Consider the following 115,343-nt stretch of genomic DNA (forward strand, 5'->3'; position numbering starts at 1 on the left):
TTGAGCACTCAACCACTGCTTCTTGCTCGATAATCCAAAAACAAATGAGAGGCTAGGACTTTTGTCCCAGCCTCTTTCTGCTGCTTACCCTACAAAAGCATTGATTTCTGCTTCGATATTCGCAATTTTTTCTTTAGCATCTGCTTCAGATGTTCCAACTGTAGCAATGTAGAATTTGATTTTTGGTTCAGTTCCTGAAGGGCGGACAGCGATCCATGAATCGTCAACCAAGATGAATTTCAATACGTTGCTTGGAGGAGTTGTTAATTGTTCAACGCCGTTTGCTGTAGTAGCTGTTTGTGCCAAGAAGTCTTCTGTCTTAGCAATGTCTGTGTTATTGAATTGTTTAGGAGCATTGCCACGGAATTTATCCATGATCTTCTTGATTTCTGCAGCTCCATCCACACCTGAAAGGGTGACAGAAATGGTCTTTTCTGCGAAATATCCGTATTCTTTGTAGATTTCAGCGATACCGTCTGCCAAGGTCATTCCACGTGAGCGGTAGTAAGCAGCGATTTCTGCAACGATAAGAACGGCTTGGATTGCGTCTTTATCCCGTACGAATGGTTTGATCAGGTAACCGAAGCTTTCTTCAAAACCGAGCATGTAAGTGTGGTTGTGTTGGGTTTCAAATTCGTGGATCTTTTCACCGATAAATTTGAAACCAGTCAAGACGTTAAACATGGTTGCGCCGTAGCTTTCCGCAATTTTCGTCACCAACTCAGTTGATACGATGGATTTACAAAGGGCCGCATTGGCAGGAAGGGTACCAGCTGTTTTGTGAGCTTCGAGGATATATTTGGCGATGATAGCACCAATTTGGTTACCTGAAAGGTTGAGGTAAGAACCATCTGGTTGGCGAATTTCAACACCAAGACGGTCTGCATCAGGGTCTGTTGCGACCAATACATCCGCATCAACTTTACGTCCAAGTTCTTCAGAAAGGGCGAAAGCTTCTTGGTTTTCAGGGTTTGGAGATTTAACGGTAGAGAAATCCGGGTCTGGAACAGCCTGCGCTTCAACCACTTGAACTGCTTCAAATCCTGCTTGTGCAAGGGCACGACGAGCTAACATTTCACCTGTACCATGAAGAGGGGTGTAAACAATCTTCATGTCACGGCCGTATTCATTGATCAAGTCTTGGTTGATGTTCACACCTTTGACTTCTTTGAGGTATTCAACGTCAACGTTTTCGCCAATGACTTCAATCAAGCCACTAGCCTTGCTTTCTTCAAGGTCAGCGAGTTCCACAGTGAAAGGATTTTCGATCGCACGGATGTAATCTGTCAATGCATCCGCATCTGCTGGTGGCATTTGTCCACCATCTTCTCCATAAACCTTGTAACCATTAAATGGTGCAGGGTTGTGGCTAGCCGTCACCATGATCCCAGCAAATGTATGGAGGTGACGGACGGCGAAGGACAATTCAGGTGTTGGACGAAGGCTTTCAAATACGTAAGATTTGATACCGTGTGCAGCCAATACTTGAGCAGATTCAAAAGCAAACTCAGGAGAGAAGTGGCGGCTATCGTAAGCAATAGCAACACCGCGTTTCTTGGCTTCCTCGCCTTTAGAGTCGATCAATTGAGCCAAGCCTTCAGTTGCTTGACGGACCACATAGATATTAATCCGGTTGGTACCAGCCCCAATATAGCCACGCATACCAGCTGTACCGAACTCTAGGTTGGTATAGAAGGCATCTTCTTTGGTTTTTTCATCCATTGCGACCAACTCATCATGAAGATAAGCTGGTAATGAAGCAAAATCGAGCCATTTTTGGTAGTTTTCTTGATAAGACATAGTATTCTCCTTAATCTTTTTAAACGCTTTCATTATAGCAAATTTTTTCACAAATTTCTAGCTTCAAATGTAAAAGCCTTCAAATTTACAGTCTTGAAATTTTGCCAATATAAAATGGCTAAGGCAAAGCGGCCTTAACCATTTAGATTTATTTTAATTTTTCCAAAGATGGAACAATTGCTGAGGTTAAAAGAACTGTCGCTATGACTTCAATCAAAGAGTTGGTCGATACAATCAAAGCAAGAAAGTGTTGGATTCCTCCGCTAAAGCTAGCTCCGAAGAAGAAGTAAATGCCGCTTAAGACAAAGACGGTATTGGTCATGGATCCAACGACGGCAGCTGTGACAAGTCCTGCGCGATTGCGTAAGAATTTGTAGACAAAGTAAGGTGTCACACCGATCAGGATCCGCGGAATAAGAGCAATAACAAGAGAGTAGAGGTTTCCGTGTGGGACAAAGGGACTAAAGAGGTAGCTTGCAGGAGTCAAGACCACGGTGTTCATGGTCACGCTAAAGAGGCCCATGAGAAGTCCCAAAATAGCTCCTGTACGAGGTCCATAGATGATGGAGGCGATGACAACTGGAATATGAACCAAGGTCGGCTGGATACCGGACGGTACGAACTGCAAAACTAAAGAAGTCACAAAGTGAATAGTGATCATGACTGCAAAAAAGATGGCAATTCTTGAAATAGAAGATGATTTTTTCATAAACAATTCTCCTTAACAGTTTGAATAATCGTATCGACCGTCGCAAGAGCTCCAGTACCTTGATCTCCACAAGCGAGAGTAGCTTCACGCGGCTGGATAATCTGGTAACCGTAGCTTTTCAAAATGTCTAGATTTCGTTGGGTAGCTGGGTGTTCTAGCATTTTGGTATTCATTGCTGGCGCCAGTATTTTTTTAGTGGTTGTGGGTAAAGCAAGGGCTGTACTAGTGACCATATTATCAGCTAACCCCATCGCAAGTTTGGCAATAGTATTGGCGCTGGCAGGGGCAACCAAAAAAAGATCGGTTTCTTTTCCAATGTCAATGTGTTCGATCCGTTTAGGATCGTCCTCCAGCAAAACATCTAGTCCAACTGGATGTTTTGAAAGAACTTGTAAGGTCAAAGGTGTGATAAATTTTTGGGCTGCAGGTGTCATCAAGATCTTGACCTCAAGGCCTAACTTGGTCAATTGACTAGTAATATCTGCTGCTTTATAGGCAGAGATACTGCCGGTAACAGCTAAGGTGATCTGTGTCATAAATTTCCTTTACTCGATTGAATCTAAGACCATTTCTGCAATTTCAGATTTGGTAGAAGCCTGTAGAACTTGATCATTCGTCACTAAATAAGCTTGATGCTGACCATTTTGGATCTGTCTAAGATCATTGGCAACGATCATGCTGGCACGGTTCTTCAACAGACTCTCACGCGCCACTTGAATCAACTCTTCAGTAGGAACTGCAACCAAGAGTTTAAAACCAATCAGTTGAATAGCGGGATTCCATTCTTTTACGAGGGAGATGATCTTTGGTGTTTTCTTTAAAAAGAGAACCTGGTAGTCATCTTTCGAAGAAATTTTGGTCTCCTGATTTTCTTGGTGGAGAAAGGTCGTTAGATCTCGCGATTTTGCGGCTTCATCAAGTCCTGTCATGTAAACCGGTGTGTAATCTGAAACGGCCATGGCGTGGATCAAGACCTGATGTTGCGGAACTTCCTGTTTCATTTGAGCAAGAAGCTCTTCGACATTCCTGATCAACGAGATTCGAAGATTTGGATGAGGTGCAGGCTTCAGAGCAGTAGGCGTAGTGATCAGGGTAACATGGTGGCCTTTTGCCAAAGCGGTCTCCGCAAGAACTTTTCCCAAAGATCCTGTCGAATGATTGGTGATCGAACGAACGCTATCAATGGCTTCACTGGTCCCGCCAGATGTGATTAAAATATGCATACGCCTATTTTACACAAAAAGGATACGTAAGTAAAGATTTGAACGGCCTTTTGGATATTAAGATGGAAAAACTCCCCTTTGTCGCTATCAAAATAGTTAGGTGCTCCTTGTATTAAGTGGTACATTTGGAGGGACTAATCAATAAAAAGCGAACAAAAAATTCAAAATTTATAAAAAGGGTGTCATTTTCGCGAATTTTAGGTATAATGGAGGTATCAAATAAAGAGGAGTATCCCCTAATGAAAACAGATATCGAGATTGCTCAAAGTATTGAATTAAAACCAATTGTGGACGTCGTTGAAAAAATCGGTTTGAATAGTGACGATTTGGAATTGTACGGGAAATACAAGGCGAAATTAAGTTTTGATAAGATTCGTGAAGTTGAGAAAAATCCTGTAGGGAAGCTCATTTTAGTCACTGCGATCAACCCAACTCCTGCTGGAGAAGGGAAATCAACCATTACAATTGGACTGGCAGATGCTTTGAATAAAATCGGCAAGAATACCATGATTGCCATTCGCGAACCTTCCTTAGGTCCGGTTATGGGGATCAAGGGAGGAGCTGCTGGAGGTGGCTATGCCCAAGTTCTTCCAATGGAAGATATTAACCTTCATTTCACAGGGGATATGCATGCCATTACAACGGCTAACAATGCCCTTGCAGCTGTGATTGACAATCATTTGCATCAAGGAAATGAACTAGGAATTGACCAACGTCGCATTATCTGGAAACGGGTCGTGGATTTGAATGACCGTGCCCTTCGCCATGTGACAGTCGGTCTTGGAAGCCCCCTAAATGGGATCCCGCGGGAAGATGGATTTGATATCACCGTTGCTTCTGAAATTATGGCCATTCTTTGCTTGGCAACAGATATCGAAGACTTGAAACGTCGCTTGGCTAATATCGTTATCGGTTACCGCTATGATCGCACGCCAGTCTATGTCCGTGACTTGGAAGTAGAGGGCGCCCTTGCCTTACTTTTGAAAGATGCGATCAAGCCAAACTTGGTTCAGACCATCTATGGAACTCCTGCCTTTGTTCACGGTGGTCCATTTGCCAATATTGCCCATGGATGTAACTCTGTATTAGCAACGACAACAGCTCTTCATTTAGCTGACTATACGATTACAGAAGCAGGATTTGGTGCTGACCTTGGTGCTGAAAAATTCTTAGACATCAAAACTCCAAACTTGCCTACATCACCAGATGCAGTAGTGATCGTAGCGACACTTCGTGCCCTTAAGATGAACGGTGGTGTAGCCAAAGATGCTTTGACAGAAGAAAATGTAGAAGCTGTACGAGCTGGATTTGCTAACTTGAAACGTCACGTGGAAAATATTCGCAAGTTCGGTATTCCTGCTGTAGTGGCCATCAACGAATTTGTCACTGATACAGAAGCAGAAATTGCTGCCCTGAAAGAATTGTGTGCTGAAATCGACGTTCCAGTTGAGTTGGCTAGTGTATGGGCCAATGGTGCCGATGGCGGGGTAGAGCTAGCTGAAACACTGGTCAAGACCATTGAAACAAGTCCAGCAAACTATACACGTCTCTATGACAACAACCTTTCTGTGGAAGAAAAAATCGAAACCATCGTTACTGAAATCTATCGCGGAGTCAAGGTGAACTTTGAGAAGAAAGCCAAGACACAAATTGCTCAAATCGTCAAAAATGGTTGGGATAAACTTCCAATTTGTATGGCTAAAACTCAGTACAGTTTCTCAGACAACCCAAATGCTTTGGGAGCTCCTGAGAACTTTGAAATTACCATTCGTGAAGTGGTACCAAAACTCGGTGCAGGCTTTATCGTTGCTCTTACAGGTGATGTGATGACCATGCCAGGACTTCCAAAACGTCCAGCTGCTTTAAATATGGATGTGGCGGCTGACGGAACTGCGGTTGGTTTATTCTAATTGCTTTCTATCAAAAAACAACTTCTGTTCAACTGAGCGGAAGTTGTTTTGTTCTTGTTTAAAAAATTGTTATTAGGCAAGGAGTTGGTGCTTGATCTTGCGATAGGTTACGAATAGCTGCAAAGTCATAGGGATCCAAATAAGGGGTTCGCAGAGGATAACCCCCATGTAGCCGGTGTACGGAATAATGAAAACAACGAAGAAAATTTTACCAAACAATTCAATGAAACTAGATGTGAGAGGCGTCAACTTTTTGCCCATACCTTGTAGGGCATTTCTCAGGATAATGAGACTCGCTAAAATAGGGTAAAAACAAGAGCTGATCTGAAGGTATAGACTAGCATTTGCAATGAGATCTGGATTTGACGAGCCAGAAATAAAGCTGGTTAAAGACGGACTTGTAAAGAATAGAAGAGCAGCAACTAAGACAGACCAACCCCAAGAAAGAAGGTTGGTAATGGTAATGCCTTTTTTGATCCGCTGAAATTGCTCTGCGCCAAAATTCTGCGAGATAAAGGTTGTGATACTTGAGGCAATCGCTGTAATCGGTAAAACGGCAAAGGACATGATGCGACGGGCTGCGACCTGGGCACTGATAATGGTTGTTCCAAGCTGATTAATAGCGGATTGGAGGATCACCGTACCAATCGAAACGATGGAAGTCATGAGGCCCATGGCAAGGCCCTGACTTAGTAAATCCTGATAAAGCTCCTTGTCCCAAACAAAATCTTTGCGATGTGGAAGAAGAAAAGGGACCTTCTTACGAATATAGAGGAGACAAAGAAGGGCCGAAATACCTTGAGCGATGATGGTCGCAATCCCTGCTGACTGGACGCCCCAATGAAGTTGGGTGATAAAGTAGAGGTCAAGAAAAATATTTAAAACCGCCGCGATCATCAAAAAATATAGAGCTGCTAAGCTATCGCCCACAGCGCGCAGAAGTCCTGCACAAAGGTTGTAGGCAAAGGTGACTGCCACGCAGTTGACGATGGTTGAAATATAGAGGTAGGCTTGGCCAATAATACTAGAGGGGGTTCCTAAAAACTCAAGCAAGGGATAGAGTCCAAAATAACCAAGAAGCATGACCACTAAGCTCAAACCTCCTCCAATCACAGCTGTAGCTGCGACTGACTTTCGTAATTGATCCAAGCGATTAGCCCCGTAATTACGAGCGATGATAATTCCCATTCCGTTTCCCACACCAAGGGCAAAACCGATGATCAAATCAAAAATTGCAGCAGTAGACCCTACAGCTGCCAAAGATTTGGAGCCTAAAAAATGGCCGACAATCATGACGTCTGAAGCATTGTAGAGTTGCTGGAAAATATTAGATAGAAGAATTGGAAAGGCAAAACTCAAAATGGCAGGCAAAATTGGACCGTGAATTAGGTCAACACGTTGAATTCTTTTCATAGTGTCATTATATCAACTTTGTCTAGCAGCGACAAGCCTTGATTCTTGAATGCCCTTACATTTTTTGGTATAATCAAGATAGAAATGGAGGCTTTATGAGCTTAACAAGTCAGTTGATCACTCCGGATTTTCCGGATTTAGACAAGGTCGAATGCTTAAATATCGAAGCTTTCCCCGAAGAAGAACGAATTCCCTTGGATGAATACCTGCGCTACACTCACAATGAAGATGCGCACTTCTTTGCTTTTTACAATGAGGAGGAATTCGTTGGATTTGCATTTGCAATTTCAAACGCCAAGGCTTTTTATGTCAGTTTTTTCGCTATCATGCCACATTTACGTAGTCATGGTTATGGTAAGGAGATCATTGACAAACTGGTCGAATTTTATGAACGAACCATGCTGTTAGAGGTCGAGCGTTTGGATGAAGAATGTGACAATCTAGAGCAACGAAAGGCTCGAATGGACTTCTATCATCGAAATGGCTTCAAAACGGCCAATGCATTCTTAGAATACGATGGTCTCAGTTTTGAAATTCTTTATCGGGGCGATCATTTTGATGAAGAGGCTTATCGCGATATTTTCCATAAACTTCAGGAAGAAAATTACTTTGACTTCCGTATTAAATACCGACGCTTTAGTGATCACTAGAAAAAGATGGAGAACCTCTACGTAAAATTAGAATCTCCATTTTTATTTAATTTTGATGTGAGTACCTCAAGAAGTATGCACATTAGTTGCATCGGTTCCATAATTTTGATAAAGTAAAACTTATTACTTTTAAGGAGAATACATGTTACGTAAAGGTTCCCTGACAGGTTTATTACTGTTTGGTATTTTTTTTGGTGCTGGAAACTTAATTTTTCCACCAGCTCTAGGAGCATTGTCTGGACATCAATTTTGGCCAGCTATTGCTGGATTTGTCTTATCAGGAGTAGGAATTGCGATTATCACCTTGATTATTGGGACGCTCAATCCTAAAGGGTATATCCATGAGATTTCACGAAAAATTGCTCCTTGGTTTGCCATCGTTTATCTGGTAGCCTTGTATCTGTCTATTGGTCCATTCTTTGCTATTCCAAGAACAGCAACTGTTTCCTACGAAGTTGGGATCGCCCCCTTGTTAGGAAATGCTAATGGAGGACTTGGACTCTTCATTTTTACCTTGATTTATTTCTGTTTGGCCTATTTGATTGCCTTGTATCCTTCTAAAATCCTAGATAGTATTGGTCGGATTTTAACACCTGTCTTTGCTATCTTGATCGTTGTACTCGTTGTCCTTGGTGCTCTCAAGTACAGCGGACACTCGCCTCAAGTGGCAGCAGATGCCTACCAAGCATCTGCCTTTGGGCAAGGTTTCCTTGAAGGGTATAACACCTTGGATGCCCTGGCTTCAGTAGCCTTTAGCGTCATCGCGGTGACTACTCTTAATCAACTTGGTTTCACCAGTAAAAAAGAATACATTAAAACGATCTGGATTGTTGGCATTGTTGTAGCCATTGGCTTTAGTGTTTTGTACATCGGCTTGGGTTACCTTGGAAATCACTTCCCTATTCCAGCAGAAGTGATGGCTTCCGATGCCAATAAGGGTGTTTATGTCCTCTCAGAAGCAACCAAGGCTATCTTTGGCCCAGTTGCCCAAATCTTCCTTGCAGGGATGGTGACGGTGACTTGTTTCACAACAACAGCCGGTTTGATCGTTTCAACAGGGGAATTCTTCCATCATACCTTCCCTAAGATTTCTTATAGGGTTTATGCGACAGTTTTCACTCTGATTGGGTTTGCGATTGCCAATCTTGGCTTGAGCGCCATTATTGCCTATTCAGTACCTGTCTTGATGATTCTCTATCCTATTACCATTACCATTGTGTTAATTGTGATTGTGAATAAATTTGTGGCCCTTTCAAAACCAGGGATGCAATTGACGATTTTTTTGGCCAGCTTGGTATCTGTTGCCAGTGTTCTGGCAAGTACCTTTAAAATTTCTCTATTAGAAAAGGGAATTGCTTTACTGCCTTTTGCAGCTCAATCTCTTCCATGGTTGGTGCCAGTAGTCATAGGGATTCTTTTATCGTTTATATTACCCAATAAACAAATTGCAGAAGAATAAGTCATGATAGAAGCTCTAAAGTTTTGTGCCTTAGAGTTTTTTTGAAACTAGTATCCAATTCCAAATTTTAGTAAAAAAACGTAGCGGAAATTTTTATTTTAGGTCAGTCAATGCTATACTAAATGTAGCATATCAATATACGGAGTTGCCTATGAATCAACTATTTTTTTCACTGACAGTTTTTCTAGCGGGTATTCTGTCTTTCTTTTCTCCCTGTGTCTTTCCTTTGCTACCGGTATATATTGGGATCTTGCTAGGAAGTGATCAGGGAAAGGCTATCCGATTGTTCGGAAAAAGATTTCGCTGGCATGGCTTGCTGAAAACCCTTTGTTTTATTGCTGGTATTTCTGTTATTTTCCTCCTCATTGGTTTTGGAGCGGGCTTGCTTGGAAAGATTATGTACACCAATTGGTTCCGTTACCTGATGGGAGCCCTTATCATTGGACTTGGTCTTCATCAGATGGAAGTTTTTCACTTTCATTTTCTTGAAAAGCAAAAATCAGTAGATTTTGGAGCCAACAAACAGAAGAATGAGTTGTTTTCAGCATTTCTCCTTGGCCTTGGATTTAGTTTTGGTTGGACTCCTTGTATCGGTCCGGTATTGGGATCAGTTCTTGCTTTAGCAGCATCAGATGGGCAGGATGCTCTTATGGGAGCTGTTTATCTCTTTGTTTATACATTGGGAATGGCCCTTCCCTTCTTGCTTTTGGCCTTAGCATCTAGTCTGCTCCTACCTTACTTTAATCGTCTCAAACCCCATTTGTTGTTGCTGAAGAAAATCGGCGGAGCCATCATTATTCTGATGGGAATTCTCTTACTCTTGGGACAATTGAACAGTTTGTCATCTATCTTTTCATAAAATGATCGGAGGTTTAACACATGATGAAAGGTATTAAATACGCTTGTTTCTCAGTACTTTCTCTGGCTTTGCTGGCAGCTTGTTCCATGAATCAATCTAGTGAGAGTAGTATGAGCAATCAGCCAACAATGAATACAACAACGAATAAGAATCCTTTAGTGGGAAAAGACGCCAGTGACTTTGAGCTAAAGGATATGAAGGGGAATACGGTCAAACTTTCAGACTACAAAGGGAAGAAGGTTTATTTGAAATTTTGGGCAACCTGGTGTGGTCCTTGCCGGCAAAGTATGCCCGAATTAGAGAAATTGGTCAAGGATACGGATAGAGACTTTGAAATTCTGACCATTATGGCACCAGGACTCCAAGGTGAAAAAACTGAAGAAGAATTCGTCAAATGGTTTGATCAACAAGATTACAAGTCAGTGCCTGTCTTATACAATCCAGATGGTTCTGCATTTGCAGATTATCAGGTTCGCTCCATTCCTACAGAAGTCTTTATAGACAGTCATGGGAAAATTGGACATGTACAATTAGGGGCTATTTCAAACGAAGATGCTAAGAAGATTATCAAAGAGTTAAACTAAAAAATGAAGCACGGAGCTTCATTTTTTTTAGTTTCTTAGTTGCTTGCACCCGAAGTTGCATCTGCATCACCGTGGCCTCCGTCACCATGTCCTCCAGCATCAGAAGCACCAGAAGTTGCATCTGCATCACCGTGACCACCAGCAGGAGCAAATGGTCCGCTACCACCTACAAGGCGTTGCCCGGTTGTTTGAAGGTACCAGTCTAACCATGGTTTGAAGTTGAAGACAATCTCATTGATACCAGCGTAAGAACCATCTTCATAATACATAGCTTGGTAGTTGTGAGTATTGATCACCCCTTCAGGTGAGCCTGGGACAATGGTACGCACATATTCTTGGTTTCCGTTACGGAGGGTACCGATCACCCACTCAACGTTCTTCATACGAGCTGGTGGAAGGGATCCGTGAACAGTTGACATCCGGCTACCAGATTGAGGTGGAACCCGTTTGGCAAACATGGTATCAGGGTCCTGATGGGCATTGTTGTAGTAAAGGAATTGGTTATTATCATCGGCATAGGTCAACTCAAATGGCATGGCCTTCAAGAACATGTCGATTTGATTGACAGTCAGGATTCCATGGTCTAGTTTGACATACGTATCGCCAGATACAGCACCGGTAATTTCAGCTACTTTTTCAACCCAATCTGGATCGTCCGGATCGACTTCTGTAACAGTCGTCGCGATTGGTTTTCCGCAATCCAAATCTTCTGGTTCAATTGGTTTTGGTTTTTTCAATTTCGATACAACCTCTACGTATTTGATAAAGTTATCCAAGCAAGTTTCGAGGAATTTAACCGTTCCTTCGTTGATGATATTGCCTTGATCATCAAAAGCTTCCTTGGCTTTGCCAAGAAGGAATTCGTTACCCGGAAGGGTGTAGGCATTAACGCCGGGAGCATCCAAGATCTTACGTAGGTGAACCTGAGCGCGTGATGTTCCTTGATCGTAATAAGAAGCACCGACGATCATAACAGGTTTGTTTTCAAATGGATGCACCTCGAAAGATAGCCATTCAAGAACAGATTTAAGAGCTGCAGAGATCGTATGGTTGTGCTCTGGCGTAGCGATAATCACCCCGTCTGCACGGGTAATTTTATTGTTCAAGAGGCGCAACTGGAAACTTTCGTCCCATTTTTCATCTTGGTTAAACATTGGTACTTCGTCAATTTCTAGCAATTCCAATTCAAATTTGATTTTAAATTGGCGACGAATGAATTCCAAGAGTTTTCGGTTATATGATTGATCGTAGTTTGATCCTACAAGTCCAACAAATTTCATCCTTTTTTGTCTCCTATCTTACAAGTTTTCCCAGTCAAATTCTTCGGCATCCTTGCGAAGTAACTCTTGAGCATTGCGCAATTTTTCAGTAATCTTCACAAATACGCGGAAATCATCGAAGATGGCATCCAATTTTTGAATCACATCCAAATCGACCAAGTCACCATTTTTGTCGAAGGCTTGCAAGGAGTGAGAGAGCAAGAATTCGTCTGGTAAAACGTTTGCCTTAATTTCAGGTGCGTTTAAGATTTGGCGCAATTGAAGTTGGGCGCGAGAAGAACCTAAGGTCCCGTAGGAAGCGCCGGTGATCATAACAGGTTTGTTTAACAATGGGTAAACCCCGTAAGAGAGCCAAGCCAGTGCACTCATTAAGACAGCTGGAATGGAGTGGTCGTATTCGGGAGTTCCTATGATGACACCATCTGCAGCCTCAATTTTAGCAACAATGTCCAAAACAGCTTCAGGCACTTGTTTGTCGGCTGGTTTGTTAAAGACTGGGATGTCTTTGATTTCGACCAATTCGATCTCAGCCTTGTCTGCAAAATGTTTTTGCATGTATTCGAGTAGTTGACGGTTTGTAGAACGCTTGGAGTTAGTCCCCACAATCGCAATGAGTTTTATCATGGAAATTCCTTTCTGATAGCAAGTTATAGATATGATGGAAGCCCACTCGTGTAGGCGATTTTACCTGATTGCGATACCAAAATAGCATCGATTCCAGGAAGTGATTCAACAATGTTGAGAATGGAAGCAGGCGCTTCTCCGAACAGCCGAGTCGTCCAAATTTCTCCGTCGACCGATCGATCAGAGAGGATGGTAATGCTGGCTAAGTCTGTTTCAACTGGATAGCCCGTCGTGCTATCAAAGATATGATGAAACGACTGACCATCGACTTCTAAATGACGCTCATAAATGCCAGAAGTGACCACTGACTTATCTTTGACCGAAAGGACCAAGAGGTGTTGGCCACGTTTTTCGACTGGATTTTGAATGCCAATCCGCCAGGGCTGGTGCTTGAGGGGGTGTTGACCGACTGTAAGGATATTGCCTCCTAGATCGATCAAGGCATCCTCAACTCCTTGGCTTTTAAGGAATGTAGCAATTAAATCTGCGCTATAGCCCTTAGCAAGAGCACCAAGGTCAATTTTCATTCCCGGACGCTTAAGAAAAACCGACTGGTTTTCTGTATCCAGTTGGATTTGCTTGGGATCGATCTTGCTTAAGGCTTGGTCGATCTCCTCTTGGGAAGGCCGTTTGGCATCTGAAAAACCAATCCGCCAAGTTTGCACCAAAGGCCCAATCGCAATGTTTAAGTGGCTGTTTGTAGCCTGACTATGCTGGGTCCCTAGGGCAATGAGTTCGAACAAGTCTGGGTGGACCGAAACAGGGGCTATCCCTGCTTGGTGGTTGACCTCCATGAGTTCAGAAGTCGCATCATTTGCACTAAAACGGTGTTCGTATAAGCGAAGCTGTTCAAAGCATTGGGCTAGGATTTGCTCCGCCTGTGGGTGAAAGATCGAAACGGTGATGGTGGTCCCCATCAAACGTTCGGATCGACTGCTTAGTTCCACTAAAAATCTATCCTTTCCAATTTTCACTTACTTACAGTATATCAGAAAGATACCGTTTTCACAATCCTTTCAAGCAAATTATTTGACAATTATTGAAGGATGTGAATGCTCTTTTTCAGAAAGCTTGAAAAAAAGATCACAAATTTTGAGCAAAAAGATTGTAAACGATACCATTATTATGATATACTCAAGAGGTAAATTAAATTAAAGGTAGGATTTATTCTATGAGTAAAATCGTTGTTGTAGGGGCGAACCATGCCGGAACAGCTTGTATCAACACTATGTTAGATAATTTTGGAAATGAAAATGAAATTGTAGTTTTTGACCAAAACTCTAACATTTCATTCCTTGGTTGTGGGATGGCACTTTGGATCGGTGAACAAATCGATGGTCCTGAAGGTCTTTTCTACTCTGACAAGGAAAAATTGGAAGCAAAAGGTGCAAAAGTTTACATGAATTCACCTGTTCTTTCAATTGATTATGACAACAAAGTGGTGACAGCAGAAGTTGACGGTAAAGAACACAAAGAAAGCTATGAAAAATTGATCTTTGCGACTGGCTCTACACCGATCATTCCTCCGATCAAAGGAGTAGAAATCGTTCCTGGTAACCGCGAGTTCAAAGCAACTCTTGAAAATCTTCAATTTGTTAAATTGTACCAAAACGCTGAAGAAGTCATCGAAAAATTGAAAGATAACAGCAAACACTTGAACCGCATCGCCGTAGTTGGTGGTGGTTACATCGGTGTTGAGCTTGCTGAAGCTTTCGAACGTCTTGGTAAAGACGTTGTCTTGGTGGATATCGTGGATACTGTCTTGAACGGTTACTACGATAAAGACTTCACAGACATCATGGCTAAGAACTTGGAAGACCACAACATCCGTTTGGCACTTGGACAAACTGTTCAAGCAGTTGAAGGAGATGGTAAGGTAGAACGTCTTGTAACCGATAAAGAAACTTTCGATGTAGACATGGTCATCTTGGCTGTTGGTTTCCGTCCAAATACAGCTCTTGCGGATGGTAAGATTGAACTCTTCCGCAACGGTGCCTTCCTTGTTGATAAGAAACAAGAAACGTCACTTCCAGGTGTCTATGCAGTTGGTGACTGTGCAACCATCTACGACAATGCGCGCGGGGAAATGAGCTACATCGCACTTGCATCTAATGCGGTTCGTTCAGGTATTGTTGGTGCCTACAATGCGACTGGTCATGAATTGGAAGGAATCGGTGTTCAAGGTTCTAACGGGATCTCTATCTACGGCCTTCACATGGTTTCAACTGGTTTGACACTTGAAAAAGCAAAAGCTGCCGGCTTTAATGCCACTGAAACAGGCTTCAACGACCTTCAAAAACCAGAATTTATCAAACACGATAACTATGAAGTGGGCATCAAGATTGTTTATGACAAAGACACTCGTCAAATCCTTGGAGCTCAAATGGTATCACGTGATAGCGCCATCTCAATGGCCATCCACATGTTCTCACTTGCAATTCAAGAACACGTGACGATTGATAAATTGGCTTTGACGGACTTGTTCTTCTTGCCACACTTCAACAAACCATATAACTACATCACTATGGCAGCTTTATCTGCTGAATAATGACGAAAGAACAAAACTAGCAAGGCTGGTTTTGTTTTTTTATCCCCTCGCATGTATTCAGAGCTTGTAAAATAGGGTATAATAATAGGAGAATCCATTGAAGGAGTTTAGGAATGTCCGTAAAAGAAGAAGCTATCAAAAATGAATTTCAATTTGCCTCTAGCTCAATTGTAGCGCATGTTGTTCGAGGAGTTCTTGTTGGAATCATTGTGGGCTGTGTTGTCTCGAGTTTTCGCTTTTTAATTGAACATATTTTTCATCTGGTGCAAGGTCTGTACAAAGCCATGCCTTCTCAACCTTTTTATCTTCTGATGATGGTGCTGGGGTATGGCTTGATTGTCCTTCTAGCTGGTCGCCTAATTCGTACCAATAAAGATATCAAAGGGTCTGGAATTCCACAAGTAGAAGCAGAACTCAAGGGTTTGCTTGCTGTCAGCTGGTGGAATACTTTGTGGAAGAAGTACATTCTGGGCGTCTTAGCTATCGGTAGTGGACTACTTTTAGGACGTGAGGGGCCTAGTATTCAATTAGGAGCTATGGGAGGAAAAGGTGTCGCTCGTCATTTACAGGTTAGTCCTGTTGAAGAGCGCTCCTTGATTGCAAGTGGTGCGGCTGCAGGACTTGCCGCAGCCTTTAATGCCCCTATTGCCGGACTCTTATTTGTCGTGGAAGAAGTCTACCATCATTTTTCCCGCTTCTTTTGGATTACGACTCTGGCAGCTAGTCTGACTGCAAATTTCATTTCTCTAAATGTGTTTGGCCAAACTCCTGTCCTTCACATGCCACAAAATATTCCGCCCCTCCATCTGTCTCAATATTGGATTTATCTCTTTCTCGGAGTCTTTTTAGGGGCAGCAGGGTATGTCTATGAAGTAGTGGTCCTCAATATTGGACGCTTTTACCGCCTGCTCGAACAGCTCTTTCATGTCCCTTCTCATTACTCTTCTTTATTTGCCTTCCTCTTCATTCTTCCGATCGGCTACTTTCTACCACAAATTCTTGGTGGAGGAAATCAATTGGTGATTGATTTGGCTCGCTTACCTTATCCTGTATTGACCATCGTGTTTTATTTTATTCTTCGATTTATCTGGAGTATGCTGAGTTATGGTAGTGGCCTTCCTGGTGGAATTTTCTTGCCTATTCTTGCTTTGGGTTCTCTTTTAGGAGCCATTGTTGGAACCTTTCTTCAAGACATTGGGTTTATCAGCTCTAATCAATTGCCCCTCTTTATTATCCTGGGGATGAGTGGGTATTTTGGGGCTATTTCAAAAGCCCCACTGACAGCCATGATTCTTGTAACAGAGATGGTGGGGGATATTCGTAGCCTGATGCCACTGGGTATGGTCACTTTGCTCGCCTACATGATCATGGATCTTCTCCATGGTGCGCCCGTTTATGAAGCCATGCTGGAGCAATTGTTGCCAGATAAAGCGTCAGAAGAAGGAGACTTGACTATCATTGAAATTCCGGTCTCTGAAAAAATTGCTGGCAAGCAAGTTCATGAACTTGAGTTGCCACATGATATCTTGATCACCGCGCAAATGCGTAGCGGAAAGAGTTATACTGTGAATGGCGCAACCCGATTGTACCTAGGAGATAGTATCTTTGTGGTCGTAAAAGAATCTGAAATCGGACGGGTCAAGGATCTCCTCTTGTAAATAAAGTCATTTCTCCGCGTTTATTTTCTATTATTAAATTTTCAGACAATTATTGAAAAATGAGAAAAGTTCTGGTAAAATAAGATCAAGATTGAACAAGGAGAAACTTTTCATGAAAAAATATAGTTTACTCTTATTGAGTGTTGCTCTTTTAGCGGGGTGTGCGAACTCTACTGGCAAGCAGTCCAGTCAAAAGACGCAAACCAGCTCAACAGTGAAGTTGTCAAAAGCTGACCAGAAGACCTTGGACAATGCGACAGCTGAATACAAAGACTTTGTCCAAATGCAAATTGACCAATTGCTCAAGGATTCTGAAAGTTTCCGTGATACATTAAAATCTGGAAATTTGGAAGAAGCGAAAAAGCAATACCCATTGATCCGCATGGCTTACGAACGCTCAGAACCGATTGCTGAAACCTTTGGGGAGTCTGATGTGAAGATCGACTACCGTTTGGTGGACTATGTGGATGAAAAGAAATCAGAAGACGGCTGGTCTGGCTTCCACCGGATTGAGCGTATCCTTTGGGAAAACAATACTACAGATGGCACAGACAAATATGCAGACCAACTGGTGAACGATATCAAGGAGTTGAAAGCTAAGATCGCAACCGTTGATGTGACTCCTGATGTGATGCTAACCGGGGCGGTAGACCTGCTTAATGAAGTGGCAACGCAAAAGATTACAGGTGAAGAGGAAGTATTCTCTCATACAGATCTTTACGACTTCCGCGCCAATATTGAAGGGGCTGAAAAGATCTTCTCTCTCTTTAAACCTTTGATTGAGAAAAAAGATGCCAAGTTGGTTAAAACCTTGGAAGCAGAATTCAAACATGTCAATGCTTTGTTGGATAAGTACATGACCGATGATTCAAATTATAAGCCTTACACAGATTTGACCAAGGACGATACCAAAGAATTGGCAGAAGCGGTGACCAAACTTGGGGAACCTTTGTCTCAAATGGGTGTGATTTTAGATGGGAAATAAGAAAAATGGCTGACGAAAAATTTTTAGATAAAAAAATGGACCGTCGTGAATTTCTTAAAAAAGCAGGTATTGGAGGGGCTGGTCTAGCGCTGGGTCTCTCTGGTGCATCTGCTTTTTTCGCTAATCAAGACAGTTCCAGTAAAAAAGCTTATGACGGGGATGAAGACATCTCCTTTTATGGCAAGCACCAAGCAGGGATTACGACGGCCATGCAGAAGGCTTGCTACTTGGTGGTATTAGATCTTCACACGACGGACAAAAAAGAAGTCATCCAGCTCTTTAAAGACTGGACCGATTATAGTAGTAAATTAGTCGAAGGGCAGTTGGTTCAAAAAAATGGTGCCAATGGGTTCTTACCACCAAAAGATACAGGAGAAACTGTCGGACTGAACCCCTATCGCTTGAGCCTGACGTTTGGTGTCTCTGCTAACTTTCTCAAGAAATTAGGTTTAGAATCTAAACGTCCCAAGCTATTTCGTGATTTGCCTCCATTTCCAAAGGAGCAGTTGCAGGACAAATACACTGGTGGCGATATCGTCATTCAGGCCTGTGCCGACGATGAGCAAGTCGCCTTTCACGCGGTCCGAAATCTCATCCGCAAAGGTCGTAATAGCATCACTATGAAGTGGAGCAAGTCCGGTTTTGCGGCGATTGGTGACAGGAAAGAAACACCGCGTAACCTCTTTGGTTTCAAGGATGGAACAGCAAATGTCACGACGGAGAAGGACTTTGATAAGGTCGTCTGGACTGACAGCAAGGACTGGATGAAGGGTGGTTCCTACATGGCTCTTCGCCTTGTCCAAATGCACTTGGAAACTTGGGACCGGACCAATTTGCAGGAGCAGGAAAATACCTTTGGTCGTTACAAAGAGTCAGGCGCTCCCTTTGGGAAAACCAACGAATTTGATGAAGTAGATTTATCTAAACTACCAGTTGATTCACATGTCCGCTTGGCAAAAGAGCTAAATCTCCCTATTTTACGGCGGTCTTATTCCTATTCGGATGGCATCGATGAGAGAACAGGGCAATTTGATGCAGGCTTGATTTTTATCGCTTTTCAAAAAGATCCAAACAGTTTTGTTAAAATCCAAACCAATTTGGGTGCAGTCGATAAAATGAACGAGTACATCACCCATATTGGAAGTGGACTCTTTGCTTGCTTTGCAGGCGTAGAGAAAGGAGGCTACCTTGGTCAAGCACTCTTTGAATAAACTCTTGATCTTGTTAGGCCTTCTTGCCTTGTTCTGGACTCATCCAGTGGCTGCGGAATCTTATAGCGATCTCTTTATCAAGATCACAGACGCAACAACCGCTGTAGAAAATAAGAACCAGGAGAAGGCCAAGGAATTGATCGCTGAGATTCAAGCTGATTTTGAAACCAAGGACCACCATGAGTCCAAGGCAGGAAAAAAAGTTAGCCAAGCTCTAGCTATAAAAGGGGAGGTAACCAAAGAGGATCTCACCAAGATCTCATCAGCCTTGCTCGCTTTTGAAAAAGAGCAAAATCCGGTCGATTTAGAGGCGGAAAAAGACAAACTCGTGAGTCGCCTCGCTCCTTATTTTAAGAACTTACAAGATGCCATTATAGCTAAGGATCTGGATAAAACCCGTCAAACCTATGCTGATCTCAATAATACCTGGACACGAAACGAAGCAGTGGTAAGAGATCACAGCACAGCCTACTATGGCAAAATCGAGACGGCCATTTCGCTCTTACGTAGTAGCATTGAAACAGAGCCTACTGACTTCACCAGCATCCAGTCCTCCTATGATGACCTCAAAAATGGGATTGATGCCTTTGTAAAAGGAGAAGTGATTAGCAGTGCTAATACGGATTTGACACTGAAAGATGGGATCAAGCTTTTGGAGAAGGCGCAAAACCAATTCCAATCCGGCGACGATCAATCTGCTGCAGCAACTATGAAGCAGTTCATCACCATCTGGCCAACCATTGAGGGGGATGTCAGTACGACCAATCCAAGCCTCTACACGCGCGTAGAGAGTGAATCACCGGTCATTATGGTTAAGGGGAAAGAAAAGACCTATCAAGAGAAATTACAAGCCTTGATCAGGGACCTTTCTGCGATCGATACGACAGCTTCTTACAACGCTTTTGATGCTATGTTGATTCTTCTGCGTGAAGGAGTAGAAGCGCTTCTGATCGTCATGGCCCTTGTGACGACCCTTAAGGCCGCTAAGATGAGGAAAGGCCTCAAATGGGTCTACGGTGGAGCTCTTGCGGGGGTTCTTGCCAGTGCAGCGATCGCTCTTGTTCTGCAAGTAGCTTTTCCAGCTGTGACTTCGGGGTCTAACCGGGAAATCATTGAAGGGGGCGTTGGGATTTTCGCAGTGGTCATGATGATCCTCATTGGAATTTGGCTACACAGCAAGTCCTCTGTCAAACAGTGGAATGCCTTTATGGACCGTCAGGTGAAGACGGTAACGGCTACAGGAAGTTTTGTCTCTATGTTTGCCCTCAGTTTCTTAGCAGTCTTTCGTGAAGGGGCTGAGACCATTCTCTTCTATGTCGGAATCATCCCACGGATTACAACTGCTCATTTCATACTGGGAATCGGGCTTGCCATAGCCGTTCTCATTATCATTGCAGTGGCGATGACCAAGGCCAGTCAAGCCATCCAACCTCATCGAATCTTTTTCATTCTGACGTGGTTGATTTACGCCTTGGCCTTCAAGATGCTTGGTGTTAGCATCCACGCCTTGCAGTTGACTAATATCCTACCTAGTCATTTGGTCAATGGACTTCCAACCATCGATTGGGCAGGGATCTATCCAAGCTGGGAAGTTCTTCTTCCTCAACTACTCTTTGTGGCCCTGATCGCCCTTATCACGGTGAGACAATATGGCAAAGACTAGAGCAGATAAAATGACCATTGTCGAGCACTTGGTCGAATTTCGAAAACGATTGATCGCAGTGGTCTTGTGTTACATTATCGTTTTTATTGTAGCCTTTGTATTTGGAGGAGAACTCTACCAAGTATTGACGGCTAGCCTGCATCAAAAACTGCTGGTACTAGGGCCAAATGATATCCTCTGGATCTATGTATCTCTGGCCAATCTCACAGCCTTTAGTCTGACCCTGCCCTTTATTGTCTACCAGATTTGGCAATTTGTGAGACCGGCTTTGAGGGAGAAGGAGGCGCGAGCAGTCTTTGCCTACATACCAGCTAGCTTTATTTGCTTTGTGCTGGGGCTTGCATTTGGTTATTTCTTTGTCAGCCCAGCTATTTTAGAGGTCTTGATGCGCTTGGGAGAAGGATTGTTTGATACCCAATTGACGGCGCAAAATTATTTAACCTTCTTATGGCACACCACCTTGCCTTTAGGAGTCTTGTTTGAGTTACCAGTTTTGGTCGCTTTTCTAACCTCAATTGGGCTTTTGACACCACAGTTTTTAATCACCTATCGTCGTTACGCTTACTTTGTCCTGCTGATCTTAGCCGTCGTGCTAACCCCTGCAGACTTTATCAGTGACTTGGCCATGACGGTCCCTTTGATCCTCTTATTTGAAGTGAGTGTCGCCATCAGTAAAGTCATCTATTTGAGAAAAAGGAGAAACTAATGGGAATTTTACGTGATATTGGAGCACCAGGTTTGATCATCATCATCCTGGGTGCCCTCTTGATTTTTGGACCAAAACGCCTACCTGAGTTGGGCCAGTCTATCGGCAAAATGTTTGCTGAATTTAAGACAGCTATCAATAAAGGCAGTGAAGAAGCCGATCAAGATGCAAAAGAAGATAAGAAAGAAAAAGAATAATCAGACAATTTTCAAAATTCTATTGAGTTCGATTGCATAAAAAGGTATAATAAGACAAGGACTTGCAATCGATGAAGGAGGAAACCATGATTATTACGATTTTGTCACTCATTTTCTATTTTAGCTATATCGGATTCTTATGCTGGTTGGTCGTAAAAATTGTCGAAAAATTGTTCAATTTCTTGTTGAACCGTTAATGAAGAAACAATCCATTTCACAACAAGTGAGTGGATTTTTTTGTATCCTGTTTATTCAGATAGGATCAAATATAAGGAGACTTCAAGGGTCTCAGATTGAAGAGCTAGTCGTATTAGAAACTTTCCTTAGGTGAGTACGGACGTCAGCGAACTTCTTCGAAGTTCCATGACTAATTATTGAGCCTAATGTCTCAATAATTCCGAGTGCCTGAAACATTATTGTTTCAGGCACTTTTCTCACAGCGGAAAGTTTCGATATTTTATCAACTTATTATACTTTAAGATAGTTTGTTTACATTCTAAGGACCCTGTGGTCTCATTTTTGTATCAAATTCCCCTAGCTAGTGACGAACTTGATCTTCAAACTGTATTTCGGTATGATAGTAGGGAAAGGATGACTAAATATGTATAGCTTTCATAAGCTTTTAATCTTATAGAAAAGAGACAAAATATATGCAATATTATTTTATCGGCGGTCTAGGTGGCAATTGCTACCATCTGGTGCCACTTATCGATGATCTCGGCTTTCCGGTAACCTTTTTAGATCCCTATAGGGAAATGATTCAGACAGAAAAAGATCTTCATGCTTGGTTTCAAGGTCAGATCGAGCAAGCTGAAGAGATCTGTTTATTGGGGCATTCTTTGGGTGGAGATTTGGCTCGTTATCTGGCTGCTGCGTTCCCTCAGATCCAAGCTCTGATTCTCTTGGATGGTGGCTATCTGGATATGGAAAAGATCTTGCCTCTTGAGGAAGAGCTAGAAGGTACATCGTCCTTCATGCAGCAGCAAGTCTTTTCGACATTGGAAGAAGCCGTGTTAGCAGAATTCGGTGATGGAGCAGATCCTACGCCTATAGCGCGAAAAGCAGTAGAGGCTAGCTATCGCTGGAATCTAGCGAGTGAACAATATGAATTAAATCTAGATCTAGAAAAGGTCTTGGCTTTATTGCGTCTACGACGTCAGATCAAGGCTAACCAGATTTCAATTACAGACAAGCCCGTCCTCTTTATTGGTCCTCGATACCAAGAAGAACCTGAATGGAGGAAAGCAGCTCTGAATCAACTTGATCCCAAGATCAAGCAAGTCTTGCTAGAAGGTTTGGGACACGAACTGTATTCAGAGGCACCAGAAATTGTAGCTAGAGAAATCAACAATTGGCTCCAAAATGTTCATAAATAAAACCTGTTTCTCTTTTTGAAACAGGTTTTATTTTGTAATTTCCGAACGTTGTTTCCTATAAAATCATTCCCGTTGCATTAGGTCCGTATCTTTGGTATAATCAATCAAGGAAACGTCGAGTGACGTAGTGATGCGGAAACGCATAGGTAGGTTAGTTTATAGAAAAGAGATTTTACAATCGATGTTAAATGAATTTCCTATTTTTGACTACGAAGATATTCAGCTAATTCCGAACAAATGTATCATCAATAGCCGTTCTGAGGCGGATACGACCGTTCAGTTTGGCAATCATACCTTTAAACTTCCTGTTGTGCCGGCCAATATGCAGACTATTCTAGATGAGGATGTGGCAGAACAGTTGGCGCGTGGTGGATACTTCTACATCATGCACCGTTTTGACGAAGCAGGTCGGATTCCCTTTGTCAAACGTATGCACGATCAAGGCTTGATTGCTTCGATTTCGGTCGGTGTTAAGGAATATGAGTATGACTTTGTGAGTCAATTAAAGGCAGATGCACCCGAGTACATCACCATTGATATCGCCCATGGCCATGCGGATAGTGTGATTCGGATGATCCATCACATTAAGAAAGAATTGCCAGGTACCTTTGTCATTGCTGGAAATGTCGGAACACCTGAAGCTGTCCGTGAATTAGAAAATGCGGGAGCTGATGCGACCAAGGTCGGGATCGGTCCTGGTAAGGTTTGTATCACAAAGGTTAAGACTGGATTTGGTACAGGTGGTTGGCAATTAGCAGCCCTTCGCTGGTGTTCAAAAGCAGCCCGCAAGCCGATCATTGCGGATGGCGGGATTCGGACCAATGGAGATATTGCCAAGTCCATTCGTTTTGGGGCGTCTATGGTCATGATCGGTTCGCTTTTTGCTGGGCATATTGAAAGTCCTGGTAAAACGGTAGAAATCGATGGAGAGTCTTTCAAAGAGTACTATGGATCCGCTTCAGAGTACCAAAAAGGTGCTTATAAGAATGTCGAGGGCAAGAAAATTTTATTACCTGCTAAGGGGCATCTCCAAGATACCTTGACAGAAATGGAACAAGATTTGCAAAGTTCGATCTCGTATGCTGGAGGTCGGAAATTAGCGGATCTGAAGCACGTCGACTATGTGATCGTGAAGAATTCCATCTGGAATGGCGATGCACACTAATTCAATTACTTATTTATTTCACGAATGGGCGTGATGTTTCTACAAGGTGCCGGAACACCTAACAATAAGTAAGTCGGGATTATTTCTCTTCCTAGAGAGATTTCAAGGCTTGCTTAGCAGGCCTTTTTGTGTTTTGTGAATGAGTAGAGGATTGTTTAAAGTAGGAGGAAGTATGAAACTACTGGAAGAACGTATCTTAAAAGATGGCAATGTTTTAGGAGAAAATATCCTCAAGGTGGACTCCTTTTTGACCCACCAAGTGGATTTCAAACTGATGAAGGAAATTGGTCAAACCTTTGCGGATCATTTCAAAGACGCTGGTATTACCAAAGTTGTGACTATTGAAGCATCTGGGATTGCGCCTGCTCTTTATGTAGCAGAATCGCTGGATGTTCCCATGATCTTTGCCAAAAAGGCGAAAAATATCACCATGAATGAGGGGATTTTGACGGCTGAGGTTTATTCCTTTACCAAGCAAGTCACCAGCACCGTTTCGATTGCGGGTAAATTCTTGGATCCAGCAGATAAGGTCTTGATCATTGATGATTTCCTTGCGAATGGCCAAGCGGCTAAAGGCTTAATCCAAATCATCGAACAAGCGGGTGCTAAAGTGGAAGCCATTGGAATTGTCATTGAAAAATCCTTCCAAGATGGACGGGGATTATTAGAAGAGTTGGGATACCCAGTTGTATCCCTCGCGCGTTTGGACCGTTTTGAAAATGGCCAAGTTGTATTTAAGGAGGCAGACATCTAATGCAAAAACAAGAAAGCCATTCGCAAGCGGCTATTTTAGGCTTGCAACATTTATTAGCCATGTATTCGGGATCTATTTTGGTGCCGATTATGATTGCGGGAGCGTTGGGCTATAACGCTCATCAGCTAACCTACCTCATCTCTACAGATATCTTCATGTGTGGGGTAGCGACTTTCCTTCAAGTTCAGCTCAATAAGTACTTTGGGATCGGTCTTCCTGTTGTCCTTGGGGTTGCCTTCCAGTCTGTAGCACCTCTTAGCATGATCGGAGCTAGCCATGGTAGTGGGGCCATGTTTGGTGCCTTGATTGTTTCAGGGCTTTATGTCATTCTTGTCTCTGGCTTCTTCTCTAAGATTGCCAACCTCTTCCCATCGATCGTGACGGGATCGGTCATTACGACCATTGGTTTGACCTTGATTCCCGTAGCGATTGGTAACATGGGGAATAACGCAGCCAAACCAACGGTACAAAGTTTGGTCTTGGCCTTGATTACGATTCTCATTATCTTGATCGTTAATATCTATACGACTGGCTTTATCAAATCCATCTCTATTTTGATTGGGTTAATCGTAGGGACTGCTATTGCGGCCTCTATGGGCTTAGTGGATTTCACACCTGTATCGCAAGCACCAGTTGTTCACGTTCCAACACCATTCTTCTTTGGAGCTCCTAAGTTTGAAATCACTTCAATCTTAATGATGTGTATCATCGCGACAGTTTCTATGGTGGAATCAACAGGGGTTTATCTTGCCCTTTCTGATATTACTAAAGATCCAATTACCAGCACTCGCCTCCGTAATGGCTATCGTGCTGAAGGGTTGGCCGTTCTTCTCGGTGGTATCTTCAATACCTTCCCTTACACTGGATTCTCACAAAACGTTGGTTTAGTGAAATTGTCTGGTATCAAGACTCGTCTTCCAATATACTACGCAGCCGGTTTCCTCGTTCTTCTTGGTCTCCTTCCTAAGTTTGGAGCTTTGGCACAAATCATCCCAAGCCCAGTTCTTGGTGGAGCCATGCTCGTGATGTTTGGTTTTGTGTCTATTCAAGGGATGCAGATTCTTGCGCGTGTTGATTTTGAGCACAATGAGCACAATTTCTTAATTGCAGCGGTATCGATTGCTGCCGGGGTTGGTTTGAATAACAGTACCCTCTTTAACGGCCTTCCAACTGGATTCCAAATGTTCTTTGCAAACGGAATTGTCGTCGCAAGTGTCTTGGCGATTATTCTTAACGCGATTTTGAACCGCCATCAAAAATAATCTCTGAACTTCCGAAGATCTCACCTGAGGTCTTCGGTTTTTTTGACTTTTAAGGAAACGTATAGTAGAGTGGAAGAAGGGAAATAATGATGGATTAGAAAAGAGTTAGGATTATGTATGAAACCCACCGTTTTAAAGAACGCCTGCGCTTGTTTATAAGCCTATTTTTACCGATTTTGATTTACCAATTGGCCAATTATTCTGCTAGTTTTGTTGATACAGCCATGACAGGCCAGTACCGGACCCTAGATCTTGCTGGGGTCTCTACAGCCACCAGCCTGTGGAATCCCTTTTTCACCTTTTTGACAGGGATTGTCTCTGCCCTAACGCCGATCGTCGGACATCATCTCGGAAAGGGCAATAAAAATCGAATTGCAGGGGATGTTTACCAATTCCTTTATATGTCTCTAGGGATGGCTATACTCTTAATGGGCTTTGTCTGGGGGATTGCCCCATTAATTCTGACTCGGATCGGCTTAGAAAAGGTCGTGGCTCAGATCGCGGTTCATTATCTATACTATCTTTCGCTTGGTATTTTGCCTTTATTGCTCTTTAGTATCATTCGGACTTTCTTTGATACGTTGGGAATGACGCGACTATCGATGTACTTGATGCTCTTGCTCTTACCTTTGAATGCTTGTTTTAACTATATCTTGATCTATGGGGCTTTTGGCTTTCCTGAGATGGGAGGAGCGGGAGCAGGTCTTGGAACCTCTATGGCCTACTGGGTCTTGCTGGCTATTGCAGTTTTGATCTTGTGCAAGCACCCTAAGGTAGCATCTTTCCAATTGTGGAAGCCGCAACCTTATGATTTTAAAGGGATGAAGGAAGTCTTGCGATTAGGTCTTCCAATTGGAGGAATTGTTTTTGCGGAAGTCATCATCTTCTCGCTGGTTGGCCTGTTAATGGCAAAATTCCCATCACTCACTATTGCTAGTCACCAGTCGGCCATGAATTTTTCAACCTTGATGTATGCCTTTCCGATGAGTATCTCAAGCGCCATGGCCATTATTGTATCTTACGAACTGGGAGCAGGAAGACCAGAAGTGGTCAAACAATATTGCCGATTGGGCCGGCTGACAGCCTTTGGCTTTGCCATTGTCACCCTTGTCTTTCTTTATACCTTCCGCTTCCAACTGGCGGGACTATACGGCAAGGATCCAATCTTTGTGCAGCAAACTGCTATTTTCATGACCTATAGTCTCTTTTTCCAAGTAGCCGATACCTTTGCGGCACCCCTTCAAGGGATTTTGCGGGGCTATAAGGATACAACCGTTCCGTTCTTATTAGGAGTTTTTAGCTATTGGTGTATTTCGATTCCTTTAGGGATTTTCCTTGATCATGTGACCAACCTTGGTCCCTATGCCTATTGGATTGGTCTTATTTCTAGCCTTGTCGTGAGTGGTATTTGCTACCAACTTCGGCTCTGGCAGATCGAAAAAAAGCAAACAAACTAAAGTCTGGGAAACCAGGCTTTTTATGTACCGTAAATAGTATAAATTTTCTGAAAGTTCTTGACAATTGAGGTCAAAGTGGTAAGATTAGGAGGTAGAAATGAAGAACTAGAAGGAGAACAAGATGAGAAGCGATATGATCAAAATGGGGATCGACCGAGCACCAGCGCGTGGTCTCCTCTATGCAACAGGGCAAGTAAAATCAGCAAAAGATATGCAAAAACCCTTTATTGCAATTTGTAACTCCTATATTGATATCGTTCCAGGGCATGTTCACCTGCGTGAATTAGCAGATGTTGCCAAGGAAGCTATTCGCGAAGCTGGTGGAATTCCTTTTGAGTTTAATACCATCGGTGTCGATGACGGAATCGCTATGGGACATATCGGGATGCGTTATAGTTTGCCATCACGCGAGTTGATCGCTGATACTGCTGAAACGGTCATCAATGCCCACTGGTTTGACGGTGTTTTCTATATTCCCAACTGTGACAAGATTACACCAGGAATGATTTTGGCAGCCATGCGGACCAATGTGCCTGCTGTATTTTGTTCTGGTGGACCTATGAAGGGTGGCGTTGACATGACGGGGCATCAAGCGACTCTTTCCAGTTTGTTTGAAGCAGTAGGTACTTATCAAGCTGGTGATATGAGCATGGATGAGCTGGATTTCCTGGAAAAAAATGCTTGCCCAACTTGTGGCTCTTGCTCTGGTATGTTTACCGCCAATTCCATGAACTGTTTGATGGAAGTATTAGGCCTTGCTCTTCCAGGAAATGGTACCATTTTAGCTGTTTCAGATGAACGCCGGGAATTGGTTCGCCAAGCGGCCAAACAATTGGTAGAGAATATTAAAAAAGATATCCGTCCACGGGATGTTGTGACCAAAGAAGCTATCGATGATGCCTTTGCGCTTGATATGGCAATGGGTGGTTCAACCAATACTGTTCTCCATACGCTTGCGATTGCGCGAGAGGCGGGGATTGACTATGATCTCAAAGATATCAATGAAATTGCCAAGAAGACACCTTATCTCTCTAAAATTGCCCCTTCAAGTGTCTACACTATGCATGATGTGCACGAAGCTGGTGGTGTTCCAGCTATTATTAATCAGTTGATTAAAAAAGGAGCTATTAAGGGTGATCGTATTACAGTTACTGGTAAAACCTTGAAAGAAAACGTAGCTGGTGCGGAAATTAAAAATGAAGAAATTATCCATCCAATTGAGCATCCTATTTCACCAGTTGGTGGTTTGTCTATCCTTTACGGAAATATTGCTCAAGATGGAGCGGTTATCAAGGTAGGTGGTGTCGATCCATCTGTGACCACTTTCTGCGGTAAGGCTATTTGTTGCGATTCACAAGATCAAGCCCTTGAGTTGATTGACAATGGAACAGTCAAGAAGGGACATGTCGTTGTCATTCGTTACGAAGGTCCTCAGGGTGGTCCTGGTATGCCAGAAATGTTGGCGCCAACTTCTAAGATTGTCGGACGCGGTCTTGGTAAGGATGTGGCTCTTATTACGGATGGTCGTTTCTCAGGAGCTACTCGTGGGATTGCGATAGGTCACGTTTCTCCAGAAGCAGCAGAAGGTGGTAATATCGCCTTAATCGAAGATGGGGATGAAATCGTGATTGATCTTCCAAATCGTACAATCGAGTTGCTTGTCGATAATGCGACCCTTGCAGAACGTCGTAAACACTTGAAACCGTTCAAATCGAAAATTTCCAGTGGTTGGTTGCGTCGCTACACAGCCTTTGCGAAATCAGCTAATGTCGGTGGAACCTTGATGAGTGATGAAGAATTCGAAGAACGGAAGGCAAAACGTCAAGCACAAGAAAAATAAGCAAAAAACCTTTCCTGCTATGTGAAGTCACAAGCAAGAAAGGTTTTTTTGACGGCAAGATTATTTGGTACGCATTTCACCATGTGGGAAGTAGGTTCCTTCAGGCATATCATTAATGATGACGTGAACAGCTGACTGAGGAGCACCAGTGTTGCGAACAACAGCTTCTGTTACTTCTTTAGCGAGGGCTTTCTTTTGTTCCAAAGTGCGTCCTTCAAATAGGTCAATTCGTACAAATGGCATATGGCCACCTCCTAAATATGTTATAGAACTATTTTATCACATTTTGGAATACAAAGGTCAGCAAAATTATGGTAAAATGATAATGAAACACATTTTAGAGAGAACAGAAGGAAAATGGCACAATTATATTATAAATATGGGACCATGAACTCAGGGAAAACCATTGAGATCTTGAAGGTGGCCCATAATTATGAAGAGCAAGGCAAGCGTGTGGTGATTATGACCTCGGCAATTGATACTAGAGATGGAGTAGGAGTAGTTTCTAGCCGGATTGGTATGAAGCGAGAAGCCGTTGCAATTGAAGAAGGAACAGATATCTTTGGTTTTATTCAGAACCAACCCATCAAACCTTACTGTGTCTTAATCGATGAAGCTCAGTTTTTGAAACGCCATCATGTCTATGATCTGGCAAGAGTCGTTGATGAACTGGATGTGCCGGTGATGGCTTTTGGCCTTAAAAATGATTTTCGAAATGAACTCTTTGAGGGGTCTAAACACCTCCTCTTGTTGGCAGACAAGATTGAGGAGATTAAGACCATCTGCCAATACTGTTCCCGCAAGGCGACCATGGTCTTGCGTACCCAAGCGGGCAAACCTGTCTACGATGGAGAACAGATCCAGATCGGTGGACATGAGACCTATATCTCGGTTTGCCGCAAGCATTATTTTAATCCGGACATACCAACTGAAAGCGTCTAGAACGTTTTAGAGAGAATAGAAATGTCTATTTGTTTAAAAGATATTACAATAGAGAATTATTTTGACGTTTTAAATCTAGAAGTTCATCCAAACCAAAGGAATTTTATTGCATCCAATTCCATTAGTTTAGCTGAAGCCTATGTATATGATAAAATTGGTGATTTTATAGCTCCCTTAGCAGTTTATGATAAGGAAGCATTAATTGGTTTTGTTATGATTACCTATGACCAGAAAATTGGGATCAGCAAGGGAAATTACTTGTTATTTCGTTTTATGATCGATCAACGATTTCAAGGTTTAGGCTATTTTAAACCGACTATGGATGCAGTTATTGACTTTGTTCGAACAGAGCCAGCTGGAAAAGCAACAAGTCTTTGGTTATCTTATGACCCAGAAAATAAACATGCAAGATCTTGCTATCTCCATTATGGATTTAAAGAAACTGGCCAAGTCATAGAAGACGAAATTGTAGCAACCTATGATCTAACAACCAAGAATTAAGGAGCAAATATGAATATCTATGATCAACTACAAGCTGTAGAAGACCGATACGAAGAGTTAGGAGAATTACTGAGTGACCCTGATGTGGTCTCTGATACCAAACGCTTTATGGAGCTTTCAAAAGAAGAGGCTTCCACTCGTGACACGGTAACAGCTTACCGAGAATACAAACAAGTCCTTCAAAACATCGTCGATGCTGAAGAAATGATCAAGGAAGCAGGCGGCGATGCAGATTTGGAAGAAATGGCCAAGCAAGAGCTAAAAGATGCTAAGTCTGAAAAAGAGGAGTACGAAGAAAAACTGAAGATCTTACTTCTTCCAAAAGATCCAAACGATGACAAGAACATTATCTTGGAAATCCGTGGGGCAGCAGGAGGAGACGAAGCCCAGTTGTTTGCGGGTGACCTCTTACAGATGTACCAAAAATACGCGGAAAGCCAAGGTTGGCGCTTTGAGGTCATGGAAGCCTCTTACAATGGCGTTGGTGGGATCAAAGAAGTCGTAGCCATGGTTTCTGGTCAATCGGTCTATTCAAAACTTAAGTACGAATCAGGAGCCCACCGGGTACAACGGGTTCCTGTGACGGAAAGCCAAGGTCGTGTCCATACCTCGACAGCGACAGTTCTGGTCATGCCAGAAATCGAAGAAGTTGAGTATGACATTGATCCAAAAGACCTTCGGATTGATATCTACCACGCATCTGGTGCGGGTGGACAAAACGTCAACAAGGTTGCAACAGCCGTTCGTATCGTTCACTTGCCAACCAATATCAAGGTAGAGATGCAGGAAGAGCGGACGCAACAAAAGAACCGTGATAAGGCCATGAAGATTATTCGTGCGCGTGTGGCTGACCACTTTGCTCAAATTGCCCAAGACGAGCAAGATGCGGAGCGGAAGTCTACAATCGGTACGGGTGACCGTTCAGAGCGGATCCGGACTTATAACTTCCCTCAAAACCGTGTGACTGATCATCGGATTGGCTTGACTCTTCAAAAATTGGATACCATCTTGTCTGGTAAATTGGATGAAGTAGTAGATGCCTTGGTTCTCTATGACCAAACACAAAAACTAGAAGAATTAAACAAAGCATGAAATTAGCTCAAATTTTTAAGGGTTTTGAGGAACAATTAATCACACAAGGAGAGGAAGCTGAAAGCCTCTCTTTTGTCTATCGGAGCCTCAAAAATCTCTCTTTTACAGACTTTATTTTTGCTATTCAGCAGGAAATCACTCCAGAGGAGAAAGAATTTGTAGAAAGTATCTACAAACAACTGGTTGCACATGTACCTGCCCAGTATCTCATCGGACATGCTGAATTCTATGGGATGGAGCTAAAGGTGGATGAGCGAGTCTTGATTCCACGCCCTGAGACAGAAGAGTTGGTTGAGCTCATTCTCACTGAAAATGCCAAGCCAAATCAGTCAGTTTTGGATATTGGTACTGGGAGTGGCGCTATCGCGCTTGCTTTAGCGAAAAATCGCCCAGATTGGCTTGTAACAGCAAGCGATATTTCTCCAGATGCACTGAACTTAGCAAGCGAAAATGCGTCTTTGCAAGATCTAAAAATATCCTTTAAAAAATCTGATTGTTTTGCAGAAATTGCTGAAAATTATGATATAATTGTATCCAATCCCCCCTATATCTCTCGGGCAGATGAGTCGGAGGTAGGCTTGAATGTCCTACATTCGGAGCCCCATCTTGCGCTCTTTGCTGAGGAAGATGGTCTGGCTATCTATCGCAAGATTGCTCAAGAAGCTAAGAATCATCTCCGTGAGGGAGGTAAGATTTACCTTGAAATTGGATACAAACAAGGCCATAGTGTTCCTGCATTGTTTAGGAAATATCTTCCTGAAAAACGTGTGAGGACACTCAAGGACCAGTTTGGTCAAGATAGGATGGTTGTTGTGGATGATGGATAGAATGAAGCAAGAGTTGGAAAATGGTGGAGCAGTCGTCTTGCCCACGGAAACAGTTTACGGTCTTTTTGCTAAGGCTCTAGATGAACAAGCTGTCGAACATGTTTACCAGCTCAAGCGTCGCCCAAAAGACAAGGCGCTTAACCTAAACGTCGCTTCCCTCGAAGCTATCGAATTCTTTTCTAAGAATCAACCGACCTATCTCAAACGATTGGTAGAAGCCTTTTTACCAGGTCCCTTGACCATTATTCTAGAGGCCAACGACAGAGTTCCCTACTGGATTAACTCTGGCCTAAAAACAGTCGGTTTTCGGATGCCCAGTCACCCTATCACGCTTGATCTGATTAGGGAGACAGGTCCCTTGATTGGCCCCTCTGCCAATATTTCCGGTCATGCCAGCGGTATTGTCTTTACAGATATTCTGAAGGATTTTGATCAAGAAGTTTTAGGACTAGAGGATGATGCTTTTCTGACCGGGCAAGATTCGACCATTATGGATTTGTCTGGTGATAAGGTCAAGATTTTACGACAAGGAGCGATCACGCAAGAAGACATTCTTGCTAAGTTACCAGATATTCCTTTTGAGGAGGTAGGATATGCTACGTGAGTTGAAAGTAAGCGATGTCGAAGCTATTTATGAGATAAACAAAGAAGCTTTAGGATATGATTTTAGTCCTGAAAAAACAGCGAATCAGCTGGCTAAGTTATCTCAGGACGTGCATCATTTCTTACTTGGGTACGAGGATTCAAGCAGTCATGAACTACTTGGATATGTCCATGCTGAGGTTTACGAATCGCTTTATTCACAGCCAGGTTTCAATATCTTGGCTTTAGCAGTTCAGCCAGACCATCAGGGTCAAGGCATTGGTAAAAGCTTGCTAGAGGGGTTGGAAATAGAAGCAAAAAGACGGGGTTACGGGTTTATTCGTTTAAACTCTGCCGATCATCGTCTGGGGGCTCATGCATTTTATGAAAAAGTTGGCTATACTTGCGATAAAATGCAGAAACGGTTCATACGCATCTTTTAGTTTATCTCTAATTTCTTTTTAGAATTAGGATACACGACACAACTAAGGGACTAGTCATTTAGTAAAGGAGAAGACCCATGATTTTTGACAAAGACGATTTTAAAGCATACGATGCTGATCTTTGGAATGCCATTACCAAAGAAGAGGAGCGCCAGCAAAACAACATTGAGTTGATTGCTTCTGAAAATGTAGTTTCCAAGGCCGTTATGGCCGCTCAAGGGTCCATTCTTACCAACAAGTATGCCGAAGGTTACCCAGGTCGCCGGTATTACGGTGGGACAGATGTGGTCGATGTGGTCGAAAGCCTCGCCATCGAACGGGCCAAAGAAATTTTTGGTGCTAAATTTGCCAATGTACAACCTCACTCAGGAAGTCAAGCCAATTGTGCGGCCTACATGGCTTTGATTGAGCCAGGAGATACCGTTATGGGTATGGATTTGGCAGCGGGTGGTCACTTGACACACGGTGCTTCTGTGAGTTTCTCAGGTCAAACCTATCACTTTGTGCCTTATAATGTTGATCCTAAAACGGAACTCTTGGATTTTGATGCGATTTTGAAGCAAGCCCAAGAAGTGAAGCCAAAACTCATTGTAGCTGGTGCGTCAGCCTACTCTCACATCATTGACTTCTCTAAATTCCGTGAAATTGCGGATGCAGTAGGAGCCAAGCTCTTGGTTGATATGGCTCATATCGCTGGTTTGGTCGCTGCTGGACTTCACCCAAGTCCAGTACCATACGCCCATATCACAACAACAACGACTCATAAAACCCTTCGCGGACCTCGTGGTGGCCTGATTTTGACCAATGATGAAGAGTTAGCTAAGAAGATTAATTCAGCGATCTTCCCAGGAATTCAAGGTGGTCCTTTAGAACATGTTGTAGCTGCTAAAGCAGTTGCCTTTAAGGAAGTATTAGACCCTGCCTTTAAAGAATACGCTGCGAACGTGATTAAAAACACCCAGGCTATGGCTGAAGTCTTCTTAGAAGATCCTGATTTTCGGATTATTTCTGGAGGGACTGAAAACCACCTCTTCTTGGTTGATGTGACCAAGGTTGTTGATAATGGAAAAGTTGCTCAGAACCTACTAGATGAAGTCAATATTACTTTAAACAAAAATTCTATTCCGTACGAAACCTTGTCTCCTTTTAAGACAAGTGGAATTCGTATCGGATCTGCAGCCATTACTGCGCGTGGATTTGGTGAAAATGAAAGTCGTAAAGTCGCTCACTTGATCATCAAAGCTCTAAAACACGCTGAAAATCCAGCTGTACTGGAAGAAGTGAGAGGAGAAGTCAAAGCCTTGACAGATGCCTTCCCACTCTATGAGGACTAATCATTTTATGGATATCTATATTCAAAAAGCAATCATTCATCAGTTCCGTCCGGATGATACAGACTTGGTTTTAGCAGATAAGTTTCTCAATATTACTCCAAAAATTGAAGAATATCTACGTAGAAAAGTGGAGCGTGTGTATTCTGATGAAGCAAAGACTGGGATTTTCGAAGAAGGAAATCCCTTCTTCCATCACATCACGGATGATCTCTTAGAAACATCTGTTACCCTAGCCAATCTTTGGAAAGAAGAGTTCAGTATTTCTGAAAATCAAAAGACCAATGATTTGGTCTATGTCCAATTTTCGAAAGAAGGAGTGGCACATTTTGCCTTCCTACGAATTGCATTGCGTGAAACCTTGACTCACTTAGGTGGTGAGGTGGACAATCCAATCAAGCTCACTCAGAACAATCTACCAGGTTTTGGAACTGGAGCAGATGAAGCTTTAGTAGTCAATCTTGAAAGCCGTAAGTACCATTTGATTGAGAAACGCATCAAGTACAACGGTACCTTCTTGAACTATTTTTCTGAGAACCTTTTGCAGGCTCAGCCAAAGATTTCACCCAAGAAGTCTATCAAGGAACTGGAGAAGACAGCTCAACGTATCGCAGAGAGCTTTAACTCCGATGATTTTCAATTCCAATCCAAGATGAAGTCAGTGATTTTCAATCACATCGAAGAAGACAACCAATTGTCGCCTGAAAAATTGGCCGATGATCTCTTTGACAATAACCTGACAGCCCGACTGAGATTTATTGATCAGGTCAAGGAAGCTGTTCCAGAGCCTGTCCGTTTTGAAGAGATCGATGCCAGTCGTCAGCTTAAGAAATTTGAAAATCAGAAACTTTCCTTGTCAAACGGAATCGAACTCATCGTTCCAAATAATGTCTATCAGGATGCGGAATCCGTGGAATTCATTCAAAATGAAAATGGAACCTATTCCATTCTGATCAAAAATATTGAGGATATACAAAGTAAATAATGATAAAACGCATACTCAAGGTCATCTTTTTCATCTTTATCATCTTTGGAATTTTTAAGGGAATTCAGATCCACCATGATGTCAAACAAGTCCTACAATACCGCTCTTTCGTTCGGGAGGCCCTTGCGAATGAGGATACCACGGCTAATGAGAATCTGATCTTAGCCATGATCTATACTGAAACAAAGGGGCGAGAGGACGATCTGATGCAAGCCAGTGAGAGTGCTAGTGGAGAGACCAACACCATCAGTGATAACAAAGCCAGTATTCGTCAGGGGATTCAGACACTTTCAGATGACTTAAAAGAGGCCAAGAAAAAAGGAGTAGATAGTTGGACGGCTGTCCAAGCTTATAATTTTGGAAAAGACTACATTGATTACGTGGCTAAGCACGGTGGCACCAACTCTCTCGAATTGGCACGTGCCTATTCGCGGGATGTAGTGGCTCCTAGCCTTGGCAACGTGACTGGTAAAACTTATCTATATCTACATCCAATTTCTCTCTTAAATGGGATGGAGCTCTATGTAAATGGGGGCAATATCTATTATTCTCGCTTAGTAGAGACGAATATGACCATTATGAACTTATTCTCATGGTTTTAATCAATTAAGTCAGAGAGAGTGGGACAGAAATCGTTCATTCGTTAGAATTTGATTTCGTCGTCCCACCTCCTCNNCCACCGCGTCTTACTCGACAATCCAAAAAACAAGAAGAGGCTTGGACTTTTGTCCCAGCCTTTCTTTTAATCGTTAAATCTTTTTGTGTATTTTGGCTCTTTCATTCTCAATCTTTTGAAATCATTGAATGCCTATGATAAAATACTAGTTAGTTATAAAATAACTAAGGAGTTTCTATTGAACAAAAAATCATTCTATGGGCTGCTTCTTGGGCTGGTGCTTTTATGTATCGCCATTTATGGGAAGTCTCAACAAAAAACACAGCTGGATTACACAAATTACCAACAAATCACGCGTCCTACCTTATTTTTTCATGGTTATGGCTCGAGTGCCAATGCAGAAAAACACATGACAGATGCAGCAAAAAAAGCAGGGGTAACACAAACTATCATCACTGCAAACGTGGCTGACGACGGACAGGTAAAGCTGACAGGGACCATTCCAAAAGGTGCGGTCAATCCAATTATCAAAGTGGAGTACCAAAACAATCGCACACCCGATCCAAAAGTCATCAGCCATTATGCCTATCAGGTTGTCAAAAAGCTTCAAGAGACCTATCATTTTAAAGAGATGAACGTCGTCGCTCATTCTATGGGAAATATGTCCGTCTTATATTATCTTCTGGAACATGGAAGTGATGAGAATCTGCCAAAAATTGTCAAGCAGGTCGCCATTGCCAACCATGTCGCTGGACTCGAAGGGATGAATTTACCCCAAGGTTTGGTTCTAGATTCACAAACAGGTAAGCCCTCAGCAATGAATGAGCAGTACCAACAGCTTTTAGCTCTTCGGGAAGTCTATCCAGAAAATCAGATCGATGTACTGAATATCTATGGAGATATCGGAGGGGAAACGGATGGATCTGTTCTCAATATTTCTTCAAAAGCCCTTCGTTACCTAGTAGCAGAACGTGCAAAAAGCTACCGTGAAGAACAGATTGATGGCAAAGGAGCTCAGCACAGCCAACTTCATGAAAATCCAATAGTAGATAAGTTGTTGATCCAGTTTCTTTGGGGAAAATAAATATGTCATCCTTTCTTAAAAGAGCTGTAAGCAAGTTTTAAGAAACAAACAGTATAATGAAAACTGAAGTGAGAGACCTCTTTATTGGCTTCTTTTTTCATCTCTTGCGAGGCGAGAGGCTTGAGAATTTTTTTCTTATTATGTGTTTAGAAAGAAGAGAAAGATGAAATTTAAAAAAATTGCAATGCTTGCGGCAAGTGCTTTTGCCGTATTTTCTGTTGTCCCCCATGTTTCTGCAGATACAAACGTGCAAAAAGTCATTGATGAAACCTACGTCAAACCCGACTATGTTCTCGGCTACTCACTAGACCAAAGTCAAATCGAGCAAACTTTGAGTCTCTTGAACTACGATGGTTCGAAAGATAAAGAAGAGTGGAAGACCATGACACCAGAGGTTTACTCTTCGATTATGAACGTTGCAAACGATGATAGTTTGGAACTTTATTCCTCTGTTAAAATTCAAAAGCTAGGCAAAAACAAGCCACTAGAAGTGAATATCGTGACACCTCAAAACATCACCAAAGTTACCGCAGATATGTATCGTAATGCAGCAGCTACGCTGGGACTTGAGCATGCACAAATTACAGTCGCATCTCCTGTCCAAGTAACGGGAGAAAGTGCCTTGGCTGGTATTTATTACTCATTGGAAAAAAATGGCGCAAAAGTCTCGCAAGAAAGCAAAAACCTCGCTCAGGAAGAGTTGACTACCCTAGCAGGGATTAATGAAGAAAATGCAGGGAAGAAAAACTTTGATGCTGACAAGTTAAATGTGGCCCTCACCGATATCAAAACTGCAGTAGCCAATGCTAAAAATAACAAGAAGGATTTGAGCAAGGATGATATCCAAAAGATTGTCGAAGAAACGCTCAAGAATTATAAACTAGATGGTGCCATGTCCTCCAAACAGATCAATTTGATCATCAACTTTGCGGTTAATCTTTCAAAAAGTAACGTCGTCAGTAACAAAAACTTTACAAAGACCCTGACTGATTTGAAGGATAGCATTGTCGATAAAGCAGGCGATACCTTTAACAATATCAATCTCAATTTTGATGCAAATCCTATTATGAAAGACAGTGGCAACTTCTTTACAAATGTGTGGAACGCCATCGCCGGATTCTTCGTTGGGATTTGGAATGCCATTGTTAAATTCTTTAGTTGATTAGAAAAGCTTTAAATCTTAAAAATGACAACATTTCCTTTATAGTGTTCAGTGATAAATTATTCACTGGACCTATGAGGAATTTTTTTATTAACTTATTTTATTACTGAATCAATAGATATCTAAATGAAGATGGAAGTATTGATTAAATTTGAAAATTGAAATAATCGGTAGTAATGAGGAAGTATCCTAAAATTGTATCGGAGAAAGATGTATAACAGCAAAATTGTAATGTTTATTTTAGCACAAAAAAATGTACTTTACACTAGAAGTTAGACACAAAAACACATTGGGATAAGTATCTCAGTGTGTTTTTGTGGTAAAATATAGAAGATTAGTAAGAAAGACAAACATTCAATTAAGTATATTGAATGTTTCAATTTGATTTAATAACACATAGAAAACGAGAAAGGTTGCTTTATGGCAATAGATATTAGTGAAGAACAGTTGGTTTTGGAGTCGGCTGACTTATTAAAAATTCTTTTAAAAGATCGAACGACAAAGAAAAATATTGTTTGGGCGACACATTCTTATGAATTGTTGGGAAAGGGGTTTGCTCCAAGTGATCGCATCACTCCAAGTAGGGTGACGGGAACCTATGCAAACTTAATTCAACCTCGTTCAGAAAAGTCCAAGTATGAGCAAAAAGACAGAACCAAGATTAGAGCCGAAGTTTTTACGCCAACTTGGTTAGTTGAAAAGCAAAATGGTTACGTGGAAACTGAACTTGAAGCTCTGGATCTTGAAGATTATATCCAAGTGCGCTGGCTAGAAATCACCTGTGGTGAAGCACCTTATATGGTAACGCGATATGATACAGTGACCGGTGAGGAAATTCCATTAGCTGAGCGAGTTGGTTTTGTTGATAGAAAATTGCAGCGCATTAGTCGTGAGGTCTCAGATGAAGCTACCTTCTATGAACTCGTAAAAAAAGCTTATCGAGCTTCTTATGGTTATGAGTATCAAGGAGATTCGCTGCTTTTGGCGCGTGAAAATCTTTTAGCAACCTTTGAGGACTACTATCTTGCAAAGACTGGGAATCAACCGACCTTAGAGCAGAAGAAAGAGATCGCAACCATTATCTCTTACAATGTCTTTCAGATGGATGGATTGAATAAAATCAGTCCTTACTCAGCTACACAAAAGAAATCTCAACAGCTAAGCTTGTTTTCAGATGAGCTGGAAGTAGAACAAGCAGAAGAATCTAAAACCCAAATCAAAGACTGGAAAAAGAATAAAATGATAGGTTTTGAGCGCCTATCTAGTGAGGAAAGTGAAATGAAATTTGATGTCGTGATAGGAAATCCGCCTTACCAAGAAGAAGCACAGGGAACAAGTACGAGTGATGACCCTGTATACCATCTGTTTATAGATGAAGCGAGTAAAATTTCAGATAAATCAATCTTAATTACACCAGCAAGATTTTTATTCAATGCTGGAAAAACACCCAAATCATGGAATAAAAAAATTCTTAGTAGCAAACATTATAAGGTGTGTTATTATAAACAAAATAGTTCAGAAGTTTTCGTTGGGACTGACATAAAGGGTGGTGTAGCAATTACCTATTATGATGCTCAAAAGATTCAAGGCCCTATAGGTACATTTACTCATTTTAAAGAACTTAATAGTATATTAAAAAAAGTTGAGAAACATTATGACTTTAGATCAATAATGGAAATCATTTATACACAGTCAAAATTTGATTTAGATAAACTCTACGAAGATTATCCTAATTATAAAAATTTAATTGGCAGTAATGGTAAAGATAAGCGACTAAGAAAACCAATTTTAGGAAGACTTGATATTTTTTCTGAACAAGAAACAGAGAATAGTTTTAAAATTTTAGGTAGATTAAACAATGAAAGAGTTTATCGTTATATTCCTAAAAAATATATAGCTTCACATGAAAATCTTTTGAAATATAAAGTTCTAGTACCTGCTGCTAACGGCAGTGGGGCGATTGGCGAAGTCCTATCGACCCCACTCGTGGGTACCCCACTCGTGGGTTTCACAGATACTTTTATCTCTTTTGGTGCATTTGATACCGAAAGTGAAGCAAAAGCTATGTTGAAATACATAAAGTCTAAATTTGCTCGATCAATGCTTGGGATTTTAAAAATTACCCAAGATAATACCAAAGATAAATGGCAATACGTTCCACTCCAAGACTTTACGGTCAATTCGGACATTGATTGGACACAATCAGTGGCTGATATTGACCGTCAGCTTTATCAAAAATATGACCTTTCCCCTGAGGAAATTACCTTTATTGAGACGCATGTAAGGGAGATGGATTGATGGTAGAAATTAAAACTTCTAAAGAGATTCATCCTAAAATCTATGCTTACACAACACCGACTGTAACCAGTAATGAGGGCTGGATTAAGATTGGTTATACGGAGCGTGATGTCACTCAACGGATTAAAGAACAAACGCATACTGCTCATATAGAAACAGATGTCTTATGGACTGGGGATGCAGCCTATACGGAAGAACCTGATAAGGGAAAGACTTTTAAGGACCATGATTTCCACCATTTCCTTTCTTTCCATGATGTGGAACGTCGTCCTAAGACGGAATGGTTCTATTTTAATGGAACTCCTGAAAAATCTAAAAATCTCTTCGATAAGTTTGTTCAGCATGATTTGTCAGGTTATCAGTCTGGCCAAGGACAGGACTATACTCTGCGACAAGAGCAAGAAGAAGCAATTTCTAAAACCTTAGCTTATTTCAAGAATCATCCAGGAGGCAAGTTCCTCTGGAATGCCAAGCCACGTTTTGGTAAAACCTTATCTACCTATGATCTAGCTCGTCGAATGGATGCTGTCAATGTCCTGATTGTTACAAACAGACCTGCCATTGCCAACTCATGGTATGATGATTTTGAAAAATTCATAGCAGGCCAAACGACTTACAAGTTTGTTTCAGAGTCAGACAGCCTTAAAAATCGCCCAACCTTGTCACGTAAAGAATTTGTTAGTATTTTAGATGACGATGTAAGACAACTTGCTTTTATCAGTCTCCAAGACTTGAAAGGCTCTGCTTATCTAGGTGGAGAGCACAATAAACTCAAATGGGTCACTGATCTACATTGGGATTTGTTGGTTATCGATGAAGCTCACGAAGGAGTAGATACCTTCAAGACAGATCAGGCCTTTAATAAAATCCGTCGAAACTTTACCTTGCATCTATCAGGAACTCCATTTAAGGCGTTAGCTAAGGGAGAATTTACCGAGGAGCAGATCTACAACTGGTCTTATGCTGATGAACAGTCTGCTAAATCTACTTGGTCTCCTGAACAAGAAGAGGAAAATCCATATGAAAGTTTGCCTCAGTTAAATCTCTTTACCTATCAAATGTCTCAGATGATTGGAGAGGAGTTAGACAAAGGGGCTCAACTAGACGGCGAAAATATCGACTATGCTTTTGACTTGAGTGAATTTTTCGCTACAGATGATAAAGGGAAATTTATCCATGAGCAAGATGTCAGAAATTGGTTAGATACTCTATCAAGCAATGAAAAATATCCATTTTCAACCAAAGAACTTCGGAACGAACTCAAGCATACTTTTTGGCTCTTAGAACGTGTAGCCTCAGCTAAAGCATTAAAAGCACTGCTAGAGGAACATCCCATCTATGAAAACTATGAGATTGTGTTAGCTGCTGGTGACGGGCGTATGTCCGAGGATGACGATAAAGTCAAACTCAAATCCTTGGACTTGGTTAGAAAAGCGATAGCAGAGAATGACAAAACCATTACCCTCTCCGTTGGTCAGTTGACGACAGGTGTGACGATTCCTGAATGGACAGGCGTATTGATGTTATCAAACTTGAAATCACCTGCCCTTTATATGCAAGCTGCCTTCCGCGCTCAAAATCCATACTCATGGAGCGATAGCAAAGGAAATCACTTCCGCAAAGAAAGAGCCTATGTATTTGACTTTGCGCCAGAAAGAACCCTGATTCTCTTTGATGAGTTTGCGAATAATTTATCGCTTGCAACTGCAGGAGGTGGTGGAACTTCCGCAACTCGCGAAGAAAACATTAGAGAATTACTAAATTTCTTCCCTGTCATAGCAGAAGACCGTGCTGGTAAGATGGTTGAAATTGATGCTAAGGCAGTTCTGACTATACCGCGTCAGATAAAAGCTAGGGAAGTCCTCAAACGAGGGTTTATGTCCAATCTCCTTTTCGATAATATCAGTGGCATTTTCCAAGCAAGTCAAACCGTTCTAGACATTTTAAACGAACTACCAGTTGAAAAGGAAGGGAAATTACAAACACCATCTAATCTACTAGATTTTTCAGATGTTACAGTAGATGATGAAGGCAATGCAGTTATTGACCATGAAATCGTGATCAATCAACAAACGCGACTTTTTGGTGAAAAAATTTATGGACTTGGTGAGTCTGTTGCTGAATTAGTCACAAAAGATGAGGAACAAACTCAAAAACAGCTGGTCAATGACTTGAGCCAGACAGTTTCTTCGGTAATTGTAGAAGAATTGAAAGCTGGATATGATCTGAAAACTCGTGAAACAGACCACATCAAGAAACAAATTGCAGTAACATTTGAGAATGAAGTTCGAAAAAATGAGATAGAACGCAAAATTACTGAAGCTCATATCAAGGAAGAGTTGCAGCAACAGCTCAAGGAAGTAAATGATGAGGAGCAGAAAGATAAGATTCATGAAGATTTTGAAAGACGAATAGAAGAAAATAATCTCATCCACAAAGAAAAACTGGAACATACACTCAAAAATGAAGTGGAAAAAATGCCTGAGAAGTTTATCGAACAGGTTGAGGTCAAACGTGTGGAACAGTTGAAACAATCAGCTCAGGATGAGATTCGCGATCACCTTCGAGGCTTTGCACGAACAATCCCTAGTTTTATCATGGCCTATGGCAATCAATCTCTAACTCTTGATAATTTTGACACCTTTGTTCCTGATCATGTCTTCTTTGAAGTAACGGGGATCACGATTGACCAATTTCGTTATTTGAGAGATGGTGGTCAAGATTTTGCCGGGCATCTCTTTGATCGAGCAACATTCGATGAGGCGATTCAGGAATTTCTTCGTAAGAAAGAGGAGTTGGCGGATTATTTTAAAAATCAAAAAGAAGATATTTTTGACTATATTCCACCACAGAAAACTAACCAGATTTTCACTCCTAAACGTGTGGTGAAGAGAATGGTAGATGAGCTTGAAAAAGAAAACCCAGGAATCTTTGATGATCCATCTAAGACATTTATTGATTTATACATGAAGTCAGGTCTCTATATTGCAGAGCTTGTTAAACGACTATATAATAGCAAAGGCTTGAAAGATTCATTTCCAAATTCTGAAGAACGCTTAAAACATATCCTAGAAAATCAAGTTTATGGATTTGCTCCTTCAGAAATTATCTATAACATTTCCACTAATTTTATTTTTGGAAATCTCTCTCAAGACATCAGTAGAAGGAACTTTGTTTTAGAAGATACCATTCCATCTGCCAAAGAAGGGAAAATCCAAGAATTGGTAGATAAATATTTTGGGTAGGATAGTTATTGATTGTAATTAAAACTTATGAATTGAACAAAGATTTTTTGTATATAAAATAAAAAATAGTGGTACAAAAGGATGTAATATGTGAATATGGGTAAATTAGAAAAGTATGAATTAACAATATCTAGTAATGAGATTAAGTCAACGGATAGCCGCTTCACAATGGATGATTTAAGCTTGGGAGACAATTACGAATTTTTAGATGTGTTCTTTATAAATTCAAATGATGAAATAATTAGAAGAAATAAAAAAAAGAGAGAAAGAAACAAGTCTAATCAGGTTTTACCTCGTCTAGCATGTCAAATATTCGAAAAAAAAATATTGGAACTTTCAAAAAAGGATAGAGAAAATTTTCCGGTGTGTCAATATAATCCATCTAGTCCGATGATTAGAGGCATATTTTCTAGTGAATCTGAATTCAAAAGGAAAAGAAATACAATTGAATATGTTGGCTATCATTGTGAGGGCGACTCTACTCTATTTTTTTACTGTTGGAACATATTTTCAACTCTCATATTTGTAAAGGAATGTTTGAAGAGATTTGGGACTGAAGCTGATAAATTTATTTTAGTTTATAAAGACAAAGACGGGGAGAATGAAGCTATGGAGTCTAATTTACAAATAATGGCTATAGAGGAACATATAAGGAGTTATTCCGATCTTTTATTATCTTCAAAAAACATAGTATTTCGAGGAGCACCAGGAACTGGTAAAACCTATCTTTCTAAACAGATTGCAGCAAATATTGTTTCTAACGGTAGAACTAGTGATATTAATAGTCTTTCACAGGATGAAATCAATCAAATTGATTTTGTTCAATTTCATCCTTCATATGATTACACTGATTTTGTTGAAGGATTTCGTCCTTCAGAGGCAGAGAATAATCAAATTGGTTTTACTCTAAAACCTGGGAAGTTCAAAGAATTTATTGGAAAAGCCCAAAAATTTGAGACTGAAGACCGTCAAGATAACTTTGCTCAAGCATGGGGTAAATTTTTTGAAGCAGTTACTGAAGCGATGGAAACTTCACAAGGGTATAATGAATTAAAAACATTGACTGGTAAGCCAATGGGGAATATAGTTTCTTATGATAACAATGGTGTACAAGGCATCTTCAAAAAAGGTACCACCCAATATCTTAATTATAATCAAATATATAATGTTTATAGAGGTTTACCAGGTGTTCCAGAAGGGGGATTTGACAATTATAGAAAAGCAGTTGTTAAACACTTGAAAGAAAAGTTTGGACTTGAAGATTATATTGTTGGTGAAGTTAAGAACGATAAAGATAAGTTTGTCTTTATCATTGACGAGATAAACCGTGGTGAAATTTCAAAGATTTTTGGAGAACTCTTCTTTTCTATAGATCCAGACTATCGTGGAATTAAAGGAGCAGTAAGCACACCTTATAATTCTGAGGAAAAGTTATATATACCTGAAAATGTTTATATTATAGGGACAATGAATGATATAGACCGTTCAGTTGAAACATTTGATTTTGCAATGAGACGTAGATTTACTTTTGTGGAAATTACAGCAGATAATTCTGCTCAAAATATGGGTCTTAATGAAGAAACAAAAGAAATAATGCATCGATTAAATAATGCAATTGTTGATGAAGGACATTTAACTCAAGATTATCAGATTGGTGCTAGTTATTTTAAGAATCTTGATGAAGGAACACTATCAATAAAAAATCTTTGGGATTATAAGTTAAAACCACTATTAAATGATTATTTCCGTGGTGAAAGATTAGCTAATGATAAGATGAGAGCCTTGGAAAACGCTTATTTTGGAACTAGTGAGGACTAGTTTATGCTTAAAATAAGTGATAACGCAGAGATTGAACAAAATAATGTAGGCCATTCGATTATTAATGAACTAGCAAATAAATCTTTGTTTACTTTAGATCAGGAAAGATTTATAATTTTTCCACCATTACTAAAGGATTCTGATGATTTGGATGAGGATAATTGCATATTTAAGACGTTTAATGGTAAAACTAGGACTTGTAATATAGTAGGATTTTTGAGCGATGGCAAGAATGAAATCCATATTCAAAGTCGGTTTTTTGAATCGCAAGATGAGGATTATTTTTTAAATTATATGTTACAAAAGGTTCTTCACTATAATGTAACGATTAATGAAATTTCATCATCTGACAATCATTCTTATTATGATTTATTAGTGTATTTGTTTCCTTATTATTTAGAGGAGGCTATGAAAAAAGGTTTTTATAAGGAATATGTTTATCATTCCTATAATGATAGTAATGTTCGAGGTCAGTTGGATATCAACAGACACATTAGACAGAATGTACCTTTTGTTGGAAATGTTGCATACAATACTCGGGAGTATTCGTTCGACAATAAATTAAATCAATTGATTCGACATACCATTGAAAAAATTGAAGTTACAAGACCTTTTTTACTAAATGAAAGTTCAACTATTCGAAATAATGTAAAGAGGATAAAAGAGTTGACTCCAAGTTATTCTCATTATGATTTAGAAAATGTGTTATTTGAGAATAAATTTAATACTATAAAGCATGGATTCTATGAAGAATACACTCAGTTGCAGACTCTATGCCTTCAAATATTGACTGATCAAATGATTGGATTCGGAGCTAACTACCAAAAAGTACATGGAATCATTATAGATATTGCTTGGTTATGGGAAGAGTATCTAAACTTATTAATAAAAGATCACTTTTATCATCCTCAAAACAAAGTCGGTACTATGCCTCATTATTATTTTAATAACAGTAACGGAAAAATTTATCCAGACTTTATAGGGAAATTACCAGATAATAGAATAGTTGCAGATGCAAAATATAAACCTCAAAATAATATTAAAAACAGTGATTATTCTCAGATTTTATCCTATATGTTTCGATTTAATTGTAAAGAAGCATATTTTTTCCATCCTTCAAAAGAGGAGCAGCATAAAATACTTTATTTAATGGAGGGAGTAAGTGCTGAAGCACCTCCCACAAAAAAGATAGATGTACGAGTAGAAAAAATTGGACTCAAAATTCCAAAAGCTACTAGATACGAAGAATTTGTTGAGAAGATTGAAAATAGTGAAAAACAATTTTTGGATAAATTAAATCTTTGAATACTCAGCTTCTTTACTTACAATTTGGTTTTATTAACAAAACTAATAAGGATAAAATTATTTGCTTAAAAGAGTTTTACTCAGAGAAATTTAAGAAGTAATCAAGAGTATTTTTTGAAAATAAAAACGAAGTATCTATTAATGAAAACGAAAATTTAATATAAAAAAACCTCACCAGAAAAATTCTGGTGGGGCTTTTGGTGGGGAACCAATCAATTTTGATTGATTTTTAACCTTTTATAATAACTGAAAATGCTGTTAAAACAACCATTTCACTTTAAATCATTTTTATAAATCATTCCCACTCTACAGTTGCAGGTGGTTTACTTGTGATATCGTAGACGATGCGGTTGACGTGGTCAACTTCGTTTACGATACGGACTGAGATTTTTTGGAGGACTTCCCATGGAATTTTAGCGAAGTCTGCTGTCATGCCATCAATAGAAGTGATAGCGCGGATAGCGATGGTGTAGTCGTAAGTACGGCCGTCTCCCATAACACCGACTGAACGAACGCCAGTGTTGACTGTGAAGTATTGCCAAATATCACGGTCAAGACCCGCTTTGGCAATTTCTTGCCGAAGGATAGCGTCTGATTCGCGGACTGTTTCGAGTTTTTCTTCAGTGATTTCACCCATGACACGGATAGCAAGGCCTGGTCCTGGGAATGGTTGGCGCCACACGATATTATCTGGCATACCAAGCTCTGTACCAAGAGCACGAACTTCATCCTTGTAAAGTGTATTGAGTGGTTCAATCAACTTAAACTGCATATCTTCTGGAAGTCCACCAACGTTGTGGTGAGATTTGATGGTTTGAGCAGTATCCGTACCAGACTCAATCACGTCTGTGTAAAGAGTTCCTTGGGCCAAGAATTTCACATCTTTGAGCTTGCTTGCTTCGTCATCAAAGACATAAACAAACTCGTTACCGATAATCTTCCGCTTTTTCTCAGGGTCAGACACACCAGCTAATTTATCCAAGAAACGTTTAGAAGCGTCTGCTTTGACGATGTTGAGACCAAACTTCCCACCAAGCATCTCCATAACTTGGTCTGCTTCCCCTTTACGAAGAAGGCCGTGGTCTACAAAGATACAGATCAATTGATCGCCGATCGCTTTTTGAAGGAGAACCCCAACAACGGAAGAGTCAACACCACCTGAAAGGCCAAGAAGGACACGTTTGTCTCCGACGGTTTCACGGATTTTTTTGATCTGCATGTCAATGAAGTTGTCCATAGTCCAGTCACCTTTAGCCCCACAGATGTTCAAGGCAAAGTTACGCAAGATATCATAACCGTGAACAGAATGACGAACCTCAGGGTGGAACTGGATACCGTAGATTTTCTTGTCTGGATTTTCAATGGATGCATAAGGACAGTCAGCAGAAGTACCAGCACGGATGAAGTCATCTGGAATTTCTGTCACAGCATCCCCGTGGCTCATCAAAACGACTTGTTTATCTGGTGTGCTTGCAAAAAGAGCAGAAGATTCTGTCAAACTGAGTTCAGACTGACCATATTCACGGTTACCAGCGTTACCTGCTGGAACGACCTTCCCACCCAATTTGTGGGTCAACAATTGCATCCCGTAACAGATTCCAAGGATCGGAATTCCCAACTCAAAAATTTCAGGATCAATATCAAAAGATCCTTCCTCGTATACAGAGTTTGGTCCGCCTGAAAGGACGATCCCAACTGGATTGATTGCACGCACTTCAGCAGCAGAAATCTTATGGCTCTTCAATTCTGAGAAGACACCAATCTCACGAATCCGACGTGAAATAAGCTGATTGTATTGGCTACCGTAGTCAAGCACGATGATTTTTTCAACATCATGCAAATCAGTTGATAGGTTTGTCATCTTATCCCCTTCTTAATGAAATTTACTTTCCTCTATTCTAACACAAAACCCCTCGCTTTACCATTCTCTGATTGAATCTTTCGGAAAATTACGCTACAATAGACCTAATAGAGAGAAAGAGCAGTACAATGATTCCAGCTTACATTCAAATCCATGATCAGATTAAGTCTGAGATTGATCAAAAAATATGGAAAATCGGGGAGCGTCTTCCTAGTGAACGCGACCTAGCAGAGCAATTTCAGGTCAGTCGAATGACCCTTCGTCAAGCCATCACCCTTCTAGTCGAAGAGGGGGTTCTTGAAAGACGAGTGGGAAGTGGCACCTTTATCACCAGCACGCGCGTCCGGGAAAAAATGCGCGGGACAACCAGTTTCACCGAAATCATGAAATCGCAAGGCAGAGAACCGTCTAGTCAAGTGATTTCATACCGTAAAACCATTCCTAGCCTGCAAGAAGTAGACAAATTGGGTATTGATAAGACCGAAACCATTATTCGGATGGAGCGCGTTCGGTATGCTGATGGGATTCCTGTCGTTTATGAAGTGGCCTCTATTCCGGAGAAATTTATTAAGAATTTCAATCGCGAAGAGGTGACCAGCCATTTCTTCCAAACCTTGGAGCGTCATGGTTATAAGATCGGAAAATCGCACCAGACAATTTATGCTCGATTGGCCAAAGATAAGATTGCGGACTATTTACAGGTTTCAAAAGGTCAGGCGATTTTAGGGCTAACCCAGGTTTCCTATTTTGAAGATGGTACAGCCTTTGAATATGTGAAAAGCCAGTATGTAGGCGAGCGGTTCGAATTTTATTTGGAAAATAACTAAGTTTGCAATTCGTAAAACTAAAAAACTTTCAAATGCTAAAGTGGATTCCACTGGCATTTGGGAGTTTTTTTCGTTAGGAATCATTCTTTCTAAATAGTGATAGTAAAGCCAAAATTAAAAGTTTTTAAAAAAATTTTATTTTTTCTTCAATTTTTGATTTTTTTTACGAATATATAGATAAGAGGCTTAGATTAGGCCTGAAAAGAGATACAAGGCGGAAATCAAATGAAAAAAATTAAAATCGATGTGGTAGCTGTTCCCCTGAGTGGGCATCTCTACCCGACTTTAAATCTCGTCAAACCTTTATTGGATGACCCAACCATGGAGATCCGGGTTTTCACGGGACCTCAGAAAAAGGCTGTTGCAGAAAGTCTCGGGTTCACAGTGGTTCCGAATCTAGAGGACAAAGTAGAAGAGTTTGAACGTGCGGCGAATAACGATAAGAAACTCAATCTATTTTCAGCTTATCGTCAATTGTCCAAGAGTCTTGATTTGATCAATCATGTCTCGGATCAATTGTTAGAAGAATGGCGCGTCAACCGCCCAGACATTGTAATTGCTGATTTTATCACTTTATCAGCTGGTTTTGTAGCAGAAGAGTTGGAAATCCCTTGGATTACGACCATGGCAACTCAATTTGCAATCGAAACTCCCTATGGTCCTCCTTGCTTTTTTGGAGGGATGGGAATTGCGAGAACCAAGAAGGAAGAAAAGATCCAAGCCCTATGTAGAAAACTCACGCGTATTGGGAAATACTGCGTGGCTTTCCTCTTACGCAAACGCTTAAAACGTTACAATTTCAAGTTGTACAATCAAAATGGAGTGGAAACTATTTACTCTCCTTATGCCATCTTTGGAATTGGTATGATGGAGCTAGAGTTGAAGACACACTTCCCTCATCAATATGCGTGGCTTGGCCCCTTGGGAACTTCTCTTGAAAAAGCAGAAGACTACCCTTTGGACCTCAGTCCGTATGAGGACAAAAAGAAGATCCTCGTGACGTGTGGAACCCAGCTGCCTTGGGCAAAGGAAAACTTGCTAGAGCAAACCAAGCAGTTGGCCAAAGACCATCCAGAATGCCACTTTTTGGTCACCTTGGGAGATGGGGCAAAAGACTTTTCTGAAGAAGAAGTAGCACCAAATGTGACAATTGCCTCTTATCTGCCATATAAGGAATACATTCCGCAGATGGACTATGTTATTCACCACGGAGGAGCTGGAATCTTTTATCAGTGTATCGAATTTAAAAAACCAGCCTTGATCTTGCCACATGACTATGACCAATTTGACTATGCCATTCGAGGAGTAGAAGCAGGGATTGCTTTTCAAGCTCATCGCAATCGCACCGAAGAGATTCAAGCAGGTTTTAACGCCCTGTTAGAAAAAGAATCTTGGGAAGAGTTAGCGAGACTAAATAAACTATCAAAAACCTACAAACCGTTGGATACCTTAGAGTTTGAAATTCAACGATTATTAAGACGTGGAACGGATGGAAAACTATGAAGATTCTTGTAACAGGCGCGACTGGCTTCCTTGGAAAATATGTGATTAAGGAGTTATTGGATCACGACTATTCCATTGTAGCCTTTGGCCGAAACGAAAAAGTTGGGAAGGCTCTGGAAAGCGAGCGTGTCCAATTTGTTAAAGGAGATTTGAGCTCTATTGACGAACTAAGACAAGCTTTTCAGGACATTGATGCTGTTGTTCATGCAGGAGCCTTATCTACTGCTTGGGGACCTTGGAAGGCTTTTTATCAGGCAAATGTCATCGGCACCCAAAATGTCCTTGACTTGAGTCGTGAATATGCAGTAAAACGCTTGGTTTATGTGTCTTCTCCCAGTATTTACGCGGCTGGAAAAGACCAATTGGATATTAAGGAAAGTGATGCTCCCAAAGAAAACCACCTCAACAATTATATCCGAAGTAAATTGGCCTCTGAAAAACTTTTTTCTGACTATCCAGATGTGCCAAGTATCATCTTGCGTCCAAGAGGACTATTTGGAGTAGGGGATACCAGTATTTTACCTCGTGTCTTACGCCTCAGTAGAAAAATTGGGATTCCGTTGATTCGAGGAGGAGAGCAGCTCATGGATATGACCTGTGTGGAAAATGTCGCCCTAGCCATTCGCTTAGCTCTGGAAGCAAAAGTGGCACACGGACAGGTTTATAATATTACAAATGGAGAACCAAAGACCTTTAAGTATTTGATTGAAACCACACTAAAAGGATTAGGAGAACCCATTCGCTATCGGAAGATTCCAGCAGGTCTAGTAGCAGGTGTGGCCTACAGCCTTGAAGGAGTCTATCGATTATTTCATCTGAAAGCTGAACCCCCCTTGACTCGCTACACCTATTATCTCCTTCGCTATAGCCAAACTCTCGCTATTCAAAAGGCCCAAACAGAACTTGGCTACTATCCAAAAATAACCATTGAAGAAGGGATTGATAAGTATGTCCAACATGATCGAGCACATTGATTATTTTCCAGCAGGCTTTTGTAGCAGTCATTCTGGTCTATTATTTAAAGGGATTCAAAACGAAAAATTACAATTTCCAGCAGGTGTCTTTTTGATTCATCATCGTGAAAATGGCTATATTTTGTATGATACCGGCTATCATTATGAGATCACGAAAAAAGCACGCTATTTCTGGTATCGTCTGGCTACCCCTATGCAAATGAAAAAAGAAGACCAGATCGATTATTTATTGCAAGAGCGTGGCATTGATCCAGCAGCCATTTCCTATGTCATTCTTTCGCATCTGCACCCGGATCATCTCGGCGGAGCAGCACTTTTTCCAAATGCTCATTTCTTTGTCACTCAGGAAGTCTATGAAGTGTACCAGAAGCCGAAATTCAAAGATCTGATTTTTAAAGAGTTTCTTCCAGCTGATTTCAAAGATCGGGTGACTTGTCTCAAAGCAGATCAAAGGCATCCTGCTTTCCCTTACCGCCCGACTGCGGACCTATTTGGTGATGGGAGTATTCTCGTATCATCTATCGATGGGCATGCAAGAGGGCAGGCGTGTCTGTATATGGATGAGCTGAAACTCTATATAGGTGCAGATCTATGCTGGGGAGTGGATCTCTTGCCTTACACACGAAAAATGCGTCTCATTCCTTCCTTTGTACAGGACAATAAGAAGGCCTATCTCCAGGGGGCAGATTTGCTAGAGAAACTATTACAAGAGGGCATTCAAGTTGTGGTCAGCCACGACCCGCAAGAACGGATTGAAAGGATTTTAAATGAAAAAAACAGTCTTTCTCAAAACCTTTATTGAAACCAGATGGTGCCATCGATTCCGTTCAAAGGAAACCTTAGAAAAGTACCAAAAAAAGCAATTGGCTCGCTACCATGCTTTTATCACCTCTCATTCTCCCTATTTTCAAACCCATTCTCCTGAATCCTTTGGGACTATGGATAAGAATTTCATGATGACGCATTTCAATGAACTCAATACTCTGGGGGTGGATCGTGATCAGGCATTAGAGATGGCCATACGTGGGGAACAAACACGAGATTTTACCGAGATGAATGGAGAAGTAGCAGTAGGTTTGTCTTCTGGAACCTCCGGTCACCGAGGGGTCTTTGTCACCACAGAAAAAGAAAGAAGTATGTGGGCTGCAGCAATTCTAGCCAAGATGCTACCGAAAGGAAACCTGTTTGGTCATCGCATTGCTTTTTTCTTACGTGCTGATAACGAACTCTATCAAACCATTAATTCGTCCCTTATTCGATTAGAGTATTTTGATATCTTCAAAGATAGTAAGGAGCATTTGGAGCGTCTCAAAGACTATCAACCCACCATTATGGTGGCGCCAGCTTCGACATTGATGGAGTTAGCTAACTATGTCAGCAATCAACAACTAGATATTCAACCCGTTAAGGTTGTCTCTGTTGCAGAGATCCTAGAGGATAGAGATGCTCAGACAATCGCTAAAGCCTTTCAACTAGATAAGGTTGATCAGGTCTACCAAGCAACAGAAGGGTTTTTAGCTTGTACTTGTTCAGAAGGTCATCTTCACCTCAATGAAGATATATTGTATATCGAAAAAGAGTATCTAGATGATCACCGATTTTATCCGATGATTACAGATTTTAAACGAACGAGTCAACCCATCTTTCGATACCGCCTCAATGATATTTTAGTAGAAGAAAAGTCACCCTGTCCTTGTGGATCCGTTTTTACTCGAATCGCGAAAATAGAAGGACGATCGGACGATATCTTCTATTTCAAAAAAGTTGATGGAAATAGCCAAACCATCTATCCAGATTTTATTCGTCGGTGCATTTTATTCGTTGAAAATATTCAGGATTATCAAGTGACTCAGCTGGCGGATGGATCTATTACCATCGCCTTGAGTCATCGTTCCGACTTTATTGAGAAAGCGATCTTTGCCCAATTTGAACTCTTAGCTCAACAAAAACAATTCATCCTCCCAAGTATTCAATTTATCGATTACCAATGGGACCCAACACGAAAATTAAAACGTGTTCAACGACTTCAATAAAAGGAGAATCCTATGACTACAGTAAAAAGACATCTGCAAATTAAAGGCTATGGAACAGCGCTTCCAGCTCATACAGTGACCTTCAAAGACCAGACTCGTTACCGGGTGAAAGAAGGAGAAGAAACTCAGATTGATCTAGCAGCGCGTGCAATTAAAGCTGCTTTAAAACATGCAGGGCTTGAAATGACAGATATCGACTGCCTGGTTTCGGCTAGTGCGGTTGGTGTTCAGCCCATCCCTTGTACAGCTGCTCTGATCCATGAGCGCGTAGCCAAGGGACTGACGATTCCTGCCATGGATATCAATACCACCTGTACTAGTTTTGTATCAGCCTTAAGCACCATTTCCTATCTGATTGAAGGTGGTGAATACCAACGGGTTCTCATTGTATCCAGTGAAGTAGGAAGTCTTGGCCTTAATCCTAAACAAAAAGAGAGTTTTGAATTATTTAGCGATGGAGCAGCTGCCTTTATTTTTGAAGCGACAAGCCAAGACAAAGGAATCATTGCTAGCATGCAACGTACCTGGTCTGAGGGAGCCCATGATACCGAAATTCGAGGTGGTTTGACAGCTTATCATCCGAAATTATACTCTGAAGCAACCAAGACTGATTTCATGTTTGACATGAAAGGGAAGAAAATTCTCTTACTTTCTGCTCGTGTTATCCCAGAAATGTTCCAAGAATTCCAAGCAAAATCAGGCATTTCTAAAGATGCTGTAGACTATATTATTCCTCACCAAGCAAGTCGCGCCTTGCCACTCGTCATGGACAAATTGGGCGTTGGCAAAAACAAGTACCTCAATATTGTCAGCGATTATGGCAATATGGTTTCGGTAGCCGTGCCTCTCGGTTTAGCCTATGCGCTTGATCACGGCTATGTGAAGGAGGGAGATACCATCTTCTTGATGGGAACTGCAGCAGGGATGACAGTCAATATGTTAGCACTAAAACTCTAATGATCAATCCTCTTATTTCAAGCTCAAAAAGCATCAAGTCCCGCTAGTCTTTAGCGGGCTTTTTTGATATAATGAAAGGTATGGAAATTGAGAAAACCAACCGAATGAATGCGCTCTTTGAGTTTTATGCAGCGCTCTTAACGGACAAGCAAATGAACTACATCGAGCTTTATTACGCTGATGACTACAGCTTGGCTGAGATTGCGGAAGAGTTTGGAGTGAGCCGCCAGGCGGTCTATGACAATATTAAACGTACAGAAAAGATTTTGGAGGACTACGAAATGAAACTCCATATGTATTCCGATTACATTGTTCGTAGTCAGATTTTTGATCAGATTTTAGAACGCTATCCGGAAGATACTTTTCTACAAGAGCAGGTTGAAATTTTATCAAGCATTGACAATCGGGAGTGATTATGGGCAGTCTCGTCATTTATCAAGGAATACCTTGCAAACTATTAGTCGCAGAGGGAGTATTTCCTACTCGACTACAAATTATCTCGCCCAATGATATCTCCAAAGCTATGCAAATAGGTTTTAGCTGTTGGGGATATCCAAATGAAATCATGAAAGAAGTCACACCCGAAGAACTAGAATGTTTGCAACATTTCGGACGATTTCCACTGAATTGAAAAATAGGAGAAAATAATGGCATTTGAAAGTTTAACCGAACGTTTACAGAACGTCTTTAAAAATCTTCGAAAGAAAGGGAAAATCTCTGAAGCGGATGTCCAAGAGGCAACCAAAGAGATTCGTCTAGCCCTCCTAGAGGCCGACGTTGCCCTTCCTGTTGTAAAAGACTTTATCAAACGCGTCCGCGAGCGGGCCGTAGGGCATGAAGTCATTGAAACCCTGAACCCTGCCCAACAAATCGTGAAGATTGTCGATGAAGAATTGACAGCCATTTTGGGTTCTGAGACAGCAGACATTATCAAATCTCCAAAAATTCCAACCATTATCATGATGGTCGGTCTTCAAGGGGCTGGTAAAACAACCTTTGCTGGTAAATTGGCTAATAAATTGGTCAAGGAAGAGAATGCACGTCCTTTGATGATTGCGGCCGATATCTATCGTCCAGCAGCCATTGACCAGTTGAAGACGCTTGGTCAACAGATCAATGTCCCTGTCTTCTCACTTGGTACAGAAGTCCCTGCAGTAGAGATCGTTCGTCAAGGTTTGGAGCAGGCAAGAGCCAACCACAATGACTATGTCTTGATCGATACAGCCGGTCGTCTGCAAATCGATGAAAAACTCATGGGCGAGTTGCGGGATGTCAAAGCCCTTGCTGAGCCAAATGAAATCCTCTTGGTTGTCGATGCTATGATTGGTCAAGAAGCGGCTAATGTGGCGCGTGAATTCAATGAACAACTCGAAGTGACCGGGGTGATCTTGACCAAGATTGATGGGGATACCCGTGGTGGTGCAGCCCTTTCTGTCCGTCAGATTACTGGGAAGCCAATCAAATTCACTGGTACTGGTGAAAAAATCACCGATATCGAAACCTTCCACCCAGACCGCATGTCTGGTCGTATCCTCGGTATGGGTGATATGTTGACACTGATTGAGAAGGCTTCTCAAGAATACGATGAGAAACGTTCCCTTGAACTCGCTGAGAAAATGCGGGAAAATACCTTTGATTTCAACGATTTCATTGATCAATTAGACCAAGTACAAAATATGGGACCAATGGAAGACTTGCTCAAGATGCTTCCAGGTATGGCTAATAACCCCGCCATGAAGAACCTCAAGGTCGATGAACGAGAAATTGCTCGCAAACGCGCCATCGTATCATCCATGACACCAGCTGAACGGGAGAATCCAGATCTCTTGAACCCTAGCCGTCGTCGTAGGATTGCTGCTGGTTCAGGAAACACCTTCGTCGAAGTCAACAAATTCATCAAGGACTTTAACCAAGCCAAACAGATGATGCAAGGTGTCCTCTCTGGTGATATGAACAAGATGATGAAGCAAATGGGGCTGAATCCAAATAATCTACCGAAGAACATGCCTGGTGGAATGCCGGATATGTCTGCCCTCGAAGGCATGATGGGTCAAGGTGGGATGCCTGACTTGTCAGCTCTTGGCGGAGGCGCTGGAATGCCGGATATGAGCCAAATGTTCGGTGGTGGTCTCAAAGGAAAAGCCGGCGAATTCATGATGAAACGGGCCATGAACAAAATGGCCAAACAAATGCGCAAAAACAAGAAAAAACGGAAATAACTCTTTCTAATAAGGGCCTGGGACATTGTTCCGGGTTTTTTAGAAATGATACAGAGGAAACATGTTAAAAAAACTATTTCTACAACTCATTCGTTTCTTTACAAGACTCTTTTCTTCGCACAGCAAACCCTTTGAATTTCCAAAAGGATCGAAGAAACCACCGATCAGTCCGATCATCTTTGTACCTGGTAGTTCAGCCAGTATTCAGCGTTTCAACGGAACTGTCCGCATGCTTCATCGCCATTCTAGAAAAAAGCAGAGTCTCTTAAAAATAAAAGTTAATAAAGATGAGTCTATCCAGATGGAAGGAAGACTGAACAGCAAGGACCGTAATCCGATGATTGTGATTGGCTTTGAAAACAATCGCGACGGTTATAGCAACATCAAGCAGCAAATTGAATCACTTAAAACAGCCTTTCAGCATCTATTGGATCACTATTATTTTACCGACTTTCAGGCTGTCGGACACTCAAATGGCGGTTTGGTATTGACCGGATTTCTGGAAAGTGGATTTTTGGAGAAGAAGAGGCTCAAGCTAACAAAACTTGCTATTATCGGTAGTCCCTATCTATTTAATCAAGACATGTACGAAGATTTTCAAAAGTGGAAACATCGGATTGGTAAAGAAGTACAAGTTCTCAATTTCGTAGGTGATTTTGCAGGAAAAACAGATGGGATCGTACCTCTAAAGAGCGCTCAGGCTGGAAAGAAGATTTTTAACGAAAATTGCTATACTGAAGTTTATTTAACTGGTCGTAAGGCCCATCATTCCGCATTGCCAACCAATCCAGAATTCGTAAAACAATTAAGTTTATTTTTAAATCTATAGAAGATTACATAATTTATCTTATGTAATCTTTTTGTTCATTTATACTGTAGTATTGAACGACGACCTCAGAATGAAGGAACTGACAAAGAAAATCATTCATAGAAGTTAAAATATCTTGCTAACCTAACTAAATCGACTAGAAATGATTTTTGGTTTTAAAGAGATATCAGATAACAAGAAACATCTCCTAGATTTAAATAACCTTGCAAATAGATGAAGAGTTTGAGAAAAATGAATAGCAAGGAAAACTTCACATAAACAGAATTAGATTATGAGAAACTAGATTACCAGAATTTGCTTTTATTTTTTTGTATCACACCAGGCGCCTTATTAGGTTCATAAAAAACTAAAAGTTTATGTACAATTGACTTAACATGAGCTAAACCATTGATACAACTGAATTAGAAGCATAAAGTACATTCTTTAAAAAGTGTACTTTATTTATATTTTGTACATTATTCTAGAGTGGTATTTTGTATGTTTTATAGTGCATCATATAATCAAATCTAAGAAATTGATTTGTACATTTTTTACTCAAGTAACAGTAGAAGGAGTGACGGTTCAATTGTACATTTTATTTAAAATATTTATGGCTATAATAATAGTATTTGAAGCATAGATAAAGTAGATACAGTGGTATAATAGTGTCAAAAGACTTTCAGGAGAAATGAGATGAGATCGCATACAGTTATTCTAGGCGCTGGTGCTACTATTGCAGCAATTCCAAATGGTGATAAAAACGGAAAAAGTTCTTCAGTTATGAATGGATTGCTAAAAAAACTAAATTTAGAAGAAATGCTTTCTGGTGTTGAATTACAGACAAAGATCGAAAATTTAGAGGATATCTATTCAGAATTATTTGAGAGAGAAGAGTGTTCCGAAATAGTTAGAAAATTAGAAGAAAGACTCTATGATTATTTTGCTTCGTTGGAGTTACCTGACGAACCAACAATTTATGATTTTTTAATATTAAGTTTGACTAATAAAGATTGTATAGCTACGTTTAATTGGGACCCTTTACTTATACAGGCTTATATTCGATGTTCAAAAATTACATCGAACTTGCCACAAATTCTTTGTTTACATGGTAATGTAGCTGTTGGTTTTTGTGAAGAACATATTGAGTTTGGAACAATAGATTACTACTGTCCAAAGTGTCATAATAAATTTTATCCAACAAAATTATTATATCCAGTTAAAAATAAAGACTATTCTTCCGATGGATACATAAATTGGTGTTGGAAAGCATTAGATATCCTTATAGATGATTCATATATGTTAACTATTTTTGGATACAGTGCTCCTAAGAGCGATGTAGATGCTGTTAATTTAATGAAAAAAGCATGGGGAAATATTGAAGACAGACCACTTGAAGAAGTTTCCGTAATAGATATTGTAGACGAAGCGACTATGCTAAATACATGGAAAGACTTTATTCATAGCCATCATTATAGGTATTCAAATTCATTTTTTGATTCTTACTTAGCAAAATTTCCAAGAAGAACTTGTGAAACCGTATTTGCAACATTTTCATTAAATGTTCCTTCTGATGGTAGTAGAGGATTTAAAGAGAATTTTAATTGGGACATGATAAAAGAGTTTTTATCTGATATGTTAGTTGAAGAACAGGAAAATAAAGGAAAATCAAATTTAAAATCGAAATATTTAGTTTGGAATGAAGATGTTAACAAATAATCCAATTAATCATAGTGTACTTAAATTGTCAATGGATTTCGATAATGCTTTTAAACATGAAAATATAGAGGAAATCTATAGACTAATAAAATTTGGAAAAAATATGGAAAATACTATTGATGACATTTCCAAAATTCACTTATTTTATTCTATTGGGACAGCATATGGTGATATATTTGAACTAAGTGATAACCTAGTATTCAACATAGATACCGATTGTACAGTTCAACAAATTTATTACTTTAGAAAAGCTATCAAAATTTCAAATAATATTGATATAAATCCTGAGAACAATAGCTTTATTTACCCATTATTATGTTCACTATACACCAATTACGCAAATCTATTAGATGCTTGTGGTAGAAAACAGTTAGCTATTAAGATGTATTGTAAATGTATACAAATCAATCCAAGATTCACAATGGCTAGTGGTAACTTGGCTATTTGTCTACATCATTATCGTAATTTTTTGAATGATAATGAACACATTCACTTTATTAAAAGAATTAAAAATTTAATAGAAACAAGTATAACTGTTTCAGATCCAAACAGAGTTGATAATGCAGAAAAGCAATTTATTAAACTTTACGAACAATATCTTGATTATAAAGATTTAGATGAATGTTCTTGTAAAACAATCGATTATAATCCTAATTCACAAAAGTATCGTGAATGGTGTTGGAACAACGGGCTGTATCTTAATCCACTTGATGACTTACAAGCTGACGATATAAATAGATATGATGACAATCTTTTACTACCAAGTTTATTATTTCAATCGGATAAAGATTTAAACAAATATATTTCTATGTTTAATCAAATTAAGCAAGAATATGTTTATGCGCGTTACCTCTGTTTTAATAGCAATGAGGTTGATTCGGTTCATTATGCTGACGAGAATGTTAATCTTATTGATTGTCTAGACTACGTACAATACTCTATCAGAGTTGAAGGTTTAAAAGCTGCTTTTAAAACACTATATTCATTACTAGATAAAGTTGCAATGTTTATAAATGAATATTATTCTCTAAAAATTGAGACTAGACAAGTAAATTTTCATTCAATTTGGAGGCCTAATAGCGATTTAAATAAATGTTTGAATAAGAACATTGGTCTGTCATCTATATTTTGGATAGCGAAAGATTTTGATAATGGTGATAATTCTTTAACAGCTAATCCAAACTCAAAGCGATTGAAACTTATTAGAAATTATTTAGAGCACAGGTTTACTAATATAACATTGAATTTTTTTGATGGAAGTGATGATAATAATGAAACTAGACTGTATCTAACTGAATTTGAACTTCAAGAGTTTGCATTAGATTTATTAAATCTTGTAAGAGAAGTTATTTTTTCACTCAAAAATGCCATTCAAATAAGTGAAAATGAAAAACAAACTAGTCTAAGCAGTGAAGTTGCTTTAATTCCGATAAATTATGAAGAAGTAGATTCGGAAGATAAATTATAGCATTGAACATACAATTTATAGTCGTTATAAAAAGCAATAGCCTAAATTCATTTAACTAATCGACTTAACTAGATCTAAACCATTGATAAAACTGAATTAGAAGGATAAAGTACACTCATTAAGCAGTGTACTTTATTTTTGTTTTGTACATTATTTGTTGATTGCTTAATCAATACTACATCTCTATCAGGCAATTCAGACTCCATTTAGTCCTCTAAAACCCACGTTGAGGCGGTATCACTGCTTGTAAAAGATTAGAAACCTTTGAACGAAAGGAATAATGAAAAGCGTGAAGGTAGCTTCTCTAATCGAATAGAGGGTAAGAATCAGAGTAATAGTTCAAATTGGGCTTCTGGATACTATAGTCTGACATGCTATCAATCTATTTCAGAGGCTGGACAAATTGTAATAACTTTCCTTGGAGGAACAGAGGTAGATTTATAAGAGACTGTGACTGGGAAGTTTCAGTCTTTTTTTGTTTTAATGGTATAATGAGATTATAAATGTGGATATTGTTTTAATTCTTTGGAGGACGAGTAATGTTGAACTTAGTAAAAGGTCACCGAGTTAGCTTGGTAGAAAACCTGTTTGAATCATTTACAAAGTTAACGGAACATTATTTGATGGCGAATGTACACGCAGAAAAAATATTAGAGGTTTTTCAACACTTTATTGCGATTCATGACGAGCCCTTGTTTTTTATTTTGGAATTGCCTGTCAGTATTGATAGAGAAAAAGTGATAGTATCAAACATTATCAATGAATCCCATAAGGATGTTTATTATATTGATGGTTGTTCAAGAGAGGAATGCCTAGCACTGTTGATTAGATACGGTGATTTGCTTGTTAATGATGGACTAAGTAAGTTTGGATTTGGTGGGCATAAAAGTCATGATGAGATCATGCTTGATAGCTATAATGTTGTGACAATTTATAGTAAAGAACTATCGAAATTTAATGACTTTTTTGAACCTCATAATATTCAATTTGTTGAAGAACTAGTGACAGCTTGGAAAACTTTTTCTAAGACCTCACCAGGAATCTCTGAAATCTATGAAAGTAATGGAAAAACTGTTTATGATTTGCCTACAGAATTATCTGAATGGGGAATATATTTAGCTGAAACTCGAACAGAATAGGTATAGGTATAGTTATAGATTAGAAAGAGAATATTTCAATTCCTTAAAATTTGATTTAGAGCAAAGGTGGAGATTGAAGTTGTAAGATAAATAATGGTTATTTATGGCAGGACTCTAGTTCTGCCTTTTTGATTTATGATGTATATGAAATATGGCATAAAAGACTAAAGAAAAAAATGCAAAACATTTAATAAATTAGAATTTTCTTGCTACTTTTTGAAAAATATTTTTTCCTTACAGAATCCTTAAAAATATTTTTTATACTATTTACAAAATAAAGGAGGAACAAAATATGAGCAAATATATTTTGGAAACAAATGAGCTAACAAAAATTTTTGGAAAACAAAAAGCTGTAAATAAGGTGTCATTAAAAATTGAGGAAAATTCAGTATATGGATTACTAGGACCTAATGGTGCAGGTAAATCTACGACATTAAAGATGATTACAGGTATGTTACACAAGACGTCAGGTCAAATTATGTTTGAAGGACATGAATGGAGTAGAAATGATTTATCAGATATTGGTGCTTTAATCGAGATGCCTCCCTTATACGAAAATTTAAGTGCAAGAGAAAATCTTAAAGTTAGAACATTATTACTTGGATTGCCTGAAGCAAGAATTGATGAAGTTTTAGAAATTGTAGATTTAAAAAATACCGGAAAAAAGAAAAGCGGTCAGTTTTCTTTGGGGATGAAACAAAGATTAGGTATTGCAATTGCTTTATTAAATAATCCTAAACTATTGATACTAGATGAACCGACAAACGGATTAGATCCATTAGGAATTCAAGAATTACGAGATTTAATACGAAGCTTTCCAAAAAAAGGAATAACAGTAATTCTGTCTAGTCATATTTTAGCAGAAGTGGAACAAACTGCTGATCATATAGGAATTATTCATGATGGAGAATTAAAATATCAAAACACAATTAATCATAATGAAAATTTAGAAGAACTTTTTATGGATGTTGTAAAGAATGGAAAGAGGGTGTAGCTTAATGAAAAATTATATTTTTGCAGAAAATTTGAAACACAAACATAGCTTTTTGTTGAAGATATTACTCATTGCCCCGATTATAGCTTTACTAAATGCATTTGTATTAATGCCATCATATTTTAGCGTAAACGCATACAATTGGTGGTATGTGATTTTAATGCCGGCAACTTTCGCTTTAATACCTGCAATGATGCATAGAAAAGAAGAGAGAAAATTAAACTACCGAGCAATTTTTCCACTCAATATTGATTTAAAAAAGATATGGATTTCAAAAATATTAACAGCTTCAATTTATTTAAGTATAACTGCTATTTTGCATATGCTAGGAGTATTTGTTTTTCAATTTTTCATTGGAGAACAATTAACAGGAAACTATGCATTCACGACATTATTATTCGCAAGTGTATTATTGGTTATAACTAACATATGGCAAGTTCCATTTTGTTTTTTCCTGGCTAAAAAGTTTGGGTTTATAGCAAGCATTGTAGTAAATGCTGTATTAGGTCTTGTGTTAGGAATTTTGTTAGCTGACGGTTCTATGTGGATTTATTGCCCTTATTCTTGGGGGATTAGATTGATGGTACCCGTTATGCGTATTTTACCGAACGGTATCCCAACAGAAGTATCAAATCCAATGATTTTAAACACATCCTTACTTGTTCCTTGTATTTTATCAATATGTTTGTTTACATTATTGACTTTCATTACTGCAAAATGGTTTTCTAAGCAAGAGGTGAAGTAATGATGAATATATTAAAATCAGAGTTTTATAAATTGAAGCATACTTGGATTCCATGGGCTCACTTTATCTTACCTGTTTTATATGCTCTAATATTTTATTGGGCAGCAACATTTACAAGTCTAAAAAATTTTTCTGATATGGATATCATACTGAATTATTTTGTGCTTTTAGGTGCTATCTTACCAATAATATTTGGTGTTATCACATCTAAGGTTGTTGACATGGAAGCAAGTGCTGGACGATTTCAAGTGATTCTATCAACTACAAAATCCAGAAGTAAAGCTTATAGTGGAAAACTTATAATGCTCTTATTGAGTTTCCTATTTTCTATAAGTTTAGCAGTTTTTATCTTTGCAATGCTATTTGGTAATCAAGGGACTATGGCTTGGTTAATTGAATTATTATTAGTTTTTATAGGATGTTTATCTACATATATGATTCATTTGTGGGTATCAATTATGTTAGGTGGTGGTGCATCTATTGGATTGGGATTTGTAGAAACATTGATTGCTTTACTTTCAATAACCAATTTAGGTGAAAACATCTGGTATTTTTTACCTTGTACTTGGGCATCGAGATTATCTGCAACATATATTGTTGGAAGTGAATTGGCTGATAGCTCATATTTAATTAAAGAGTTTACCATGTGGGGATATGTAGCAATACCTATTACAGTAGTCATTTTTACTGGCTCTTTATTATGGTTCAATAGGTGGGGTGGAAAGTCAATCAGTGAATAATAGCTCTAAATGTATTTGTAAATGGAATATGGTATAATAATAAAATATTTATAAATATGGAGGTAGTTTGGTATGGCAAGAATTCTTGCTATAGATGATGAATTAGATATGCTGACTCTAATCAAGAATATTTTAATAAAAGGAGACCATATTGTTGATATTTACCAAACCACGGTAGATATTGATGAAAATAGTTTGGGGAAATATGACTTAATATTACTTGATGTAATGATGCCAGAGGTTGATGGAATCAGCTATTGTAAAAATATACGTAGCAAAGTGGATTGTCCGATTATCTTTTTAACTGCAAAAGCAATGGAAACGGATATAGTAGATGGCTTATTAAGTGGAGGAGATGACTATATTACCAAACCATTTGGTGTTGGTGAATTGTTAGCAAGGGTAGAAGCTCATCTGAGAAGAGAACAAAGAGAAAAACATTCGAGTTTAAACCTAGGGAATATAAGATTTGATTTATCCTCCAATCAAGTATTTGTGAAGGAGGAAGAAATTCATCTGACAAAGTCTGAATATCAAATTTCGAAGCTTTTAGCAAAGAGAAAGGGACAAGTTTTTTCAAGAGAACAAATATATGAAATGATTTTTGGATTTGATGGGATTGGTGATTCTTCTGCCATATCAGAACATGTAAAAAATATTAGAGCAAAGTTCTTAAAATTTGGTGAAAATCCAATTTCTACAGTTTGGGGGATTGGTTATAAATGGAATTAATTAGAAAAGGACAGTCACTCAAAATAGTATTTCTTAAATACTTAATGACTGTTGGAGTTGGTTTAGGATGTGCCATCGTACTAGCTTTATTAACTTTTACAGCGTTTTATAGTGTTGGTTTGATTATTCCGGCTAACCATACAGAAAATTTATTACAAGAAAATAAATATAAAATTTTAAATAAAATAGACTTTGATGAAGCATTGATACCTAAAGGAGCTAGCTATATGTTTTTATCGCCAGATGGTGAAGTGATAAAAACTAATATGGATGAAGCTATTCAACTGAAAGCTAAGAATTTTCACAATCATGAGGGATTTTCAACTCCATCTTCTTCATTTATAGAATTTAAAAGGAATGATGGATATGTATTAATCCATTATTCACTAGAGCCACACTACAATAATGATTGGATGGAAAAATATTTCCCTAGCGTAGATTTACTATTAATATTTTTATTAATCATTTTCTTTTTAATGAGTGCATTTGTGGCTACTCTAATCTGGGCAAAACGAATAACAAGGCAATTATCGCCAATGCTAGAGGCATCAGATAAAATCGCCAACCAAGAATTAGACTTTGAAATAGGAAGTTCAAATATCAAAGAATTTAATGATGTCTTAAATAGCCTTGATATAATGAAAAAAGCCTTAAGTGATTCATTAAGAGAAAATTGGATTAAAGAAGAGAATAAGAGAAGTCAGATATCGGCATTAATGCATGACTTAAAAACTCCGGTTTCTATTGTCCAAGGTAATGCTGAATTGTTAAAGGTAACTGATCTAACTGATGAACAAAAAGATTATGTAGAGTACATTATAAAAAATTCAACACGTATATCAGATTATACAAAAGCTCTGATGGAGATGAATCAGTCAATTAAATTAAACTCGTTGAATTTAAAAAAAGTAAAGGTGTCAGAAATAATCGAAAGAGTTAGTGAAATAGCGAGAGAGATTACACTAATACATGACCGTACTATATCTAAATCTATTAATTGTGAAGATTCAGATGTAATGATAGATGTACAATTATTTGAAAGAGTCATTCAAAATATATTTAGTAATGCTATTCAATATTCACCAGACAAATCCAACATTGAATTACTAATAATGACTACAGATAAGATACTTTCAATATCTGTGATAGACGAAGGCCCAGGATTTTCTAATGAGGATTTAAAACGAGGAACGGAGCAATTTTACCGTGGAGATAAGAGTAGACATTCAGCTACAAACTATGGTTTAGGTTTATATAATTCTTGGAAAATAATGATATTACATAATGGACGCATCATATTAGAAAACAACTCGGATAAACATGGTGCAAGTGTAAAGTTAGAATTACCATTACTATAATAGAACAGGAATTGTTTTCAAATGGAATTTATTAAAAATATATCCTTTTTGCTTTTGGTGTAGAATAGAAAATTTACTCCGCTATCAAGCAAGAATCGTACATAGTAGAAAGCTAAATGAACTTTGATAACTGAACAAATTCTAAAAGTTAACTTATAAATTTCTAGAAGGAACGGAAGAAAATCTGTGTTTAACTGCAACTAGTAAGTTGCAGTTTTTTATTTTGAATAATGATATAATAGGACAAGAAAAAAATGAAAACGCTATATATTTGAAAGTTGATTAGGAAACCAGGAAGTATGGAAACAATCGATATGATTATTAAATCATCAACTGAATTTTATAACGATTTAGTTTATCAGCTTTCAGATACGGTGAGACACATTTTAATTTTATTATTAGGGAAAGCAACTAGATAGCGCATTATTAAGATATTTTTGCATATAGGAAACTAAAGTGTAGACGAACTGGATGGGTTACTAGTGAAAACTGCAAGAAGTGTTGGAAAGTGAATCGGAGAGTGCTTGATGGATTTTAGTAGTAAGATAGCCATAAATAAAGGCTGGTCAGATGATAAGAAATATTGTGTGACAGATCAAAATCAGCAAAAATATTTCTTGCGTGTTTCTGATAAGGAGAAGTTAGATTCTAAAAAATTTGAATTTGATATGATGGAGAAAGTAGCTTCTCTTGGAATTCCGATGTGTAAACCAATTAGCATTGAACTCTGCGATGACGAAGTTCATTCTTTACATGAATGGATAGACGGGAAGGATGCAAGAGAGATCATTTTAACTGTTTCGAAAGAACAACAATACACTTACGGAGTAGAAGCAGGAAGTATCCTTCGAAAAATTCATTCACTCCCTATTACAGAAGTTCGTGAAGATTGGGAGGTTTTTTATAATCGAAAAATTGATGACAAAATCTCCAAATACAAAGAATGTCCCGTTCAATATGAAAATGGTCAGACCTTTATTGAGTTTTTAAATGCAAATAGAGAATTGTTAAAAGATAGACCTCAGGTTTTCCAACATGGAGATTATCATATCGGGAATTTCATGATTGGTGAAGATGGAGAAATTTATGTCATTGACTTTGATCGATTTGATCTTGGAGATCCTTGGGAGGAATTCAATCGTATTGTATGGTCTGCTCAAGTCTCTCCCTCTTTTGCGTCTGGTATGATAGATGGATATTTTGATCATAAGGTTCCGGATTTATTTTGGAAGCTTCTCGCTATCTATATTCTAAGTAACTTAGTGGGAGCACTTCCCTGGGCTGTACCTTACGGAGTTGAAGAAATAGCAGTAATGCAAAATCAAGCTAAGGAAATTTTAGAATGGTATGATGATATGAAGCAAATCATTCCTAGTTGGTATTTGATTGAGAAAAAAGCTGAATAATAAAAGAGTTGATTAAAGAAGAATTTGGTAGTTGGGACGTTAAAAGTAAAGAGACTCAACAAGTTTACAAGTTAGCAAGTAAATTTTTTAAGTGACAATTATCAGCTATAAAGTTGAAAAATGGTAACTATAAAATAGTTTCATTCTACATTTTAATTTTAAACAACAACTCAGTTACTTTCGTTCTTTAATATAGGAGTATACTAGCACCACATGTTGAGTGTGTAAGTTTGTTAGTGAAACGTAGCTAAATCTCTCGCTTTTTTATTTCAAAGCTCCAGTGGAGCTTTGAACTCCCAAACCTTTTGAGTCCCACAGATGCATTATAACGGGGCTGTAGCATTGATGTCAAAACTTTCACCTCCTATATAAACAAATTCTATCCAACGTTTAAAAAGGATCAGTAGCTGATAATATATAGCGGTTTGCATCGTGACGACAAGTAGGTGGATTACGATTATTTGTAATTTATAAAATCTATGATGAGAGGTACGTGATTAGAGGTATCAAGTAATTTTTATTTTGCTAGAGCAAGCAACAAATCTTCTTCATAAGGACTATGCTAAGCAGATGTATCAGATACTAGATTTAGATAAATTTGAATGAGTTATGATGAATCAACTTCTAGACCACATCAGCATTTAAGAGGATAGGAAAATTAGAGTACCCTTCACAGAGGGAACTGAGGTACAGTTATAGAAAAAGAAAGGCTGTAATAACAGCTGGAAAACATTTTCGTTACAGCCTAATTTGCGTTTTTGTGGTATACTGAAATTGTTGAATGACTTTGAAAGTAAACAAGAAAAATAACTATTAAGGCTTTTATATTTGATAGTTATATTTTCGAAAATATAATATAATCAAAGATATTGCAGATGGATAATAAAATATGACTAGAGAAAAAGCGTTTAAAACTATTGAAGAGCAGATTTTGATTCAACGGGGCAGGAATTTGAAGATTACCGATGAGCCAGGGATGGTAAGTTTTATTCAGCAGAAAAATTATTTTAATTCTATAAATGGTTTTGAAACTATTTTTTTGGAGACCTCTAACCCTAAAAAATATATGAAAAGAGTCTCTTTTAAAGATTTTGAGAGAATATACACATTGGATAGAAATATAGCTAAGTACCTATTTCAAGAAATCGAAAAGATTGAGGTTGAACTGAAGTCGAGAATTGCATACGAATTTTCAAAAGTTCATTGCAATAATGGTATTGCTTCTAACTTAAAGTATTTAGATATCAATTGTTATGTGCTACCGATAGCACACAATCGAAATTCTTTTACAGAGTATTTTTATACTCATGGAGATAATAAAAAAACGCATTCTTTTTTTAGAGTGCATACTATTTCTGCCAAGATTAAAGATGTAATGTTTACAGGTAAAATTAGTACCTCTCATACTCGTAACGGAGATGTATATTACAACCTAGAAGGTGATTTTGATGGAATAGTTGATGACCTTAAAATAAATCAATATCGAGGGAGATTTTCAATAAAAGCTTCTAATACTCCTAGTAATATTTCTTCATTAAACGGTTCTATGAATGTGACGATTCAAATTAATAACATAGAGGGAAGATTTTTTGAATTATCTTATTCAGACTTCTGTAAAATTAAATATCCATATATTTCTAGCTATAAAAATCCTCCGCTTTGGGTTATTATTGATACACTAATGTTGAATGACTTGCTGGTTTTATTCCAAGGATTAGACATTGCTATACAAAATAAAATTATGAGTGAGATGGGATTTGATTCCTCTATTAGTGGGAGTCGAGAAAAATTCATTAACGCTTGTGAAATACTGCGTGAGTTGAGAAACCAATTGGCACACTTTGGTCTCATAACCAGATATAGGACGGGAAATAGTATTCTAATCAATAGACTTTTTATCTCTGATTTGTTACTTACTCCTAAAAGGAATAATAGAGTTTTAAAGTTTTATCAAGGTTTAAAAATTTTAAATTCTTTTAATAGATTCTCTCTTAAAAGGATTGATCGAGCTATTCAATCATATTATTTAAAAAATATGTTACTATTGAAGTTTGATATTAATAAAAATTTTTTTAATAGAATTGGCAAGTAAGTGTTGCAAAAAGTTGCTGGTTATGATAGAATAATATAGTTATATTTTAGTGCCACGACGGCGTGAAATCCTTGAAAGAGGTTTTCAAAAAGTCATAAGGGGGAAGGTTAATAAACTTTCCTCCTTATTTTATTTATTTAGATAAGTTGAAAATAGTGTTGAAGATGTTTGATTTCTGAAGTACCTTGAATTGTATAGAGTTTACATGCAGTTTAGAATTTCTGATTTATTATCCAGAGGATAGAACCGCTTATTGAAGATATTTTAGAAAGTTAGTCATTACCAAAGTTAATATTTATTTCTACAGTATAATTCTAAAATCACTTTTTTTCTCTTTCGTCTATTAGTATAGAAAAAAGCTAACACTACATGTGGAGTGTGAGAGTTTGTTAGTGAAACGAAACTAATCCTCAAAAGGTTTCCCAAAACTTTTGAGTCCCACAGACGCATCATGAGGAGAAATCATGAGGGATATTATCAGTTGAATAAGTAAGAGTATAATCTACATCTCCAAAGTAGGAGTGGCTAGTTCCAGCAGAAAGACCTTCATAGGTTTTATAACTGAATAGATCGACTTACTTTGTTGTCGAATTTTTCCTGTTCTTCAAGTAATTCTGAGGAATAGACGACAACTTTAAAATCAAATAAGCTAAAAACGCTCTAAAATCATTAAATTGATATTAAAGTGTTTTTTATTGTCAAAATATACAATTGAAAAAATTTCCAGCTTTTTTAAAATCACTATCTCAGATGACAATTTAATCAAAATATGATATAATACAGAAAAAGTAAAAATAACAAAAGTAACTTACAAAAGTAAAAGAAAAAAAGTAAATAGATAGCCACGGCGGATATTCCTTTCATCGTTTAGAAGGAGTTGCTGTGGTTATCGTTGTTGCTGAGCTAATTAATTGCTCTTATTACTTTGATGAAGTTACTTTTATTATTGAATTAATTTAAATAATAATAACGATCAATGAAAGTACTCATCGATATTCCCTTTATGCAGTTTAGAGCACAAAGGAAAATGGTACTGATTTGATCGTTTTTTTGTGTATTGACATCCTAAACCCCAGTCAGAACCTTCAGTCATATTAAACAAGGAGATAACATGAGATTTGTTGTATATAAACATTCGCTGGTTTTAGGTGATAGCAACATCGTGACAAAGCAATTTATCGTTTTAAAGCACGATGATGGCAATCTACAATTTACTGATTTTCATCGTTATGTTAAATCTACTTCAAGAATCAAGTCGATCTCAGATGATGGGAATAAACGCTTTTCTTACGTTGTTAAGTTTCTTAATTTCATATTTGGTACTCTTGGACTTAAAAGTGTAGATCAACTTACACTTGAAATGGTTAGAGAGTTTTTTACACTTTATGGATTATCTCAGTTACCAGGTGATAGCGGAAAAAGAAAGAAAAGCACCGTTGAAAAATGCGTAAATGCAGTTCTTGACTTCTTAACTCTTTATTTAAGTGAACGAGAGGGAAAGACTAAGTTAAAAGCAGAAGAATTATATTCTACGACAACTTTTACGAATAGTAGAGGACGAGTTGTAAAGCGTAAAGAACCAAATTTTGAAATCTACGTGGATGATAGCAACACTGAGAAAGCTATTTTTCGTGATATGCCAAATAGTGCTTTTGAGATGTTATTTTCTCACATAGCACACTATCATAAAGATCTACTCATGGTTGTGGCCTTGGGAGCCTTTGTTGGCTTAAGACCATCAGAAGCATGCAATGTAAGACGTGAAGATAGTCCTCTAGGGCCAGGTATTTTGTTTCACCAAAGTGATGGGCAAGTATTTAAGATTGAGATCGATCTACGAAAAGAAATACCTCTCCGAAGCGATTTAAAGCCAACTGGACGGATTAAAAAGGAAAGACTTCAAGCAGTACCTTATATCTTTCTGGAGGTCTTTTTAGACACTTATAATGACTATATGACTTATCTGGAAGGTAAGAAGTATGAGAAGGATTATGGACCTTTAAATCTTAACAGACGAGGAAAAGCATTATCATACGATGTATACTATCAACGATTTCGTAAGATTATTCGCGACGAAATGATCCCAATCTTCTTAAAATCTGATGATGCAGAGGTTGTCTTTTTTGGGCAGCTTTTGCAGGAGCATAATATTTCCCCACATATTTTCAGACACTGGTACACGACACAGTTAGTATTATCTGGGGTTTCTGAAATCAGTGAGCTTATGTCAGCAAGAGGTGATAAATCGCCTGAGAGTGCTTGGGTTTATCTACAAAACAAAGGAGAAATCGCAAAACAATATGGTCAAGTTAATAATGGTGTTTTTGACTATATGAATTGGCGAGCAAATGAACTTTTTGGTGATAAGTTAGAAAGGTAATGTATGACTTATTCAATTAAATCTTTAATCGAAAATCTGTTAAGTGAACTCAGAAAAAACGATACACAGTATAAAGGAAAAATTAGTCAGTTTTTAGTTGATAACAATTGGTTTAATATAGAGATTGATTTGGATAACTATTCCATCTCAGATAAAGATGCTCAATTATTAATAGAAAAAATAACCAATTATCTTCTTGGACCAACTGGTTTAGCAGGAATTCAGCCTATATTTAAACAAAAATTCCCATTAACTTACAAATATTTTCAGCAATACTCAGAAGATAGCAACTTATCTAAGGAAAACATGTTTTATGTTCAAGATTTTCTTGCTTTTTATCTTAAAAGAGATTTATTTCTCTGTAATGATAATGAGATTGAATTGTTGGTTGAAGAAGCAGTATATGCACTTGAAAAGCAAAAAGGCGAAGTTTTTATTGATTTTTTAAAGTGGTTAATGAATAAAATGAGATGTAACTATCACAAAAGATATGAATTTACACCTCGATACACATTAGAACAGGAGACTAACGCTTATGAGTTAGACGAATATTTAGAATTACTGTATTTTCTTTTTAATGACAATTACATTAGAAAAGAAGATATGCTTTATAAAGCAGCAATCTCAAAAGACTACGCAGATACCTGGCTATTTCTAGCACTTCATTTTATATGTGCGCTACGTGGAACAGATTTAGAACAACTTGGACATCCACAACTTCCTAGAACACCGAAAGAAGTTCTAAAATCAGTTAGAAGTGGTAATTGGAGTAGCAGTGAGGCAAGAAGAACTCTTTTAAGTATTACAACTCGTTTAACTTATTTAAATATTACTCCAAACAAAACAAAGGGAACAAAAAATATTAGTCAGATTAAATTTCAGGTCCCTGAGAGCTGTCAGGTATTGATTGGTACGTTGTTGGCTATCTGTGAAGCTCACTATCAGTTGAATAAAGATAATAATAATGAACCTTTAATTCGACAAATAAAAGAATATAAACGAATTAATCGATATATGGGGAAAGAAATTGGAGACTTATTTCTTGAAAGGAATTTTAGTTCTAGATCTGCAAATAAATCCTATCTTCAAACTGTTGCCATGTTAGCAGATGATGTTTTGCAAGAAAAATCTGAGTTAAATATTAAAGGCTATTTTTTAGCCGCATTAGCCCGTAGCCATAAAGGTTCATTCGATGAATTTGCACAAACTACAACAACGTACCTAAAAGATGCCCAACTAAGCCAGCTTAAACCAGAAATGGTTGCGAGAGAACTATTTGAACGAGGTGTTTTATCTATGATTCCATCAATGATCCTGACGATTGTAACTAGAGGAAAGTATAAAGAATTAAGTCCTAGTCAACAGACTCAGATGATTAAACAGTTAGATTTGACACCAAATGAGATTGAAAAAACATTGGCTTTAAGCATTCAGGCAGAAGTGAAATCGCAAAAGGCATTAAAGATTTTGGTAGAAGAAGAAGCAGAGCCTAATCAACTTCTTACTATTTGTCATCGTATAGGAAACGGTGAAGCCTTCTCAAAACAAGGTGAAAGCATGTGTCTTTTATCTGCGCTTGGAAAGATTTGTCCATATGACGATAGGCAACATTGCATCGGTTGTCATTATGAATTACAAACGAAATCTACTTTATTGTTATTAGTAGGAGAATTCAATCGTTTGAACAAACAATACTCTAGAGTTCGAACTGATTTAGAAAAAGGTAAAATTCGGAGTATTTTAGAAGAACAAATAAAACCTTGTTTAACTGAAATGTTGCAAGCTTTATGCGAGCAATATGGAGATGACGTGTTACATGATTACGAAGAAATAATAAAGGAGTTAATAAATTGAACAATCAAGCTAAACTTTTTAAAATTGAAAATTATTTTGAAACTTTTGACCGTGATTGTGTTCTGCGAGCAAAAGAAGTTTTCGATGACTATTTTGATAAAGGAATTATTCTAAGTTACGATTTTGATCATAAGAAATGGGAAACTACAAATGAATATGCCAATATTAGCCTGTTTTTTAACATTTCTGAATTTCAATATAGGAGATTTTATCAATCAATTTTTCAGTTGCCTTATAAGGAATTTATCGATTACTTAAAAAGTTTTATTGTTTTCTCAATGAAACAACATGTTTTAAAAACTTTACAGCTATTTCTAATGGATATTAAACAAATTATTAAAAATACAACCAAAGATACGTTTTTAGATTTAGAAAATATTTCTGTAAAATTTCCTGGTTTATGTATTGACTTTTTCTCAAATCTTCCCTGTTCAGATGATAGTCAACTAAATCAACTATTGGAGCAATTAGATAATAAATTAACTATCAACCTTCAAAAAAAGCAGAGGTCAAAACAGCAAAGACAATTAGCGCAATTTCAATCCTATTTTACTTTTAATGACATTTTAAATGATTATTGGTCTCAAACATTATCTAAGAAAGAACGTCTATTTTATTATCCATTGTATCTCTGGTGGCAGATTACAGCAATTTTACCTTTAAGGCCAAGAGAATTTCTTTTAATACAAAGAAACTGTTTAACCGAGAAAGATGGAAAATATTTTCTTACATTAAGGAGAAATATAATCAAAGGAAGGGATCGACTTGTTGCACATAAAATTTCTGAAGATTATACTTTGAATACTTATGAAATTACTAATTCATTAGCTTCTGAAATAAAGACTTACCTCAAACTTACGGAAAATGATAATTCTACTAAATTAGATACATTATTTGTGACTGATCCTCATTATAACCGTTGGGGTCGTCGAACAGGTGTTAATAACCGATTTTTAACTTACACTAATCTCAATACTATTTTGAGGTATTTTTTTAATGAGATTATTTCTCAAAAATACGGTTATCAAGTTAATTATTTTAGTTTTCCAGCTAGATTAGATGAAAACGAGATTAATTTGATTCATATTGGGGATACGAGACACATTGCAATGATCAATTTAATTGCAGAAGGGGCTAGTCCTGTTACAGCTATGCTTTTAGCTGGTCATGAAGATGTGACAACTTCATCTCACTATTTTTCAAATTTAAGCCAATTTATTGAATGTCGTAGTTATCAAATGTATCGTAAACTAACGAGTAAGAATACGAATTACACCATAAGTAAGAGACAGCCATTTTATACAGCACAAGGACAATACATCACTTTAGAAAATAAAGGACGGTGTTACTCACCCCGCTTTGCGAAAGGTGATTATTCAGATTGTCTGAAAGTTATTAGTGAGCATGCAGAACTAGGTGCTTGTACGAGCTGCCCTTTTTACCGTAAAGCAGGTAAAGATTATTTTTCAATGGATAAAACATTTAAAAAGTCAGTTGATGAAAAAGCTATGGTTGTAGATGAAGCGATTAGAAAAGTTAGGCAAGGGAAAGGTCATATTGAAGATATTGGAGAAGCTTTGTTGAAATTAAAAACAGTTAGCAATACCTATCAAGATTACTTAAATGCTAAACAACTATCTTTAGAGGAGAATAAGTCTAATGGCTAGAAAGAAATCAATTTCTGATGATGAATTGATTCATTTGTTTGAACAGTATTTAATTTCCCAGTGTTCCTGTGATTTAAGCTTGGTAAAAATCCCTCGGTTTGGTGACTATGTTAGGAATAATGGCTATCAAAATGTTGCGGATACAACCATTAGACGTAATAAAAGATTCAGGGATTTTTTAAAAGAAAGTGAAATTAAATACCAAGATGAAAATTATGAAGCTGTAATTACTTATAAGACCATAGATCCTGACAATTTTATGGCAAAAAATCGTGCTCCAGGTGCTATGAAAAGAGCATTGGTGGAAATTAGCCAATACTATAAGAAAATAGCAAACATTGCGGCCAGCTATAAACAAGAAGCAGATAAGTTACGTAGTTTAAATTCTGAACTACAGTCAACTAATGAAGATTTAAAACAGAAGCTACAAAGAGAAAATGAGTTAAGTGATGAGAATCAAAAACTATTACAAATAATCAAAACAAGTGTCTATCCAGAAATTGCGAATGAGCTTTTAAAAGAAGAAGGATTGTTAAAATATTCTCAAAAGGTTATCAGTGAGGATTTCCTAGCAGACAATATCATCACCGCTGATTCAGAAATAGATTTTCATTCTGGTGGTCTTATTGAACAAGAAAATCCTCAAAAATCAACTAAAGTGGTTTCTATTAAAAACTTACTAGACAGCAAAACTAATTATAAATGAGGAAAGAAATGAACAAGAAAGTTAAAGATAATCCAGCTATTTACATGTACTGGGATCAAAAACGAAATGTTCTTGACCCCAAAAAATTATCGTCAAATAGTTTAAAATATGCCTATTGGTCTTGCCCTTATTGTCAACACCATTGGGAAGCGAAAATCATTGATGTGCAGCTTGACAGTTATGAATATCTTAGGTGTTGCCCCCATTGTGGATTAGGTGAACGTTCCATTGATGAAAATGAGAGCGTCCTTCAGGTTTATCCCGATTTCAGAAATTATATAAACTACAGCATTGAGCAAGATGAAGAATTAGATGAGAAACTTCTTACCTTGCCGTTCAATAGTAAAAGAAAATTCAATTTTAAATGTCCGACGTGTCAATTAAGTTGGAAAGATTCTGCGACAAATAAGAGGTTATTTCAACTAACAAGTGGGGATTTATTTCATTTTGGCTGCAATGAAACTTCCTATCATTGCGATTACAAATCAATTTATCCAAATTTAGCTAAAATCTATAGCGAACATTTAAACAAATTTAAATTTAACGAACTGAAGCTGAGTTACAATATAACAGTACCTATCCATTGGGAATGTGATAAGTGTCATTGCAAATTTGAATTATCTATTGATAGATTATTGAACCGAATTAAAAGAAGTGGTCATTACTGTTTGGAGTGTCATTCTTCATTTGAAGAGTTATTGGATAAAGATTTTGATGTTTCTCCTCTATCTTTTTTAAATTCTTCCATGCTCAAGGAGTGGTCTAAAAGGAACAATAATACACCTAATCAAGTTGATGTATTATCTAATGTTCATGTGTTATGGGAATGTACGAATTGTCACGGAGAGTATTCATGCTCACTATTTGAAAAAACAGATAGGTCTTGTCCATTTTGTTCAAATAGAGAAAAACTTCAGGATTTTAATACACTAAATGAAACACATCCCTATTTGAGGGAATTTTGGGACCTCAGTAATGAAAGGGATTTTTCCGAATATTGGTTTAAGTCAAATAATGTAGTTAGTTGGGTTTGTCCTTGTTGTAAAATCAACTTTCAATGTAGCCCAGCCGAAATGATCAGTCGAACCGATTTAGAAAATCAAAACTTTCAAACATGTCCTAATCAATGTGACTGGAGGACTGAGGTATTTAAAAATAATATTTTCCTTAAAGAACCAAAACTCATCAAAGAATGGAGCGATAAAAATAAAATTCCTATTCATTTATCTCAGACAACAATAGAAACGAAAAAATATTGGTGGGATTGTTCAAAGTGTCATGGGACATATTTATGTTCTATCCCAATTCGAAGAGAAGTTTCTCAGTGTTGTCCTTTCTGTAACAACGATAAGCCTCTGAATGGGTATAATACATTTGATTATTTGTACCCTGAACTAGCAAAATTGTGGGCACCAAATAATAAAGTCTCAATAGATAGTTTTGTTCCATTATTAACTGAAAAAAGGTTTTATTTATGGCGCTGCAAAGAATGTAACTTCGAATTTCATGAGCGCTTCAGCATTATATTAAATAAGTATTTAAATTCCGAGACAAAAGATCTTAAAGAAATGTGTCCATTTTGTGCAGAATTAAAAGAAAGACAAGATAATATCTCATTTGAAGATTTGATGAACGAGTGGGACTATCTTAACAATCTTATTCTAGGGGATCCAGAAAGAATCCCAAATAATACGCAATTAAGATTTTGGTGGATTTGTAAGAATAATCCAGAGCATCGTTATAGAATGGCTATTGTAGATAAGATTGCAAATGTAAAACGATCTATCGAGCCATGCATATTTTGTAAAGGGCGTAGACGAAAAAGAGAACATTTTGTTCCTTATAGGAAAATTTAAAAAACAGGTTCAAATTTGAACTTGTTTTTTATCATAGATTTTTATAAAGTACATTATTTTAAAAGATTGTATTTTTAGTTTTCAAGTAGATAGTGTACAGAATTTTAGTATGCGAAAGATTTAGTTTTCACGGGAATAAAGTACATTTTTTGCTCAAAATTTTTTTTCGGTTAATCATAATATCCCCTATAACATCTTTCCGAAAAACTATAATTTTCTTGAAAAATATATCTGGCTATGCTATACTACTAGTATAGAAAGATTTGGAGAAAAACATGAAACGCGAGATCTTATTGGAACGGATTGATAAACTAAAACAAGTCATGCCTTGGTATGTATTGGAATACTACCAATCGAAGCTAGCTGTTCCATATAGTTTTACGACCTTATACGAATACTTAAAGGAATACGATCGATTTTTCACCTGGGTTTTGGAATCTGGTATATCGGATGCTGACACCATGGACGAGATCCCTTTAGATGTTCTGGAACACATGACCAAGAAAGACATGGAGTCCTTTATTCTTTACTTACGTGAACGTCCTCTGCTCAATGCTAATACGACGAAAAACGGGGTTTCTCAAACGACCATTAACCGTACCTTATCAGCTCTCTCTAGTCTCTATAAGTATTTGACAGAGGAAGTTGAAAACGAGCAAGGGGAACCTTATTTCTACCGTAATGTTATGAAAAAGGTTGCAACAAAGAAAAAGAAAGAAACCTTGGCGGCCCGAGCTGAAAATATCAAACAAAAGCTCTTTTTAGGGGATGAGACAGAAGGTTTCCTGAATTATATCGATCAGGAGTACTCGCAAACCCTCTCAAATCGCGCCTTATCTTCCTTTAATAAGAATAAAGAGCGAGATTTAGCCATTATCGCACTTCTTCTTGCTTCAGGTGTTCGTCTCTCGGAGGCGGTTAATCTGGATCTTCGAGATCTCAATCTTAAAATGATGGTCATTGACGTCATACGAAAAGGGGGAAAACGCGACTCGGTTAATGTTGCTGCCTTTGCTAAGCCTTATCTGGAGCAATATCTTGCTATTCGAGACAAACGTTACAAGACAGAAAAGATCGATACAGCCCTATTCTTAACCTTGTATCGAGGGGTTCCAAACCGGATCGATGCTTCTAGTGTTGAAAAGATGGTCGCCAAGTATTCTGAAGATTTTAAAGTCCGTGTGACCCCCCACAAGCTTCGCCATACACTTGCGACTCGACTATATGATGCGACCAAATCACAGGTTTTAGTCAGCCACCAGCTGGGACATGCCAGCACACAAGTTACAGACTTGTATACCCATATCGTTAATGATGAGCAAAAGAATGCTTTGGATAGCTTGTGAGTTTACATAACGTAAATTATGTAATATTTATAGTGTTAGAAAAAGAGCGTAAATCTTTGATAGAATTTTACGCTCTTTTATTCTTTCTATAAAAATTCGATCCAATAATTCCGGTGGGGCTCAATAATAACTGGTTTTCCCCAGAATGATTTTAGATAGGCCAAGTTTGCAGGGGTGACCGGTCTTTTTTCACCATTGTACTTCTCAGCACTCTCTTTCGTTAAAAAGCATTTAACTGCTTCATATGGCGTGCCATCGCTCGCTATTCGATCAATTCCTAAATAAGCAATTTCATCACCGGCTTTTGGAAAATCTGTAAATAGTTTACCAATAAAATAAACCGTCTTATCTTTCATTAATTCATAAGCCTTACTATTTTCCAGTCTGTTATTCGCTGCAGCGTACATAATACAAAAACTATCTATAATATCTTTCAAAGGCATTAATTCTTCTTTGCTGACTATAATTTCGTCGGGAGCAAGTCCGCCAAGGATTAAATCTTTATAATGAGGTTGCTGGATGATATTATCTAAAGCCATTCCTAATGGTAGTTGGACAGCTTGATAACCTAATGGTTCTAGCTCCTGCTTTTTCCGGTCAAGGTGTTCTTGTGTAATACTGATATTCAAATCATATGGACTGGAAGATTGTTGCTTTCTAAAAAAAGCCACTACTATACGGTCTAACTGTTCAAATAGACCAAGATTTTCTACTGGAATTTTCATCATAGAACATAACTCCTTTTTGAAACATGCTATTATGGAGCATTATACTCTTATTATGTATAACGAGTCAAGTATTTCACACAAAGCAACACAATTTTGTATATCTTATCTTTCTAGTCTTTTAGTCAATAAAATTTGATAACTAAAGATTAGCTTTCCAATTTTTTAATTATTTTCACATACTATCTCTAAATATCTAAATAATAGAGTGGCTTTCGTTTAATTTTTGAAAACAATCTTTCCGTTACAGATAGTGTACTTGAACTGCCAAGTGAAATCACAATATCTATAACTTTTATTTTCTCTTAATAGTAAACCTCTATTATTACAAGCTCATTTGCGGTAAGATGAGTATAGGTCATTTATGTTAGTTCCTTTTAGTCAAATGTGGTGTTTATCTAAGCCTGACATAGATGGCTTTTTCTGTCTAGCTAAATTTTACAAATTGAGTATTAAAAAAAGTGAAAGAATCGACTGTCTTTCACTTTTTTACGTTCATTTTATAAGAAATATTTAAACGAGCTTATTGTTTTCGTTGACCGAAATCGTGAATCATTTGTTCCAATTCTTCGCGACTTGGGGTCGTTAACATATAGAGGTAGTCTCCTTGCAATTCAGCAAAGGCTGCGGGCATATTCTTCTTCACGCGGAATTGGTCTTTGTATTTGGCCAAGACTTCTTCTTCAGAAAGTTGGTAGGCGGCGTTGGCACGACGGGATGTTGCCAAGCAATACAGAGGCTCAAAGTTTGAGGCTGGGAATGGATCACCAGCTACAACATCCGCATACCCCTTGTATAGGTCAATTGAATGCGCGTAGTTATACACATCAATGGTAAAGCCACCTGCTGGACGGTTATTGTACTCGATCGCAATATAGTCATCGCCTTCACGGAAGAACTCAATATGGAAGAACCGTTCCTTCATGCCAAAAGTCTTGACGATGGATTCACCGTATTGGCGTAGTTTTGGATCCATATCTTTTAGGACATAGTAAGAATTGTCCATCTTGTAAAGAAGCAAGTCAAGCGGTGTGTAGGCATAATCAAAGGTTGTTGAAAAGACAATATTGCCATCATGATCAATTAAGCCATCAAACGTACAAATCTCGCTAGAAGTAACAAATTTTTCGAAGAAGTAAACGGTATGTCCATCCCATTCAGCTTTGAAATGATCGACATCTTCTGGTGTTTCGATCTTGAAGGTCGCTGCTGCTCCTACCCCATTGTCAGGTTTTGCGATCAACGGCAAGCCGATTTTTTTCACAGCTTTATCAATATCTTTTTCTGCTTTGACCACGGCTCCTGGAACAACTGGAACTCCTGCTTTTTTGAAGAGTTTCTTCATTTCAGATTTGAATTTTGTTTTCTTCAAGTCCTTTGGTTTGGCCCCAAAGACGTTGAATTGCTCCCGAAGTGCCGCATCCAATTCCAACCAATATTCATTGTGAGATTCAATGCGGTCAATTGGACCGTGTTTATAAAAGAGAAAGGCAACTGCACGTTTGACTTCATCCAGATTTTCCAAGTTTTCAACACGGAAATATTCTGTCAAATTCATGCGCAAAGGTTCATCTAATTGCTCGTATGGTTCTTGACCGATACCCAAGACAGTAATGCCTTTATTTGCAAGTTCAATGGTAAATTGTTGGAAATTTTGTGGGTAATAAGGTGAGATCACAATATAGTTCATAATTGACTCCTTTTTTGCATTAAAGATTCATTTGATCGAGGAAGTAAGGCATTTGCTTGCGCCACCATTCCCAGTCGTGGGCTACATCATAGCCCCATTCAGCGAACCAGGCAGGAATGTTTTTGTGATCGAAAGCTTCCTTTAGTTTATAGTAGGATGGCAGACCATCTTGCTCCCAAGCGCCTAAACCGGTACAAACGACGATCTCTGCTTGACGATAGCGGTCAATAAACCAACCATCATTTTGATTCCAAATATAGTCAGATGGAGAATTTTGGTAGATCGCTTCATCTCCTCCAAAGTCACCAACAAAGAAACGGGCATCGTAGACACCACTCAAAGCAACAACTTTATTGAAAACATCTGGATGCTGCAAGAAGAAATTAAGCGCATGGTAGGCACCCATTGAGCAACCTGTTGTCATCATTGGATCAAACCAACCTGTTTTGTGCTTGATAAAAGGAATGGCTTCTTGGATAACGTACCGTTCATAAGCTCGGTGCATTTCTGCTCGATCATGAGGATTCTTCCAGTCACACAGCCAGCTTTCGCTGTCCACACTTGATAAGGTGAAGAATTGAATGCGTCCTTCTTCGATAAAGCGGGCACAGGCATCAATCATGCCGAAGTCATAGTATTCGTTGTGACTACCACCTGAGGAGGCAAAGACCACCACAGGAATTCCCGCATGTCCATAACGGTTTAGATACATTTCGCGGTTAAGTTGGCCACTCCAGTGGCTTAAATGTTCAATATTCATAAGTTTCCTTCTTTCTCTGATAGGATGTGCGAGAGACTGTTAATCCCAGTTCTCAGCTAAAAATCGAAGACAATCCGGTAAATTCTCTGCCCAGGCCAATTCATGGTGAACTGCACCTGATTGAATCCGTATGGAAATATTTTCTAAAGCTACCCCTTGTTGGATAATATCATGGTAATAGCGCAGAGACGAATCGATATAGGCCTGCTTGATATTACCTGCCATCAGCGTCTTATCTGTATCATCAGCTTCTTCTGTACCCACATAAATGTAAATGCGCTGATCGCTATACAATTTTTTGCGCTTAATATAGTGGTCAAAGGCTTCTTGGTGCAGCCAGTTGGCCGATGAGAAGACTCCCAGACAACCGATCTGATCTTGGTATTCTAAGCCGAGAAATTGGGTGATATTGCCTCCTAGAGACGAGCCGATCATAGCTGTATGCTCTCGGTCTGAAAGGGTACGATATTCTTGATCGATAAACGGTTTGACCACTTCCATGACAAACTCTCCGTACTCGACACCCTTGCCACCAAATTGCATGCCAGGAATATTGGATTCCTTGTACTTCCAGGCAGAGTATTCGTTCATCCGTTGGAAACCATCGTTATCAATCGCAACGACAATCATACGACTAATATCAGGATTGCGCTTGATGGCTGGAATCACCTTCCAGGAATGACCTGCGTAGGCTTCCTTGCTATAGAGAACATTCTGGCCATCATGAAAATAGACAACAGGATAGCGTCGATCGGTATCTGTTTCATAATTCTTGGGCAATAGAACCCGAACACGACGGAGTTTTCCGGTATAAGGCACTTTCAACTCGTGTGTCTTCATATCTAAATAAAAATAGGATTTGTTCATTGTCAGAAAACTCTCTATATTCTAAATTTTACTTATTATACCATTTTTAGAAGAAAAAGTCTGGATTTCTCCAAACTTTTTCCATTCTTTAGCGATTTTCCATAAAATCAGCCAAATCAGTCAACGAACGTTCGGCAATTTTCTCATAGCGTTCTTTCTTATCCCGAATGCGTTGCCCTTCCAGCTCCTTGATGATTCCAAAGTTAACATTCATCGGTTGGAAATGCTTGCTATCGGCATGAGTGATATAGTGGGCCAGACTTCCGATGGCTGTTGTTTCTGGGAAAATGGCTGCTTCTTCTCCTTTAAAGAGGCGAGCTGCATTGATTCCTGCTACCAAACCTGAGGCAGCGGATTCAACATAGCCTTCCACTCCAGTCATTTGACCTGCAAAGAAGAGGTTTGGTTGTTTTTTCGAACGGTAGGTTTGCTCGAGGAGATTTGGCGAGTCCATGTAAGAATTACGGTGCATGACACCATATCTCACAAACTCCGCATTTTCCAAACCTGGAATCATTTGGAAAACTCGTTTTTGTTCGCCCCATTTGAGATGCGTTTGGAAGCCAACGATATTGTAGAGGCTAGCCGCAGCATTGTCTTGGCGAAGCTGAACGACTGCGTATGGGGTCTTAAATTCCCCATCACGAGGTCCTTTGTAGTCATCTGGGTACTCGAGTCCGACTGGCTTCATAGGACCATAGAGCATGGTTTTGATGCCTCGTTTGGCCATGACTTCAATGGGCATACAGCCTTCGAAATACTTTTCTTTTTCAAAAGAGTTGAGTGGTGCTTCTTCCGCATTGACCAAAGCCTCATGGAAATCCATGAACTCTTGTTTGGTCATTGGGCAGTTGAGATAAGCTGCTTCTCCCTTGTCATAACGTGATTTGAGATAAACCTTGTCCATGTCGACAGTATTGACATCAATGATCGGAGCCGCTGCATCGTAGAAATAGAAGCCATCCCCACCATTGAGCGCGTGGATCTTTTCTGCTAAGGCATCACTGGTTAGAGGACCCGTTGCGACCACTGTGATAGCGTCTGTTGGTAATTCCGTAATTTCATCGCGAATGACTTCGATGAGAGGGTGTTGAGACACCTTCTCCGTCACTCGATTAGCAAAGCCTTCCCGGTCCACTGCCAGTGCTCCACCAGCCGGAACGCGAGTTGCTTCTGCTGCTTCAAGGATGACCGAACCTAGACGACGCATTTCTTCTTTGAGGAGCCCGACAGCATTGGTTAACGAGTCCCCACGAAGAGAGTTGGAACAGACTAACTCAGCAAAATTGTCTGTTTTGTGTTGCGGAGTGGATTTGACCCCACGCATTTCATAAAGCTTCACCGGGATTCCTTGTTGGGCAATCTGGAAAGCTGCTTCTGAGCCAGCAAGGCCTGCACCGATAACATTAATATAAGATTGAGACATGACACTAATACCTCTTTGGGTGAAAACTAAGGCCAGATTAAAACAAGCCACTGGACTGTTAGACACCCACAAATCTTTCTAATTTTCTACTTGGTCCATTATACCAAAAAGGGCATAAAAAAGACAGGGAGGCTAATCCTTCCTGTCTAGCGAATGTCTATTCTAACAGACATTTATAAAAATTGCCGTTATAACAGACATTGAATCATTTAAAAGATTATTTCACTTTTTCTTCTTCGTAGTCACCGTTGCTACAAACGACTTGTTTGCCGCCACCACGAACTTTTTTCTCAACTAAGTAGTGGCCACATTTTGGACAATCCCGACCGATCGGCTTATCCCAAGAGGTAAATTCACACTCTGGATAGCGATTGCATCCATAGAAGATACGGTTGCGCTTGGTTTTGCGCTCGATGATTTGTCCCTGGTGACAGTTTGGACACTCCACCCCGATTTCTTTGACAATGGCTTGGGTGTGGCGACAATCTGGGAAATTACTACAAGCATAGAACTTACCAAAACGTCCTAATTTAATCACCATCGGGCTGCCACAGACTTCACAATCAAAACCCGCTGGTTCGTCTTTGATTTGGATTTTTTCCATCTCTTCTTCAGCCTTTGCGACTTCTTTAGAGAATGGTTTATAGAAACTGTCAATGACTTTTTGCCACTCTTCTTTACCGAGTTCAACATCATCGAGTTTCCCTTCCATTTCCGCTGTGAAAGTCACATTGACGATATCTGGGAAGAATTCGACGATGAGTTTATTGACGATTTCCCCTAATTCAGTAGGTTCAAACCGTTTGGCTGCGAGCTTGACATAATAGCGTTTTTGAATGGTCTCGATGGTTGGTGCGTAAGTTGAAGGACGCCCCACTCCGTTTTCTTCTAAAGTCTTGATCAAGGTTGCTTCAGAATATCGAGCAGGTGGTTGGGTATAGTGTTGCTCAGGCTTGCTATTGACCTGCTTGACGATATCACCTTCTACCATATCCGGCAACATCTTGTTCTTATCTGAATCGTTATAAATCGCCAAATAACCATCAAACTTCACCTGGCTTCCATTCGCAGTGTATTGTACGCCATTTTGACCTATACGGACATTCATGGTATCAAAGACAGCAGCTGTCATTTGACTAGCTACAAAGCGATTCCAAATCAAGGTATAGAGCTTCAATTGATCCTTGTCCAAGTATTTAGCAATGCTCTCAGGAGTGTTGAAGACGCTAGACGGACGAATGGCTTCGTGGGCATCTTGAGCACCGGAAGCATTTTTCACGCGACTTCCATGCTTAGAATATTTCTCACCGAAGCGATCCACGATAAAGTTAGCTGCCTCGTTTTGCGCAACCGGACTGATCCGTGTGGAGTCGGTACGCATATAGGTAATCAAACCTTGAACACCAGAGCCAATATTGATTCCTTCGTACAATTGCTGAGCGACCATCATGGTCTTGCGTGTACGGAAGTTAATCTTATTGGCTGCATCCATCTGCATAGAAGAGGTGGTGTAAGGAAGTGGTGCATTCCGACGACGTTCTTTCTTTTCCACCTTTTCAACAGTAAAATCTTTGCTATCTAGGCGTTCAAGAACTGCTTTCACCTCTTCATTGGTGTTGAGCTTCATCTTCTTGCCATCAATCCCATAGAAGCTTGCTTGGAATTGCTTGGTCCCTTTTTTGAAGACACCATCAATGGTCCAGTATTCTTCCGGCTTAAAATCATTAATTTCATTTTCACGATCAATGATTAATTTGAGAGCAACTGATTGCACGCGCCCTGCAGAAAGTCCTTTTTTAACCTTTTTCCAAAGAATAGGCGAAATTGAATACCCTACAATCCGGTCCAAGACACGACGCGCTTGCTGGGCATCAACCAAATCCATATCGATTTGACGCGGTTCTTTAAAGGCATTTTTAACGGCATCCTTGGTAATTTCGTTAAAGACCACACGGTTCTTTTCACTTGCATCCAAATTCAAAATATGAGCCAAGTGCCATGAAATAGCTTCTCCTTCACGGTCCGGGTCACTTGCGAGAAAGACTTGCTTGGCCTTTTTGGCTTCTTTTTTCAAGTCGTTGATCAAAGGACCTTTTCCGCGAATATTGATATATTCCGGTTCATAGTTATTGTCGAAGTCAATCGACATGGTTGATTTTTTCAGGTCCCGAATATGGCCAACACTGGCCATGACTTTATAGTTACGCCCAAGGTATTTCTCGATTGTTTTGGCCTTTGCAGGAGACTCCACAATTACCAAATTTTTCTTGGTTGTACTACTTTTCCTTTTTGTTTTTGTTACCACGTTTTATTCCTCTGTAATGTATAAATCTCATTGAGTTTAATACATTTTAAGAAAGATGTCAACTAGGAACTTCTCCTATAGGAAAATCACAATTCGTATTTCAATTCATCAAGAATGTCCTGACCCGATGTGACAAGCTTTGCGCCTTCTTGAATCAAGTGATGGCAACCTGCAGATTTTCCATCTAAAATATTTCCTGGAATAGCAAAGACATCCCGTCCTTCCTCCATGGCACGCTCACAAGTAATTAAACTTCCTGAACGAAGTCGTGCCTCTGCCACAATCACAGCCTGACAGAGTCCTGCAATGATGCGATTTCGCTCTGGAAAATGGAACTTCAAAGGGGCCTGTCCTGGTCCATACTCGCTCAAGACAAGATGGTGTTCGCTCATGTGTGTCTGTAATCTTTGATTGCTCTTAGGATAGAAAATATCCAGTCCTGTCCCAATAACCCCGATCGTCTTGCCACCATTTCTTATGCAGGCGTAATGGGCCGTTGCGTCGATCCCTTTTGCAAGGCCACTGACCACCACCAGCTGATTTTGTAGTTCCTGGATGATCTTTTCAACCGATTTTACTCCTTCCCTGCTCGTCTCCCTGGCTCCTACTACTGCTATTTTCGGTTCTGCTAACAAATTTAGATTTCCTTGATAAAAGAGCAAAACAGGGGGATTGTAGATCTGCATCAAAGATTCGGGATAGTCTGAATCAAAAATGGATAGAGAGGGAAAACGCTCAAATTCTGTTCGCAACTGCTCCTCATCCAGTTGTCGGTATTGCTCCACAAACCGAATGATACTACGGCAACGTGCAATTTTTGCCATTTCTTCTAGAGGAGGGAGAGATTCTCCTTCCTGACAAATTGCTAAAATTCTCAAGACCTGTTCATTCGTCAATCCTGCTGCTTTTAATTTATAAATTTCAAATGCTTCCATAGTCACCTCTTTGTTTTCTCACTTATTTATTCGTAAAAGAAATGAAAAAAAGCTCTATTTCTAGAACTTTTTTTGTTTGAAGTGATAGAACAATGCTCGTAAACAGTTTTTAATCCTCAAATATTGATTTGACAGGTTCAAATGAACGCCGATGGATAGGCGTCACTCCCAGCTTGTGGAGACCAGCAAGGTGGTTGGCCGTCCCATAGCCAGCATTCTGCGCAAAATCATAGCCTGGATATACTCGATCAAACTCTTCCATCATCTGATCCCGAGTCACTTTAGCTACGATGGAAGCTGCTGCGATGGATAAGGAATTGGCGTCTCCTTTAATAATACTGGTCTGAGGAATTGCAAGATCCAATTTCATGGCGTCGATCAAAAGATGCTGTGGTTGAGGATCTAATTGACCAATGGCCTCCATCATGGCTAGTTTCGTCGCTTGATAGATATTGACCTGGTCAATCACTTGATTGTCCTTAACGCCGATACCGATCGCAATAGCTTCTTGGAGCACAGCCTCATAGATTTTCTTATGTTTGGACTTTGGAATTTTCTTACTATCGTTGAGGCCGGGAATCTTACAAGCTTTCGGCAAGATCACGGCAGCCGCAACAACTGGTCCGGCTAACGGACCACGTCCCACTTCGTCAATACCAGCAATGAGGTCGATTCCCTGCTCATAGCATTCTTTTTCATAGGCCAGCATTCCTTCCAAGCGCTCATCTTCATCTAAACGTTTTTGGATTTCCCTTTTTCGCTTTGCAATCGCTTGGTTAACACCAGATCGACCGTCCTTTTCCATTTCAGCAAAGAATGGATCGTCTAACTGGCGGATGAGAGCTAATTTTTCTTTAATTTCCTTAATCGTTGCCATCAATTTCCCCTACGCGATCCAACGTATACCGTCCCAATTTCCCATCACGAACATCTTTAACAAAGAGTTGGTAAAAACGGTCGTAATCGTCTCGAAAGCCTAATTTTTGAGTCATTTCCATAATGATTTCAGGAGCTTCTTGCCCCAGATTCATTTGTTTATAGCGATCTTTCAAAACTTCTGGATAATGGTCTTTGAAATAGTTAAGACCAAAGATGGTCACTTCATCCATTGGAAGCAACTGGTCCTTGATGGCTCCTGTTAAGGCCAGTTTTAAGGCTACTTCTTCATCCTCAAACTTAGGCCAGAGAATCCCTGGTGTATCCAAGATTTCAAGGTCCTTATTGGTTTTCAACCATTGTTGTCCCTTGGTCACCCCTGGTTTATTCCCAACGACGGCGATCTTTTTCCCTGCTAAGCGGTTCATCAGCGTTGACTTCCCAGCATTTGGAATCCCAATAATCATGGTCCGAAGGGTTTCAATCTGAATCCCACGTTCCTTTTGACGAGCAATTTTATCTGCCATCAAGCTCTTAGCAGCATCTGTGACCTTCTTAACCGTCGATTGCTCTTTGGAGTTGATCGCCAAGGTTTTGAGTCCTTGCGATTCAAAATAGTCCTGCCATTCTTTTGTTGCCACAGGATCTGCCAGGTCTACCTTGTTCAAAATCATCAATTTAGGCTTCTCACCAACAATTTTTGTCAACATGGGATTTTGGCTTGATAGGGGCAATCGAGCATCTACCAGAACCGTCACAAAATCCACAAATTTCAAATTTTCTTGTACTTGTCTTCGAGCTTTGGACATATGTCCAGGAAACCATTGAATAGTCGCCATAATCTCACTTCCTTTCCAGTTCAATCTCCTCTATTATACCATGTTTTCTAGAATTCTCAGCCTTAAATGAGAACACAAAAAATGAAGCTACCTAGGTAACTTCTCTTAGTTCTTAGCGAATTTGCTCAAAATGCAAGTGCACAGCGATATGGTCACCATAGCCACTGCGTTCCAAATCTCGTTGCAAACGATAGGAAATATAATGTTCAGCAATGGTAATGTAGCCAGCACCAAGTAAACGATGCTCCACCATTGATTGGATCATACTAATTGTTGCACGTTCTACTTGCGCTTCATCCAAATCCATCACTACCTTTTTGGTAACTTGTGCCAAGTTTTGACGCAAATCATCCGTTAATACATAGACCACTTGAGCAGCCTTCAAAATTGCTTGGTAAATTTTATCTGGGTTAAATTCAACCACTTCACCACTACGTTTAATGACTTCCATGGGAGTCTCCTTTATTATTTATTGACAGCTTGTTTATCACAACTGACTATTCTATTTGATCTTTAATAATCCGGTCTCAAGACACCTTTAATGGTCTCTTGGGTTGCATGGTAGTCTCCATCAATGACGACCTTAATAATGCGTTTGGCTTCTTCAGCAGGTGCTGGCACCAATGGCAAACGAGTTGGACCTGCTTCAAATCCCATATAGTTCAAGACAGCCTTAACTGGTGCTGGGCTTGGATAAGAGAAGAGAGCATTCACTTTCGGGATGAATTTCCGTTGGATGCTGGCTGCTTTTTTGATATCGTTGTGCTCAATCGCTTCAAGCATTTCATGCATTTCATCCCCATTTGTATGAGAGGCTACTGAAATCACCCCATCAGCTCCAAGGTTCATCGCATGGAAGGCATCCCCGTCTTCACCCGTGTAGATAAGGAATTCCTCAGGTTTGTGCTCGATCAGATAAGCCATATTGGCTAGAGTTGTACACTCTTTTACACCAATAATATTTGGATGTTGAGCCAATCGAAGCATGGTTTCAGGCGTCATTTCAACTACGACACGACCTGGAATATTGTAAATGATAATCGGTAAGTTAGAAGCATCAGCAATTGCTTTAAAGTGCTGATACATCCCTTCTTGAGAAGGTTTGTTGTAGTAAGGAACAATTGCAAGACCAGCTGCAAAACCCCCAAACTCATCAACTTCTTTGACAAATTCAATAGAATCGCGCGTTTCATTGGTACCAACACCAGCGATCAAAGGCACTCGACCATTGACAATTTTCTGAACAGCCGCAAAGAGTTCCAACTCTTCATCGTGAGTCAAGGTTGGACTTTCAGCCGTAGTTCCAGCAAGGAGAAGAGCGTCTGTATGGTGGGCCAACAAGTGCTCAATCAATGCAGGCAGCGCCTCAAAATTAATGGAACCATCTTCATGAAAGGGCGTAATAAATGCAGTGATAATTTTACAATCTTTTAAATCATGATAAGACATAGAAAAACCTTTCTCTATCTAACAAAGAGGCAAAATTTGCCTACCGATAATTCAACAGCAGTCTATAAGAGATCAATGAAACTGAAACTCCACTGTGCGGGGGGAGTATAAAAGTCCGGTGGGCTTTTATAGCCTGAGCCTTAAATTATAAAAGCGAAGGAGAAATCAAACTCTTCGAGTTACTGATTTCTGGCTCATGACGCAGTGGTTGATTGGAACTACTCATGTTTGTAACATTCGTACTTCCTAATCAACTGTGTGGGGGCAAAACTACGAAATCAAACTCTTCGAGTTACTGATTTCTGTTTTGCTCCCTATTTCAATTCAAATTTCAATTCAGCCGTTGGGCGTACAAGTCCACGTTCGTGAAGGGTTTCTGCGATTTGGACTGAGTTCCAAGCGGCACCTTTAAGAAGGTTATCTGAAACTACCCACATGTGGATTCCTTTTTCAGCATCCAAGTCTTTACGGATCCGTCCAACGAAGGTATCACGTGAACCGACAGCATTAACTGCTTGAGGATAGATTTGGTGTGCGACATCGTCTTCAAGGACAGCACCTGGGAAGGCTGCAATCGCCGCTTTCACTTCGTCAATTGGTGCTACTTCTTTGGTTTCAATATAGACTGACTCTGAGTGAGCTGACAAGACTGGAATCCGCACACAGGTTGCTGATACGGCAATGCTATCATCTTCCATGATTTTCTTAGTTTCGTTTGTCATCTTCATTTCTTCGTAAGTATAGTCGTTTTCAGTGAAGACGTCAATTTGAGCTAAAGCGTTGAAGGCGATTGGGTAGTGTTTCTTATCACCACCACAAGGCAAGATGTTTGCTTGGACATCACGTGGGTTGACCCCATCATTCAAAACTTCCTTCAACTCACGTTGGGTTTCAAGAATAGCTCCCATACCAGCACCTGAAACAGCTTGGTAAGTAGACACAATAATACGTTCCAAGCCCCATTTTTGACGAACTGGCTCAAGAGCGACCATCATTTGGATTGTTGAACAGTTTGGACAAGAGATAATGCCGTTATGAGCATCAAGCGCATGTGCATTCACTTCAGGAACAACCAATGGGACGTCTGGATTTTGACGGAAATAAGAAGTGTTATCCACCACTACTGCGCCTGCTTTTACAGCGTATGGTGCATATTTAGCAGATGTCGAACCACCAGCTGAGAAAAGGGCAATATCAACCCCTTCAAAAGCATCTTCAGTAGTTTCCTCGATGGTCACATCTTGACCTTTGAATTGCAAGACTTTTCCTGCAGAACGTGCAGACGCAAGGTAGCGAATCTTATCGATTGGAAGACTTGATTCTTCCAACATTTTGATCATTTGTGCACCAACGGCACCTGTGGCACCGACAACAGCAACTGTATATCCCATAGTTAATCCTCTTTCAAAATTTTCTAAAAATTGAGTATTTGTACTATTATACAACTTTTTAGCATAAATGAAAAGTCCTGAAGGCACAAAAAAAATCCTGATCCGAAGATCAGGATTCGAGGCACCTTTCGGTGAGAGCAGCCGGTTCACACAACTACTCAAGGTCCGCTCCTGCGTTACAATTGAATGTAGACCTCCTCAGCGCAAAAGGCTCCTAAGAGCCAATCGACTCATCGCATGTGACTATTATAGCATATTGGACGCTAGAGTCAAGTAAACTATTTTCTCTATTTGCTTCTCTTACTTTTTCAAAAATGTGGTTGGCCCTTCCAAGCTCTTTTGCATCCAGACGATATCGTGCCATTGGTCAAACTTATAGCCAATCTTTGGAAAATGAGCCACTTGGACATAACCTCGCTTTTCATGCATAGCAATGCTAGCCTCGTTTGGGAGGGCAATACAAGCCAAATAGCGTAAAAAGCCTCGTGCTTTCAGCTCCTCTTCTAAAGCATCATAAAGGGCCGATCCAATCCCCTTTCCTCTGGCTTCTTTGTAGATGTAGATGGATAATTCCACAGTCCAATCATAGGCAGCGCGTGCATAATAGGTGGAGGCATAGGCATAGCCCACAACTACGCCCTCTTCTTCTGCGACTAGATAAGGAAAATGAGCCAGCGTTTGCGTAATACGCTTCTCAAATTCTCGGACAGTCGGCACATCCACCTCAAAGGTAATGGCAGTGTCTGTCACGTAAGGTTGGTAAATATCCCGAATGGCCTTTGCATCAGCTAGCTGTGCAGAGCGAATCATCATGGTATCTCCTTTTCGAATACTCCTAGTATAACGAGAAGCCCGGCAACTGTCAATCATTGTCTGCGTCAAAAATCCCTCATCCTTCTAATTCTTTCTCACAAAAAGAGGCTGGAGCCTTTTGGCCCAATCTCTTAGCAAAGAATGAGGATCTAGTCTTCTTTATTTGAAAACTGACTGTTATAGAGTTCGTAATAGAAGCCCTTGTCTGCCAACAAGGATTGGTGATTGCCTTGTTCAATGATTTGACCATCTTTGAGCACCAGGATTTTATCAGCTTCTTGAATGGTCGACAAGCGGTGGGCAATGACAAAGCTAGTCCGCCCTTTCATTAAGTTCTTCATAGCTTTTTGAATCAAGAGCTCCAAACGCGTATCAACGGAAGACGTTGCTTCGTCTAAAATCAAAATTTTAGGATCAGCCAAGAGCGCACGCGCAATGGTCAAGAGTTGCTTTTGACCTAGAGAAATATTGCTAGACTCCTGGTTCATTTCCATATTGTAACCACCCGGCAGGGTCCGGATAAAGTGATCGACATTGGCGGCCTTTGCAGCAGCAACAATTTCTTCATCTGTCGCCTCAAGATTACCAAATCGCAGATTTTCTTTAATGGTTCCCTCATACAACCAGGCATCCTGAAGCACCATCCCGAATTGTTTGCGGTATTCCTGACGGGAAATATGTCGGATATCGTGGCCATCAACCGTAATGGATCCAGCCGTCACATCGTAAAAGCGCATCAGCAAATTGATAAGAGTAGTTTTTCCAGCTCCAGTCGGACCAACAATGGCCACCATTTCACCGGGTTTCACTTCCAAATTGAAATCCCGAATCAAAGGCTTGTCCGCTACATATTGGAAATCCACATGTTTGAAGCTCACTTGACCGGTCAAATCTCCAGTCAGGGCTTCACTTTTATCTTCTACCTCATCCGGTTCATCCATGACTTGGAAAATCCGATCCAGCGAAGATTTGGCACTTTGTAGCTGACCAGCTAACTGGGTCAAATTTTGAATAGGTTGATTGATTTGCCAGACATATTGCACAAAAGCCTGCATATTTCCGACCGTCAAGCGACCAGCCAATACTTGCACACCTCCCACCAAGGCGACAACCAAGTAGGTCAAGTCGGATATCCCATTTAGGACTGGCATCATCAATCCAGAAATGAAATTAGCCTTAAAACCAACCTCTTTCAAGTGTTGAGTAATCTGATGGAACTCTTCTTGAGAGGACTCTTCTCTTACATAGAGTTTGAGAACATTGAAACCTGTCAAATTCTCCTGAACAAAACCATTCATAGCTCCTAAAACATCTGCTTGCTGCTTGAAGTAAGGTTGGGATTTTTTCATGATAAAGCGAGCACTTAGATAAGTAATCGGAATCGATAGAATCACCACTAAACCTAATTGAAGGTTCAAATAAAGCACCATACTGATGACAAATAGCAAGGTAAAGACGGCATTGACAATTTGCAAAAAGGATTGTTGCAAGGCATTTGAGACTGTTTCGACATCGCTAGTAAAGCGTCCAAGCAGGTCTCCAAACTGGTGACGGTCAAAATATGACACAGGAATCCGATTGATTTTATGAGACAAATCATTCCGCATATCCTGAATCGTCTTTTGGACCGCATTGGTCATGAAATAGTTGGAATAATAGGACCCCAACTCATAAAAGACCCCACGAATCAAGTAAAGCGTCATAATGATAGCAATATAGGAGGCATTGAGTCCAGCTCCAGGCACTCCTTTAGCCATTTCCAAGAGATTTTGAGTTAATTCGGTAATGGCAAGCCCCAAAACAAAGGGTTCCACGACACTCATGATGACGCTGACGATTTTTAGAAAAATGGACAAGCAAACTTCAAAGCGATAAGCTCTCAAATAAGTCCATAGTCGACGAAAACTAGATTGTTCTTTTTTCATTTGCTTCTCCTTTCTATTCTTCCGTAAGCGATGGGCTACTATTCAATTGAGAATTAGCAATTTCCCGATAAATATCATTACTTGCCATTAACTCTTCGTGTGTTCCACGGCCCACAATCTCACCTTGATCCAAGACAATAATTTGATCCGCATCCATGATGGTTCCTACACGTTGCGCTACGATCAAGACAGTCGCATCTCCTGTTACCTCTTTAAGGCGTTTGCGTAAGATGGCATCCGTCTTGTAGTCCAAGGCAGAGAAGGAATCGTCAAAGATATAAACATCCGGATGTTTAACAACGGCACGGGCGATGGACAAGCGTTGCTTTTGCCCTCCTGATAAGTTACTTCCACCTTCGGCTAAATGGGTGTCGAAGCGATCTTCCCGACTATCTATAAATTCTTTGGCTTGGGAGATATCTGCCGCTTGTTCTAGTTCTTGGACAGAGGCATCTTCCTTTCCATAGCGAAGATTTTCAGCAATAGTCCCTGTAAACAGCAGCGCCTTTTGTGGAATAAACCCAATCTTTTGACGAAGGGCCTTGAGATTGTACTCCCGAACATCTACGCCATCCACCAAAATCTTCCCAAGAGTCACATCATAGAATCGAGGAATCAATTGCACGAGGGAAGACTTCCCAGAACCAGTCGATCCAATAAAGGCAATGGTTTCACCTGGCTTAGCCTTAAAAGAAATATTGTGCAAAACAGGACTTTCTGTCTCACCGGGATAAGCAAACGTCACATTGTCAAATTCCAGATAGCCGTGTGATGTTGTCTCCGTCACGCCTTTATCATTTGGATCAATCGAAATCGGCATATCCATAATTTCCTTAAGACGACGACTAGAAACCGCTGTACGAGGATACATGGTAAAAAGGTTGGCTAAGAAAAGAAAAGACAAAAGCGCGTGGAAGCTATACTCAATAAAGGCCACCAAATCCCCGATTTTGAGACTTCCGTCATGAAGGGGGTCCAAGGCAAACCAAACGATTGCCACAATCATGGCAATGATGATCTGCACAAATAAAGGTTCTGTTAAACCAGTTAGTTTGAACAATTTATTCGAGTTGTCAGCATAGATTTCATTTTCAGATGCAAATTTCTCCTGCTGAAAGTCTTCACGAGCAAAGGCTCGTATGACCCGAAGCCCTGTCAAATTTTCACGCGCATACTGATTAAGATGATCTAAAGTCTTTTGCTGCTTCTCTGAAAGTGGACGTGTCTTCACTGCTACATACCAAACGACAACAGCAAGAAATGGCACCGATACCGCTACGATCCATGCTAGAGAAGGACTGGTCGTTAGAATCAAGAGAACACTTGAGACCATCATCAAGGGTGTGATGACCCCCATCTTCAACATGGAATCCGCAAATTGCATCAAAACAAAAGCATCCGAAGTCAAGCGAGTGACCAAAGAAGAGACCCCAATCTGTTCGTATTCGTGATGAGAATACTCTTGTAACTTCGCATAGAGGTCATTGCGCATATCGCGGACCATGGTCGTCGTTAGTTGCCCAACAGCATAGGACAAAACGATCCGCCCCAAAATCCCAATCAAAATAATCCCAAACATGATCCAACCCCAGAAAAAGAGCCGGTCCACATCACGAGGATTGATCCCTTCATCGATCATGCGAGCCAAAACCGTTGGCAGTCCTAAATTAACGATAACAAAAAAGACCGCTGAAAATAAATTCAAGGCTAGCCATTTGGGATACTGTTTCAAGTAAGACCAAATATAGAGCATACATAACTCTCCTTTTTCATAAATAATATCCTTCATTACACAGAAAAGAGGGAGTGAAACCGAAACAATTCTAACGAATAGCATTCCGGATTCAGTCCCATCTGTAGTCTCATACATTATACCAAACCATAAGTAAAAGTAAAGTAAAAGAGCAAGTTTCCCTGCTCTTTACTTGCTTTATTTTGTACGTTTAAGTTTAGCGTTTTTAAGAATAATCAGATCCCCTTGATTGCTAGAACTTAACTTAGATAGATCAACTGTTAAATAATCACCGTCAATCTTGTATGTAATCTTTTCACCTCTACCATCTGTTGAGGTAATTGTTTTCTCTTTTTGATTGATTTTGACAACATAAGATCTCTCAATCTTTTGACCAGCGACTTCACCCGCAATGTTGAGGGTTCCTTTTGAATCTTTGATCTTAATAGAAACTTCAAAATTAATAAGGTCTCCAATAGACTCTAATTGACTACCTGATAAGCCTTGCTCCTCAAGAATTTTCTTGAGTTCAGTTTTTGATGGTTTGTAGACATAAGTCCCGTTATCACTTTTGGCACCGCAAGCTACTAACAAACCAAGTGCAAAAATACCAACAAGTCCTAAAATAAGACGTTTCACATGTTTCATAATCAATCTCCTCATGTACCTTATAATCAGATTTTACCATTATTTTAATACCGATTCAAGATGTTTTAAAGAAAAAAGAACAGTTACCCCTGCTCTTTTAGATGATTATTTTGTGCGTTTGAATTCAGCGTTTTTAATAAGTGACGAAGCAAATTGGTTAGTTGATTCTTGATCTCTCGTGAAGATAAATGTCAATGTATCTCCTTTAATCCTGTATCGAATGTTATCGCCTTTTTCTTCTTTCGCAGCAATTGTTTTAGTTTTTTGATTGATCGTAATTTCTGTTGAATCTGTGGTTTTATGGCCTGGTCTTTTAGTTTTAATAGTTAAATATCCTTCTGAACCGTTAATTTCAACTGATAATTCTAAGGAATATTTATTATTTAAAGAATCAATATCCGAGCTAGATGCACCTTGCTCTTTAAGAATTTTCTTCATTTCTGCTGTCGATGGTTTGTAAACATAGGTTCCATTGTCACCTTTTGCACCACACCCAGTTAAAAGAAAAATAGCAAAGAAAGATACTAGAGCCAAAATAAACTGTTTAAAGTTTTTCATAATTTCTCCTCATTTCATAGAATATCCCTATTATAGCAACAATTCCATTGCATCGCAATGAAATTGTTACATTATTTAGTTTGACTGGGTTCAAACTATTGCTATTAGATAAAGATCAAAAATTTAGTTAGAATTCTAATAGACAATCATAATAAATACACATAAAAAGGTAGGATTTAGATCCCACCTCTATTAACTATTTAACTTTTTTAAACTTAGCAATTTTCATGTAGTTCTTAAACATGTCTGTGTCACCCATCAAAGAATTCTTCACATTCTTAATCGTTAACACATTTCCTGAAACTTGATAAGTAATTTCTGCTTTCCCATACTCATTTTTTGAGACAAGAGTTTTAGCTTTTTGGTCTACTTCCAAATCAATCACTTGATTATGCTTTTGTCCAGCAGCATTCGTGTTTACTTTCATCTCACCTTTCTTATCATTGATTATAATAGAAATAGTGAATGAGTAATCATCACCTATCAAAGATTGAAATTCACTTGGCATAATTTCTTTTATTTCATCTTTAGTAGGCTCAAACACGTAAGTACCGTTATCACTTTTAGCGCCACAGGCTACCAAAAATACTGCTGCAAAGACAGCTACAAAAGCTAATAAAAGACGTTTAAAATTTTTCATCATCTTCTCCTTTATGATATGATTTACAGTTATTATAGCAACAAATGAGCAACATCACAAGGAGATATAGTAAATGTAAAATGATTGTAACATCATTAAAACTGCACTATTTAGTAGTGTTTATCGAAAAGCAAGCAGAGTTAAAGGACCAGTTAGTATTCTGAAGATCTATAGTTCACCTTACATCATTATTGACAAAAAAACCGAGGTCGAAACCCCGGTTTTCATATTGATTGGAAACTCTATTATTTAAGAGTAACTGAAGCTCCAGCTTCTTCCAATTTAGCTTTAAGTTCTTCAGCTTCAGCAGCTGGAACACCTTCTTTGATGACACCTGGTGCACCATCAACAAGTTCTTTAGCTTCTTTAAGACCAAGACCTGTGATTTCACGTACAACTTTGATAACGCCAACTTTTTTGTCACCAGCAGCTGTCAATTCGATGTCGAATGAATCTTTAGCAGCACCTGCGTCTGCACCACCAGCAGCAGCTACAGCTACAGGAGCAGCTGCAGTTACACCAAATTCTTCTTCGATAGCTTTTACAAGGTCGTTCAATTCAAGGATTGAAGCTTCTTTAATTTCAGCAATAATGTTTTCAATGTTCAATGCCATTGTTATTTCCTCCAAATAAGTTTTTAATTTTATAATAGTTTTTTGTAGCTAGGCTACGCTGCGCAGATTAAGCTGCGTCTTCTTTGTTGTCTGCAACCGCTTTGACTGCAAGAGCAACGTTGCGCACTGGCGCTTGAAGTACAGAAAGGAGCATAGAAAGAAGTCCTTCGCGACTTGGAAGACTCGCAAGTGCAATAATTTCTTCTTTAGATGCGACAGCACCTTCAATGGCACCACCTTTGATTTCAAGTGCGTCAGCGTCTTTAGCAAAGTCGTTCAAGATCTTCGCTGGTGCAACTACATCTTCATGTGAAAATGCAACTGCAGATGGTCCAACAAATGATGATGCCAATTCTTCAAGACCAGCTTTTTCAGCAGCACGACGCAAGATTGAGTTTTTAATCACTTTGAACTCAACTTCGCTTTCGCGAAGGTTGCGACGAAGAACAGTATCTTGTTCAACTGTCAAACCACGAGAATCTACAACAACGATAGAAACGGCAGCTTTCATTTTTTCAGCTACTACGTCTACTAATTCCGCTTTCTTAGCAATAATTGCTTCACTACTCATTAGTGTGTTCACCTCCGTAATTATTTTGCTTGGGGAATTTTTCCAAAAGAAAAACGCGCCCAAACCTAGACACGAAAGTACAATACGCTTCATATAATGGATACGTTTTGTCCTCGGTAGGATTCTTATGAGTCGAGCTCCCCTACTGTCTTAGGCAGTTTTTTCAAACCATTAGTTAGTTTACCACATAAAAAAAAAGAATGCAAGTACTTTCGCAAACTTTTTTTATTTTTAATCGTTGTAGAGACTCTTGATGTTATTCAACCAAGCATAGGCTAATCCCATCAATACCCCACCTCCAACCCAGTTGGCCACAAAGGTCACACCGTAATGCCGGAGAATATTAAACAATTCATAATGTGGCAATTGACTGGATACCGGATTAAAGCCTAATAGAGAGAACGAAGCAAAATTGGCTGCCAAGTGTTCATTGGTCATAAAGACAAACATGTAGATAGCTGACAAGGCTAATAGTACTTTTGCTGTTTCATCCTTAAAGTACAAATAGGAAAGAATGGCAATGTTAACAAAGATATTTGCGATAATCCCTTCAAAGAAAACCACTTGATTGGTCCGTTGCAGTTTATTTTCAACAACTATCGCAAGGAAACCTTTTGGATCTACATGAGCAAAAGCTGTTGTTTGGTTAAATAAAAAGGCAACGAGTAACGCACCAACTAGATTAAAGAACGTACAGTATAAAAGAATTTCCAGAGCTTTTTTCCAGTTAATTTTCTTTAGATAAGTCCCTGCTGTTAAATACATCATATTGGAAGTGGTCAATTCTGTATTTAAGAAAAGAAGATAAACAAGGCCCCAAGCAAAGATAAATGGAAATAAAAACCTTCCCGAACCTGGTAAAAAAGTATTTAAAAGGTCTGCGGCTACAGCTCCTACTGCTGTGCTTAAGGTTAGAAAACCACCAGCAAACATGGAGCGAACAGCATAGCGAGTCTTGGACTTCTTGTAAAGATCTTCTTTCTTATTGCAAGCAGCACCAATCTTTTGAGCAAAATTAGATTCAGTCATAAACATCTCCTTATATTCAGTTTGTGAATAAAATCATTATATCATAGAGAAAAGATTTTAAAAAGGTTTTCAGAGTTAAAAATCAGCTACCGACAGAAATACGTTTTAATTCGTTTTAACAATAAAAAAAAGAGGCTGAATCAGCCTCTCTGTTAGAAATTAGCGTAAACGGTTTGCCCAAGCGATATCCAAATTCAAAATTTCTTGAGATGTGAATTGTTGACGATATGGATTGTATACAGAACCTGTAACTCCACCTTGAACATTTGGTGAATCATACTGTGTTAAATTGTATGCTTCAATGATATGGTTTAATTTTGCATTGTAGCTTGTATCCGTTGCATAGACACCTGTCAAAGCAGCGGTTGCATCTTGATAGCTAGATGTATTGCTCTTCCAAGCACCTGCGAAGTGTCCTTGTTTTAAAACTGCCACGTAATCTTGCAATGATTCGTAGTAGCTTGGATAAGAACGAAAGGCATCATTAATGGTATAAGCATTTCCAGCACCATCATCTTCCCAGGTTTGCATTACGGCTGATTGACCTGCATAGCTACCTTTAATCCCGAAAAGATTGTAGTGTGGATATGAAGCCAAACCAGACTGACCTGAACTACTTTCAAGAATAGCTTGTGCAATCATTACGGATGCATATAGGTCATTTTCCTGACCAAGTTGACGAGCAGACTCCCCGATTTGTGAGATGAATGCTTCAGTTGGATCTTGGTAGGCTTGATAAGTTCCATCATTTGCTCCAACGGAGGTCACATGTTCGCTCATCGCTGCAGCAAAAGTTCCAACTGCCACAACGGAAACGACGAATCCTATTAATTTCGTTTTATTCCGAATTTTTATTTTCATAATTCTATTTATCTCCAATTAATTTTTATCATCTTTTATCTTTAAAATGATTATATCATATAAATAGAATAAAACAAATACACTTATATTACACTTGTATTACAATTCCGAGATAAATCCAAAACAAAAATGACATTTTCATGTCATTTCAATTTATTTCGTAAAAAGCATGATCTAGAATTTCATCCCATGACTTCTCTAGTCCTTCTTTTGTAACGGAAGAAAAGATAATGAAGCTATCTGACGTGTCAAAGTCTAGTTTTTTCTTAATCATCGACTCGTATTTGTTCCATTTTCCTCGTGGGATCTTATCCGCCTTAGTTGCAACAAGAATAACGGGAATTTCGTAGTATTTCAGAAATTCATACATCTGAACATCATCTGCAGATGGTTCGTGACGAAAGTCAACCAGACTAACGACCGCTTTTAAGTTTTCACGACTAGTCAGGTACTCTTCAATCATGCGTCCCCACTTCTCCCGTTCTTTTTTAGAGACACGGGCATAGCCATAACCTGGTACATCGACAAGACGAAGTTTATCATCGATATTGAAGAAATTTAGCAATTGGGTCTTTCCAGGTTTTCCAGAAGTTCTGGCTAGGTTCTTTCGATTCAAGAGAGTATTAATAAAAGAAGACTTGCCGACATTTGATCGACCGGCAAGTGCAACTTCTGGAATATCATCTTGAGGATAGTGACTCTTATTTGCAGCGCTTAAGAGAATATCCGCATTGTGTGTGTTTATTTCCATGTGTTATCTTTCTAGGCTGTTTCAAGAATTGGTTTTTCCGTTCCATCGACGGCTTCTTTGGTGATGCGAACCAATTTGACATCTTCTTGACTTGGAACTTCAAACATGACATCCATCATGGTTTCTTCGATAATGGAGCGAAGTCCACGAGCTCCTGTCTTTCTTTCGATGGCTTTATTAGCAATCTCTTGAAGTGCTTCATCATCAAATTCCAATTCCACATTATCGTAAGAAAGCAAGGTTTGGTATTGTTTTACCAAGGCATTGCGTGGCTCTTTGAGGATGCGGACGAGGTCATCAACAGTCAATTGCTCAAGAGCCGCAAAGACTGGAAGGCGTCCAATCAATTCAGGGATAATCCCAAATTTTTGAATATCTTCTGCCACGATTTCTTGCATATAAGAGCTTGCTTCATCGATAGCCTTGTTATTTTTACCAAAACCGATGATCTTCTCACCTAAGCGTTGCTTAACAATTTCTTCGATTCCGTCAAATGCTCCACCAACGATGAAGAGAATATTTTTCGTATCCACTTGGATCATTTCTTGTTGAGGGTGCTTGCGACCACCTTGAGGGGGAACGCTAGCAACTGTCCCTTCAATGATCTTCAAGAGAGCTTGTTGGACACCTTCACCGGAAACATCACGAGTGATCGAGACATTTTCGCTTTTCTTAGCGATTTTATCAATTTCATCCACATAGATGATCCCACGTTCTGCACGTTCAATATTGAAATCCGCTGCCTGAAGGAGCTTTAAGAGAATATTTTCAACGTCTTCTCCTACATAACCAGCTTCAGTCAAGGCAGTCGCATCAGCAATGGCGAATGGAACATTCAAGCTACGTGCCAAGGTTTGGGCTAAGAAGGTTTTACCTGAACCAGTTGGGCCGATCATGAGGATGTTTGATTTTTGCAATTCTACATCAGTATCATCTTCACGTGTATCGTGGTAATTGATCCGTTTGTAGTGATTGTAAACGGCTACGGCAAGAGCACGTTTGGCACGGTCTTGACCGATGACATAGTGGTTCAAAATTTGAAGCAATTCGATTGGTTTTGGAACTTCGCTAAGATCTGCAAGTACTTCTTCAGCGAGTTCTTCACGAATGATTTCTTGGGCTAACTCGACGCATTCATTACAAATGAAGGCATTGTTCCCAGCGATGATTTTTTGGACTTCATCTTGACTCTTACCGCAAAATGAACAGTAGACCATCATATCCGAATTTTGATTGGTTGGCATGGTTTTCCTCTTTCTGTCGTTTATTTGATTGATTTTATCTTAAAACAGGGTCATGTAAAAGGCGTGAATAGAATTGACGAGGTTAGTAAACGCATTTAGTAAGAATAAAATGGCCAGGCCAAAGCGTTTCTTTCGAAAGGTTTGGAGCGCACAAATCAGACAGATGACGCACAGGACTGCTGTAAAAAAACCAAATACACTGCGTTCCATTAGTCTAATTCCTTTCTCTTGTAGTAGTGAACTGTAAAATCGTAAGGATTTTTCTCGTCTTTTGGATGATGGACTTGATGGGTACTTTCATAGAGGTTCTGATCGATCTCCGGTGCATAAGTATCCCCATCGATCTCAGCATGAATCTCGGTCTGGATCAACTCTTCTAACTGATCTGAGAATAACTTAAGGATTTGACTTCCACCGATAATATACAAACTCTTTTCTTGCTTCTGATACCAGTCCAAGACCTCTTCTTTGCTGTGCATGACAAGGACATCCTCGTTCTCAGCATTGTAGGCTTGATCTTGCGTGAGAATAATACTGGTTCGTCCTGGTAAGACGCGTTTTTTCATACCGTCAAAGGTTACTCGACCCATGAGGATCACTTGCCCCATGGTCGTTTTTTTGAAATGCTGGAGCTCTGCTGGTAGATGCCACGGCATAACATGGTCCTTTCCAATGATGCCGTTCTCCGTCTGAGCCCAGATACCAATCATCTTTTTCATTCTCTCATCCTTTACACTGATACTTCTATTTTATCAAATTTTCTTCTAAAAGACTGATTTCAACTATCTAGTTTAGCGGATATTTTTCAGAGAAAAACAGAAAAAAACCGCGAGGATTTCGCGGTTTCTTTAGCCACAATCGAGCTTAGTCTTCTTTTTTGCGTTTGGCAAGTCCAAATAATGAGAGACCTGCTAGAGCACTAAAGATTGCTAGACCAGCAGTAGAAGATTCTTTTGTACCAGTATTTGGAAGTTGGGCTGTTGGATCTTGAGGATCGATATAAGTCACTTCTTCTTTCGTTTCTGGAACGACTGGAACAGTTGGTTCTTCTGGTCTTGGTTGCGGTTGTGGTGTTGGAGTTGGAGTCGGCATTGGACTTGGTGTTACTGTCTTCTTGTAGATATGTTGGATATTTCCATCTTTATCAACTACAGTTTTCACAAAGTCATAACCTGGAATGTCTTTCTTCGGTTGTTCGCCATCTTCAGTTGGGTAACCTGGAATTGGTTTACCATTTTCATCTACGTGTGAAGTTGTCACTTTTTCGTAGACATGCTCTGTATCACCATTTGGTAATTTCTTCGTTTCTACGAAGCGGTAACCTGGAATTTCAGCTTTTGGTTCTTCTCCATCAACTGTAGGATATCCTGGGATTTCCTTACCTTCTTTATCAACAAACTTAGTGATTGGAAGGACAGTTGGTGTGTAAGTTGCAGAAGCTTTTGTTCCGTTTACATCTTCGCGAACCACTGTTACAGCAGGTGCAGTTCCTGTGAATTCTGGTTCTGGTGTGAAGGTTACAGTTCCGTCTGCTGCTACTGTGTAAGTACCAAAACCTGGGATGGTCTTAGTTGTTGAGCCATCGTCAAAAGTTGCTGGAACCTTGTCATTCATTGGAACACGGCTATCGCCTTCTGTGAAGACTGGTTTGCCTGTTTGGGTTTGACCCTTGTTTCCAATTGAAGTTACTGGTTCTGCCGTAGGAGCAACTGGCGTTACAGTTGGTGTGTATGTAGCGGTCACTGGTGTACCATTCTTATCTACCCGTTTGACTGTTACACCGGTACCTTTACCTGTAAATGATTTTTCTGGAACGAAGGTTACAGTTCCATCTGGAGCTACTGTGTAAGTTCCTTCACCTGGAATGGTCTTCGTTGTTGAACCATCTTCGAAGGTTGCTGGTACATCATCATCCATTGGCACACTTGGGTGACCAGGTGTGAAGTTTGGCTTACCTGTTTGGGTTTGACCTTGGATGTCTGTCGATGCTACAGGATCAGCAGTTGGTGTTACCGGAGTCACAGTTGGTGTGTAAGTTGCTTGGGCTTTAGTGCCGTTCACGTCTTCTCGTACCACAGTTACTGCTGGTGCAGTTCCGACGAATGATTTTTCTGGGACGAATGTAACTGTTCCATCTGCTGCTACTGTGTAAGTACCAACACCGTCTACAGTCTTCGTAGTTGAACCATCATCGAAGGTTGCAGGTACATCATCGTTCATTGGTACACGGCTATCGCCTTCAGTAAATTTAGGCTTACCTGTTTGAGTTGCACCTTGGATATCTGTAGATGTTGCTGGCTCAGCTGTTGGTGTTACTGGAGTTACTGTCGGTGTGTACTTAGCTGTGATTTCAGTACCGTTCTTATCGACACGCTTAACAGTTACGCCTGTTCCCACTCCTGTGAATGATTTTTCTGGAACGAAGGTGACTGTTCCGTCTGGAGCAACTGTGTAAGTTCCTTCACCTGGAATCGTCTTGGAAGTTGATCCATCTTCAAAGGTTGCTGGCACATCATCATCCATTGGAATTGCAGGGTTACCAGGTGTGAAGGTTGGTTTACCAGATTGTGTTTGACCTTGGGCATCTGTAGATGTTGCATCTTCAGAAGTTGGAACTACTGGAGTAATCTTCGGTGTGTACGTTGTTTCAGCTGGTGTGCCATTTGTATCTTTGGCTTGAACCTTAACTGGAACGACTTCACCTGAGTATGATTTATCCGTTGGTGTGAAGGTGACAACACCTGTTGTTTGATCAACTGTGTGAGTACCGATCTCTTTACCTTCTGGTGATTTCGCAACAACTGAAGCAGCTGGTTGGCCATTTTCATCAAGAAGGGTAATGGTATCCTTATCGATTGGGGCAACTGGGTCACCTTCTGTGAAGGTTACAGTTCCAGTTTGAACCACACCTTGAGGAGCTTCTGATGTAGCTGGTGTTGCGGTTGGAGTAACTGGAGTTACAGTTGGTGTGTACTTAGCAGTTGCTGGAGTACCGTTCTTATCCACACGTTTAACAGTTACGCCTGTTCCCACTCCCGTGAATGATTTTTCTGGGACGAAGGTGACTGTTCCGTCCGGTGCTACTGTGTATGTTCCTTCACCTGGAATGGTCTTGGTAATTGATCCATCGTCAAAGGTTGCTGGAATCGTGTCATCCATTGGCACATCAGGATTTCCTGGTGTGAAGGTTGGAGTACCTGATTGGGTTTGTCCTTGTTTATCCGTTGACGTTGCAGGTTCTGCAGTTGGCTTCACTGGAGTTACAGTAGGTGTATACTTAGCTGTAGCTGGAGTACCGTTCTTGTCCACGCGCTTAACAGTTACGCCTGTTCCTACTCCTGTGAATGATTTTTCTGGAACGAAGGTGACTGTGCCATCTGGAGCTACTGTGTAAGTTCCTTCACCTGGAATCGTCTTGGTAGTTGATCCATCTTCAAATGTTGCTGGCACGTCATCATCCATTGGGACACTTGGGTTTCCTTCGGTGAAGGTTGGTTTACCTGTTTGTGTCTTACCTTGGATATCAGTAGATGTTGCAGGTTCCGCAGTTGGCACGACTGGCGTAATCTTCGGTGTGTACGTTGTTTCAGCTGGTGTGCCATTTGTATCTTTGGCTTGAACCTTAACTGGAACGACTTCACCTGAGTATGATTTATCAGTTGGTGTGAAAGTGACAACTCCGGTAGTCTTATCAACTGTGTAAGTACCGATCTCTTTACCTTCTGGTGATTTCGCAACTACTGAAGCAGCTGGTTGGCCATTTTCGTCAAGAAGGGTAATGGTATCCTTATCGATTGGGGCAACTGGGTCACCTTCGGTGAAGGTTACAGTTCCAGTTTGAACCACACCTTGAGGTGCTTCTGATGTAGCTGGTGTTGCCGTTGGTGTTACTGGAGTTACAGTTGGGGTGTACTTAGCAGTTGCTGGAGTACCGTTCTTATCCACACGCTTAACAGTTACGCCTGTTCCCACTCCTGTGAATGATTTTTCTGGAACGAAGGTGACAGTTCCGTCCGGTGCTACTGTGTATGTTCCTTCACCTGGAATGGTCTTGGTAGTTGATCCATCTTCAAATGTTGCTGCTACAGTGTCGTCCATTGGCACACTTGGGGTTCCTGCAGTAAAGACAGGTTTACCTGTTTGGGTTTGGCCTTGTTTGTCTTTTGAAGTAACATCCACAGCAGTTGGCTTCACTGGAGTTACAGTTGGTGTATACTTAGCTGTTGCTGGTGTACCGTTCTTATCGACACGCTTAACAGTTACGCCTTCAGGTGTTCCAACATAAGTAGGAAGTGGCTTGAATGTAACCGTTCCGTCTGGAGCTACTGTATAAGTACCAACGCCATCGACTGTCTTCGTCGTTGATCCGTCTTCAAAGGTTGCAGGAACGGTATCGTCCATTGGTACACGGCTATCGCCTTCAGTGAAGACTGGCTTACTTGTTTGAGTGGCACCTTGGATATCTGTAGAAGTTACCGGAGTACCTGTCGGTTTCACTGGTGTTACAGTTGGTGTGTAGGTCGCTTGAGCCTTGGTTCCGTTCATGTCTTCACGCACAACAGTTACTGCTGGTGCAGTTCCGATGAATGATTTTTCTGGAACGAAGGTGACTGTACCATCTGCTGCTACTGTGTAAGTACCTACATTTGGAACTGTCTTAGTTTTTGTACCATCATCGAAGGTTGCTGGGACAGCTTCATTGATCGCTACTGTCTTCTCAACGCCGTCAACGTTTACCGTTCCACCTTGGAATTTCGGTTTGCCTGTTTGAGTGGCACCTTGAATATCAGTGGTTTCAGCTGGCGTTGCTGTTGGAGTTACAGGGACAATCTCTGGTGTGTAAGTTGTATCAACCTTGATTCCGTTTGAGCTTTCGGCTTGAACTTTCACTGGTGTAACTGCACCGGTATAGGATTTATCCGTTGGTGTGAAGGTGACTTGACCAGTTGCTGGATCGATTGAGAAGTTACCAATAACAGTTGTTCCATCTGCCGCATAGGCTGGTGTTGTACCAGTTACTTCATTCCCATCTTTATCCAAAAGTTTATAGCTGTTTGCTTTAATGGTTACAGGTTTGTTTTGACCATTTACTTGAACAGTTGTTCCAGCAAAGGTTGGTGTACCCGTTTGAGTTGCACCTTGGATGTCCTTAGATGTAGCAGGTTGTGCAGTTGGTTTAGCAGGCACTACAGTTGGTGTGTAAGTTGCATCAGATGTGATCGTTGCAGTCTTACCGTTCGCATTTGTAATTGTAGCAGTTGCTTGGACCGTTACACCTTTAGCAGTTCCGACAAAATCTTTTTCTGGAGTAAATGTAACTGCTCCAGTCGTTGGGTCGATAGTATAGCTACCTTCTCCTGCTACGGTTACAGTTGTTGCATCAGTTGGTTGACCAGTCGCTGGGTCCACCAATTTCTTGCTGGTGATTTGAGCTGTCTTATCATTGCTCAAATCGAAAGTTGGTGTTTGAGTTTGAGGAACATTTTGAATGTCTTCAGAAACCTTATTTGTAGGAGTAACGGTAATTGGTGTCACAGTTGGTGTGTACTTAGCAGTCGCTGTCTTAACGTACTCATCACGAATCGTACCATCTTTGTCTCGTCCGACTGGAGCAGAAAGTGAAACCGTTATGCCATTTGCAGTTCCTGTAAATCCAGGTTCTGGAACGAAGGTCACTTGACCAGTCGTATCATCGATAGTGTAAGTTCCTTCTCCTGCCACCTTAACAGAAAGCGCATTTGTCGGTTGACCAGTTGCTGGGTCTACCAATTTAGCAGGATATAGCGCACTTGGAGTGATAGCAACCTTATTACCATCTAAGTTCGTTCCTACTACGTTAAAGGTTGGTGTACCAGTTTGGGTTGCTCCTTGTACATCAGTAGACGTCTTGTTTTCGCCTTCGATGTCTTTTGGCGTTACAGTCGGGATGTAAAGACCGTCCATGGTATGGATGGCTGTATCGACATTGGCTTCGTTGTCTGGGAATTTCGTTGACCAACCAGTGTCATAACCATTGGTATCTGTCCGACGGATTGAAATACCATCTGCAGTTCCTAGGAAGTGATCTTCTGGGATGAATTCCACATCTACTGAAGTTCCGTTAGGCGTGATCTTGTATTTACCTTGACCGGCCACAGCATAGTAACCATCGGCTCCTGGTGTTACGACTTGACCTGTACGGTTGTCCACCATCTGAGGAGCAACTGTCTCATCAATCTGAGCCTTATCTGTCAGACTATACTTATAGAGACCACGAGCCGTAAAGGCTACAGTAGCAGTTTGTTTTTCAAATTGAGGACCCGTTGTTTCCTTGACTTCCCCTTTTGGTGGGTGGGTTACTTGGGTCTTGAAGTCTTCCACTTCCCCTGAGAAGGCCATTCCCGTTGGGCTTTCAATTTATTTATCATCCTTAGCAATCCGAGCACGAACACCTAACTCAGTTACGCTAGGATCGATATAGGTTTTGCTCTTAGTGAATTTTAAGGTAACAGCACCATCCTTGGGAATAGTAGCCAAGTCAGAGCGTTCGTCTTCATCAAAGGTTCCGTTTTGGTTAAAGTCAATCCAACCATAAATATAAGCTTTGGGAGCCCCATCTGTGTGAGCTTCCACCGTAATCGTGTAGTCCCCTGGATGGGTACGATCCATCTTAATCATCTCATTGGTCGTCCCTTTGAGGTCAGCTGGGAGCAATTGATCAACTCCTTCGTCAGCTGTCGTCGCCTTGTCATCCCCAAACCAATCAAGTGCGTTGTTTTCATCCATATCAGGACTCAAGTGACCAAGATAAGGTTGATTGACTTTTTTACCGGTCACTCCATCAACCGTTGCGATAGAGTGGATCGCCTTGCCATAAGACGCTGGTGCATCCCCTTCATCAAGCGGGAAGAAACCGAACATAGCGGATTGTTTCCCACCTGAAGCAATGTACAGACCTATCTCAGAAGCTCCTTTTGTCATCACAAGAGGAACAGCAACATCACTTGAAGAAATATTTGGTCCGAAGACTCCTGTTCCAAGACCACCAGTTGTTAAATCGGCACTTCCAAAGTACTTCCAAGCGACCTCTTTTTTGTCTGGTCCGACTTGATTTGAACGTCGAAGTTGATCAAGGTTGGTCCTATAAAGATTCATGCCATTTATATTAGTGGAAGGGTTTGAACCAAATAAATTGTCTGTATTTTGTGGAATATAAGTTTTCGTATTTTTATTATTGTTCTTTAACCATTCCCCAATGTGTTGCCAACCTTCTCCGTTTGTGGTGAATAGTACCAATTCACCTGGGTTAGCGGACTCACCATCTGCCATGACAATAGCAGGTTTGACGTTCTTGCCACGGAAAGTAGCCGAAACTTCAAACTGAACCCCAATATTACCCCCGTCAAGCTCAGCACTGATGGTTGTTTTTTTAGTCCCAGTATTGATGCCTTCTTTTCGTATTTCGGTCCATTGGTTTTGAGCTTCGGCAACAACTTTGGCTTCTTCACCAGCAGCAAAAGCTGCTTTCGTATTATTTCCAGTAGCCCCATTCACATAACCATTTCTGGCATTTGGATCATAGGTCGCTTTTCCAGCAGCTGTCGCTCCTCGGTCTTCTAAACGCTTTTTGTAAATTTCTGTCGCTTGGAAAGGCTTCAAAGATTTAACTTTGATGGTTACCACATAACCCGGCATAATTTCCTTAGTATAGGCAGACCCTACTTGAAGAGCAAGATTCCCACTCGATGTCGTGGTAGTCCCTTTCCAATTGGCAGTATCCCCAAAGTCCAACCAAGAGATTTGGCTAGCCAAGTCAGTAGCTTTGATATTTGTTGTGAACCCTGGTTTTGCTTCTTTAGGAGTTGAAGTGGCATCTTGGACATCATCTCCAATTAGGTTTGGATCATTTGGATCACCGATAGAACGACGGCTACGACGACGAGGTGTATTAGCTGTCTCTTCCGTTGCTACTGTATTATTTGGTGTTACACCTTGTCCAGCTGAAAGAGTTGGTGCTTCTTTTTTATCTGCACTTGTTGAAGTTGTTTCTACCGCCTTATTTTCTGGCGTAGTTACTTCTAGTCTTGGTGTTGTTGCAGCTGTTGATGTTTCCGGTGCATTTGAGGCAGCAGATGCTGCTGTGCTCGTGCTTAAAGCGGAACTTGTAGACGCTGGTGCAGTGATTGCTGCGTTTGCATCATAAGTCGATGATGCTGGTGCAGTTGATGTTGCTGAAGTTGCTGCGGCTGTTGATGTAGCCTGTGCTTCTGGAGCTGGCGTCACAGCTGCGGCACTATTTGATTTCGAATCTGACTGCTCATCTGCGGCTGCACTTGCAGCGGTTCCCACCATGACAAGTGTTCCCAAAAGTACTGAGCAAACACCCACATTCAATTTACGAATTGAGAATCTGCTAATACGATCATTAAATAAGTCTTTTCCCATTCAATGGACCTCCATATTTATCTATAAATTAACATTCTTTTTAAAATTGTTTAGTTTTTTCCAAACCTTATCTATTTTAACAAAACCCGAACGATTTTCAAAATGTTTTGACTCAAAAATGAGTAAAAATTTTTAGCTGAAATAATTTTAAATTTAAAACAATTTTACCCGTAAATACAGGCATCAAAAAACCTTGATTTATCACTAAATCGCGAGTTCAAACTTTAACTGTGGCTTCACTGGATCATAATCTACCAGTTCAAAATCTTCTGGTTTGATATCAAAGAAATTCGTCCCATCTGGCACGTTCAAGACCAGGTGTGGCTGGCAATTTGAAGGCTCTCGTCGGAGCAATTCTTCTGCTTGCTCAAATTGGTTATCATAAATATGAAGGTTGTTAATGAAATAAAAGAACTTGCCGACCTTCCAGCCGAAGTGTTTGGCGATCATCATCTGAAGGGCTACATACTGCATGGCATTGATATGGTGGGCCACCAGCATATCATTGGAGCGCTGGGTCAGAGTCGCATCCAGATAGATCTCCCCGTCCACGCGCCGCACGTCCAGCATGGTTTGAAAGGCACATGGCAAGAGACCATCGGTTTCTTCAAAGGCTTCATAATCCCAAAGCGAGATGATATTGCGCCGATTCCAAGGGTTGGCTTCTAATTGCTTGAGGATCTTGTGGATGATGTCATGCTTTTTGACCACAGCACCATAGCGCTGACCGATGGTGCGACTATCCCCTACTTCCCAGTCATTCCAGTAATGAACATTGTACTTATCTTCTAAAAGATCCAAGCTATTAGACTGGTCTTGGTAGATCCAGAGCATCTCTTTGATCGCGGATTTGATGGCGATGGGACGCAGGGTCGTGATCGGAAACTCGCCTTTAGCGAGATCAAACTCCATAAAAGCACCTGTGATATATTTGGAATTAGCCGTTCTGCCATCCTTGTACTTGGGACGGGCTTGCTCTGACCAGACCCCTTCTTCCATGATTTTTCGAATGTTTTCCTTAAATATAGTATCTGCTTTTGTCATAAAAACTCCTTGAATCTACTATTGCCTTCATTATATCATAGGTCAAGAAAAAAAGGAGATCCGAGCTTTTGGCTGGACTCCTATTTTTTCTTATTGCAATACAAGCGATGCTGCACCGATGACACCAGCATCATTTCCCAACGTAGCAAGCGCCAATTGAGTTGATTCGCGTACTTGTGGGAAGGCATTTTCTTCAAAGACTTTGCGCACACCATCAAGAAGGAAATCACCCGCAGCAGATACCCCACCACCGATTACGATCTTGGATGGGTTCAAGGTGG

Annotated in this window: 98 protein-coding genes, 1 riboswitch and 1 other annotated feature (1 of these 100 only partly in view); of the genes, 59 read left to right on the forward strand and 39 right to left on the reverse strand. The window is 39.6% G+C overall.

Annotation, left to right across the window (positions count from 1 at the left end):
• Positions 1-84: 84 nt before the first annotated feature.
• The 4 genes from BTU61_RS09085 to BTU61_RS09100 form a co-directional block, all read right to left on the reverse strand.
• Complete coding sequence (locus BTU61_RS09085; protein WP_200773254.1) at positions 85-1,800, reverse strand: phospho-sugar mutase; 1,716 nt, start codon at positions 1,798-1,800, stop codon at positions 85-87.
• Positions 1,801-1,948: 148 nt separating this feature from the next.
• Positions 1,949-2,509 (reverse strand): ECF transporter S component, encoded by a 561-nt coding sequence (locus BTU61_RS09090; protein WP_200773255.1) that lies wholly within the window; start codon positions 2,507-2,509, stop codon positions 1,949-1,951.
• Complete coding sequence (gene coaC / locus BTU61_RS09095) at positions 2,506-3,045, reverse strand: phosphopantothenoylcysteine decarboxylase (protein ID WP_200773256.1); 540 nt, start codon at positions 3,043-3,045, stop codon at positions 2,506-2,508. Before coaC ends, BTU61_RS09090 begins: the two co-directional genes overlap by 4 nt.
• A 9-nt stretch (positions 3,046-3,054) precedes the next feature.
• On the reverse strand, positions 3,055-3,732 hold the full coding sequence (locus BTU61_RS09100) for a phosphopantothenate--cysteine ligase (RefSeq protein ID WP_200773257.1): 678 nt from the start codon (positions 3,730-3,732) through the stop codon (positions 3,055-3,057).
• 239 nt (positions 3,733-3,971) lie between these two features.
• On the opposite strand from BTU61_RS09100, the gene BTU61_RS09105 reads away from it, so the two are divergent.
• The gene (locus BTU61_RS09105; RefSeq protein ID WP_200773258.1) at positions 3,972-5,642 is read left to right on the forward strand and encodes a formate--tetrahydrofolate ligase; all 1,671 of its coding nucleotides are present in this window, start codon (positions 3,972-3,974) and stop codon (positions 5,640-5,642) included.
• Positions 5,643-5,714: 72 nt separating this feature from the next.
• Here BTU61_RS09105 and BTU61_RS09110 read toward each other — a convergent pair whose 3' ends face one another.
• Positions 5,715-7,055: an MATE family efflux transporter gene (locus BTU61_RS09110; RefSeq protein WP_200773259.1), complete on the reverse strand. Its 1,341-nt coding sequence runs from the start codon at positions 7,053-7,055 to the stop codon at positions 5,715-5,717.
• A gap of 95 nt (positions 7,056-7,150) precedes the next feature.
• On the opposite strand from BTU61_RS09110, the gene BTU61_RS09115 reads away from it, so the two are divergent.
• The 4 genes from BTU61_RS09115 to BTU61_RS09130 all read left to right on the forward strand — a co-directional run bounded on the left by BTU61_RS09115 (position 7,151) and on the right by BTU61_RS09130 (position 10,607).
• Entirely contained in the window at positions 7,151-7,705 is a 555-nt protein-coding gene (locus BTU61_RS09115; protein ID WP_200773260.1) for a GNAT family N-acetyltransferase, read from the forward strand.
• Between the two features lie 142 nt (positions 7,706-7,847).
• Positions 7,848-9,164, forward strand: coding sequence for a branched-chain amino acid transport system II carrier protein (gene brnQ / locus BTU61_RS09120; RefSeq protein WP_200773261.1), 1,317 nt, complete (start codon positions 7,848-7,850; stop codon positions 9,162-9,164).
• Between the two features lie 151 nt (positions 9,165-9,315).
• Positions 9,316-10,023, forward strand: a complete 708-nt coding sequence (gene ccdA2, locus BTU61_RS09125) for a thiol-disulfide oxidoreductase-associated membrane protein CcdA2 (protein ID WP_200773262.1) — start codon at positions 9,316-9,318, stop codon at positions 10,021-10,023.
• Between the two features lie 23 nt (positions 10,024-10,046).
• The gene (locus BTU61_RS09130; RefSeq protein ID WP_200773368.1) at positions 10,047-10,607 is read left to right on the forward strand and encodes a TlpA family protein disulfide reductase; all 561 of its coding nucleotides are present in this window, start codon (positions 10,047-10,049) and stop codon (positions 10,605-10,607) included.
• Positions 10,608-10,642: 35 nt separating this feature from the next.
• Here the strand turns inward: BTU61_RS09130 and BTU61_RS09135 are convergent, their stop codons facing one another.
• Genes BTU61_RS09135 through BTU61_RS09145 form a run of 3 tightly spaced genes read right to left on the reverse strand, consistent with a single transcriptional unit; the run spans position 10,643 to position 13,458 of the window.
• Positions 10,643-11,887, reverse strand: coding sequence for an NAD(P)H-dependent oxidoreductase (locus BTU61_RS09135; RefSeq protein ID WP_200773263.1), 1,245 nt, complete (start codon positions 11,885-11,887; stop codon positions 10,643-10,645).
• A gap of 18 nt (positions 11,888-11,905) precedes the next feature.
• Positions 11,906-12,511, reverse strand: a complete 606-nt coding sequence (locus BTU61_RS09140; protein ID WP_200773264.1) for an NADPH-dependent FMN reductase — start codon at positions 12,509-12,511, stop codon at positions 11,906-11,908.
• Positions 12,512-12,534: 23 nt separating this feature from the next.
• Positions 12,535-13,458, reverse strand: a complete 924-nt coding sequence (locus BTU61_RS09145) for an FAD:protein FMN transferase (protein WP_338058530.1) — start codon at positions 13,456-13,458, stop codon at positions 12,535-12,537.
• Between the two features lie 224 nt (positions 13,459-13,682).
• Here BTU61_RS09145 and nox point away from each other — a divergent pair, with 224 nt between their 5' ends.
• The 13 genes from nox to ilvD all read left to right on the forward strand — a co-directional run bounded on the left by nox (position 13,683) and on the right by ilvD (position 29,333).
• Entirely contained in the window at positions 13,683-15,059 is a 1,377-nt protein-coding gene (gene nox / locus BTU61_RS09150; RefSeq protein WP_200773265.1) for a H2O-forming NADH oxidase, read from the forward strand.
• Between the two features lie 113 nt (positions 15,060-15,172).
• Entirely contained in the window at positions 15,173-16,717 is a 1,545-nt protein-coding gene (locus BTU61_RS09155) for a ClC family H(+)/Cl(-) exchange transporter (protein WP_200773266.1), read from the forward strand.
• 112 nt (positions 16,718-16,829) lie between these two features.
• Positions 16,830-17,702, forward strand: a complete 873-nt coding sequence (gene efeO, locus BTU61_RS09160) for an iron uptake system protein EfeO (RefSeq protein ID WP_200773267.1) — start codon at positions 16,830-16,832, stop codon at positions 17,700-17,702.
• A gap of 5 nt (positions 17,703-17,707) precedes the next feature.
• Positions 17,708-18,913, forward strand: coding sequence for an iron uptake transporter deferrochelatase/peroxidase subunit (gene efeB / locus BTU61_RS09165; RefSeq protein WP_200773268.1), 1,206 nt, complete (start codon positions 17,708-17,710; stop codon positions 18,911-18,913).
• Positions 18,891-20,576 carry an FTR1 family iron permease gene (locus BTU61_RS09170; protein WP_200773269.1) on the forward strand — a complete coding sequence of 562 codons (1,686 nt, stop codon included), beginning with the start codon at positions 18,891-18,893 and terminating at the stop codon, positions 20,574-20,576. Before efeB ends, BTU61_RS09170 begins: the two co-directional genes overlap by 23 nt.
• Positions 20,563-21,282, forward strand: coding sequence for a twin-arginine translocase subunit TatC (gene tatC, locus BTU61_RS09175; protein WP_200773270.1), 720 nt, complete (start codon positions 20,563-20,565; stop codon positions 21,280-21,282). Before BTU61_RS09170 ends, tatC begins: the two co-directional genes overlap by 14 nt.
• Positions 21,282-21,479: a Sec-independent protein translocase subunit TatA/TatB gene (locus tag BTU61_RS09180; protein ID WP_200773271.1), complete on the forward strand. Its 198-nt coding sequence runs from the start codon at positions 21,282-21,284 to the stop codon at positions 21,477-21,479. Before tatC ends, BTU61_RS09180 begins: the two co-directional genes overlap by 1 nt.
• A 650-nt stretch (positions 21,480-22,129) precedes the next feature.
• Positions 22,130-22,855 (forward strand): alpha/beta fold hydrolase, encoded by a 726-nt coding sequence (locus tag BTU61_RS09185; RefSeq protein WP_200773272.1) that lies wholly within the window; start codon positions 22,130-22,132, stop codon positions 22,853-22,855.
• Between the two features lie 181 nt (positions 22,856-23,036).
• Complete coding sequence (locus tag BTU61_RS09190; RefSeq protein ID WP_200773273.1) at positions 23,037-24,020, forward strand: GMP reductase; 984 nt, start codon at positions 23,037-23,039, stop codon at positions 24,018-24,020.
• Positions 24,010-24,105: riboswitch (purine riboswitch) on the forward strand. (Overlaps the previous gene by 11 nt.)
• Positions 24,106-24,192: 87 nt before the next feature.
• Complete coding sequence (locus BTU61_RS09195; protein ID WP_200773274.1) at positions 24,193-24,774, forward strand: xanthine phosphoribosyltransferase; 582 nt, start codon at positions 24,193-24,195, stop codon at positions 24,772-24,774.
• Positions 24,774-26,036 carry a nucleobase:cation symporter-2 family protein gene (locus BTU61_RS09200; protein ID WP_200773275.1) on the forward strand — a complete coding sequence of 421 codons (1,263 nt, stop codon included), beginning with the start codon at positions 24,774-24,776 and terminating at the stop codon, positions 26,034-26,036. The genes BTU61_RS09195 and BTU61_RS09200 overlap by 1 nt, the downstream gene beginning before the upstream one ends.
• A 113-nt stretch (positions 26,037-26,149) precedes the next feature.
• Complete coding sequence (locus BTU61_RS09205) at positions 26,150-27,493, forward strand: MATE family efflux transporter (protein WP_200773276.1); 1,344 nt, start codon at positions 26,150-26,152, stop codon at positions 27,491-27,493.
• A gap of 121 nt (positions 27,494-27,614) precedes the next feature.
• Positions 27,615-29,333 carry a dihydroxy-acid dehydratase gene (gene ilvD, locus BTU61_RS09210; RefSeq protein WP_200773277.1) on the forward strand — a complete coding sequence of 573 codons (1,719 nt, stop codon included), beginning with the start codon at positions 27,615-27,617 and terminating at the stop codon, positions 29,331-29,333.
• 60 nt (positions 29,334-29,393) lie between these two features.
• On the opposite strand, the gene BTU61_RS09215 is transcribed toward ilvD, so the two are convergent.
• Positions 29,394-29,576, reverse strand: coding sequence for a 4-oxalocrotonate tautomerase (locus BTU61_RS09215; protein WP_060553585.1), 183 nt, complete (start codon positions 29,574-29,576; stop codon positions 29,394-29,396).
• Positions 29,577-29,690: 114 nt separating this feature from the next.
• On the opposite strand from BTU61_RS09215, the gene BTU61_RS09220 reads away from it, so the two are divergent.
• From BTU61_RS09220 to BTU61_RS09290, 15 genes are all read left to right on the forward strand, one after another.
• Positions 29,691-30,275, forward strand: coding sequence for a thymidine kinase (locus BTU61_RS09220; protein ID WP_200773278.1), 585 nt, complete (start codon positions 29,691-29,693; stop codon positions 30,273-30,275).
• A 21-nt stretch (positions 30,276-30,296) separates the two neighbouring features.
• Complete coding sequence (locus BTU61_RS09225) at positions 30,297-30,776, forward strand: GNAT family N-acetyltransferase (RefSeq protein WP_200773279.1); 480 nt, start codon at positions 30,297-30,299, stop codon at positions 30,774-30,776.
• Between the two features lie 9 nt (positions 30,777-30,785).
• Complete coding sequence (prfA, locus tag BTU61_RS09230) at positions 30,786-31,868, forward strand: peptide chain release factor 1 (protein ID WP_200773280.1); 1,083 nt, start codon at positions 30,786-30,788, stop codon at positions 31,866-31,868.
• Entirely contained in the window at positions 31,865-32,695 is an 831-nt protein-coding gene (gene prmC / locus BTU61_RS09235) for a peptide chain release factor N(5)-glutamine methyltransferase (RefSeq protein ID WP_200773281.1), read from the forward strand. The genes prfA and prmC overlap by 4 nt, the downstream gene beginning before the upstream one ends.
• Positions 32,685-33,299 carry an L-threonylcarbamoyladenylate synthase gene (locus tag BTU61_RS09240; protein ID WP_200773282.1) on the forward strand — a complete coding sequence of 205 codons (615 nt, stop codon included), beginning with the start codon at positions 32,685-32,687 and terminating at the stop codon, positions 33,297-33,299. The genes prmC and BTU61_RS09240 overlap by 11 nt, the downstream gene beginning before the upstream one ends.
• Positions 33,289-33,720 carry a GNAT family N-acetyltransferase gene (locus tag BTU61_RS09245; RefSeq protein ID WP_200773283.1) on the forward strand — a complete coding sequence of 144 codons (432 nt, stop codon included), beginning with the start codon at positions 33,289-33,291 and terminating at the stop codon, positions 33,718-33,720. Before BTU61_RS09240 ends, BTU61_RS09245 begins: the two co-directional genes overlap by 11 nt.
• 77 nt (positions 33,721-33,797) lie before the next feature.
• A complete protein-coding gene (gene glyA, locus BTU61_RS09250; protein ID WP_200773284.1) occupies positions 33,798-35,054 on the forward strand; it encodes a serine hydroxymethyltransferase in 1,257 nt (418 codons plus the stop codon).
• Between the two features lie 7 nt (positions 35,055-35,061).
• Positions 35,062-36,036 carry a nucleoid-associated protein gene (locus tag BTU61_RS09255; protein WP_200773285.1) on the forward strand — a complete coding sequence of 325 codons (975 nt, stop codon included), beginning with the start codon at positions 35,062-35,064 and terminating at the stop codon, positions 36,034-36,036.
• Positions 36,036-36,638, forward strand: coding sequence for a lysozyme family protein (locus tag BTU61_RS09260; protein WP_200773286.1), 603 nt, complete (start codon positions 36,036-36,038; stop codon positions 36,636-36,638). The genes BTU61_RS09255 and BTU61_RS09260 overlap by 1 nt, the downstream gene beginning before the upstream one ends.
• 303 nt (positions 36,639-36,941) lie before the next feature.
• Positions 36,942-37,736, forward strand: a complete 795-nt coding sequence (locus tag BTU61_RS09265) for an alpha/beta hydrolase (protein ID WP_386690874.1) — start codon at positions 36,942-36,944, stop codon at positions 37,734-37,736.
• A 163-nt stretch (positions 37,737-37,899) separates the two neighbouring features.
• Entirely contained in the window at positions 37,900-38,898 is a 999-nt protein-coding gene (locus BTU61_RS09270) for a DUF1002 domain-containing protein (protein WP_200773288.1), read from the forward strand.
• 420 nt (positions 38,899-39,318) lie between these two features.
• Positions 39,319-41,196 carry an Eco57I restriction-modification methylase domain-containing protein gene (locus BTU61_RS09275; RefSeq protein ID WP_200773289.1) on the forward strand — a complete coding sequence of 626 codons (1,878 nt, stop codon included), beginning with the start codon at positions 39,319-39,321 and terminating at the stop codon, positions 41,194-41,196.
• The gene (locus tag BTU61_RS09280; RefSeq protein ID WP_200773290.1) at positions 41,193-44,441 is read left to right on the forward strand and encodes a DEAD/DEAH box helicase family protein; all 3,249 of its coding nucleotides are present in this window, start codon (positions 41,193-41,195) and stop codon (positions 44,439-44,441) included. Before BTU61_RS09275 ends, BTU61_RS09280 begins: the two co-directional genes overlap by 4 nt.
• A 90-nt stretch (positions 44,442-44,531) precedes the next feature.
• On the forward strand, positions 44,532-46,259 hold the full coding sequence (locus tag BTU61_RS09285) for an McrB family protein (RefSeq protein WP_244967032.1): 1,728 nt from the start codon (positions 44,532-44,534) through the stop codon (positions 46,257-46,259).
• 3 nt (positions 46,260-46,262) lie between these two features.
• Positions 46,263-47,564: an McrC family protein gene (locus BTU61_RS09290; protein ID WP_200773291.1), complete on the forward strand. Its 1,302-nt coding sequence runs from the start codon at positions 46,263-46,265 to the stop codon at positions 47,562-47,564.
• Between the two features lie 295 nt (positions 47,565-47,859).
• Here the strand turns inward: BTU61_RS09290 and guaA are convergent, their stop codons facing one another.
• The gene (gene guaA / locus BTU61_RS09295) at positions 47,860-49,425 is read right to left on the reverse strand and encodes a glutamine-hydrolyzing GMP synthase (protein WP_200773292.1); all 1,566 of its coding nucleotides are present in this window, start codon (positions 49,423-49,425) and stop codon (positions 47,860-47,862) included.
• A gap of 128 nt (positions 49,426-49,553) precedes the next feature.
• Here guaA and BTU61_RS09300 point away from each other — a divergent pair, with 128 nt between their 5' ends.
• From BTU61_RS09300 to xerS, 26 genes are all read left to right on the forward strand, one after another.
• Complete coding sequence (locus BTU61_RS09300) at positions 49,554-50,252, forward strand: GntR family transcriptional regulator (RefSeq protein ID WP_187540931.1); 699 nt, start codon at positions 49,554-49,556, stop codon at positions 50,250-50,252.
• Positions 50,253-50,477: 225 nt separating this feature from the next.
• The gene (locus tag BTU61_RS09305; RefSeq protein WP_200773293.1) at positions 50,478-51,755 is read left to right on the forward strand and encodes a glycosyltransferase; all 1,278 of its coding nucleotides are present in this window, start codon (positions 50,478-50,480) and stop codon (positions 51,753-51,755) included.
• Positions 51,752-52,729 carry an NAD-dependent epimerase/dehydratase family protein gene (locus tag BTU61_RS09310; RefSeq protein WP_200773294.1) on the forward strand — a complete coding sequence of 326 codons (978 nt, stop codon included), beginning with the start codon at positions 51,752-51,754 and terminating at the stop codon, positions 52,727-52,729. Before BTU61_RS09305 ends, BTU61_RS09310 begins: the two co-directional genes overlap by 4 nt.
• Complete coding sequence (locus BTU61_RS09315) at positions 52,704-53,531, forward strand: MBL fold metallo-hydrolase (RefSeq protein ID WP_200773295.1); 828 nt, start codon at positions 52,704-52,706, stop codon at positions 53,529-53,531. The genes BTU61_RS09310 and BTU61_RS09315 overlap by 26 nt, the downstream gene beginning before the upstream one ends.
• A complete protein-coding gene (locus BTU61_RS09320; RefSeq protein ID WP_200773296.1) occupies positions 53,497-54,762 on the forward strand; it encodes a F390 synthetase-related protein in 1,266 nt (421 codons plus the stop codon). Before BTU61_RS09315 ends, BTU61_RS09320 begins: the two co-directional genes overlap by 35 nt.
• 12 nt (positions 54,763-54,774) lie before the next feature.
• A complete protein-coding gene (locus BTU61_RS09325; RefSeq protein ID WP_200773297.1) occupies positions 54,775-55,719 on the forward strand; it encodes a 3-oxoacyl-[acyl-carrier-protein] synthase III C-terminal domain-containing protein in 945 nt (314 codons plus the stop codon).
• Positions 55,720-55,799: 80 nt separating this feature from the next.
• Positions 55,800-56,132: a putative DNA-binding protein gene (locus BTU61_RS09330; RefSeq protein WP_003001435.1), complete on the forward strand. Its 333-nt coding sequence runs from the start codon at positions 55,800-55,802 to the stop codon at positions 56,130-56,132.
• Between the two features lie 2 nt (positions 56,133-56,134).
• Positions 56,135-56,350 carry a hypothetical protein gene (locus tag BTU61_RS10285; RefSeq protein ID WP_049514330.1) on the forward strand — a complete coding sequence of 72 codons (216 nt, stop codon included), beginning with the start codon at positions 56,135-56,137 and terminating at the stop codon, positions 56,348-56,350.
• Between the two features lie 16 nt (positions 56,351-56,366).
• Entirely contained in the window at positions 56,367-57,938 is a 1,572-nt protein-coding gene (ffh, locus tag BTU61_RS09335) for a signal recognition particle protein (RefSeq protein ID WP_200773298.1), read from the forward strand.
• A gap of 61 nt (positions 57,939-57,999) precedes the next feature.
• Positions 58,000-58,767, forward strand: a complete 768-nt coding sequence (locus tag BTU61_RS09340) for an alpha/beta hydrolase (RefSeq protein WP_200773299.1) — start codon at positions 58,000-58,002, stop codon at positions 58,765-58,767.
• Positions 58,768-59,439: 672 nt separating this feature from the next.
• The gene (locus BTU61_RS09345) at positions 59,440-60,462 is read left to right on the forward strand and encodes a hypothetical protein (RefSeq protein WP_200773300.1); all 1,023 of its coding nucleotides are present in this window, start codon (positions 59,440-59,442) and stop codon (positions 60,460-60,462) included.
• Positions 60,449-61,930: an LA2681 family HEPN domain-containing protein gene (locus BTU61_RS09350; RefSeq protein ID WP_200773301.1), complete on the forward strand. Its 1,482-nt coding sequence runs from the start codon at positions 60,449-60,451 to the stop codon at positions 61,928-61,930. The genes BTU61_RS09345 and BTU61_RS09350 overlap by 14 nt, the downstream gene beginning before the upstream one ends.
• Positions 61,931-62,469: 539 nt before the next feature.
• A complete protein-coding gene (locus BTU61_RS09355) occupies positions 62,470-63,069 on the forward strand; it encodes a hypothetical protein (protein ID WP_200773302.1) in 600 nt (199 codons plus the stop codon).
• Positions 63,070-63,361: 292 nt separating this feature from the next.
• Positions 63,362-64,063 carry a lantibiotic protection ABC transporter ATP-binding protein PcfF gene (pcfF, locus tag BTU61_RS09360; protein ID WP_200773303.1) on the forward strand — a complete coding sequence of 234 codons (702 nt, stop codon included), beginning with the start codon at positions 63,362-63,364 and terminating at the stop codon, positions 64,061-64,063.
• A gap of 4 nt (positions 64,064-64,067) precedes the next feature.
• Positions 64,068-64,808 carry a lantibiotic protection ABC transporter permease PcfE gene (gene pcfE, locus BTU61_RS09365; protein ID WP_200773304.1) on the forward strand — a complete coding sequence of 247 codons (741 nt, stop codon included), beginning with the start codon at positions 64,068-64,070 and terminating at the stop codon, positions 64,806-64,808.
• Positions 64,808-65,548 (forward strand): lantibiotic protection ABC transporter permease PcfG, encoded by a 741-nt coding sequence (gene pcfG / locus BTU61_RS09370; protein ID WP_049492842.1) that lies wholly within the window; start codon positions 64,808-64,810, stop codon positions 65,546-65,548. Before pcfE ends, pcfG begins: the two co-directional genes overlap by 1 nt.
• A 72-nt stretch (positions 65,549-65,620) precedes the next feature.
• Complete coding sequence (locus BTU61_RS09375; protein WP_004252839.1) at positions 65,621-66,280, forward strand: response regulator transcription factor; 660 nt, start codon at positions 65,621-65,623, stop codon at positions 66,278-66,280.
• The gene (locus tag BTU61_RS09380) at positions 66,271-67,638 is read left to right on the forward strand and encodes a sensor histidine kinase (RefSeq protein ID WP_200773305.1); all 1,368 of its coding nucleotides are present in this window, start codon (positions 66,271-66,273) and stop codon (positions 67,636-67,638) included. Before BTU61_RS09375 ends, BTU61_RS09380 begins: the two co-directional genes overlap by 10 nt.
• 527 nt (positions 67,639-68,165) lie before the next feature.
• On the forward strand, positions 68,166-69,044 hold the full coding sequence (locus BTU61_RS09385; RefSeq protein ID WP_200773306.1) for an aminoglycoside phosphotransferase family protein: 879 nt from the start codon (positions 68,166-68,168) through the stop codon (positions 69,042-69,044).
• A gap of 889 nt (positions 69,045-69,933) precedes the next feature.
• On the forward strand, positions 69,934-71,136 hold the full coding sequence (locus BTU61_RS09390; RefSeq protein ID WP_003007328.1) for an Abi family protein: 1,203 nt from the start codon (positions 69,934-69,936) through the stop codon (positions 71,134-71,136).
• Positions 71,137-72,247: 1,111 nt separating this feature from the next.
• Positions 72,248-73,516 (forward strand): site-specific integrase, encoded by a 1,269-nt coding sequence (locus BTU61_RS09395; protein ID WP_200773307.1) that lies wholly within the window; start codon positions 72,248-72,250, stop codon positions 73,514-73,516.
• A gap of 3 nt (positions 73,517-73,519) precedes the next feature.
• Positions 73,520-75,370, forward strand: coding sequence for a hypothetical protein (locus BTU61_RS09400; RefSeq protein ID WP_200773308.1), 1,851 nt, complete (start codon positions 73,520-73,522; stop codon positions 75,368-75,370).
• Positions 75,367-77,037 (forward strand): hypothetical protein, encoded by a 1,671-nt coding sequence (locus tag BTU61_RS09405; RefSeq protein ID WP_049498825.1) that lies wholly within the window; start codon positions 75,367-75,369, stop codon positions 77,035-77,037. The genes BTU61_RS09400 and BTU61_RS09405 overlap by 4 nt, the downstream gene beginning before the upstream one ends.
• Positions 77,030-77,743, forward strand: coding sequence for a hypothetical protein (locus BTU61_RS09410; protein ID WP_006151858.1), 714 nt, complete (start codon positions 77,030-77,032; stop codon positions 77,741-77,743). Before BTU61_RS09405 ends, BTU61_RS09410 begins: the two co-directional genes overlap by 8 nt.
• An 8-nt stretch (positions 77,744-77,751) precedes the next feature.
• Positions 77,752-79,599 carry a zinc-ribbon domain-containing protein gene (locus BTU61_RS09415; protein WP_049489378.1) on the forward strand — a complete coding sequence of 616 codons (1,848 nt, stop codon included), beginning with the start codon at positions 77,752-77,754 and terminating at the stop codon, positions 79,597-79,599.
• 275 nt (positions 79,600-79,874) lie between these two features.
• Positions 79,875-80,945, forward strand: coding sequence for a tyrosine recombinase XerS (xerS, locus tag BTU61_RS09420; RefSeq protein WP_200773309.1), 1,071 nt, complete (start codon positions 79,875-79,877; stop codon positions 80,943-80,945).
• Between the two features lie 86 nt (positions 80,946-81,031).
• On the opposite strand, the gene BTU61_RS09425 is transcribed toward xerS, so the two are convergent.
• The 29 genes from BTU61_RS09425 to BTU61_RS09560 form a co-directional block, all read right to left on the reverse strand.
• A complete protein-coding gene (locus tag BTU61_RS09425) occupies positions 81,032-81,673 on the reverse strand; it encodes a hypothetical protein (RefSeq protein WP_200773310.1) in 642 nt (213 codons plus the stop codon).
• Positions 81,674-82,193: 520 nt separating this feature from the next.
• Entirely contained in the window at positions 82,194-83,360 is a 1,167-nt protein-coding gene (locus BTU61_RS09430; RefSeq protein ID WP_200773311.1) for an ATP-grasp domain-containing protein, read from the reverse strand.
• A 19-nt stretch (positions 83,361-83,379) separates the two neighbouring features.
• Positions 83,380-84,120 carry an esterase family protein gene (locus BTU61_RS09435; RefSeq protein WP_200773312.1) on the reverse strand — a complete coding sequence of 247 codons (741 nt, stop codon included), beginning with the start codon at positions 84,118-84,120 and terminating at the stop codon, positions 83,380-83,382.
• Between the two features lie 39 nt (positions 84,121-84,159).
• The gene (locus BTU61_RS09440) at positions 84,160-84,987 is read right to left on the reverse strand and encodes an alpha/beta hydrolase (protein WP_187540945.1); all 828 of its coding nucleotides are present in this window, start codon (positions 84,985-84,987) and stop codon (positions 84,160-84,162) included.
• An 88-nt stretch (positions 84,988-85,075) separates the two neighbouring features.
• Positions 85,076-86,413, reverse strand: coding sequence for a methylenetetrahydrofolate--tRNA-(uracil(54)-C(5))-methyltransferase (FADH(2)-oxidizing) TrmFO (gene trmFO, locus BTU61_RS09445; RefSeq protein WP_200773313.1), 1,338 nt, complete (start codon positions 86,411-86,413; stop codon positions 85,076-85,078).
• Positions 86,414-86,630: 217 nt separating this feature from the next.
• Positions 86,631-88,718: a type I DNA topoisomerase gene (gene topA / locus BTU61_RS09450; protein ID WP_200773314.1), complete on the reverse strand. Its 2,088-nt coding sequence runs from the start codon at positions 88,716-88,718 to the stop codon at positions 86,631-86,633.
• Between the two features lie 86 nt (positions 88,719-88,804).
• A complete protein-coding gene (gene dprA, locus BTU61_RS09455; RefSeq protein ID WP_200773315.1) occupies positions 88,805-89,653 on the reverse strand; it encodes a DNA-processing protein DprA in 849 nt (282 codons plus the stop codon).
• Between the two features lie 109 nt (positions 89,654-89,762).
• Positions 89,763-90,530 (reverse strand): ribonuclease HII, encoded by a 768-nt coding sequence (locus tag BTU61_RS09460; RefSeq protein ID WP_200773316.1) that lies wholly within the window; start codon positions 90,528-90,530, stop codon positions 89,763-89,765.
• Entirely contained in the window at positions 90,517-91,368 is an 852-nt protein-coding gene (gene ylqF / locus BTU61_RS09465) for a ribosome biogenesis GTPase YlqF (RefSeq protein ID WP_200773317.1), read from the reverse strand. Before ylqF ends, BTU61_RS09460 begins: the two co-directional genes overlap by 14 nt.
• 112 nt (positions 91,369-91,480) lie before the next feature.
• The gene (locus tag BTU61_RS09470; protein WP_187540951.1) at positions 91,481-91,819 is read right to left on the reverse strand and encodes an ATP cone domain-containing protein; all 339 of its coding nucleotides are present in this window, start codon (positions 91,817-91,819) and stop codon (positions 91,481-91,483) included.
• 62 nt (positions 91,820-91,881) lie between these two features.
• Positions 91,882-92,817, reverse strand: a complete 936-nt coding sequence (gene dapA, locus BTU61_RS09475) for a 4-hydroxy-tetrahydrodipicolinate synthase (protein WP_187540953.1) — start codon at positions 92,815-92,817, stop codon at positions 91,882-91,884.
• A 314-nt stretch (positions 92,818-93,131) separates the two neighbouring features.
• On the reverse strand, positions 93,132-94,208 hold the full coding sequence (locus BTU61_RS09480) for an aspartate-semialdehyde dehydrogenase (protein ID WP_200773318.1): 1,077 nt from the start codon (positions 94,206-94,208) through the stop codon (positions 93,132-93,134).
• Between the two features lie 300 nt (positions 94,209-94,508).
• Positions 94,509-95,021, reverse strand: a complete 513-nt coding sequence (locus BTU61_RS09485) for a GNAT family N-acetyltransferase (RefSeq protein ID WP_200773319.1) — start codon at positions 95,019-95,021, stop codon at positions 94,509-94,511.
• Positions 95,022-95,170: 149 nt separating this feature from the next.
• A complete protein-coding gene (locus BTU61_RS09490) occupies positions 95,171-96,946 on the reverse strand; it encodes an ABC transporter ATP-binding protein (RefSeq protein ID WP_200773320.1) in 1,776 nt (591 codons plus the stop codon).
• Between the two features lie 13 nt (positions 96,947-96,959).
• Entirely contained in the window at positions 96,960-98,699 is a 1,740-nt protein-coding gene (locus BTU61_RS09495) for an ABC transporter ATP-binding protein (RefSeq protein WP_200773321.1), read from the reverse strand.
• A 177-nt stretch (positions 98,700-98,876) separates the two neighbouring features.
• Positions 98,877-99,326, reverse strand: coding sequence for a hypothetical protein (locus tag BTU61_RS09500; RefSeq protein WP_200773322.1), 450 nt, complete (start codon positions 99,324-99,326; stop codon positions 98,877-98,879).
• Between the two features lie 105 nt (positions 99,327-99,431).
• The gene (locus BTU61_RS09505) at positions 99,432-99,884 is read right to left on the reverse strand and encodes an LptM family lipoprotein (RefSeq protein WP_200773323.1); all 453 of its coding nucleotides are present in this window, start codon (positions 99,882-99,884) and stop codon (positions 99,432-99,434) included.
• A 196-nt stretch (positions 99,885-100,080) separates the two neighbouring features.
• On the reverse strand, positions 100,081-100,524 hold the full coding sequence (locus BTU61_RS09510; protein ID WP_200773324.1) for a hypothetical protein: 444 nt from the start codon (positions 100,522-100,524) through the stop codon (positions 100,081-100,083).
• A 245-nt stretch (positions 100,525-100,769) separates the two neighbouring features.
• Positions 100,770-101,138 (reverse strand): 50S ribosomal protein L7/L12, encoded by a 369-nt coding sequence (gene rplL, locus BTU61_RS09515; RefSeq protein WP_187539888.1) that lies wholly within the window; start codon positions 101,136-101,138, stop codon positions 100,770-100,772.
• A 67-nt stretch (positions 101,139-101,205) separates the two neighbouring features.
• Positions 101,206-101,709 (reverse strand): 50S ribosomal protein L10, encoded by a 504-nt coding sequence (gene rplJ / locus BTU61_RS09520; protein ID WP_187539890.1) that lies wholly within the window; start codon positions 101,707-101,709, stop codon positions 101,206-101,208.
• A 38-nt stretch (positions 101,710-101,747) separates the two neighbouring features.
• Positions 101,748-101,882: a sequence feature (ribosomal protein L10 leader region), on the reverse strand.
• Between the two features lie 58 nt (positions 101,883-101,940).
• Positions 101,941-102,738, reverse strand: a complete 798-nt coding sequence (locus BTU61_RS09525; protein WP_200773325.1) for a formate/nitrite transporter family protein — start codon at positions 102,736-102,738, stop codon at positions 101,941-101,943.
• Between the two features lie 159 nt (positions 102,739-102,897).
• Positions 102,898-103,599: a glucosaminidase domain-containing protein gene (locus tag BTU61_RS09530; protein ID WP_200773326.1), complete on the reverse strand. Its 702-nt coding sequence runs from the start codon at positions 103,597-103,599 to the stop codon at positions 102,898-102,900.
• Positions 103,600-103,747: 148 nt separating this feature from the next.
• Positions 103,748-104,350 (reverse strand): ribosome biogenesis GTP-binding protein YihA/YsxC, encoded by a 603-nt coding sequence (gene yihA, locus BTU61_RS09535; RefSeq protein WP_200773327.1) that lies wholly within the window; start codon positions 104,348-104,350, stop codon positions 103,748-103,750.
• A gap of 11 nt (positions 104,351-104,361) precedes the next feature.
• Positions 104,362-105,594 carry an ATP-dependent Clp protease ATP-binding subunit ClpX gene (clpX, locus tag BTU61_RS09540; protein ID WP_187539897.1) on the reverse strand — a complete coding sequence of 411 codons (1,233 nt, stop codon included), beginning with the start codon at positions 105,592-105,594 and terminating at the stop codon, positions 104,362-104,364.
• Between the two features lie 209 nt (positions 105,595-105,803).
• Positions 105,804-106,313 (reverse strand): dihydrofolate reductase, encoded by a 510-nt coding sequence (locus BTU61_RS09545; RefSeq protein WP_200773328.1) that lies wholly within the window; start codon positions 106,311-106,313, stop codon positions 105,804-105,806.
• Between the two features lie 145 nt (positions 106,314-106,458).
• On the reverse strand, positions 106,459-111,972 hold the full coding sequence (locus BTU61_RS09550; RefSeq protein ID WP_420882256.1) for an LPXTG cell wall anchor domain-containing protein: 5,514 nt from the start codon (positions 111,970-111,972) through the stop codon (positions 106,459-106,461).
• A gap of 18 nt (positions 111,973-111,990) precedes the next feature.
• Entirely contained in the window at positions 111,991-114,018 is a 2,028-nt protein-coding gene (locus BTU61_RS10390; RefSeq protein ID WP_420882257.1) for a CshA/CshB family fibrillar adhesin-related protein, read from the reverse strand.
• 204 nt (positions 114,019-114,222) lie between these two features.
• Positions 114,223-115,062 carry a thymidylate synthase gene (locus BTU61_RS09555; RefSeq protein WP_200773329.1) on the reverse strand — a complete coding sequence of 280 codons (840 nt, stop codon included), beginning with the start codon at positions 115,060-115,062 and terminating at the stop codon, positions 114,223-114,225.
• Between the two features lie 90 nt (positions 115,063-115,152).
• Positions 115,153-115,343, reverse strand: the end of a protein-coding gene (locus BTU61_RS09560; RefSeq protein ID WP_200773330.1) for an ROK family glucokinase. 769 nt of this gene lie beyond the right edge of the window; 191 of the gene's 960 nt are visible here — the last part of the coding sequence; the start codon falls outside the window, past its right edge; the stop codon is at positions 115,153-115,155.

The sequence above is a fragment of the Streptococcus lactarius genome, from assembly GCF_016642265.1.
Lineage (GTDB): Bacteria > Bacillota > Bacilli > Lactobacillales > Streptococcaceae > Streptococcus > Streptococcus lactarius.

Excerpts from the sequence above, each read along its gene's own strand:
- BTU61_RS09085 (WP_200773254.1), bottom strand. The coding sequence starts at position 1,800 with ATGTCTTATCAAGAAAACTACCAAAAATGGCTCGATTTTGCTTCATTA.
- BTU61_RS09090 (WP_200773255.1), bottom strand. The coding sequence starts at position 2,509 with ATGAAAAAATCATCTTCTATTTCAAGAATTGCCATCTTTTTTGCAGTC.
- coaC (WP_200773256.1), bottom strand. The coding sequence starts at position 3,045 with ATGACACAGATCACCTTAGCTGTTACCGGCAGTATCTCTGCCTATAAA.
- BTU61_RS09100 (WP_200773257.1), bottom strand. The coding sequence starts at position 3,732 with ATGCATATTTTAATCACATCTGGCGGGACCAGTGAAGCCATTGATAGC.
- BTU61_RS09105 (WP_200773258.1), top strand. The coding sequence starts at position 3,972 with ATGAAAACAGATATCGAGATTGCTCAAAGTATTGAATTAAAACCAATT.
- BTU61_RS09110 (WP_200773259.1), bottom strand. The coding sequence starts at position 7,055 with ATGAAAAGAATTCAACGTGTTGACCTAATTCACGGTCCAATTTTGCCT.
- BTU61_RS09115 (WP_200773260.1), top strand. The coding sequence starts at position 7,151 with ATGAGCTTAACAAGTCAGTTGATCACTCCGGATTTTCCGGATTTAGAC.
- brnQ (WP_200773261.1), top strand. The coding sequence starts at position 7,848 with ATGTTACGTAAAGGTTCCCTGACAGGTTTATTACTGTTTGGTATTTTT.
- ccdA2 (WP_200773262.1), top strand. The coding sequence starts at position 9,316 with ATGAATCAACTATTTTTTTCACTGACAGTTTTTCTAGCGGGTATTCTG.
- BTU61_RS09130 (WP_200773368.1), top strand. The coding sequence starts at position 10,047 with ATGAAAGGTATTAAATACGCTTGTTTCTCAGTACTTTCTCTGGCTTTG.
- BTU61_RS09135 (WP_200773263.1), bottom strand. The coding sequence starts at position 11,887 with ATGAAATTTGTTGGACTTGTAGGATCAAACTACGATCAATCATATAAC.
- BTU61_RS09140 (WP_200773264.1), bottom strand. The coding sequence starts at position 12,511 with ATGATAAAACTCATTGCGATTGTGGGGACTAACTCCAAGCGTTCTACA.
- nox (WP_200773265.1), top strand. The coding sequence starts at position 13,683 with ATGAGTAAAATCGTTGTTGTAGGGGCGAACCATGCCGGAACAGCTTGT.
- BTU61_RS09155 (WP_200773266.1), top strand. The coding sequence starts at position 15,173 with ATGTCCGTAAAAGAAGAAGCTATCAAAAATGAATTTCAATTTGCCTCT.
- efeO (WP_200773267.1), top strand. The coding sequence starts at position 16,830 with ATGAAAAAATATAGTTTACTCTTATTGAGTGTTGCTCTTTTAGCGGGG.
- efeB (WP_200773268.1), top strand. The coding sequence starts at position 17,708 with ATGGCTGACGAAAAATTTTTAGATAAAAAAATGGACCGTCGTGAATTT.
- tatC (WP_200773270.1), top strand. The coding sequence starts at position 20,563 with ATGGCAAAGACTAGAGCAGATAAAATGACCATTGTCGAGCACTTGGTC.
- BTU61_RS09180 (WP_200773271.1), top strand. The coding sequence starts at position 21,282 with ATGGGAATTTTACGTGATATTGGAGCACCAGGTTTGATCATCATCATC.
- BTU61_RS09185 (WP_200773272.1), top strand. The coding sequence starts at position 22,130 with ATGCAATATTATTTTATCGGCGGTCTAGGTGGCAATTGCTACCATCTG.
- BTU61_RS09190 (WP_200773273.1), top strand. The coding sequence starts at position 23,037 with ATGTTAAATGAATTTCCTATTTTTGACTACGAAGATATTCAGCTAATT.
- BTU61_RS09195 (WP_200773274.1), top strand. The coding sequence starts at position 24,193 with ATGAAACTACTGGAAGAACGTATCTTAAAAGATGGCAATGTTTTAGGA.
- BTU61_RS09200 (WP_200773275.1), top strand. The coding sequence starts at position 24,774 with ATGCAAAAACAAGAAAGCCATTCGCAAGCGGCTATTTTAGGCTTGCAA.
- BTU61_RS09205 (WP_200773276.1), top strand. The coding sequence starts at position 26,150 with ATGTATGAAACCCACCGTTTTAAAGAACGCCTGCGCTTGTTTATAAGC.
- ilvD (WP_200773277.1), top strand. The coding sequence starts at position 27,615 with ATGAGAAGCGATATGATCAAAATGGGGATCGACCGAGCACCAGCGCGT.
- BTU61_RS09215 (WP_060553585.1), bottom strand. The coding sequence starts at position 29,576 with ATGCCATTTGTACGAATTGACCTATTTGAAGGACGCACTTTGGAACAA.
- BTU61_RS09220 (WP_200773278.1), top strand. The coding sequence starts at position 29,691 with ATGGCACAATTATATTATAAATATGGGACCATGAACTCAGGGAAAACC.
- BTU61_RS09225 (WP_200773279.1), top strand. The coding sequence starts at position 30,297 with ATGTCTATTTGTTTAAAAGATATTACAATAGAGAATTATTTTGACGTT.
- prfA (WP_200773280.1), top strand. The coding sequence starts at position 30,786 with ATGAATATCTATGATCAACTACAAGCTGTAGAAGACCGATACGAAGAG.
- prmC (WP_200773281.1), top strand. The coding sequence starts at position 31,865 with ATGAAATTAGCTCAAATTTTTAAGGGTTTTGAGGAACAATTAATCACA.
- BTU61_RS09240 (WP_200773282.1), top strand. The coding sequence starts at position 32,685 with ATGATGGATAGAATGAAGCAAGAGTTGGAAAATGGTGGAGCAGTCGTC.
- BTU61_RS09245 (WP_200773283.1), top strand. The coding sequence starts at position 33,289 with ATGCTACGTGAGTTGAAAGTAAGCGATGTCGAAGCTATTTATGAGATA.
- glyA (WP_200773284.1), top strand. The coding sequence starts at position 33,798 with ATGATTTTTGACAAAGACGATTTTAAAGCATACGATGCTGATCTTTGG.
- BTU61_RS09255 (WP_200773285.1), top strand. The coding sequence starts at position 35,062 with ATGGATATCTATATTCAAAAAGCAATCATTCATCAGTTCCGTCCGGAT.
- BTU61_RS09260 (WP_200773286.1), top strand. The coding sequence starts at position 36,036 with ATGATAAAACGCATACTCAAGGTCATCTTTTTCATCTTTATCATCTTT.
- BTU61_RS09270 (WP_200773288.1), top strand. The coding sequence starts at position 37,900 with ATGAAATTTAAAAAAATTGCAATGCTTGCGGCAAGTGCTTTTGCCGTA.
- BTU61_RS09275 (WP_200773289.1), top strand. The coding sequence starts at position 39,319 with ATGGCAATAGATATTAGTGAAGAACAGTTGGTTTTGGAGTCGGCTGAC.
- BTU61_RS09290 (WP_200773291.1), top strand. The coding sequence starts at position 46,263 with ATGCTTAAAATAAGTGATAACGCAGAGATTGAACAAAATAATGTAGGC.
- guaA (WP_200773292.1), bottom strand. The coding sequence starts at position 49,425 with ATGACAAACCTATCAACTGATTTGCATGATGTTGAAAAAATCATCGTG.
- BTU61_RS09300 (WP_187540931.1), top strand. The coding sequence starts at position 49,554 with ATGATTCCAGCTTACATTCAAATCCATGATCAGATTAAGTCTGAGATT.
- BTU61_RS09305 (WP_200773293.1), top strand. The coding sequence starts at position 50,478 with ATGAAAAAAATTAAAATCGATGTGGTAGCTGTTCCCCTGAGTGGGCAT.
- BTU61_RS09310 (WP_200773294.1), top strand. The coding sequence starts at position 51,752 with ATGAAGATTCTTGTAACAGGCGCGACTGGCTTCCTTGGAAAATATGTG.
- BTU61_RS09315 (WP_200773295.1), top strand. The coding sequence starts at position 52,704 with ATGTCCAACATGATCGAGCACATTGATTATTTTCCAGCAGGCTTTTGT.
- BTU61_RS09320 (WP_200773296.1), top strand. The coding sequence starts at position 53,497 with ATGAAAAAAACAGTCTTTCTCAAAACCTTTATTGAAACCAGATGGTGC.
- BTU61_RS09325 (WP_200773297.1), top strand. The coding sequence starts at position 54,775 with ATGACTACAGTAAAAAGACATCTGCAAATTAAAGGCTATGGAACAGCG.
- BTU61_RS09330 (WP_003001435.1), top strand. The coding sequence starts at position 55,800 with ATGGAAATTGAGAAAACCAACCGAATGAATGCGCTCTTTGAGTTTTAT.
- BTU61_RS10285 (WP_049514330.1), top strand. The coding sequence starts at position 56,135 with ATGGGCAGTCTCGTCATTTATCAAGGAATACCTTGCAAACTATTAGTC.
- ffh (WP_200773298.1), top strand. The coding sequence starts at position 56,367 with ATGGCATTTGAAAGTTTAACCGAACGTTTACAGAACGTCTTTAAAAAT.
- BTU61_RS09340 (WP_200773299.1), top strand. The coding sequence starts at position 58,000 with ATGTTAAAAAAACTATTTCTACAACTCATTCGTTTCTTTACAAGACTC.
- BTU61_RS09345 (WP_200773300.1), top strand. The coding sequence starts at position 59,440 with ATGAGATCGCATACAGTTATTCTAGGCGCTGGTGCTACTATTGCAGCA.
- BTU61_RS09350 (WP_200773301.1), top strand. The coding sequence starts at position 60,449 with ATGTTAACAAATAATCCAATTAATCATAGTGTACTTAAATTGTCAATG.
- BTU61_RS09355 (WP_200773302.1), top strand. The coding sequence starts at position 62,470 with ATGTTGAACTTAGTAAAAGGTCACCGAGTTAGCTTGGTAGAAAACCTG.
- pcfF (WP_200773303.1), top strand. The coding sequence starts at position 63,362 with ATGAGCAAATATATTTTGGAAACAAATGAGCTAACAAAAATTTTTGGA.
- pcfE (WP_200773304.1), top strand. The coding sequence starts at position 64,068 with ATGAAAAATTATATTTTTGCAGAAAATTTGAAACACAAACATAGCTTT.
- pcfG (WP_049492842.1), top strand. The coding sequence starts at position 64,808 with ATGATGAATATATTAAAATCAGAGTTTTATAAATTGAAGCATACTTGG.
- BTU61_RS09375 (WP_004252839.1), top strand. The coding sequence starts at position 65,621 with ATGGCAAGAATTCTTGCTATAGATGATGAATTAGATATGCTGACTCTA.
- BTU61_RS09380 (WP_200773305.1), top strand. The coding sequence starts at position 66,271 with ATGGAATTAATTAGAAAAGGACAGTCACTCAAAATAGTATTTCTTAAA.
- BTU61_RS09385 (WP_200773306.1), top strand. The coding sequence starts at position 68,166 with ATGGATTTTAGTAGTAAGATAGCCATAAATAAAGGCTGGTCAGATGAT.
- BTU61_RS09390 (WP_003007328.1), top strand. The coding sequence starts at position 69,934 with ATGACTAGAGAAAAAGCGTTTAAAACTATTGAAGAGCAGATTTTGATT.
- BTU61_RS09395 (WP_200773307.1), top strand. The coding sequence starts at position 72,248 with ATGAGATTTGTTGTATATAAACATTCGCTGGTTTTAGGTGATAGCAAC.
- BTU61_RS09400 (WP_200773308.1), top strand. The coding sequence starts at position 73,520 with ATGACTTATTCAATTAAATCTTTAATCGAAAATCTGTTAAGTGAACTC.
- BTU61_RS09410 (WP_006151858.1), top strand. The coding sequence starts at position 77,030 with ATGGCTAGAAAGAAATCAATTTCTGATGATGAATTGATTCATTTGTTT.
- BTU61_RS09415 (WP_049489378.1), top strand. The coding sequence starts at position 77,752 with ATGAACAAGAAAGTTAAAGATAATCCAGCTATTTACATGTACTGGGAT.
- xerS (WP_200773309.1), top strand. The coding sequence starts at position 79,875 with ATGAAACGCGAGATCTTATTGGAACGGATTGATAAACTAAAACAAGTC.
- BTU61_RS09425 (WP_200773310.1), bottom strand. The coding sequence starts at position 81,673 with ATGATGAAAATTCCAGTAGAAAATCTTGGTCTATTTGAACAGTTAGAC.
- BTU61_RS09430 (WP_200773311.1), bottom strand. The coding sequence starts at position 83,360 with ATGAACTATATTGTGATCTCACCTTATTACCCACAAAATTTCCAACAA.
- BTU61_RS09435 (WP_200773312.1), bottom strand. The coding sequence starts at position 84,120 with ATGAATATTGAACATTTAAGCCACTGGAGTGGCCAACTTAACCGCGAA.
- BTU61_RS09440 (WP_187540945.1), bottom strand. The coding sequence starts at position 84,987 with ATGAACAAATCCTATTTTTATTTAGATATGAAGACACACGAGTTGAAA.
- trmFO (WP_200773313.1), bottom strand. The coding sequence starts at position 86,413 with ATGTCTCAATCTTATATTAATGTTATCGGTGCAGGCCTTGCTGGCTCA.
- dprA (WP_200773315.1), bottom strand. The coding sequence starts at position 89,653 with ATGGAAGCATTTGAAATTTATAAATTAAAAGCAGCAGGATTGACGAAT.
- BTU61_RS09460 (WP_200773316.1), bottom strand. The coding sequence starts at position 90,530 with ATGGCAACGATTAAGGAAATTAAAGAAAAATTAGCTCTCATCCGCCAG.
- ylqF (WP_200773317.1), bottom strand. The coding sequence starts at position 91,368 with ATGGCGACTATTCAATGGTTTCCTGGACATATGTCCAAAGCTCGAAGA.
- BTU61_RS09470 (WP_187540951.1), bottom strand. The coding sequence starts at position 91,819 with ATGGAAGTCATTAAACGTAGTGGTGAAGTGGTTGAATTTAACCCAGAT.
- dapA (WP_187540953.1), bottom strand. The coding sequence starts at position 92,817 with ATGTCTTATCATGATTTAAAAGATTGTAAAATTATCACTGCATTTATT.
- BTU61_RS09480 (WP_200773318.1), bottom strand. The coding sequence starts at position 94,208 with ATGGGATATACAGTTGCTGTTGTCGGTGCCACAGGTGCCGTTGGTGCA.
- BTU61_RS09485 (WP_200773319.1), bottom strand. The coding sequence starts at position 95,021 with ATGATGATTCGCTCTGCACAGCTAGCTGATGCAAAGGCCATTCGGGAT.
- BTU61_RS09490 (WP_200773320.1), bottom strand. The coding sequence starts at position 96,946 with ATGAAAAAAGAACAATCTAGTTTTCGTCGACTATGGACTTATTTGAGA.
- BTU61_RS09495 (WP_200773321.1), bottom strand. The coding sequence starts at position 98,699 with ATGCTCTATATTTGGTCTTACTTGAAACAGTATCCCAAATGGCTAGCC.
- BTU61_RS09500 (WP_200773322.1), bottom strand. The coding sequence starts at position 99,326 with ATGAAACATGTGAAACGTCTTATTTTAGGACTTGTTGGTATTTTTGCA.
- BTU61_RS09505 (WP_200773323.1), bottom strand. The coding sequence starts at position 99,884 with ATGAAAAACTTTAAACAGTTTATTTTGGCTCTAGTATCTTTCTTTGCT.
- BTU61_RS09510 (WP_200773324.1), bottom strand. The coding sequence starts at position 100,524 with ATGAAAAATTTTAAACGTCTTTTATTAGCTTTTGTAGCTGTCTTTGCA.
- rplL (WP_187539888.1), bottom strand. The coding sequence starts at position 101,138 with ATGGCATTGAACATTGAAAACATTATTGCTGAAATTAAAGAAGCTTCA.
- rplJ (WP_187539890.1), bottom strand. The coding sequence starts at position 101,709 with ATGAGTAGTGAAGCAATTATTGCTAAGAAAGCGGAATTAGTAGACGTA.
- BTU61_RS09525 (WP_200773325.1), bottom strand. The coding sequence starts at position 102,738 with ATGACTGAATCTAATTTTGCTCAAAAGATTGGTGCTGCTTGCAATAAG.
- BTU61_RS09530 (WP_200773326.1), bottom strand. The coding sequence starts at position 103,599 with ATGAAAATAAAAATTCGGAATAAAACGAAATTAATAGGATTCGTCGTT.
- yihA (WP_200773327.1), bottom strand. The coding sequence starts at position 104,350 with ATGGAAATAAACACACACAATGCGGATATTCTCTTAAGCGCTGCAAAT.
- clpX (WP_187539897.1), bottom strand. The coding sequence starts at position 105,594 with ATGCCAACCAATCAAAATTCGGATATGATGGTCTACTGTTCATTTTGC.
- BTU61_RS09545 (WP_200773328.1), bottom strand. The coding sequence starts at position 106,313 with ATGAAAAAGATGATTGGTATCTGGGCTCAGACGGAGAACGGCATCATT.
- BTU61_RS09550 (WP_420882256.1), bottom strand. The coding sequence starts at position 111,972 with ATGGCCTTCTCAGGGGAAGTGGAAGACTTCAAGACCCAAGTAACCCAC.
- BTU61_RS10390 (WP_420882257.1), bottom strand. The coding sequence starts at position 114,018 with ATGGGAAAAGACTTATTTAATGATCGTATTAGCAGATTCTCAATTCGT.
- BTU61_RS09555 (WP_200773329.1), bottom strand. The coding sequence starts at position 115,062 with ATGACAAAAGCAGATACTATATTTAAGGAAAACATTCGAAAAATCATG.